Source organism: Ruegeria sp. HKCCD7628 (assembly GCF_057221005.1).
This window is the reverse complement of record NZ_JBWVBA010000003.1, coordinates 57672-168600: the sequence shown is the minus strand read 5'-3', so window position 1 is coordinate 168600 and position 110929 is coordinate 57672. Positions and strand designations below refer to the sequence as shown.

The following is a 110929-nucleotide window of genomic DNA, read 5'->3' as shown; positions in this document are numbered from 1 at the left end:
TCGGTGCCGTCTACGAAACTCACTTCGACCCCAAAACGGGTCAGGATGTTTTCCAGAATATAAAGGCATGAGCCGAACAGCGCCTTGGCCGACACCACATGATCGCCCGCCTTCAGCATCGAGGTCAGCGCCGCATTCACAGCCGCCATGCCCGATGCGGTGGCAAAGGCGTCCTCGCCCCCTTCCAGAGCGGCAATACGCTGTTCAAACATGGACACGGTCGGGTTGCCATAGCGGGCATAGATGAACTCATCCGGGCCGGTCTCGATAAAACGGGCCTCGGCCTGCTCGGCGGTATCATATACAAAGCCCTGCGTCAGAAAGATCGCCTCGGACACCTCGTTATACTGACTGCGGCGGATGCCACCATGGACGGCTTGTGTGCGTTTGTTCCAGTTCTCGCTCATGTCATTCCTTTCGGCCCGGTTTGGGCGCGCAAATAAAAAACCCCAGACGCGGTCAAGCGAAAGGGGCCCTTCATCCTGACCTTTTAGCGGTGTTGTTTAGCGTGGCCCGCAATCCGGTATCAAATCGCCACGTGGTCTTGATGCCATTACGCCGCAGTTGCAAAGGCGTCAACCCTGACCGGTGCAACGTCACGGTTCTGTAACCTGTCTTTCACCCAATCGTCATAGCGTCATGACAGACGAGCACCACTACATCTTGTGTGAGGCTGAGCAGATGCCAATAGTCAGGATCAACGCCGAAGACGACCAGATTTCCCTCCATCGCAGCCCCCGACCCGTCTATAGCGTGCTGCGGCGTACAAGGGATGTATCGGGCCCTGTCGTCATCATGACCCACGGGTATAAATACAGGCCCGACGACGCCAAAGCCTGCCCACATCGACATATTTTGGCCCTGAATCCGGATGGTACGTACTTTGGTTGTCCAAGCTGGCCACAGCAGCTTGGGTTCGGCGCGGGGTTCTCGGATGAAGGGCTGGGGATCGCATTTGGCTGGAACGCCCAGGGGCCAGTATGGGCGGCGCGTCGTCGCGCCGTCGAGGCCGGCCGCGCATTGGCCGGGCTGATCCGCGATTTGCGTCGGTTGAACCCGGGAAGACCGATACATTTCATCGGCCATTCAATGGGTGTCGAACTGGCGCTTGAGGCTTTGCACCACTCTGGATCCGGGGCGTTGAACCGCATTATCTCGTTGACGGGTGCAGCCTACCAAAGCCGAGCGCTTTGTGCGTTGGACACACCGGCCGGTCGATCTGCGGAATTCGTTAATGTGACCAGCCGGGAAAACGATCTGTTTGACATGGCTTATGAATGGCTGATCCAGCCACCCCGACGTGGAGACCGTAGCATAGGAACAGGGCTACAAGCCCCAAACGCTGTCACGCTACAACTGGATTGTCCGCAAACTTTGGCCCATCTGTCCCGCGTCGTACAGCCAGTCGGCATGCCCCAGCGTCGCATCTGTCATTGGTCAAGCTATACTCGACCGGGCGTTTTGCGGTTGTATAACGCGTTGCTGCGCCACGACGACCGTTTGTGTCTGGGTTGCCTGCAGAATGGCCTGCCCGACCTGCCAGCGCCACGCTGGTCACGGTTGTTTGCGCTTCCCCGGCCACACGCCCTCTTGCCCTTTGCGCAGAAAGCCTCATGACCGATGGCCTTGATTACGCTGCACATTTGAACACGGTCACGCCGTGTTTTTCGCACATCCGGAACACCGGGGACATGCATCCGAAACACGCCGCACACGCCCTCAGCCCTCCCCGGCCCCACGCAAAGTGCGGTCCAGCACCCCGGCGATATCGGCTAGGTCGTCGTCATAGACATCAGTGTAAAGTTGCAATGTCGTGGACACATGGGAATGCAGCATCAACGCTTGGATGTGCTTTGCGTTGACGCCCTTGGACAGGGCAATCGTTGCAAACGCATGACGCAGTCCGTGGATGGGACTGTTGGGTGGCACCTTGGCCAAGTCCCGGGCTTTGCGGGCGGCAGCGCTCATGGTGTTGATTACATAGGGCGTCCCGTCCTCCATACAAAACAACAGGCCGTTTTCCTGCCACGCCGGACCAGCCTTCAACTTGGCTTCGGCCCGCCACTTGAGTTGGGCGCGGAACACGTCGTGTAGGCCGTCCGACATGGGCATCCACGCCTTGGACGAGGCCGTTTTGGGTTCGGTCCGCACCAAGTGTTCGGTCATGGCTCCGGAAATGTGGTAGCGTCTGCGCCCAAAATCCAAATCGTCGAGCATAAGCCCTGCTGCCTCACCCCGGCGCATCCCTGACAGGGCGATTGCGCGCATAGCGAGGCCGTACCGGGTCTTGTCCAGTTCGATCAGGTACCGGGCCACTTCTTCGGGCGTCCAAGTGGGTTGGCGCACCTCGGATGGCGCTCTTGGGAAACGGGCAGCGCCCACCACATCAAACCCAATCTCGCGGTGGCGCAACGCGGTGGTCACGACACCCTTGAGAACGGCGCGAACGGCCTTGAGTGACTTGTGCGAATAAGGCTGGCCCGAAGGCGTCCCCAATCCCCGCCCAAGTTGCTGGTAGATGTACTCCACATCCTGCGGCGACAGGTCGGCCAGAACCCGGTCGCCCAACACCGTTTTGATGGCCTTGGCGACGTTGCCGTACTTCTTGTGGGACGACTCCCGGTGCGCCCCAGACGACAGTTGATATTCGAGCCAGTCGTCCACCGCCTTGGACACCGTGGCCCGACTTGGTGTGACCCCGGCCTCGTCCATCTGCTCCCACTCTCGCTTTTGGGTCTGGGCCTCCTTGAACGTGACAAAGGTCTTGGACTTCCGGACCCGGTTTCCCTGACGGTCCCTAGATTCGTGAAAAACGCGGAACCTTACGGTCCCGCGCCTGATTGTTTTGGTTATGGAAGCCATGACTATCCCCTCGCGGCCTCCCTTTGACGATATGTTGCAGCCTGACCTTTGCAGGAGGTCGAGCAGTATTTGGCCTCTGGACGCTGCGGGAAAAACGGGTGTCCACAGTGGTCACAGCATTCGAGTGGTCGTTGCGTCCTGACGGCTTCCAACAGGTCCAGCACCATCTGCCCAGACGGATAGTCGGCGTGAAGCCTGACGCCCCCGGGCAACGTGCCTTCGGCGCAGTCGAAGTGAACCGACAGGATGTCGTGGTCGATCAGGCGCTTAATTTGGGCACCCATCCAAGCGGCCATATTCGCTTCGTTTTCCATCTGGTCAGGGCTTAGGTCGTCTTCGTATGTGTCGGTCCACTCGTCAGGATGAGGTACCCGAATTACGATCTTGCGGCTGCCGTTGTTCCACTCGTCGCGGGGTTCCCACGCGCTGCAAAGAACTTCCAGTTCTTGGGCCAGAACCTCGAATTTCTCGGGTTCGTCTAGCGGGTCGCCAAACAACTTGTGCAACGCAACCATCGCGACCGTTCGTTCTTCGGGTGATTTTTCCCTCCACCAACCTGAATACCAATCACGCACCACAAAACCTGCGGCCCTGCGGCTGTTCGAGCGCTTTAACTGCCGTTCCAAGAGCCGTTCCAAGTCCTCTGTTGGGGCGCTTCCCAATTCGTATTGTTGTCTCATGTCATCCCTTCTGTTGACGGATAATTCGAATTAACAGTACCACAAAACCCCTGTCAACACATTACCGTATAGTGTATAACTTCAATGTTCACAAAAAAGGTACTACACATACCGTATATCGCCGTGATAGAGTAAGATTCGGACACTCACATGGAGATATCAATGCCACAAAAAGGTAACAAAGACTGGCTTACTGTCAGCGAGGCCGCCGAAATCATGCCTTGGTGCGTCGGGGCAATCCGCAACATGTGCAAACGCGGTGAGATTAAAACCATCCGCGCGGGCCAGAGCATCCGCCTGTCTCGGGCCGATGTCGATCGCATCATGAACGAAAGCGCGTACCCGGTCGAAGCAGCCGAATAAACCCAACCCAGCGAGGGACAACATGACCATGCAACCGGACCAGCACGCTGAACCAGAACTGTGTCGGGGTCACGGCATCAACGACAAACCCGGAACCTCGTTCAACAGCATCACCGTGTCGGGTATCCGTAAACTGGCGGCCAACCCACAAAAGGTACCCAAGGACAAGGCCGACTGGGTGATACCTTCGACCTATCGGGGGGCCGACGCCCGGTCAGCCATGCCCCAACTCGACAAGGGCGAGTTCTACATGCTCGTGGTTGATGTCGACGACGGAAACCCCAGTCTGGGCGAGGTGCGGGACGCGGTGGTGAAGGTTCTAGGCGTCTGCCAGACCATCATCTATTCGACCGCATCGGCCACCAAGGAACTGCGCAAGTGGCGGGTGATGATTCCGCTCCAAGTGTCGATTGGCGGGGGCGAATACGAACTGTTCCAACAGGCTTTGGTCGAGTTGCTGGACGTCGCGGGCATCGACATGGACATATCGGGCACGCGGGTTGCCCAATTGTCGTACCTGCCGAACCGGGGGCCGGATTTCTACGAACACCAATGCACCGACGACCCAGTGTTGTTCGTGGACCCGAAGCACCCGCTGCGCAAACGCGCTGCTGCCATCCGGAAGGCCGCGCAGGTGGCAAACGAGGCCGCGAAAGCCCAACAAAAGGGCGGCGTATCGAACCAGATACAGCGATACAACGACGACCACCCACTGGAAGCCGAGTTCGATCGGTTTGGGTACAAGAAGCAACGCGGCAAACTGTGGAGGTCGCCCAACGAAACGCAGGGTGGCGGGACATCTATCCCGTTCCCGGGCCGGTGGGTTTCGTTCTCGGGCAAAGATGCCGACGCGGGCATCGGGTTTGGCACCAAGACCGGCCACCGGTCGGGCGATGCGTTTGATCTGCTGGTGCACTACGAATACGGGGGCGACCGAGAGGCCGCATTCAAGGCCATCGCCAAGGACTGTCCACCGCTATCCAAGCACCCCGAAAGGGACGCCATCGTTACCGAGGTCGCCAAGGACCACGACCCAAGAGGGTTGTCGTCGCTCGGGGACGCCGTGGCCGAGATTGAGGCCCGGTTCAAGGACGCAAGCATCCGGAAGCACAAAAAGCCCGAAATCGAAGCACTCGTCAAAGCAGTCTGGGAACGCGAATTCGCGCAGGAGGAAGCGAAAGGGTTGCCCGACGCCGTGCTGGAGTGGCCCAAACTCGAACCCAAGGGGGCCGAGGTGGTTTTGCCCGAACTGCTGGACGCGCTCGTGGACAGGTTCAAGGGTTATCTGTCGCTGGATGATCGAATCCTGGACCTGTTGGCCCTGTGGGTCGTGGGTGCAGGAAACGCGAACCTGTTTTCCCAGTACCCGCGCGTCTTGATCAAAAGCCCCGAACCAAACTCGGGCAAGACGACCGTGTTGGAACTCATGGCCTTCACCGTCCCGCAAGCCGTCATACTGGACCGTTCGACCTCCGCTTCGGTGATAGCGATGTTCGATATCGCGAAAGGTTCTGTGGCGTTTTTCCTCGACGAACTGGACACGTGGGTTGCCACGAAAGAAGGCAACGACGATATGACCGGCATCTGGAACTCAGGTTTCGAGCGGGGCAAACAATCCGCAAAGATGGAGCAGATGGGGAACACGTGGCAACCGGTGTTCCGGTCGCTGTATGCGCCGGTCGCCGGGGCATCGCTCCACGACCTGCCCCCGGCAAACGAAAGTCGGGCCTACGTGGTTCGCATGGTGCCAGACCGCACTGGGACCAAGCAAAACATCCGGAAGGAAAAGAACGTGCTGGGGGGCAACCCACTGGACGACCTGCGGCAACAGGTGGTGGATTTCTGGGCTGGGGAACCCGAAATCGAACTGGCCCCGAGTGCTGACGACCTCGAAGGACTTGGAGGTCGGGACGCTGACCGGGCTGTGCCATTGATTTTGCTGGCGCGGTTCGCGGGCGGCGACTGGTACGACCGACTGCGGGCTGGGATGGCCTATATTCAAGACCGAAACGACCCAAAACAGGGGCCAAGCCGAGAATTGTTGGAAGACCTGTGCCGGGTATACGTTGCTGGCGACCCGGGACACCTGCCGAGTTCGGACGCGGTGTCACGTCTGGTGGACATGTCCGACCGTCCGTGGGGCGACCGGAACGCTGGGATGGGTATCACACAAGCCGAACTAGCGGACCTTCTGCGGCCCTACGACCTGCGCCCCAAGAACGTCTGGGTGAACGACAAATCGCCTAAAGGTTATAAGCAGGACGAACTCGAACACGTATTCGAGGTATACCTTGGCCCCAACTGGCCTAGCGCCTATCTGGACGTACCCGCGAAAGACCCGTACCCCGATAAACCGGAGTTTCAACCGCTAGGGAAGCGACCCTAGCGACCCTTCGAGGGGGTTTCTGGCGGGGATACGCTAGGGACACAGAACCACGAAAGAACAAACTCCGCTCGTATTCTGAGATATTGTCAACCGGGGGGTTGCTAGCACCCTAGCGCCTTTCCGGGGTATGGAAAGAAAATGTAGAAAGCGGACACCCATGAACAACCAGACAGATGCGCATAGTTCGCTTTATCCCCCGAAACCCCGCTAGGGCGCTAGGTATATATATTTTAATAATTTTTAGAATAAACTCCGTTCGGGTTCTGGGCGTATTCGAAGCCCTAGCACCCCCCATCGCTAGGGGCCGCTAGCCGCGCTTGGTGCGGATCAAATCTATGCACGATTGGGTCGCTCGTGTTTTCATGGAAGCGAATGGTGGAGGCCTGTTGTGTAAAGGGGGAAGGTCGAAAAGTTGGCAACAATACACGCTCACCACACCCCGCTAGCGTCTCCCTATCAAGCTACGAAGCGAGGATATTCGAATGCCAAAAGGAAGCGGTCTGACACCCCGGAAGAGTGTCGCGACATCGTCAGAACTTTGGAAGCATCTGGGTGACGACCCCATCGAATGGCCTGCAGATGTGGAGCCGTGGCAGCAAGACCAAGCGAAGGCCGAGCGCGTATTCCAAGAGGTGTTGTTGGGTCGTCCAAGATCTCGGTGGACGGGAACGGATGTCCATCTAGCCGCGATCTACGCTCGTACGCTTGTCGAACATGAGTACACGCATCTAATGGTGCAAAAGGAAGGTCACCTAACCCAAAACAGCAAAGGCGATTGGGTTCGGTCTCCATGGCTGAGCCTTCACATCAACCTGCAATCGCTTCAGATCGCCCAAGCCAAACAATTGGGCATCGTGGCGCGACCCGGAAACAACAAAACAGCGGACGATGAACGAGCATCAGCTGAGGCGGCAACCAAAAAGATAAACGAGAATGCTGGGAAACACGACCTGCTCGCTTGATTTGCGGTCCAGATCAGGGTTGAGGCATTTTAATTGAACCAAACCTCAAAGACCGCGATTTTCAACAGCGGACGCTCGACAAAACCCGGCCAACAACCGAGTTGCGAACTTTGCTGCCATTAGCGATCAACCGTTTACTGTCTGTTCTCAGCCCGACGCAGACATCGTTTCATAGTTGTGTCCCTGCAAAGTCGGGATTGTCTGCTTGGGCAAGATACTTAATTGTTCAAGGAAGTCTGCGAAAAGGTTTATCGGAATGTTTTGGAGAAATCGTAACAAACGAAGAATAGCAAAGGCGTCGATGGGTTTGAAACTCCAATGTAACGAAAACCTTTCTATCTTGGCCGAATTTTTTGAGGATCCTTGGGTCGCAGGTTACATCGCTGGATTTACGGCGGTCTTCATAGTTGGGGAAGATGACGCCTACGACCTCCGAGACGAAAGCTTTCGAATTTTTATTACCAAAGTTGGGGAACCGTACTCAGATATTCTTTCAGAGGTATTTGATAAAGAAACCGCAAAGCAGATTATTGACGGAGATATGCACCTCAGTCCGAACTGGGAGGATGGATTTACCAAGGGCTGGGGAAACGCAGGCACATTGGTAAAATACGGAGGCATGAGCCCCACTTTGAGAGACTATATAGTGGACAAACCTGCCGAAGTTAGAACGCCCAGAGATGCTCTTGCTTCCGCTGAAACGGGTGAACAAAGCGGCACACAAGATAAGAGACTCTTTCAAACACTCCGCAACGTGTTTGGGTCAACCGGATCGCAAAACAACAATGAACCGGAGAACATCAACTTGTTTAACCGGGAGCATTGGTCGCTTGACCTTATGGCGGCGGGCAGCGCGGAACAGCACATACGACTGCACAACTCACGATGGGGTCAGAGTCTCGCTCTTGTGTTCTCCAACGACATGCTCGTGTTTTTGCAGTTTTATGACGTGAAGGCCTTTTTCGGGTATGAGATCCACGAACTCGTCCTTACTGTTGATGACGTTCAGAGGTATTGGAGTTTCGACGCATCTGGTCAGGGCACCAGTTTGATTTTCGAATTAGGCAAACTCAATCAACTGGATGAAGAGTTTTACGACCTGATGAATGCTATGGATAAGGGTACGTGGCTGAAAGCAGCAACGGAAATAAATGGCGAAAATAGTTTCCAGTTGGCGGGCTTCAAAGACGTACATCAGGCGCTTCTTGACCGCTCTGGGAATGCTTGACGTATAGGAAGCTAACAAGATCCCCCGATGTCACGGCGCTTTGTCGCGCGTACTAAGTGGAATATACTGCAACTATGTTGCGAAAGCCTGCTTGGTCTGCACCTCGGGCATTGATGCACAGTGCAGAGATTTTGACTTAGGGCTCGAAGCAGCCATTCGCTGCGCGTTGGATTAATGGCCAAGGAGCGGACGAAGCCGCCGTTAACACAGTCATCAGCATGTGATGCCTAACAAGCGATATCCAAGCCACCCCCCAAACCTTCAGCGCGTCGTCCAGCAGTGTAAGTTCGCGTTCGTCTAGTTCGGTTCTACTGGCGGTCTGAATGAAGAGGCGCAGGACTTCTTTGCCATTTCACTCTCGCAAAATTAAAAAAGAATAATGAAGTACTTACTCCAAACCCCCACTGCCAGGGCAATCCTCATAGCACTCTTTGTAATTGTTGTTGTGAGGGTGTGCAGCTATGACAGCTATCAAGGGGCTGGATATCAAAGGCCTGATCATGATTATTGGGACGGCGGGGACAGGCCCTAAACCGAGTTCACTCCTGTACTGTGGCATCCACTGCAAACAGTCGCGCAGGTTGTCCGTAACTCGGACATAACAGACACTAGTACCGAGTTACCGTGAATAATATTCCGCCCAAAGAAGCGAAGCAGTTGGCGAGATATTCATCCTCGACATTCAGAATTTCGAGTATGATTTCGATGTCGGCTTAGTTCGCAACAAAATCTCCTCCCTAAGAAGATTGCGGCCCGTTTTAGTGCTGGAAGGCGATACGCGGAGTTGTCTGGGTTCTCGCACTGAGGCTACCTCACGTGTCGGGGTCATATGCAATCTACGGTCACATAGAGTGTGAATGTCCACTTGCTTCGTTGCTATGCGCCAGAGCTGCTTCTGCTTGACCGACAACACGATCACGCACCTTGTTCAAACCGCGAGTGTTTAACCATTTCAACCACTTTCGCAGTGGAACAAGCTGTTTGCAGCCAAAACTGTCTATCCAGACAAACCTGCCCAGGCCATCTACTTGCGTTTGGAATACGATGTTCTTTAGGTTTTTGTTGCTGATCACGACGTGGTTTTCCATCAACGCATCAAAAAAATCGTTAAGCAATTTCAAGTGCAGGGTATTCAGGCGACCTGCTCGGATCATGTCCCAGAGGGTCGGTGACAAATTACCATCAGGATCTGAAATGCGCTCGTACACTAGTCCTAGACCTAAATCAGTTGGCATCGTTCCATGCACTTCACAAATTGGCAGTAGCGCACCGGGTTCTTGTTTGCGAGCTTTTAGTTCCAAATACTCGCGAAACTCGCGCAGAAAACCATTGTACATGGTCGCACGGCGAAGGCGGCGTTCGATCCAACTGACGTCCGGAAGTTGTCCATGTGCGTCGTACGTGCCCGGCTGCGGTAACTTCACCAGAAGAGACGGTTCGTTCGGGTGTTCATAGATATGCTGACGCTTGCCCTTGGCAATCACAGGCTTATTGCTCAGCGTCAGCATGCTGCACCTCATAGCTTAGTGGTTTGCAAGTGCGTATGACAGTTTTGTAACAGAAGTAAAGAGCCGTCCTCGAAGTAAAAAACTGCGCTTTTGTTTCCAGCGGAGAGATGGCTGCTAGCCAATGAAGTGGCGGACTTGCCCGTTCTTGACGTCCACTTTGGGCTCGATGCGGTCATCTGACAAAATCGCTCAAGTGACTGCTTAACGACCCAAAACATGCCTGTTGTGGCTTCACCCAGCATGCTCTCATTGGGCTTGGGCTAAATCTTGGGCGTCGACCATTGCAGCTCCAAAACTGTCAATATTATCAAATATATATCAGCTGTTTTTTGTTGGGTTTAACGACCCGACGAGGTACCCGATGAGGCTGACTGCCAAAACTGCTGAGCGCCACCTGTTGTCCTTACACAAGGACGGTGGAAGCCTGCGCCATCGCCTTTCCAAAGCCAGCCGTGCCGAGGAGGAAGGCACCCAAGGTGCATCTGATACTCGCGCCCGTCTCTCGTCCCAAATCCGCCAAAAACATGCTTTCGCCGCTGCTGCGCGTTCGGCCATCGAACGCCGGGGCTTTGACGCCCGCCAAGCAGCCAGCGTTTTGCGTATACGCACCAAGTCCACCGCGTCGGTCTTGGGCGTTTCCCCCGACAGTCTGACAGCCTTCGCCTTAATCGCCGTTCGTTTTGTTGACGACCACGACCGGCTCGATTTGTTGGCTGTCAAAATGGATGCCGTGGCCCGCGACTGCCACGACGCATGCGTTCGGTTCGACCGGCTGTCGGGGGACATCAATTCATCCATCCAGTGCAGCCTGTCGCTAGCCGAACTGGTGGACGCACTACCCGAGGCCGGGTTCAACCCCCGTCTTGGGGAAACTGAGCGACTTCGCCGCGCCTACACCGGTTGGGCGCGACAAGCCAAAAAGGACGCCAAGTATGCAAAACCCCTTTCGTGACCCAACCCCCTCGCCCCGGCCCACCACCAAGGGCGCAAACAACAAAAAAATTGCCGAGGTGATGGCAAAACTGGTCACAACCCACCTTCGCCCGGTTCACGACCGTTTGGACGCGCTCGAAGCCAAGGTTGCCGACATTGGCGACCAGACCGCCGACCACATTGAGGCCAGCGCCTCTGCCTTTTTGGAGGATTAATTTATGAAAGACCTGAGCACCGACCCCCGCGTCAAGGCGCTGCCGGAAACCATCCGACCGAAGTTCATCAAAAAGGCCGAGGAAGCACAGGCGGCCATTCTTTGGGACACTATCGTGGAGGAGTACGCCGAAGCGAACGAGGCCCGCACCGTCCTGCCGACCATCAAGGCCGAAATGGTCAGTTTGCGCCGTGCCGTGGACCGTCCGCAGGTTGTGGAAGCCGTTATCAAGGAACCCGCCAAGCCCAAAGCCATCCAGAAGGCACCGCGCCTGTTGGATTGTCTTGTGGCATCGGCCACCGCCGAATTCCTGCGCCGGACCAACGGCACCCCAGTGGGCAAGACCATCGACAGCCTGTTCGATTACAAGACCCAGAAACTGTCGCGCCGGGTTGCCAAGGCCATGCTCCGCAAATCCGCGACGGACCCCGGCACCACCTACGACGCAGGCTGGGCAGCCGATTTGACCAACAACGATGTCCTGGGTTTTTGGCAAGACGTGGGCGAAGTATCCGTGTTGGGTTCTCTTGTGTCGCGGGGCTTTGCTATCCCACTGGAATTTGGCCCCAACAACAGCCTGACTGTTCCGCACCGGGGTGTTAAAGGCACAATGCGAGGTTCTTGGGTCGAAGAAGGCGCAACCATCCCAGTGTTGCAGGGAACGCTAGGTTCGGCCACGTTCTTTAGGCACAAGTTGGCTGGGATTTCCGCATATAGTGACGAGTTGGCGCAGGTGTCCGTGCCGTCAATCCAGTCGACGATTAGAGAGTTCATACTTGAAGATACGTTGATCGCCGCAGACGAGGCGTTCTTGTCGACCGATGGGCCAGTCCCAGCGCTGCGCCCCGGTGGTATCCTGACCGGTGTTACCCCGCTGACGCCCGGGACCGGGTATGACGACGACCTGAAAGGTCTTTTGGGGGCGATGGCGACAGCCCGGGCGCGCACCCCCGTGTTCCTGATTTCACCGCAAACCGAACTGGCTTTGATGCTGGCCCGGGAAAACGGCTTATACATCTTCCACGACGAAATGCTCAATGAAGGCACCATTTATGGTCGTCCCTACATCGTTTCCAACAACGTCCCGGAAACGCGCATCATCATCTTGGACGCTGCGGCCCTAGCCATCGCCTTGGCAGTGCCAGAAATCGACCAGTCAAATGCCACAACGCTCGTAATGACGGATGCAGCCGGGGCCGCCCCCAAGATGCAGGGTGACGGGGCCGACCACGGGTCGGATGCCGCCGGGGGCATCCATATCAGTGACGCCGCCGGTGACGGAGCCAAGGTCCAGTCGATGTACCAGACCAACGCAACCGCTATCCGTGTTGTCTATTCGGGTATGTCGTGGGGGATGATGGCCGCCGGATATGTCGCCTATGTCGATCGGTCGTGGGGGTAAGTAGTGTTCGAGCAAAGCCCACATAAGCACCTGACCTACGCCATCGACCACGACGGGCAACATCGGCTGTGTTGCGCCATTCGCAGCACCCAGACCGGTCAAATCGTGGCTACGGCAGTCGAACAGGATGTAACTTATCACGTCCCCGCCCCCAAAGACCTCAAGGCGGCAGTGTCCGTTGCGATGCAGCCCTACAACGACCGTCTGCAGTATGAGGAGACGAAGCAATGACCCAGAAAGTCACACGCGGAGAATACACCGGCCTGTCCGACGACGCCCACGCAGGCGTTCTGGTGCACGACTATTCCAAGCAAAAGACCCCGAAATCCACCGCCAAACCGAAGCAAAACAAGGTTTTCGGCGGGTCAATTCAGGAGGCGCAACGTGGTACCGCTAAGACGTAAAAACGGCGTCCCGGTTGGGCGCGAAATCGACGAAACCGCCTTCGACCTGCAGGTTCCGGTTCAAGGCACCGTGCATCCCGGTCTGGTCCAGTTGGGCCGCAGCGAAGGTCTGAACCCGGCCCGGTTCTGGCCCTACTACATCGACCCGACCGAGACGACGCCATGAACGTTGATTGGGACACCATACATCTGGCGATTCAAGGCTGCTGTTCGCAAGCCGTTTTGGACGCCACCATCGCCCAGAGGGACGCCAAACCTTTGGACGACACCGAAATTCAGGCCCGGGTTGCCGAAACCTTGGCCTTGATACGGGCAGAAGTGTCCGATCCCGGCCCACCATAGGGCCAACTTAACCAGTGAGGAAATGACCATGGCCGTGAGAAACCGTCGAGACACCAGCCAAAACCCAGGACCGACAATCCGGGTGGGTGTTGAGTATCGCAAGAACCAAGACCCGGCTTTGATCGTGTCGGACCCGAGGACGGGACGGTCCCACAGGATCGCGTTGAAGTTGGATGGACCGGAGGTTCGGGGCTTGTGTCTCAACAACCCGGTCACGTTTAGAAACCTAGAAATCCCAATTTAAGCCAAGGACACCCCGGCGATAGTGAACAAGATCAGAGGTGGCGCAAGTTTTGACTTGGTTGGGTTCAAGGAACTCGAAAAGGGTTTGGAACAAATGCCCGCCAAGGTCGCTGTTCGCGTTGCTCGTCGGGGATGTCGGACCTAGGTCCAACATCCTTTTTGCCCACCAGCCGCTTGGATGGCGTCGTACTGACCTTTCATTTGGGCCAGTTGTGCGCTTTCGTCCTTGTCATTCGCAAGTAGGAATAGCGCGGGCCAAAACAACACCAAGCCAACGCCCATTGCCACGGCGTCATTGGTTGCTTTCTTGTTCTGTTCACCGGTCAGATGGTTCACCTGAGCGACAATTCGTGCTTGTTCCTGCCGAAGTTGTTTGCAGTTCTGGTCCGTATACAGCGTCATAGGAACGTAACTTGCCGTTACATTTTCTGCTTTTTGTGCACAGGCTGACAACGCCAAAGAACCCGCCAACGCGGGGACGATAATTTTTTTCATGTCCGTAACTCCTTATGCCCGCGATACATTCAAGTCGAGCGATGTCTACTTGTGATTTTTTGCCAAGATTTTTTTAATGCGCTGTTTTAATGCAAGTTTTTCGATTCCGGGACAATCAATTCGCGTTGTCGGATCACGGGGAGCCACTTCGGGGCGCTCTCGGGTGGGTACATACCGGCGAAATATCTCTCGCCCGTCCCGACCCCCTCCCGTTGGCTTCTTTGGGTGTCAGACGGTGTCGTCCCAGTGGTTGGGGAGTTCCGGTTCACGGGGCAACACATCCGGCGCGGTCACTCCGTGCTTGGTCAACCACTCGCGGATGGTGGCCCACTCGTCCTGTAGGCTGGGCTTCGAGCGCCATTCCTGCAGTTGTTCGAGTTTGCATTTGAGGTCAAAGGGGATAGTTCGGGGCCACTCGGTCATGGCCCATGTTCTACTTTTGTTCTAACTCAGGTCAAGTCACATTTTCGCGGATTACCCGAGTGCAAAATCCAGGATCACACACCCTATCGCGAAAACGCATAGAAACAACGGACCCCAAGGGAAGGCCGCCTTGGGAGTCACTTCGATGTTGATTGTGATGTTGGGTTCTTGGGCATCGGTTTCGGGCGTGTCCTTGGACTCGGGGAACTGGATGACGTTGTCGGGCATCACGCGGCTTCCCAGTCGTCATGGTTGTTGCTTTTGCGCAGGTTTTCAGTGGCCGAGATCACCTGCAGATTCCACGGCACGTGCAAGCCACTGATGATTTCACCCTGCAAAGGTGTGATGTGGTCTACGTGGTATTTTTTGCCCGTTTCATATTCAAGATTTGCGGCCATCGCATAGGCGAGACTGATCTGCGCCAGTTCCTGCTCAGTCAACCAAGAAGGGGTGCGTTGTCTTTGCGCAAGCTGACGCTTACGAACAAGCGCAAGATGCTGCGGTTTACGTTTTGCGTAAGCCTTCTGAGTTAATTCACGCCCTTTGGTAGACCTTCTATATTTCAATTCAGACGCTTTCCCCGCTTCCGATTTTTTGTATCTAGTCTGGGACGCGCGAACTTTTTCCCGGTTCTCATCACGATACTTTGCACCACGCTCAATATTTTTTTCGTGGTTTTCCCAATATCGATCCCGAGCACGTTCATTCAACATGTCACGGTTCTTGTCCCGATAAACAGAATGTTCAGCGTTCAAACGGTCCCCGTGGATTTCGCGGTATGCTTTCTTCTGCGCAGCACGGCAAACTTTGCACTTTGCTGTTGTTCCCAAATACCCAAGTTTTGCTTTGTGATACTCAGATAGAGGCTTTGTTTCGCCGCATTTGGTGCACGTCTTCACGTTGCTCATCTCCTAACCTCCTAGTGCGCACCTAGTTACGCGGCGTTAGTTCCGCTTGTGATTTCCTGCCAACTTTCACCTCCCGCACTTCCACCTGTCCTAGGAACGAATCCAAGGTCACAGTTTCCCCAGCCATCAGCCGGTCTTGGGCCTCGTCTGGCATGGGCAGCATTTGTTCGAGTTCCACCAGCCCTTCGGCTGTCTCGGTGAACCCATTCGGGTGTGCAATAAGGTATGCGGTCATGTCGGTCGTCTCGCGGGTTATCCATACCCCACGAATAAAATTATGCTGATGCTTCTCGTCAATTATATCGTTTTCAAACAGTTGTTTAGCGTCGTCATATAACGATATGACAACGACAGATTGACCCCAATATCTCGGACGTGATTTCTAGGAGAATGGGCTTTGGTCGGCCCTTCACTCGCTGGTAAGTCGAACGCCCGGGGTGGTTCCCGGGCGTTTGCACGTCAATCTTCCTGCTGAAATTGCGTCCCTGTGAGGGCTTCAAAAAAACACCCCGCACAGAGGCGGGGTGTAGTCACTCACGTAGGGTCCCCAATGGGGTTAGGGACATAAGACAATACGTCTGTTGTGTTGGAAAGGATCACATCAACATAAATCCTGCGATTAGTTGGTCTTCGGAAAGCTATTTTGGCACCAAATAACAAACGGTTGACCTATTTTCGCATGACCATTCCCTCCAACTCACTATTTCTGGCCTTGATGCTGCTGATTTGTTGGTGGGTTGAGTTTGTTCACGAGGGGGTACGCAGCAGCATCAGGGGGCGCACACTGCCGACTTCCCCCGAAACTCGGTGGTGTGTCGCCCCCATCCCGCGTGTCGATCTTCCTACTGAAATCGGTGGCTGTTATTTTGCGGTGCGGTCGCGACGAGTGGTTCCCAACGCCAAGCGCGCGCTAGCGTGAGGTCCGGGGGTTCGGTCGTCGTACGACGCCGTCCTCAGCCCCCGGGCCTCAGAACCCATCTCGCCCCTCCCCGCGCCCACCCACGACATCGTGAAAGCCCGTCCCCGTTTGCTCTTGAGGCATCCGTCATAAATCCTCATGATCCCCTCAAGCTGAGGAGACATTATGATCGATCTGTATTTCTGGCCGACGCCGAATGGCTGGAAGGCGTCCATAGCGCTGGAAGAAATGGACCTGCCCTACACCACCCACCTGATCAATATCGGCAAAGGTGACCAGTTCGACCCAGAATTCCTGAAAATCGCACCCAACAACCGGATGCCGGCCATCGTTGACCCCGACGGCCCGGATGGAAGGCCGATCTCGGTTTTCGAAAGCGGTGCCATCCTGATGTATCTGGCACGCAAGACAGGGCGGTTCTACGGCAAGACCGAGCGTGACCGAATCGCTGTTGAGGAATGGCTGATGTGGCAAATGGGCGGGGTCGGACCCATGGCCGGTCAGGCGCACCACTTTTTGAAATACGCCCCGCAACTGGACCCGCCACAAGACCTGCCCTATGCCAAGGATCGCTATCGCACCGAGGTTGGCAGGCTTTACGGCGTGCTCGACCGGCGGCTGGCCGAGAACGAATATGTCGCGGGCGATTTCTACTCCATTGCAGACATGTCGATCTGGGGCTGGGCCAGTCTGTGGGAAGGCCAGCAACAGGTGCTGGAGGACAAGCCACATTTCACCCGCTGGCTGGAAACCGTCAGTGCCCGCCCCGGTGTTCAGGCCGGTCGGGCGCTACATGCAGAATTGCGCGGGGACCATCGAGACAAGCAGTCGCAGAGCAATTTGTTCAAGCGGTAAATTAGGCCAAAAGCCTTGCTAACCTGCGGATGATGCGTGGCTTGTACTGACAGCGGGCGAATTATCCGCCACCGGCGGGACGGCCCGCTGATAAAGATGCCACGTCGTATGCCCCAGAATCGGTAGTGTAAAAATCAGGCCCAAAAACGCCGGAACCAGCGACAGCAGCATCGTGACCGAGATGATCGCAGCCCAGCTCAGCATCACCACTGGGTTCTCGGTGACAACCCGGATTGATGTGAGCATGGCAGAGACGAAATTGGTCTCGCGATCCAGCAGCATAGGCATGGCAACGACAGTTGTCGAGAACAGGACCGCTGACAGAAATGCCCCTATGGCCGTGCCGACAGCAAGAAACGTCCATCCCTGCGGAGTGAAAAATACTGTGTTCAGAAACCCGTCCAAGTCCGAAAAAGAGGCGTCCTGTAGGATAATCGCCAGCCATAGCCGAATCTGGTAAACCCACACCCAGAATATGAACAGGGTAACAAAGGCCATCCAGCCCATCTCACGCTTTCGCTGATTGGCCATGACCGTCAGAATTTCAGACCATCCGAAGCCCTCTCTGTTTTGCAGCCGGCGTGACATTTCGTACAGCCCAGCGGCCGCAAATGGTGCAATCAACGGAAAGCCGACAATGGCCGGAATGATCATCCAGATCTTACCCAGCCAGACCATGACCCAAACCAGAAGAATTCCGAACACCGCATAGAACAGACCGAAAAAGCCGCTCATGACCGGGTGCGCCAGAAAGTCAGAGAAGCCAGCTTTTAACGAGGCGGTTATATCGTCGACAGTGATTTTATTGACGTCGGCCCTGTCCTGCTGCTGGGGCGTCAGGTCCTCTGGCGGTGTGGAGTCTGCGGTTTTGGATGGCATGACACGTTCCTCCCAAAGCGTGACGTGGTGGTCTGTCGGCGCGCCCAACATCTAATGATGAAATTGTGCATCAGCGCTGGCGTTTGGACAAGGCAGGAGTGGATGGCAGCGCCTAGGCTCCCTCCCCCCGCACCAACACGTCCAACATCCCCGAGATATCCTCGATCTCTTCCGCGATCACATGGGTCACGGAATGCGCCCGTTGCATCCGCCCTGTAACCCGCAACAACCGCCCCGAGATCACCGCGCGACGGAACGCCTCGTACATCGCGCGCCAGACCACCACGTTCACGATGCCGGTCTCGTCCTCAAGCGTCAGAAAGATCACGCCCTTGGCGGTTCCCGGCCTCTGCCGCAAGATCACCAGCCCGGCCACGGTCACACGGGCGTTATCGGGTGGATCGTCCAGCCGATTGGCTGGCAGGCAAGCGGGTGGGCGCGGCCAGTTCCGGTTTGATCCTACAGGGCGAGCAGGGGCAACAAGCATGAGAACAAAAATAGAACAAATACACAGAAAGTCCAGTCACGGCATACTGAGTCGCAAATGAGGCTGGAAAGACCTAAATCCCTTCACTAAGGAAGGTTTTGAACATCGAAAAAGGAAGACGCACGCAATGGCAAAGATCACCTATGTCGAGCATGGCGGTACCGAACACACAGTCGAGGTCGCCAACGGACTGACTGTCATGGAAGGGGCCCGCGACAACAACATCCCCGGCATCGAAGCCGATTGCGGCGGCGCCTGCGCCTGCTCGACCTGTCATGTTTATATCCACCCTGATTGGGTCGAGAAAGTGCCTGCCAAAGACGACATGGAAGAGGACATGCTGGACTTTGCGTTTGAGCCCGACCCAGAGCGGTCCCGCCTGACCTGCCAGATCAAAGTCACCGACGCATTGGACGGTCTGGTCGTCCAGATGCCTGAGAAGCAGATCTGATGATCTCCAAAGCGCCGCGCCGGCCCTCTCGCCTCTGGCAAGGCAGGTCTCGCGGCGCGCTGCTGACGGCGTGCTTGTGGCTGGCAGGGACAATGCCTCTTACAGCAGCAGACACGGTTAAAAGGGCCCATTTCACCGATCCAACCACTCGCTATGCCCATGGTGTCCTGGGCGATTTCGTCGAATATGGCGGATTGGAGATGCGGATCGAAGACGCCTCATCGCAAGCCCCACTCCGCTTGCAACCAGTATACGAATGGACAACGCACTCCATCAAGCTTCCCCCGGACCGCGTATTCGAAGACCTCGAGCCACGACTTGCCGATGTTGATCTTGACGGTACGAATGAGGTGATCGTTGTCGAATCCAGCGTTCACGAAGGCGCACAACTCGCCATCTATAACGCGCGCGGAGAAAAGATAGCCGCCACCCCGCATATAGGCACCCGTTTCCGCTGGCTCGCGCCAATCGGCGCAGCTGATCTGGACGGCGACGACCATGTCGAAATCGCCTATATCGACCGCCCTCATCTGTCCAAAACCCTGCGCATCTGGCGATTCAAGGATGGTGCTCTTACTGAAATTGCCGCGCTTCCCGGCCTGACAAACCACAAAATCGGAGAAGACTTCATCTCAGGTGGCATCCGCAGCTGCGGTACCCGCTCGGCACTCGTTGTGGCCAGTGCGGACTGGTCTCGCGTCAAAGGCGTCTATTTCCAAGATGGTTGGAAAACCACCGACCTTGGCCCGCTCAGAGGACGCAGCGACCTGACCGACGCATTAAACTGCTGATCCGCCCTTCATCTGGCCAAAAATACCTTGAGGGTGAGGCCGAAAGGCCGAGGGGGCAAAGTCCCCTTCCGGAAAAAATCAAGTCGGGCGCAGCCCGGCAATCAGATTACAAAGCCCGCCAACCGATATCGCGTCGGAAGAACCCTCCGGGCCAGTCAATCCCGTCAACCATCGCATAAGCCCGGTCGCGCGCGTCCTTCAGTGTCTCGCCCCGAGCAGTGACGTTCAGAACCCGACCACCCGACGCAAGTACTTGCCCGTCTGCCGCCTTGGTCCCGGCATGAAAAACCATGTTCTTGCTGTCCTCGGGCAACGCGTCCAGACCGCCAATCACACTGCCCTTCTCGTAAGAACCGGGATAGCCATTGGCCGCCATCACAACGGTCAGCGCGTGATCGTCGGCCCAGTTCACCTGCGCCTCGCCTAAACGGCCCTCGGCTGCGGCATGCATCAGATCCATCGCCTGCGCGCCCAGGCGCATCATTAGCACCTGACATTCAGGATCGCCGAAGCGCACATTGTATTCCACCAGTCGCGGCTGCCCGTCCTTGATCATCAACCCCGCATAGAGAACCCCCTGAAACGGCATCCCGCGCTTTTTCATCTCGGCCACAGTGGGTTTGATGATCTGCTCCATTGCGCGGACTTCGACCTCGGCGCTCAGGACCGGGGCCGGAGAATACGCCCCCATCCCGCCCGTGTTTAGCCCGGTATCGCCCTCACCCACGCGCTTATGATCCTGCGCGGTACCAACGGACAGGATATCCTCTCCATCGCACAACACGAACAGCGAGGCTTCCTCGCCCTCCATAAATTCCTCGATCACCACCTCGGCCCCGGCCCTGCCAAAAGCACCACCGAACATGTCGTCGATGGCCTCCAGCGCGGTGGCCTCGTCCATCGCCACGATCACGCCCTTGCCGGCGGCCAGACCATCGGCCTTGACCACAATCGGCGCGCCCTGTTCGCGGATATAGGCCTTGGCAGGCTCGGCCTCGGTAAAGCGCCCATAGGCGGCCGTCGGCGCACCCGAGGCGTCGCAGATTTCCTTGGTAAAGCTCTTGGATGCCTCCAACTGCGCCGCATCAGCCGAGGGGCCAAAGACCAACACACCTGCTTCGCGCAAACGGTCCGCGACACCAGCGGCCAGCGGGGCCTCAGGGCCGACAATCACGAAATCAATCGCGTTTTCCTCGGCAAAGCTGACCACCGCGCCGCCATTTTCAATATCCAGCGCTGCGCACTCGGCGATCTGCGCGATCCCTGCATTACCCGGAGCCACAATCAGACGGTCACATTTTGGGTTTTGCATCACCGCCCAAGCCAGGCTGTGTTCGCGCCCACCGCTTCCAAGAATGAGGATATTCATGACTGCTCTCCGATCTGCTTGGCCTCGCCTTCCGCGCGTTCTAAGCTGGGTGGGCATTTGACACAAGGCGCTGAAATGTCCGACCTGCTTGACGACCCCATTCCCGGCCAAAACACCCCGGAATATACAGTTTCTGACATCTCGGGTGAGGTGAAACGCACGCTTGAAGGCACGTTCGGCCGAATCCGTGTACGCGGCGAGGTCGGTCGCGTGTTCAAGGCGCGCTCGGGTCATCTGTATTACGACATCAAGGACGACAAGAACGTGCTCGCCTGCACCACATGGAAGGGGCAGATCTCGGGCCTGTCCGTGGTGCCCGAAGAAGGGCTTGAGGTCGTCGTCACCGGCCGCCTGACCGCATTCGGCGCGCAATCGAAATACAACCTCAACGTCGATGAGGTCGCCGTCGCCGGGCAAGGCGCGCTGATGGCGCTGCTGGAAAAGCGCAAGAAACAGCTTGAGGCCGAAGGGCTGTTCGCGCCTGAACGCAAGAAACCCCTGCCCTATCTACCGCAGATCATCGGCGTAGTGACATCACCATCTGGCGCGGTGATCCGCGATATCCTACACCGCCTGCGCGACCGGTTCCCGCGCAAGGTGCTGATCTGGCCTGTCGCCGTGCAAGGATCGAACTGCGCGCCCGAGGTTGCCAACGCGATCAACGGTTTCAACCAACTCTCGCCCGGAGGTGCCCTGCCGCGCCCCGACCTTATCATCGTTGCCCGCGGCGGAGGATCGATCGAAGACCTGTGGGGTTTCAACGAAGAAGCGGTCGCGCGGGCGGCTGCGGCCTCGGAGATCCCGCTGATCTCGGCTGTGGGGCATGAAACTGATACAACGCTGATCGACTTCGTCTCGGACCGTCGCGCGCCCACACCCACTGCAGCCGCCGAACTGGCTGTGCCCGTTCGAATGGAGCTACTGGCCTGGACCGGCGAGCAAGGCGCGCGCCTGTCCCGCGCCGCGACCGATGCCGTGCAACGCCGCAGCCAACGCCTGCGCGACTTGTCCCGCGCCCTGCCGCGCCCGGACAGCTTGTTGAACTCTCCACGCCAACGACTTGATTTGATTGCAGATCGCCTGAGCCCGGCGCTGGAGCGCGGCGTGCAAAACCGCCAGTTGCAAGTGGTGCGGCTCTCTGCCCATCTGCGGCCCTCAACCCTGCGCAATCTTGTAAGCAGCCGACAAGAGGCGGTGCGTAACCTGTCCTCGCGCCTGTCACTGCGCCCCATCCAGCGCGAGATCGAGGTGCAGCGCCAAACTCTCTCGAGGTTAAGCGAACGGATGAGCGCGGCCCACACTCTGCGTTTGGACCGGATGCGGCAACATCTAGAGGCCACGGACCGCCTACGCGAAACGCTCGGCTACAAAGCGACGTTGCAACGTGGTTACGCCGTGGTACGAGCCGACGATCAAGTGATAACCACAAAGAAGCAGGCTGCAAAACACGACGCACTAGAGATTGAATTTGCCGATGGTATGCTCACCACGGGACAGCCGCAGGCGCCGCGACCGGCACCAAAAAAATCGCCCAAAAAAGACGCACCGGATCAAGGCTCATTGTTCTAAGTGACACTTAAACTCCGACCTCTGGCCCGAGGCATATCATCTCTTCGTCGATGTCCTCGGCCTCATACAATTCGGTCTGGTCGGGATTTCCTTCAAATTGAGCAATCAACCCAGCGCCAGACCGGGTAAAGCGCCAGCATTGTGGATCAAGCCTGTCTTCATAGAGGAAACAGATCTGATCCTCCTGCTCATACCAGACGCCCTCTTTGCAGTCGCCATCCAAAAAGGACCAAATCACCCGACGGTTCGGCAGGTACCGTTCGACACCGTAAACCTCGCCCTGAAACCCGTAAAACAGGGTTTTACCGCGTGTATAGTCATCGAACTCGGACCCGGACAGGGCCGTCTGGGCACCGACCGCCTGCGCGGAAAGGGCTAAAAGAATCACGATGTGTCTCAGCATGCAGTCATTCTGTCAGAAGCCGGAAGACAAGGCCAATTACCATTGCGTCAGACCACCCTGCCCTGACGTAACCCGTTGAATTGACCGCATGATCATGGCGTTCTGGTTTGATCACCAACCCGGAGACCAACGCGTGACCACTGTTCTGCTGATTTTCGCATCCGCCTGTGCGCTGGCTTACATGCCAATGGCCCCAAAACCTGTCAGCACGGCGAGAACGTTTTTTAAGACCGCTTCAGTTGGCACACTGGCCGTCATTGCGGTTTTCAGCGGTGCGCCATTGCTCTTGTCGACGGCACTTGCCCTTTGCGCAATCGGGGATGCGTTACTGTCACGCGAAACGGACCAGACCTTCATGGCCGGTATCGGAGCGTTTGCCGCCGGGCATCTGGCCTATATTGCGTTGTTTCTCACGCATCCGTCCAGCGACCCGGGCCTGATTTGGGAACGACCGGCCATGTTCTGGTCGTTGATCGTTTTGGGTATTATTGCCGCCACGTTGCTGACCCCGCGCGCAGGTGACCTGAAAGGCCCGGTGCTTGCCTATATTCCGATCATTTTGGGGATGGGGATCGCGGTTTTGACCCTACCGGATAAAGACGCGCTGTGGTTGGCCCTGCCCGCTGCCCTTGCCTTCATCGCCTCAGACCTGATCCTGGCCACCGAGAAATTCCTTTTGCCCCCTAACCACCCATCTCGGAAAGTTACACCCTATCCGATTTGGATATTGTACTGGGGGGCGCAGGTGGGGTTACTGCTGGCGTTTGCCTGACCCTTTGCAACCGCTGCGAATCCGCATTAGGTGAGGGGAACACCTGCGGAGACCAAAAATGGCGTTTTTCTCAAAGCTAAAGAACAAGCTTTTCAAATCCTCGTCCCGCCTTGAACAGGGGCTGGACGCAATCGTCGAGGATGGCGGCGAGGAAACAACAACCCCGGACCCGATCATACCAGAGCCCGAACCGCAGCCTGAACCTGTTCCGGAAGTACCTCAACCAACGCCGGAACCAGTACCCGCACCACAACCAACACCCGCCCCTGTACCCACGCCGCAGCCGGTCGAAACGCCCGACCCGTCGCCTGCCGATCCACAACCCGCGCCACCCCCTCCCGAAGCTACGTCTTCCAAAGGCGTGCTGGGGCGTCTGTTTGGCCGAAGTGAGCCAAAGACCGTTGTCCGCCGTGCGCTGGATGACGACATGCTGGAACAGCTCGAGGAACTGCTGATCGCCTCGGATATGGGCGTCGACACTGCCCTGCGCGTAACCTCGAACATGGCCCAGGGGCGGTACGGTCGCAAACTCTCGACGCAAGAAATCAAACAGCTTCTGGCGCAAGAAGTCGCCCGCGTCATGGAGCCGGTGGCGAAACCCCTTCCTATTTACCCAAAACGCCCGCAGGTGGTGCTGGTCGTGGGCGTTAACGGATCCGGCAAGACCACAACCATCGGCAAGCTCGCAAGCCAGTTCAAAACCGCCGGGAAAAAGGTCGTCATTGCCGCCGGAGACACCTTCCGCGCTGCCGCAGTTGAACAGCTGCAGGTCTGGGGGGATCGCGCCGGAGTGCCGGTCCTGACTGCTCCGGAAGGCTCGGACCCTGCTTCTCTTGCCTTTGACGCACTCACCAAAGCACAGGAGGAAGGCGCGGATCTTCTGATGATCGACACGGCGGGTCGTTTGCAAAACCGCACAGACCTGATGGAAGAACTCGCCAAAATCGTCCGTGTCATCCGCAAGGTCGACGAAACCGCTCCGCATAACACCCTTCTGGTACTGGACGCCACCACCGGGCAAAACGCACTCAGCCAAGTTGAAACCTTCCGCAAGCTGGCGGATGTGTCGGGGCTTGTGATGACGAAACTCGACGGAACGGCCAAGGGCGGGGTTTTGGTCGCGCTGGCCGACAAGTTCGGTCTTCCGATCCACGCAATCGGAGTTGGTGAGCAGATCGACGACCTCGCGCCTTTCGATCCCGAAGAGTTTGCCGCAGCCCTGACTGGGCTGGAAAACTGATCCGCCCCTTCATCTGGCTAAAAATATCCTTCGGGGGTCCGGGGGTGGAAAACCCCCCGGCCTCACCACCCGTGAAAGAGCACTTGTATTGAGCGACTGGCTGATATCACTGGAAGGCACCGAAGCAGGTCACCAGTTGGCACTGGCGCTGGCGCTTATGGCTGCCTTTCTGCACGCAGCCTTCGGAGCGTTACAAAAGGGACGCCACGACCCCTGGATGTCGCGCGGGGCTATCGACGCCTGCTATTGCCTGATGGCTGCCCCCTTTGCGCTTTTTGTCGTGCCCTGGCCTGAACCCTACATGTGGCCCATCTTTGCCGTCGTGTGGGTGATCCATATCTTGTACAAAACGCTTCAGGCGTTGGCCTATACCAAGGGATCGTACACGGTCGTTTATCCTGTGGTACGTGGCACCGGCCCACTGTTCACCGTCATCGGCGCTTATCTTTTGTTCGGTGAAACCTTCACCGGAACCCAATGGTTCGGAGTCGCCGTCCTTCTTGCCGGTATCTTCGGTCTGGCCGCCTACAACTTCAAATTTCTCGAAACAAATCGTGAGACGTTGGGCATTGCCCTTGCATTGGCCATCGCGACGGGGCTGTTCGTGGCGCTGTATACAACCTATGACGCCTATGGCATCCGCGCCACGGCGGATCCTTTCACGTTTCTGGCGTGGTTCTTCATGATCGACGGGGCTGCGATGCCATTCTACGCATTTCTCAGATGGCGGGCCATGATCCATCGTCCGGCTCTTGGACCTTTGATGCTGCGCGGACTCGCCGGAGGTATCATCGCGCCGCTGTCATTTGGCTCGATCATGCTGGCCACCCGACTGGACAAGGTCGGCGAAGCCGCTGTGCTGCGTGAAACCTCAACGGTATTTGCTGCACTGATCGGTTGGTTGATCCTCAAAGAAACCGTCGGCCCCAGACGGATTGCGTTGATGGCATTGATTGCACTTGGCGCCGTAATAGTTGAATTGGGCGGGTAAGCAGCAGGAATCCGTGATGACAGGCAAAAAAGAGATCAACCCTTTCCTGAAACAGGCGCTGGAGCTTGGGCCTCCGTTGGCCTTTTTTTTCATCTACCTGCGTCTGCGCGACGACAGCTTTGAATTCGCGGGAACCGAATACTCGGGGTTCATCGTGGCCACCATTATCTTTGTCCCGCTTATGTTAGGGGCAATGGCTGTTCTTTGGGTACTGACCGGGAAACTCAGCCGAATGCAGATATTCACCGCGTTCATGGTGATCTTCTTCGGTGGCTTGACGGCCTGGTTCAACGACGAGCGGTTTTTCAAAATGAAAACCACGCTGGTCTATGGGTTCTTCTCCGCGATCCTTGGCATAGGCCTGCTGCAGGGCAAATCCTATTTGGCCTATGTGCTGGACGAGATGCTGCCGATGCGGCACGAAGGGTGGATGATACTGACCCGCCGTCTGTGCGGGTGCTTCGCAGTTCTTGCTGTGGCGAATGAACTGGTGTGGCGCACCCTATCGACTGATCTATGGGTGAAAATCGAAACCTTCGCGTTTCCAATCGCGCTGATGGCGTTTTTAATGCTGCAATTCAGCATGTTGCAGACGTATATGGAAGAACCCGACCAAAATGAAAATCAGGACGGCTGAAGGTTCAGAAGGTCACGGACGTCGCTCTGATATAAAATAAGTGCACAAAAACCTTGGCTAAAGGCGTTTGCTGTGAAAAGTTGTGGGACCACTCACAATCCCTCGGGTTAAACCACCAATATGACGCCCTTTCCAAACACCGGCTTTCTGGCCGAGGCATCTGACCGGCTTAGAACCATGCTATCGGCTCAGGCGACCGAGATCTCCTTGACCCAAGGAGATGTACTTTTTGAACAGGGGGACGAGGGCGACGCTCTCTATGCGATCCTCGAAGGAACGCTTGAAGTCTCCTTTCTGGCGATGAGCGGCCGCAAGCTGTCTCTGACCCTTATGAAACCCGGAGAAGTGTTTGGTGAGATCGGCCTGTTCGACAACGGCCCACGCACCGCCACCATTGCCGCCGCCGAGCCGTCTCGCGTTCTTCGAGTCCGACGCAAGGACGTCATGAACCAGATTCGTCAGCACCCCGACCTTGCCGTTGATATGATCAGGCTGGCAGGATTGCGGATGCGTTGGATGGGCTCTCAGTTGAACGAACAGGTCTTTTTGCCGATGCCGATCCGTCTGGCACGTAAATTGCTGCACCTGTCTGACCTGCAAGGCGACGCAACCAATCGCATCACTCTGTCGCAAAGCGAACTGGCTGAATTCGTTGGCGCAACGCGAGAGGCAGTGTCAAAGACGATCTCGACCTGGAAGCGGGACAAAGTGGTCGAGGCATCGCGCGGCGGCCTTAAGATCCACGACTTTGACGCGCTGCGGGAACTTGCAGATTCTGATTTGATCTGACGGGCTGTGACCTGCTTCACATACTCGCCCAGTCGTTAAGACTATCTTAATAACTGTTACCGTAGGAGGTCAGAGAATCATCCCCGATATCTGTCCACTGACCTCTCCCTGTATCAGAGCCACGTGCCTTCCCCGGCGCGTGGCTCTTTCTATTTGCCAGTCTTAAAAAAGCGCGAAAAACAAAAGGCCAGAGCATCTGCTCCGGCCTTCCACTGTTTTTTGCAAGTTGATTACTGTTCCAGACTCAGCGCGACAAAGCGAGGGTCTCCGCCGCGACGTACCAGCAGAAGCAACGATTTGCGCCCTGCTTCGCCTGCTTCCACCATGCGCGTTTCGAAATCTTCGATCGATGTCACTTTTTGCTGCCCGGCCTCAGTGATCAGGTCACCAGCGCGCAAACCTTTTGCATAGGCTTCCGAGGCTTCATCAACTTCGGTCACCACAAGACCTTCGGCCTCTGCATCCAAAGCCAAATCTGACCGCAGCTCTTCCGTCAGTGGTGAGATGGTCAGGCCCAGAATATCGGCGTTTTCTTCAACCGGCGCTTCGGGCGCATCTTCTTCATTGCTCTCAGACCGCTCAGCGTCTTCGCGGCGGCCCAACGTCACCAGAACGGTCTGCGTTCCGCCGTCGCGATGCACCACAACACGAACTGCTTTGCCAACTGTGGTCTCTCCTACCTGACGGACCAGACCACGGGTATCTTCGACCTCGACCCCATCAAAGCTGAGGATCACGTCGCCTGCCAGCAGCCCGGCGTCCTTGGCGGGACCATCCGGCACGTCACTGATCAGCGCCCCGCCCGGTTTGTCCAGACCCATCGCCTCGGCCATATCCTCGGTCACGTCCTGAATGCGCACACCCAGCCAACCACGGCGCGTTTCACCGAACTCGCGCAGCTGGTCCACGACCTTGATCACGACGTTTGACGCCATCGAAAAACCAATCCCGATCGAGCCGCCATTGGGCGAAAGGATCGCGGTGTTCACTCCGATGACCTCGCCCTCCATGTTGAAAAGCGGACCGCCCGAGTTACCCCGGTTGATTGCGGCATCCGTCTGAATGTAGTCATCATACGATCCGCTGAGCGCCCGGTTGCGCGCAGATACGATACCGGCCGAGACCGAGAATCCCTGACCCAACGGGTTACCCATTGCAATCACCCAATCGCCCACGCGGGCCACATCGCTGTCACCGAACTGCACATATTGCAGCGGCCCCGACGCCTCGACCTTAAGAAGCGCGATATCGGTTTTCTCATCGGTGCCAATCACTTTGGCGGGCAGCTCTTTTACAGGCTGGCCATCGCCGGGGAAGAACTCGATTAGGATTTCATCGGCTTCTGCGATGACGTGATTGTTGGTTACGATGAACCCATCTTCAGAAATCACAAATCCCGAGCCCAGCGCATTACTGCGGCGCGGGGCGTTCTGACCATTATTCCCGCGGTCTTGAAATTCGCGGAAAAAATCCTCAAACGGAGACCCTTCGGGTACGATCCCCTGAGGACCGGATTGGCCTTCGATCAGAGTTGACGTTGTGATGTTGACCACCGCCGGGCTGATCTTTTCGGCCAGAGGAGCAAGGCTTTCGCCCCGTGCTTGCGCGGAGACGGTCTGCGCCAGAACCAACAGCATCCCGACAAAGGCCAACCACATCAGCCGCGTGAAACCAACAACCTCGTCCCGCCGGACGGAAATACTGCGCGCTTGTGCCTGCACTTGGGAACTCCTTGTCGTCAACTCTAACTGGATCGCCCTTAGGCGTTCCTCCTTGGCAACCAATGTAGTCGGTTTGGCCAAGCCCGCAACTGAGGATCGCGGAGAAATCACCGGCAAGTGAAAACCCTGTGTTAAAACCCGACCTGATGCGCGCGCCACAGCAGCACCAATCCACTGACCACACAAAGCAGCCCCGCCAGTCGCCGTGCTTGTTCGGGCAACGCACGCAGCGCCTCGAGCATACGCTCAATAAGCGAAGGGGCCAGCGCATAGGCCAGCCCCTCGACAATCAACACCAGCCCGAAGGCCAGAAGGATCATGCCCATTACCGACCGCCTTGGCCGGAAGGCGACTTCAGATAGTTAAAGAACTCAGAGTCTGGACTCAGAACTAACGAGCTGTTGCCCCCCTGCAGCGCCTGTTCATAGGCCGACAGGGAACGGTAGAACTCAAAGAACTCAGGATCCGCACCATAGGCTTCGGCAAAGATCGCGTTGCGTTCGGCGTCGGCTTCACCACGAATGATCTCGGCCTCTCGGTTTGCATCCGAGACCAGTTCAACCACAGTACGATCGGCCTGCGCCCGCACACGCTGCGCCGCCTCGTTACCACGGGCGCGCTCATCGGTGGCCTCACGCTCCCGCTCGGCTTTCATCCGGTCAAAGGTCGCCTGAAGGTTGGCCTGCGGCAGATCTGTTGCTTTCAGACGTACGTCGATAACAGTCACACCCAGCGCGCGTGCTTCAGCAATCGCGCTGTTGCGAATGCGCAGCATCAGTGCGGCCCGGTCCGAACTAAGAATATCGCGGGACGACACCGAACCCAGGACCTCACGGGTCTCGGCACGAAGGATGCTATCCAGACGATTCTCGGCAACCGGGATGCCACCGGTACCAACAGCCTGACGGAACTGGTTCAGGTCCGCGATACGGTACCGAGCAAAGGCATCGACCACCAGACGTCGATCATCCAGAGGCGTGACTTCAAGCGGTTGTACGTCGATCGACAGAATGCGGTCGTCATAGCGCACGACCTCGTCAAAGATCGGCAGTTTAAAGGCAAGGCCCGGCGTTTCCTTGACATCGACAACTCGGCCAAACCGCAGAACCAGAGCACGTTCGCGCTCATCGACGATAAAGATCGAAGACAGTCCAAGGACGCCGATAATTACAAGGATGATGAGGATAATGGGTGATTTACGCATCAGTTGCTCTCCTGCCCAGAATTGCGGCGCAATTCGTTCAACGGCAGGTAAGGTACAACCCCCTGCCCCGAACCAGTCGAGTTCTCATCAAGGATGATCTTGTCGACATCTCCCAAAACCTGCTCCATCCGTTCCAGATACAGGCGCTTGCGCGTCACTTCAGGCGCCTTGCTGTATTCTTCCAGAACCGCACTGAAACGGCTGGCCTCACCCTGTGCGCTGTTGATCTGTTGAGCGCGATACGCCTCGGCCTGTTCCAGAACCTGCGCAGCCTCACCACGGGCTTCCGCCAAAACTTGGTTGGCATAGGCGTCAGCAACGTTCTGCAATCGATCCCGCTCTTGCGCGGCAGCCTGAACGTCACGGAAGGCGGCGATCACGTCTTGCGGCGGGTCGGCTTTGTCAAAGTTCACACGGATGATGTTTACGCCCGAATCGTAGCTGTCCATCGTGGACTGGATCAACTCTTGCAGGCGTTCACCGATGATACCACGATCCCGGTTCAGGATCGGCGCCAGCTCGCTTTGAGCAATAATCTCACGCATCGCCGATTCCGACACAGCCTGGATGGTTTGGCGCGGATCACGCAGGTTGAACAGGTATTTTGCCGGATCGTTGATGTTCCAGACAACCTGATAGTCGATGTCTACCACGTTTTCGTCGCCGGTCAGCATAAGACCATCATCGCTACCGCGTGCACCGCCCATGTCCTCGGTCTGTTCGCGCGTAACCGGGATGACTTCGGCAGTTACAAAGGGCCACGGGGCAAAGTTAAGACCAGGATTCCCGACAGAGGAGAACTCGCCCAGGAAAAGTTCTACCGACTGCTCTTCTGGTTTCACTGTGTAAAAACTTGCAGCCGCCCATAGTCCGGCCGCGACCAGCGCGCCAATTGCTATGGTCCCTTTGGTAAAGATGGGACCGCCGCCCCCGCTGCCCTGACCATTGCCGCCACGGCCCGAGCCACCACGACCGCCCATCAGAACGCGCAGTTGCTCTTGCCCTTTTTTCATCAGCTCGTCGATCTCGGGGATCTGCGGGCCATCGCCTTCGGGCGGGCGTTGCCCGTTCCCGTTGTTACCCCGATTTCCTCCGCCGCCAGAAGAGCCTCCGCCCCCCCAGGGGCCACCGCTGTTGCCCGCCATGTGTATCTATTCCCTTGTGTTGGACCGTGTGATCACGGGTTCCCTTGTAACTTGTGTGCGCGCGGTTGCAAATCAAGCAGTGCGCACAGGTTGCCGCATTGTCACCAGCTCTTCGGCCATGACTGGGTGAACCGCAACCGTCCGATCAAAATCTTCCTTGGTCGCGCCCATTTTTACGGCGATTCCGGCCAGCTGGATCATTTCACCTGCGCCGGGGGCGACAATGTGACAGCCCAGAACCTTGCGTGTCGCCTGAGACACGATCAGCTTCATCAGAACCCTCTGAGTACCACCTGCAAACGCCTTTTGCATTGGCTTGAACGAAGTAGCATACACCTCGATCGGCTCCTGCGCGGCGGCATCTTCCTCGCTCAGGCCCACAGTGCCCATTTCGGGCTGGGTGAAAATGGCGGTGGGGATGAGGTCATGATCCACGGGCGTGGGATTGCCCTTGAACACGGTTTCCACAAAAGCCATGCCCTCGCGGATCGCAACCGGGGTCAGGTTTACACGATCAGTCACATCCCCGATGGCATAAATCGAGGGCACGCCGGTCTGGCTGTATTCATCAACGATGATCTCACCCTTACGGCCACGCTCAACACCTACGGCCTCAAGCCCCAGGTTATCTGCATTGGGCGCACGACCGGTGGCGTACATGACCACGTCGAACTGATCCTCGGTGCCGTCGGTGGCCTTGACGCGGATCTTGTCGCCCTCTTTCGTCATCTCAAGCACATTGGTGCCCAGACGCACGTCGATGCCGTTCTGGCGCATCTCTTCACAGATCAGACCGCGCGCCTCTTCGTCAAAGCCGCGCAGAATCTGCGCGCCGCGATAAAACTGAGTCGTTTTCACGCCCAACCCGTTCATGATCCCGGCAAATTCGCTGGCGATATAACCGCCGCCAACGATCAGAATGCTTTCGGGCAGTTTCGGCAGGTGGAAAATCTCGTTCGATGTGATCGCCAACTCTGACCCGGGGAAGTCCGGCACAACCGGGCGACCGCCGGTGGCGATCAGGATGTGTTTGGCGGTCTTGCGGGTACCGTCGGCCAGTTCAACCGTATGTGCATCAACGATATGTGCGCGCTGGTCAAAGCTTTCGACGCCGTTGTTTTTCAGGATATTGCGGTAGATACCTTCCAGCCGGTCCAGTTCTGTCACCAGCTTGCCGTGGAACGTATCCCAATCGAACGCGCCGGGTTGGATATCCCAACCATAGGCCTGCGCGTCGCCGACCATGCTCGAAAACTCGCTGGCGAAGACCATCAGCTTTTTGGGCACACAGCCCCGAATGACACAGGTGCCGCCATAGCGATCTTCTTCGGCCAAGGCCACTTTGGCCCCGTTTTCGCCCGCCGCCACACGCGCTGCGCGGACCCCGCCCGAGCCGCCTCCGATGACGAAAAGATCATAGTCAAAGCTCATCCTGAGTTCCTTTTTGTCAGGCCAAAATTCGTTGAGTATCTGGGGTCGAATACCGCACTGCCAACCCTTGGTCGCCCAAAAAATCTATCACCGGGCCAAGTTTAGTCCGCTATATCCAGAAATAAGTTCTCGCTGTTGTCTGGCGAATGCTCGGTCTCGACCGTTCCTTCATTGATATCCCGGATTTCTACTCGACCATTTCCATGCCCGATTACAACCTTGTCGCAGATATCAATAAACAACCCGTTCTCGACGACGCCCGGCACCTGGTTCAGAACCAACGCCAACTGTCGGGCGTTTCCGATACGTTGCAGGTGCAAATCAAGGATATGGTTGCCTTCATCTGTAACAAACGGAGCTTCACCATTGAGTCGCAGGGTCGTCGAGGTTCCAAGGACGTCCATCGTGTCCAAAACCTCCTCCACCAAAGTTCGGGTCGCTTGCCAGCCGAAGGGGATAACTTCCAAGGGCAAAGGAAAAGCGCCCAGCGTTTCGACCTGTTTGCCCGCATCCGCGATAACCACCATCTGATCGCTGGCAGTCGCCACGATCTTTTCCTGCAAATGCGCGCCACCGCCGCCTTTTATTAGGTTTAATTCCCGATCAAACTCATCGGCACCGTCGATCGTCATATCCAGCCATCCGGCCTGATCCAGCGAGACAACCTCGATCCCGACTTCGCGCGCCAGTTGGGCTGTCCGGGTCGAAGTTGGAACACCTTTGATCTTCAACCCCTCTTTCTGCACCCTGTCGCCCAACCGGCGGACCATCCATTCAGCTGTCGACCCGGTGCCCAACCCAACCCGCATGCCGTCCTGAACCATGTCCGCTGCACGGCGCGCGGCGACGTATTTTGCCGTGTCGATGGGTGACATCCCTACGGTCATTGCAGCATCCCCCTGTTTTGCTGCCGAAACTTATACGGAAGGACTGCACCAACTGCGAGACCGAATCCGCCAATTCCTCGGCGAACCAATGCCAAACTACGCGTTTCCTATGGGAAACGTCGCAATCGAGACTTTCGGGAATTGATGTACGGTATAGATAGGTTTCATGGACACGCGATATCGCCTTCACTACGCCCCTGACAACGCCTCGCTGGTGATCCGGCTGGTGCTGGAGGAGATGCGCCTGCCCTACGATACCGTATTGGTTGACCGCGCCCGAAATCAGCAAGCCAGCAGCGCATATCTTGCGCTTAATCCCAACGGGTTGATCCCTGTTCTTGAAACGCCCCAAGGGCCGGTTTTTGAAACCGCCGCCATTCTGCTTTGGTTAACTGACACACACCAGCAGATGGCTCCCGCCGCCGACAATCCGGACCGCGCCGCGTTTCTGAAATGGCTATTCTTCGCTTCGAACACCTTGCATGCCGACATGCGGATTCTGTTCTACGCGGACAAGTACATTGATGCAGTTCAGGCCGGAACACTGCGCGACGGCATCCGCCCTCGCCTGCGCCATCACCTGAAACTGCTTGAATCCGTGGCCGCAGGCGCGCCCGACTGGTTTCGGGCAGACGCACCATCTGCTTTGACCTATTACATTGCGTGCATGATGAGATGGATGGCGCTTTATCCGACGGGCTCGGATCACAGTTGGTACCAACTGGCAGATACACCGCACCTGCAACACATCCTGATGAACTTGGAAACCCGCCCTGCAACGCGCGCCGCAATCGCGGCCGAGGGGTTGGGGGTCACACCCTTTACCTCACCCACATACGCTAACCCTCCGGAAGGCTCTGCTATCTGATATGTTCCTGTCAGTCTTCGATATGTTCAAAGTGGGCATCGGCCCGTCTTCATCGCACACAATGGGACCGATGGTCGCCGCTGCGCGGTTTCTAGACCAGATGCGGGCGTCGCCCTTCGAATTTACGGGGCTGCGTGGGTCTTTGCATGGTTCGTTGGCGTTCACTGGCGTCGGACACGCAACTGACCGGGCAACCATTCTGGGCCTCGCTGGATTTGTGCCCGATACCTACGACCACGACATGGCCGAGGCTGCGCTGGCCGAGATCCATGAGACGCATAGTGTTTCCCCCGAGGGGCTGCCCACGCTTGAGTTCAATCCTAAGACTGACTTGATCTTTGACTATGAACATCACCTTTCGGGCCATGCAAACGGCATGATCCTGATGGCCACCGATGCACAAGGCGACGTCATCCTGCGCCAGGTCTTCTACTCGATCGGTGGCGGCTTTGTTCTGACCGAAGAAGAACTGGCCGAGGGCAAAGCGACAGACGAAGGTGCTCCTGTGCCCTTCCCGTTCAAGTCGGCGGTCGAGATGCTGGACATGGCCAAGGCCAGCGGCAAAAGCATCGCCGAAATGAAGCGCGCCAACGAAATCTCGCGCGGCTGTGCAGACAGTTTTGCCAAAGGCACTGCGAGGCTGTGGCAAGTGATGAATGACTGCATCGAGCGCGGCCTGACCACCGACGGCATTTTGCCCGGCGGTCTTCATGTGCGTCGCCGGGCCAAGGGTATCCACGATGCGCTGCAGGCCGAACGCGGCATGAACCTGAACGCGCCTCATACAATCAACGATTGGATGAGCGTGTACGCCATGGCCGTGAACGAGGAAAACGCCGCCGGAGGTCAGGTGGTCACCGCCCCAACCAACGGCGCTGCCGGTGTTCTACCTGCCGTATTGCGGTATTACCTGGACCACGTGCCGGGCGCCTCGGAAAGCCGTATCGAAGACTTTCTTCTGACTGCTGCGGCCATCGGAGGGCTGGTTAAGTTCAACGCTTCGATTTCTGGGGCTGAAGCCGGATGCCAGGCCGAGGTGGGCAGTGCGTCCGCCATGGCCGCTGCAGGGTTGTGCGCGGTTATGGGCGGAACGCCCGAACAGGTAGAAAACGCCGCCGAGATCGCACTGGAGCACCATTTGGGAATGACCTGTGACCCGGTTGCAGGATTGGTGCAGGTGCCGTGCATCGAACGCAATGGGCTTGGGGCGATCAAGGCCGTCTCGGCAGCTTCACTGGCGCTGCGTGGGGATGGTCATCACTTTGTGCCCTTGGATGCGGTGATCGAGACCATGCGCCAAACCGGCCATGACATGCACGAGAAATACAAAGAGACCTCGTTGGGCGGTCTTGCTGTGAACGTACCGAACTGCTGACGCTTCGGCTTTCATCGGCCGTTTAAACGGCTTAGCGTAATCGATATGACAGTCGATCGCCCCGTTCTTGGCATCATGCTGATGCTTGGCTTTTGCATCCTCGCCCCCGCAGGCGACGCGATGGCCAAACTGCTGGGAGAGACAACACCGGTCGCGATGCTGGTCTTCGTCCGGTTTGCCGTTCAGGCGTTGGTGCTGGCACCTCTGGTTGCGTTGACTGGACGTGCTTGGAAGATGCAAGGCCGCGCGCTGCGGCTGACGGTTGTGCGGACAATTCTGCAAATCATCGGCATCAGCGCGATGTTTACGTCTCTGCAATACCTGCCTTTGGCGGACGCGGTCGCCATTGTCTTTGTTATGCCTTTCATCATGCTTTTGCTGGGTAAATACGTGCTGGGAGAGGAAGTGGGCCTGCGCCGCCTGATCGCGTGTATCGTAGGGTTCATTGGTACTTTGCTTGTAATCCAGCCAAGCTTTGCGCAAGTCGGCGCAGCGGCATTGCTACCGCTTGTGGTTGCTGTTGTTTTCGCCTTGTTCATGCTGGTCACCCGGCAAATCGCCAAACAGACCGATCCGATTTCCCTACAAGCGGTGTCTGGCGTAATGGCCTCGGTGATCATGTTACCGTTTCTTCTGATCGGAACCGCCGCGGGTGCATGGGAACTGTCTTTGATCGCACCGACCGGCAACACGTATGTGTTGCTTTGGGCCATTGGACTGCTGGGTACGGTGGCACATCTGTTCATGACTTGGTCACTGCGCTATGCGCCCTCGGCCACACTTGCCCCAATGCAATATCTTGAGATACCGGTGGCCACCCTGTTCGGCTGGTTTATCTTCCGTGACCTGCCCAACGGCATCGCCGCCGTTGGCATCTCCATAACGATCGCTTCGGGGCTTTACGTCATTCTAAGAGAGCGGGCCAGCGCCCGGTCTGCCCCGACAGAAACGCCTGCATGACCTGATCCAAAGCGTCGCGCGGCAACATCACAAGCATACCCGGCCCGTCCATCTGCAACTCCACATCAGACACCGCACGATTGGACGTCCCAATCTGCCCATTCGGAGCAAACTGCAAACCATCTATGGGCCATTCCAACCCCTGACTCCGCCCCGTTACATGCCGAAATGGAAACAATGAAACCACATCGCCCGATCCTAAATTGAGCGAGATCTGAGGCGGCGCATGAAATACGACTTCATGCGATCCAATCAAGATACAAGGCCGATCTTGCCTAACAGACAGAGTGTTAAGCACTGCTAACTGATGATCCAGTCGCCCTCCCAGAAAGCCGACGCCCAGCGCCAATGGCGTATCTATGCTGCGCAGGGCCTTATCGAAATCCGTGCTATCCTGTTCACAAATCCGAAACAGTCGATCTGGTGGAATCTGAGCCTCTGCAACGGCCTCAAGCGAATCAAAATCCCCAACTACGGCATCGGGAACCAGTCCAAATCGCATCAAATGATTTGCCCCACCATCAGCAGCGACGACGCATTTGGCGCGAATCAGCGTCTGATTCAGATCCTCCGGCCCGATTTGTCCACCGCCGACCAACAAAACTGGCTCGTTTGTACGCACAATCGGTATATTTTTTCCTAGATTGATCATTTTTCCCGGATTTGGACACATTGAGACCACAAAATGATAGGTTCATGGGCATAGTTCTGGGTCAACAGCTATACCTTCTGACGGGTGGGTTGGCTCTCGTAGTTTGTAAAGGACGTGCGTCTGATGGTACAGAATAACAAGGTATTGACCGTTTCCTACGGCACCTTCTCATGCACATTGGAAGGCTTCGACGACTCTTTCGAGACGATGAAGGCGATTGCAGAGTACTTCCGCGATCTGGCTGCGGAAGATCGCTATTTCGGATCGGAGCCCCCTCAGCCGGATGCGGAAATGCTGGCGCGTATTGCGCAGCGTGATGCCGCGCGGCGGATCGAAGCCAGCCATGACGATCACGGGCTGGTATTACGCTCGACAGATCAGCCCGCGCCCGCACCCATCGCTTCTGCCCCGCTCCCAACGCCCACGGCACAGGCGCAAGAACCAACTTTGCCCGAAACTGACCCGTTATCAAATGCAGAACCACTCGCAGCGGACAGTATTGCTGCCAAGCTTCAGCGCATTCGGGCCGTGGTTTCTCATACCGACGAAAACACAGTCATCTACGCCGAGGACGAAGAAACGTCGCTGATGAATGCCGATGCCGGCCCCAGCGACGCCGTCGCGGCCGCGTTTGCGGCTGGAACCCTAAGCTCTTCGGATTTCGAAGAAGAGGTTCAAGACACCCCGAATCTTGAGACTGAAACCCCTGATTTTCAAGGTGCCGATTTCGAGGAAACCCTGGAGGAACCCAAACAGGAAGAGCCCACCGCTTTCCAACAAGAACCGGCCTTCGAAGACCATGCAGAACCAGATCAGAAACCTGCGATCGATGAACCCGCGAGGGTGAACGAACCGCCCGTAGCGCAGGAACCGCTGGAGGCACAAGAAGAGACCGAACTAGCCGCCGGATTCGAACAAACTGATCTTCAGGACGAACCGTCCTCTCAAGACAATGCGCCTGAGGAAGACGAAGAAATCGTGAACATCCTCAGCGATTACGCCATGGAGGACGAGGCCGCGACCGAGGATGAAGACGAAGAGGTACTTCCCGAAGGTTTCCTGACGGCAAACGACGAAGAAGACCTGCTGAGCGAGATTTCGAACGTTGAAGAGTTCCTGGCACGGCGCGCTGCAGACTCTGGCGCAGACGTATCCGGCATGGACCAGGACGTGTCGCGGTTGATGGACAAAGCCGACGTCCAAATGGACGACCCCGCAGCCAGCGACCAGCGCGAGACCTATTCGCATTTGCGCGCTGCCGTCGCGGCCACTGAGGCCGAACGCAGTGGCAAAGCACCTAAAAGAACTCTGGCGGACTCCGATGAGGACGAGTACCGGGATATGACCTCGTCCATCAGCCCCCGCCGCCCTGAGGTTGAAGCGAAAACCACGCGTCCGCAGCCCGAGGCACTGGCCCCACTGAAACTGGTCGCTGAACAGCGCGTTGATACACAAGCATCTTCTGACGACCCTGTAATCCCACGCCGCGTCCGAGCGCAGGAACAAGACAACGCGACCGAAGAAGGCGGATTTGCTCTTTATGCTCAGGAACAGGGTGCCCAATCCCTGCCGGACCTTCTAGAGGCCGCAGCATCCTACTTGTCCTTTGTCGAAGGTCAGGAACAATTCTCGCGTCCGCAGCTTATGAACAAAATCCGCTCATTGAAGCAGGATGAGTTCAATCGAGAAGAGAGCCTACGCTCGTTTGGGCAGCTTTTGCGCGACGGCAAAATCGAAAAAGCCGGGGGTGGTCGGTTCGCGGCCTCTACTCAGATCGGGTTCCGACCCGATGATGACGAGCGCGCTGCGGGCTGACGGCCAGTAAACACAAAGATGGAAGAGGTCCGAGTTTTCTCGGGCCTCTTTTTTATGCCTTTTCCAATCCTCGGCGGATTAATGCGGGAATGACGAAACGTCAGCTATGCTGCAGCGCAGAAAAATGATAGTATCGAAACTGTAGAAACTAGTCCTATAGACACTGTTCAAGCAGAGGCTAAGCCATGTATGAACTACCAATTCGACGACTAAGAATTTACGATACGCCGAAAGTTACAAGCCATTTCAACAGCCTGGACACCGATGCACTCGCATCGCGATTTGGTGCTCCGGTTAGCCGCACCTTCCTGGACGCTTACCTAAGCCGGATCTTTGATGACGGTGCTTTGGTGTACGGTGCGTTTCCCGATTCCTGTTTGCGCGGCGTTGGGGAATTGCGAACAGTACCAGACCGCCAAAATCAGGTGGCTGAGCTAGCCTTTACCGTAGAAACCGCCTGGCAGGACCGAGGCATCGGCGACGCGCTTTTATCCCGGATCATTGCCGCCGCCCGAAATCGCGGGTTTCGAGAAGTTCACATGATGTGTTTGGCGACCAACCAAAGAATGCGCCGCTTGGCGTCTAAACACAAAGCCGATCTGAAACTGGTCACGGGTCAGGTCGAGGCGACCCTGACCCCCCCATGGCCCACGCCTTTCAGCCTGGTCGAAGAAATCTCGGGCGAATACCACGCCCTCGCTCGGGCCATCCTGACCTGGCCGAGAATTGAGGTCAGGGGCGGCCGTTAGAACCGCCCTATTCAGACGGATTATCCGGATCCTCTTTTCCGACGCCCTTAAATACGAATTTGAATGGCAACGCCCAAAGAATACCGAGCACCACGTAGATCAGGAATTCCAGCCAAATCGGTGGGCGGTCCAACCAGTTGACCACAGTCACAACTGCGACGATGTACAGTGGCAGCCCAACCAGCAAAAGCACCAGCGACCACCGCCGCCGGGCTTTATAGCTAAGGCCGGTTTTCTCGTTATCGCTCATCAGTCGGCAAACGGGTCGGTCACCAGAATGGTGTCATCCCGCTCCGGGCTGGTGGACAAAAGGGCAACCGGGCATTCGATCAGTTCTTCGACCCGACGCACATATTTGATCGCGTTTGCTGGCAGGTCGGCCCAGCTGCGCGCGCCTTCGGTGGATTCGCTCCAACCCGGCATTTCTTCGTAAATCGGTGTGCAGCGTGCCTGCTGATCCGCGGCGGTGGGTAGATAGTCCAGACGTTCGCCATCCAAATCGTAACCGACGCAGATTTTCAGTGTCTCGAACCCGTCGAGAACATCCAGCTTGGTCAGCGAGATACCGTTCACACCGCTGGTCGCGCAGGTCTGGCGGACCAGACAGGCGTCAAACCAGCCGCACCGGCGCTTACGCCCGGTGGTGGTGCCGAACTCATGTCCACGCTCACCCAGACGCTGCCCATCTGCATCGTCCAACTCGGTCGGGAACGGACCCTCGCCCACGCGGGTTGTATAGGCTTTAACGATGCCCAGAACAAAGTCGATCGAACCCGGGCCGATACCAACACCCGTGGCGGCCTGCCCTGCAATCACGTTGGAAGAGGTCACAAACGGATAGGTGCCAAAGTCGATATCCAGCAGGGCTCCCTGCGCACCTTCGAACAGAATGCGCTTACCGGCTTTGCGCTTTTCATTCAGCACTTTCCAGACCGGAGCCGCAAAGGGCAGAATTTCCGCCGCGATCTCTTTCAACTGCGCAATCAGCGCGTCACGGTCCACAGGTTCGATACCCAGTCCTTTGCGCAACGGATCATGATGCTGTAGCGCACGATCTACTCGGGCCTCCAGCGTCGCCTCATCGGCCAGATCAGCAACACGGACAGAGCGGCGACCCACTTTGTCTTCATAAGCTGGGCCGATACCACGGCCGGTGGTGCCGATCTTGGTACCTTTGCTGGCGGCTTCTTCGCGCGCCCGGTCCAGCTCGCCATGAATCGGCAGGATCAGCGGAGTATTTTCGGCAATCATCAGAGTGTTGGGCGAAATCTCGACACCTTGCGCGCGAATGGTGCCAATTTCCTTGAGCAGATGCCACGGGTCCAGCACCACGCCATTACCGATCACGCTCAGCTTGCCGCCCCGCACAACGCCCGATGGTAGTGCGTGCAGCTTATAGACCTCGCCTTCGATGACCAGAGTATGCCCGGCATTGTGCCCGCCCTGAAAACGCGCGATTACGTCTGCCCGCTCGCTTAGCCAGTCGACGATCTTGCCTTTTCCTTCGTCACCCCACTGGGCGCCGACAACAACCACATTGGCCATACCCGGTCCTTTTGCGCTGAATTATCAAACCTCGCTCGTATAGCGAGGAGAACGCGGCAGGGAAACCGATAATTCGCCGCAGTTTTGAACCGCGCTGCGCGCGCTGCCTCCGGCGGAGGTATTTTTAGCCAGATGAAGAGCGGATCCCCTGCTTCATCTGGCCGCAAATACCTCGGGGGAGTCGCCCGGAACGGGCGGCGGGGGCAGAGCCCCCTACCCGCTTTGCCGTAAATGCACAGGTTGCCCGTGCGGCGTTGTCAGATACGCTTCTTCCCATGCTGACTGCAGGTTCGATATCTCATCAAATGCCGCTGTGCCCTGATCGGCAAGCAAGTTCTCAAGCGTCTCCAGCCACGCGTTGAAATAGTCATCGCCCCCGTCAAGCTCTCGTTCAAGACCGTGTTGTTTGAGGGTGCGTGAGAACATACTTGCCCAATCGGGCCAGTCGAGTCGCCCGGCCTCGTTCAGGGCTACGGTCACGGCAAAAACCTGTGCGTGCCAAGGCTCAGAGAAGACAGGTGCAGGGGCGCTGAGGTTTGGGCAATTGGTCATGCCGCCTCCAGATAGCTTTGCCATAGGTCCAGTACGACCTCATCCCTTTGGTTCTCCGGGTCCGCCCACAATTCTGACGCCGAGAAAACCACCGCATAGAGAGGTTCCGGCGCTTCGCCCAAACCATGCGCGCTGGAATCCGGCAGAACATGGGTGCCATGCAGACGCAGAATGCGCCCTGTTGCGCCAGAGGCGTAAATCGGTAGGCGCGTGTGCCCGCCATCGACCTTGCGATTGGCCGCAGGATGGGCGGTGCGCACCTGTTGCCCGATCTCGAACGCGACCGGCACGTCCGACGGGCGATCTGCCGGACCGCCCTTAGCAAGCGCGGTAGCCACCGCCTCAGCCTTCAGCATCCGTGCGGCCAGAGGGTGCGGATCGTTTGAGCCCGCCTCTGACAAATCCTCGCGAGTCAGAACGGCCTTTTCCACCAACAGATCGGCAAGGCCGGAAATCCACTTTTCGTAGTAGGAGAACCGAGCATAATCCTTGGGCGACAATCTCTCGCGCGCGTGCCGAGAAGTATCGATGTTCCATTGACCCAGAAACCCGGCGGCCAGCGTCACCGCCAGCGCGCGGCCGTGCCAATCCTCGGCAAAGACCGGGGCATCGTTAGGCTCGGGGTTGATCGGACCATCTCCAAAGCGGCCCCCCATGTCGTGCACGCGGGTCATGCGGACACCTTGGGTAAGCCGGTGCCGATCATGCTGTCACGGGTCACGAGCGCGGCAAGGGCATCCTCGTCCAGCCCTTCGGTGCCGTCGGGGCGCATCGGCAGGACCAGATAGCGAATCTCGGCCGTTGAATCCCAAACCCGCACGGCTGTCTCAGCCGACAGGGTAACGCCAAACTCGGCCAACACCTTACGCGGTTCGCGCACAGCGCGGGCACGGTAAGCGTCAGACTTGTACCAGCCCGGAGGGATTCCCAGCAGCGGCCAAGGGTAGCAACTGCAAAGCGTGCAAACGACCATGTTGTGCTGTTTGGGCGTGTTTTCGACCACCACGATATGCTCGCCCTGACGGCCATAGAACCCAAGATCGGCGACAACGGGCGTGGCGTCTTCAATCAAAGCACGTTTGAAATCCGGGTCCAGCCAAGCCTTTGCAACAACCCGTGCCCCGTTCTGAGGGCCAATCTTACTCTGGTAGGTATCAATGATCTCATCCAGCGCCTCCGGATCAATCAACCCTTTGCGGGTCAGAATCGTCTCCAGCGCCTTGACGCGCAGAGCGGGTTCGGGTGGCAAAAGGGCGTGCGGGTGGTCGTGATCGTCATGAGGCATGGCGGCAGGGTGCGCCAGCTTTCGCCGATCTGTCCAGTCCCTTTGCTGTGATAGGACACATCATGGGGTGTGATGCAAAGTCCTGACTTGCCCCCGGAACCAAACTTGCATAAGTACCACGCGATACACGCCACGCTGTACAGGACCACCATGGAAAACGTCGTTCTCATCATCCATCTTCTTCTGGCTCTGGGCCTGATCGCCGTTGTTCTGATGCAGCGGTCCGAAGGCGGTGGCCTGGGTATGGGTGGCGGCGGTGGCGGCGCCATGACCGGCCGCGCAGCAGCAACCGCGTTGGGCAAGGTCACATGGATTCTGGCAGCGTGTTTTATCGTCACCTCGATCACGCTGACCATTCTCGCCGCGCAAAAATCCTCGGGCAGCTCGGTCATCGACCGTCTGGGCGTTCCGGCGCCTGCCCCGGTCGAGGAAAGCACACCGGCGGTTCCGTCGGCAGATGATCTGCTGCCTCCGGCGCAGGGCGACAACGCGCCGCTGATCCCGCAAGCGAACTGATCCACAAAACCTAGAAATCTGAAAGAGAACTGCAACAGCATCTTGCGGTTCTCTTGCGCTTTGGGCGCGAATCCTTTATGTGTGAAGTCCCGTGATGCAGCGGTTTTTCGTAAACCGTCGGGCAGCTGATTTTGACGTCTCACGGGAGCTAGCCGAACAACATGGCGCGTTTTATTTTCATCACCGGTGGTGTGGTTTCGTCCTTGGGCAAGGGGCTGGCTTCGGCGGCTTTGGGCGCTTTGTTGCAGGCGCGAGGCTATTCGGTTCGCCTGCGCAAGCTGGACCCCTATCTGAACGTTGACCCCGGCACGATGTCGCCCTTTGAACATGGCGAAGTGTTCGTCACCGATGACGGGGCCGAGACCGATCTGGACCTTGGCCACTATGAACGTTTCACAGGTGTTGCTGCTCGCAAGACCGACTCGGTCAGCTCGGGTCGGATTTATTCGAATGTGCTCGAGAAAGAACGCCGCGGAGACTACCTAGGCAAGACCATTCAGGTGATCCCGCACGTCACCAATGAGATCAAGGATTTCATTGCCATTGGCGAGGATGAGGTCGATTTCATGCTTTGTGAAATCGGCGGCACCGTGGGCGATATCGAGGGTCTGCCCTTCTTTGAGGCCATCCGTCAGTTCAGTCAGGACAAGCCGCGCGGTCAGTGCATGTTTATGCACCTGACGCTGCTGCCCTACATCAAGGCCTCGGGCGAGTTGAAAACCAAACCGACCCAGCACTCGGTCAAGGAACTGCGTTCGATCGGTCTGGCCCCCGACATTCTAGTTTGCCGCTCGGAAGGCCCGATTCCGAAGAAAGAACGTGAAAAGCTGGCGCTTTTCTGCAACGTGCGCTCCGACAGCGTGATTGCAGCGCAGGATCTGTCGACCATTTATGATGCGCCGCTGGCCTATCACCGCGAAGGTCTGGATCAGGCGGTTCTTGATGCATTCCAGATCAGCCCGGCCCCCAAGCCCGATCTGGCCAAATGGGAGGATGTCAGCGACCGCATCCACAACGCCGAGGGCGAGGTCAAGGTCGCCATCGTCGGCAAATACACTCAGTTGGAAGACGCCTATAAGTCGATCGCCGAGGCGCTGACCCACGGCGGCATGGCCAACCGCGTCAAGGTCAAGGTCGAATGGGTCGATGCCGAGGTCTTCGATACTGAAGACGCCGCCCCGCATCTTGAGGGCTTCCACGCCATCCTCGTGCCCGGTGGTTTTGGCGAACGTGGAACCGAGGGCAAGATCAAAGCGGCGCAATATGCCCGCGAGCATAAAGTCCCCTATCTGGGTATCTGTCTGGGAATGCAGATGGCCGTGATCGAAGCCGCCCGCAACGCTGCGGGCATCACCGAAGCCGGGTCCGAGGAATTCGACCATGAGGCCGGGAAAAAGCGTTTTGAGCCAGTTGTCTATCACCTGAAAGAATGGGTGCAGGGCAACCACAAGGTCGAACGCAAAGTGGGTGACGACAAGGGCGGCACCATGCGTCTGGGCGCTTATGATGCGGTTCTGGCCGAGGGGTCAAAGGTAGCAGAAGTCTACGGCGGCACAAATATCGAGGAGCGCCACCGTCACCGCTATGAGGTCGACATCAAATATCGCGAACAACTTGAAAAAGCGGGCTTGAACTTCTCGGGCATGTCGCCCGATGGCCGTCTGCCCGAGATTGTCGAGTGGTCCGATCACCCGTGGTTCATCGGCGTTCAGTATCACCCCGAGCTCAAGTCGAAGCCGTTTGATCCGCACCCTTTGTTTCGCGATTTCGTCCGCGCGGCCAAGGACACTTCTCGCTTGGTTTAAGTCACCTTAACGTGACGGGTGTTTCGGATTTTTCTGTTCGAAACACCTGTTTACAGGGTTAACTGTCCGTGGAACACGAGACAGGAGACCGGCCATGACCGATCAGATCAAACAAGCGGAACGTTTCGCTGCCCTGCACCAAAAAGGCACACCGGTGATCCTTTACAATATCTGGGACGCTGGTAGCGCCGGTGCCGTGCGCGATGCCGGTGCCAAGGCAATTGCGACAGGCAGTGCACCGGTCGCAATGGCTCAAGGGTTCGGCGATGGTCAGAATATCCCGATGGACTTTGCGCTGGACAATGTCAGTCGCATCGTCTCAGCTGTCGATTTGCCTGTGACCTTGGACTTCGAAGGTGCCTATGCCGAAAGCCCTGTAGCAATTGCGGCCAACGTCCAGCGTGCATTGGAGACTGGGATTGTCGGCTTTAACTTCGAAGATCAAATTGTTGGAACCAATGATCTTTATGACATTGAAACCCAGGCCGCGCGGGTGGCTGCGATGCGTGAAGGAAGCGACGTGGCAGGCGTTCCGGCTTTCATCAACGCCCGCACAGATTTGTTTTTGAAGGCCAAGCCAGAAGAGCATGACAATGCGATGTTGGATGAAGCCATGGCACGGGCCAGTGCCTTCGCAGATGCAGGGGCAAGCGGGTTCTTCGCACCGGGTCTTAAGGACGAAGGATTGATCGCTCGGCTTTGCGAATCGACCGAACTGCCGGTGAACATTATCGCATTGCCCGGAACGCCTGATACGGCGACTCTGTCCTCGCTTGGTGTGGCACGTATCAGCTATGGCCCCGTGCCCTATCGCCAAATGCTGGGATGGTTGCAGGAACAAGCAAGCGCGGCATTACAGCAAGGCGGCTGAAAACCGAGCTTTGTTGGCGCTTTTTCGCGTATTGTGATCGTCAATGGTGGTCTGATGATCACGGATGGCTATGACAGGTAGTCCGTGCTTGGCGGGCTACCAAATATGGAATAACCTCGCGATATGTTGAAAAAGTTTTTTCAGGCGTTCCGACCGCCACAACACGACAATTTGCCTGACCCTGATGCAGAGCTTGCGCTAGGGGCGCTGATGGTGCGCGTGGCGCAGGCGGATAGGGACTATAAGCTGGAAGAAATCAGCCTGATCGACCGCATTCTGGCGCGGTTATATCAGCACAACGCGATCGAGGCCGCCAAGGTTCGCGCAACCTGCGAGAAACTGCACGCCGCCGCTCCTGAGACGGACACATTCGGCAAGCTGATCCGTGAGACCACCGATCTGCATGAACGTCTCGCCGCCTTAGACGCACTATGGGAAGTCGTTTTGGCCGATGGCAGCTCGGACGAAGGCGAAATGAAAATCGTCGAAGAGGCCCGGATTGCGATGGGTCTAAGCTATAATGACAGCCAAGCCGCCCGTGGCCGCGTGCAAAGACGCTTGGAAGAGACCTGACGGCGCTTTATATCTGGCGCATGTTTAGTGATTTTCTGTCCCGCCTGACAAACCCGCAGCCCGATCCGCTGCCCGATCATGATGCGCGCCTGGCGCTTACGGCCCTTTTGGTGCGGATCGCACGTTCTGACAATGACTATGCCGATAGCGAGATGTCCCGCATCGACCGGATATCCATGGAACGCTATGGCCTGTCCCCTTTCGAGGCCGCCGGTTTGCGCGCCCGTGCCGAAGATCTTGAAGCCGAGGCACCGGACACTGTGCGTTTTACACGTGCCATTAAAGAAGCCGTTGCCTATGATGACCGGCTCGCGGTCGTTCAGGCCCTGTGGTCGGTTGCTTTGGCGGATGGACACCGGACGGGTGAAGAAGATTCACTCTTACGGCTCGTGGTAAGTCTTTTGGGCGTCAGTGACGTAGACTCGGCACTGGCCCGACAGAAGGCCGCTAAGTCGTGATCGCTGCGCTGGGCATGTATGACTTGCCCAGCCTGCGGCCGGCCAACGATCGCTACTGGTCGTTGATTCGCTCAGCTTTGGGTTACGGCCCGGTTGAACTTACGCGCGATGCGGAACCCTGGGATATCTGGCTAAACCCTGACTTGTTGTTCGCGCAGGCCTGCGGTATGCCTTTTCGCACGCGGCTATATGGTCACGTTCAGTTGGTTGGTACGCCCGATTATGGTCTGTCTGGCTGTCCACCGGGTCATTATCGATCGGTATTTGTGGCACGCGCACGGGATTCACGCGGGCTTGCTGACCTTTCCCGAGGTACCTTTGCCTATAACGAGACGACGTCTCAGTCTGGTTGGGCAGGCCCCTTGGTTCATCTTGAAAAAATGGGATTGTGTCCTCTGTCCGGTCTGGAAACCGGATCTCACGCCATGTCGGCCCGCGCTGTGGCTGAAGGCGAAGCCGATTTTGCGGCACTGGATGCGCTCACGTGGTTGATGCTGAAAGAACACACAAAACTGGGAACGGAACTGCGCGATGTCGACGCGACAGAACCAACCCCTGCCTTGCCCTATGTCACCTCGGGCACACAGGACGCGACCGCTGTCGCCAAAGCTGTCCGACACGCAATCAACGCTCTGCCGCCCCGCGACCGCAATGCTCTGCATCTGCTGGACCTGATCACCATACCTGCGCAAGACTATCTTGCTATTCCAAACCCCTCTCCGAACATGGTCAAGCAGCTTATTCCCTGACCGATTTGACCAGAACGTCTGGTCAATTTGACGGTTTCGCCCCCCAATCGTGTCATTTGCGCATTGCATTGAGCTGAAATTTAAGCCCTAGTACCGCACCAACACCAACAACACTCAGGTCGCCCGTGACAGATTCCACTCCGGTCATCGAGATCAAAAACCTACACAAGAGTTTCGGCAATCTTGAGGTGCTGAAAGGGGTGGATATTACGGCAAGACGGGGCGACGTCGTATCGCTTATCGGTTCGTCCGGGTCCGGGAAGTCCACTTTGCTGCGCTGCTGCAACCTGTTGGAAGACAGTCAGCAGGGTGAGATTCTGTTCAAGGGCGAACCCGTGCGCTGGACAGGTAGCGACCATCACCGCCGACCCGCAGACCCTAAGCAGGTTCTGCGTATCCGCACGAACCTGTCGATGGTTTTCCAGCAGTTCAACCTGTGGTCTCACATGACCATTCTGCAAAACGTGATGGAAGCCCCTGTTACCGTTTTGGGGCGTGACAAGGCCGAGGTTGAGGACAGCGCCCGCAAGTATCTGGAAAAAGTGGGCATCGGCGACAAGTGCGACGTCTACCCGGCCCAGCTTTCTGGCGGCCAACAACAGCGCGCTGCTATCGCGCGCGGGCTATGCATGGAGCCTGAAGCCCTGTTGTTTGACGAACCGACATCGGCGCTGGACCCCGAGTTGGAGCAAGAAGTAATTAAGGTGATCAAGGATCTGGCCGCCGAGGGGCGTACTATGATCATTGTGACCCACGACATGAAGATGGCGGCTGATATCTCAAGCCATGTCGTCTTTCTGCATCAGGGCCTCATCGAAGAAGAAGGTCTGCCGGAGGACATCTTCACCACCCCTGAATCCAAGAGGCTTCAGGGCTTTCTATCCGCCACGCAGGCGGCCTAATAAACGGACAGGACCAAACTGGGGAGTAACCAATGAAAAAACTGATTCTGACCACAGCAGCCCTGGCGCTCGGCGCTGGTATGGCAATGGCGGACACCGTCCGTCTTGGCACGGAAGGCGCCTATGCTCCGTGGAACTTCGTCAACGATGCAGGCGAAATCGACGGGTTTGAGCGTGAGCTGGGCGACGAGCTGTGCAAACGCGCCAACCTGGAATGTGAATGGGTCAAGAACGATTGGGATTCGATCATTCCGAACCTGGTGTCGGGCAACTACGATGCCATCATCGCCGGTATGTCGATCACCGACGAACGTGACGAAGTCATCGATTTCACCCAAAACTACACGCCGCCGGATCCGTCTGCTTATGTTGCGATGTCCGATGGCGTTGATCTTGCCGGTGGTGTGATCGCTGCGCAGACCGGCACCATTCAGGCGGGCTATGTCGCCGATTCCGGCGCGACTCTGGTCGAATTCGCCAGCCCCGAAGAAACAATCGCAGCCGTTCAGAACGGTGAGGCGGATGCAGTCCTGGCGGATAAATCCTTCCTGGCGCCCTTCACCGAAGACGGCTCGGGCATGGTATTCGTTGGTGACGAAGTGCCGCTGGGTGGCGGTGTCGGTATGGGCATCCGCGAATCCGACGGTGAGTTGAAAGAAAAGTTCAACACGGCGATCCAATCCATGAAGGATGACGGCAGCCTGAACGCGCTTATCACCAAATGGGAAGTGTCTTCGACCTTCTAATCCAAACCTCAGCGGAGCGCCCGATCACAGGGCGCGCCGCATCTGAGCCCTTGCAAGTCAAAGAGGCCCGACATTTTCTCGTTCTGCACTGATCCCGAAACACTCGGCACGGTCCGTTGGTTCTCCTGTTACCTGACCAACGGTGTCCATTGGCTGTTCTACCTGTCCTTCTTCAAGGTTCTGCTGCTGCTGGCAATCACCGCGCCTGTGGCATTGGGGTTTGGCTTTCTTGGGGCGATGGCGGCCCGATCTCATTTTTTGCCGCTGGCATGGCTTGGCAAAGGCTACATCGCCGTCGTGCGCGGTGTCCCTGACATTGCCTTTTTCATGTTCTTCGTAATCGCTTTGGATCAGGCGTTCGAATGGACGCGACACAAAGTTCTGTGCCCCGAATGGACGGACCCGGTTAGGCAAGGCAATGATTTTATCGTCTGTCAGGCTGCGAAATTGCCGCTGGGCACATCCCCTGAATGGGTCCACGAAACCTATGGGTTCTTTCTGGCCGTTATTACCTTTTCGATCGTTTTTGGTGCCTTTGCAGCGAACGTCTTGTTTGGCGGTATGCGCGCGGTTCCCCATGCACAACTAGAGACGGCCGCTGCTTATGGCATGACAAATCGCCAGACCTTTTGGCGCGTTCTGGTTCCTCAGATGTGGGTTTATGCCCTGCCCGGCTTATCCAACCTTTGGATGGTGTTGATAAAGGCCACGCCGCTTCTGTTCCTGCTGGGCATCGAAGATATCGTGTACTGGGCACGTGAGCTGGGCGCGATCAAGAACCCGAAATTCACCCAATACCCCCATGGTGACTGGCGTATGTGGTACTTCCTTGCTCTGCTGGTGTTCTACCTTGGAATGACCCGTGTGTCCGAGATTGGCCTGGAACGCCTGATGCGCAGACTGTCGCACGGTCAGGCCACCTCAGGCGGAGAGTTGCTGCGTAAGGAGACGACGGCATGAGTTGTCTTCAGACTATTCAGGATTACGGCCTGCGTTCGATCGGGATTGGTGAGCGGTTGCTGCCACGCGATGGTTTCACGCTATGCGAACATTTCACCCTGATCGGCTCGGGCATGATCTGGAATATCTATTTCGGCATCATGGCGCTGATCACCGGGTTCTTTCTGGCCACTGCACTGGCCATGGGAAAAGCGTCGACAAAGAAATGGCTGCGCAAACCTTCGGAATGGTTCATCTTCCTGTTCCGAGGCTCGCCCCTGTTTATCCAGTTTTTCTTTGCCTATTTCTTCTTCCTCTCGCTCAAACAGAATTTTCCCTTCCTTGACGCCCTGACATCCGCTTGGTTGGGCGCGCTGATCGTGCTGTTCTTCAACACGGCAGCCTATTCGGGCGAGATCTTCTATGGCGCGCTGCGTTCGATCCCCAAGGGCGATATTGAGGCCGCAGACGCCTATGGCATGACCGGCTGGCCACGGTTCCGCCGCATCATCTGGCCCACCATGCTGCGGCTGGCCTGGCCTGCCTACACCAACGAGGCGATTTTTCTGTTTCACGCAACTACGCTGGTCTTCTTCTCGGCCTTCCCGGTCTGGCAGCAGCGCGGGGACGCTCTGTATTACGCGGGATATTTCGCGGACAAGACTTTCAATCCGTTTGTCCCCTACCCGATTCTGGCCTTTTATTTCATCTTGCTGACTCTGGCCGTGATCTGGGGATTTGGAATGGTCAACAAGCGTCTGAACCGGCATCTGCCGGTTGCCAAACGCAGTAAAATGAAACTGAGGCTGAATCTGGTGCGCTGACCCCGGCGCACCTTTTCGCAACACAACACGCGCACGGCTCTGCCCTGTGCGTTTCTTTTTTCGCGTTTTTCGAGGAAATGGTACCGCCTCCCTGGCTTGAACAGGGGACCTCTGGATCCACAATCCAGCGCTCTAACCAACTGAGCTAAGGCGGCACTCGTGAGGGGCGATTTACCGAACGCGCCGGGGGAATGCAAGAGGATTAAAGCCGAATTTTCCAGCTTTGTTCGACAAGATCGACCCCAAAGGAATGCACTGGTTTGCTGTCCGTCAAATGCCACCCTTCAGCTTTGTAAAGCGCGCAAGCCGCCCTATGGCTTTCATGGGTCCATAGTGACATCTTCGTGAAACCAACAGCACGCGCGTGGTTCATACAGGTGCGCAACAAGCGTTTGCCAAGCCCCTTCCCCCTCGCCTTTGGCACCAGGAAAAAAAGCCGCAGTTTCGCTGTGTCCTCATCTAGCCGGACACAAAAAATACTCCCAAGGCGATCACCTGCCTGCTCGGCCACCCAACCGCATTCGCATTTGGGATCATGACTGGCCACGAACTCGTCAAGTATCTTGCGCACCAACCGGGCAAAGCTTTTGTCGAACCCTTCATCGCGCTCGTATAGGATTGCGTGCTGCTCTACCAACCAAGGCACATCTGACGCGCGAAAGAGTCTGATTGCTACATCGTTCATACTGTATCTGAGCGCATCTCTGTCTTGATTCTCAAGTCTTTGCGCGCTAGCACAGACCCTCATCCCCGGAGGCGCAAATGAGCATCAACACCGAACGTGACATTCAGGCAAATCTGCAGATCGGCCCAACCGATCGAGGTATGGTACGCCTGTTCATTGAGGCGGATGGCGTCGAGATTCCGATGGACTTTGAACCGGACGAAGCCGAAGAAATTGCGGAAGAAATCCGTGCTGCTGCTCAGGCTGCTCTGGCTGTTAAAGGCTGAAGTATCAAAGCCTTGGATCGCGCAACGCGTGTAGTCTCCGGGCCGCATCTGTGGCGAATTTCTGGATCATCTTTTTGCGACGTGCTGGTGCCAGCTTATCCTCGGGTGCCATTCGAATTATTTCAGCATCGTAGGCATCGGCGATAATTAGCCCCGTCTCAGGCGGCAACAGCTCGGTCGGAAAATCTGTATCAACGGCCCAGAAAAACCGATCACACCACTCCAAATAGCCCTGCCACTTGGAATCCGATTGGTAATCGGCTCGGCTGGATTTGCATTCCACTACCCACAATTCACCCTTGGGGCCCAACCCCATAACGTCCACACGCAACCCGCGCGCCGGCACGAATTCCTCAACAGAAACAAAACCGTGCGCGCTAAGATGACGCGCCACGCCGCGTGCTAGCTTCTGGCCGGGTTGTAGATCCAATGTCATTGGAAAAATGTGAACAATTCATGAACAAATTGCAAGGGAGAGATTACGGTTGACGTGATACCATATGGTATTGAATAAATATGAAACCAAATGGTATCGAATATGAGGAAACGGATGCCTGACCAAATCCAAAACGCGTTTCGCGCGCTTGCGGACCCCACGCGCCGGGACATCGTTCAGATGCTTGCATCGCAGGATATGACAATCGCGCAACTGACAGATTGCTTCGACATGACCCGAGCGGCCGTCAAGAAACACCTGACCGTGTTGTCGGACGGGGGCTTCATCCAGGTCGAAGCTCGGGGGAGAGAACGCATCAACCGTCTTGAACCCCAGGGAATGACCCCTGTGCTGGATTGGTTGAGCTTCTTTGATCAGTTCTGGGACGAGCGCCTGCGTAACTTGAAAGAAGCCATTGAAAGGAAAGAGACATGACCAAAGCAGTTTTGCAAAAGACCATCTTCCTGCGCGCCGAACCGGACACTGTCTGGGCCTATCTGACCGAACCGGAACATCTTGCCGAATGGTTTCACAAGCCCGAACGCCCACTGGCCGCAGGACAAAGGCTTGAGATGTTCGGGACCACAAGCGGCGATCTGTTGATCTGGGGAGAGGTGCGTGAGGCGCGCAAGCCACAATATCTTGAATATACCTTCACGGTGAAACCGATGGGGGACGCTGTCAGCGTAGTCAAATGGACGTTAGAACCCATAGACGGCGGCACGCGATTGTCTTTGGAGCACGAAGGCCTGCCACAAGGCGCAGAGGCTTTCGGCCTGATCCTGGCCCTGGATAACGGGTGGGACGAGCATTTCGGCAAGATGCGCAAGGCCCTGCACGAGACTGTTGACGCTTAACCCCTTGTGCCAGCCCGTAAGACGCCCTAACTAAGCGCTTGGCGGGTTCTGCCCTTCTTGTGACTGGTAGCATTCTGGTGGCCTTAAGCAATTCCGAGGGGGCTGGCTCTGTTCAGGTCCTGGCCTGATTACCTGGCGCCCACCTGTACATACAGGTCCTCGGGAATCACACCGCACGGTTGACTGGTGGTCCCGCCGCAATTTTCCTTTAATTTCAGCGCTCTGCGCTGGAATCCTGCTTGACCGGAACCGGTTTGAACAGATTTACGACCGGCGAGCCGCGCCGTGGGCCACCCGGCTTTTCGGCCATGCTCATGATCTTGTAAGCAAACTGGACGCCTGCAAAGACAATCCCGTTCATGAACCAGATCATGACCAACGCCACCAGCCCAACGTCCGAACCCCAGATCAGCCCGCGCAGATTGGCCACGTTCACCGCCAACAGCACGCCGACAAACACGGCTGAGATTACGAAGCCCCAGATAACCTGAGTGATATAAAGACGGATGAGCTTGGGCATTGCGGCACTCCTTGTTCTGCAAGAAGCTTAGTCTGCCAGAGCACCTAGTAAAGGCGTCAGAACGCCTCGGGCTGGGCCTCGCGCGCCACGTGGTCCAGCACAGCGTTGACGAATTTCGGCTCTTTTCCTTCTGGGAAGAAGGCGCGGGCCACGTCGACGAATTCGGTGATGACCACCTTGGGCGGCGTGTCGCTTTGGGTTAGTTCGGCGCCTGCGGCGCGGAACGCAGCGCGCAAGGTCGGGTCGATGCGCCCGATGGGCCATTTGGCCACCAAAGCGCGGTCTGTCATCTGATCGATCGGGGCCTGATAGTTCACGGCATCTTCGACCAGTTTGCGGAACAGGCGGATATCGCCGTCCAGCATTTCTTCGCCCTCATAGACGGCACCGAACCGGTGATCCAGAAACTCGTTCACGACTGCTTCGGTCGTCTGGCCTGACTGCTCCATCTGGAACAGCGCCTGAACGGCGTAAAGCCGAGCGGCGGATTTCATCAGGCGTTTCTGGTTTGCCTGTTTAGGCGCGTCTGTCTGGGTCATGCTGTCGTGGGTCCGTTGCTGTCGCCCGCCACTAGGATGGACTCGGACGGTGGCTTGAAGCCCACGCCCTTTTTGGAAGAGCCCCACTTACGGCTGAGCGCGATCAGATGCAAGGCCGCAGCGGCTGCCCCACCCCCTTTATTCATCTTTTCTGGGTTGGCGCGCACCTCGGCCTGTTCGTCGTTCTCGACGGTCAGGATGCCGTTACCAATCAGCAGGCCCTGCAGGCCCATCAACTGAATGGCGCGACTGGAATCGTTGCACACCGTTTCATAATGCGTGGTCTCGCCGCGAATAACGCAGCCCAGCGCGACATAGCCATCATAGTTGCACTGCCGGTCAGCCATGGCGATGGCGGTGGGTATCTCCAACGCGCCGGGAACCTCGACCACATCACAAGTGCCGCCCGCAGCCTCGATCTCGTCCTTGGCACCGGCAACCATATTGTCGGCAATGGCACGATAGAACGGTGCTACCACCAGCAGCAGTTTCACCGGCTTGTCGAATGTCGGAGTCGGCAGGACGCCGTGTTTGTCTTGTTCAGCCACGATCAGTCTTCCTTGAGGATGGAACGGGTGCCGACGATGGACAGGCCAAACGCGTCGAGCCCCAGATATACGGTTTCGGGCGAGTCGGTCAGCAGCACCAGCTCGTGAATTCCCAATTTGGACAGGATCTGAGACCCCAGTCCTGTTTGTTTGATGGTCCGAGGGCCTTCATCCTCGACCGCATAAAGCGAGTTGCGCGGTTGGCGGAACAGACAGACGACGCCGCGCCTCTCTTCGGCGATCTTCTCCATCGCACGCGGCAGTTCGCGCGAAGATTTAGGCCCGAGGCCCAAGATATCCGGCGCTTCGTGCAAAGCATGGGTGCGGGTCAGAACGGGTTCGGGCGTGGTGATGTCGCCTTTGATCATGACCACATGTTCGATGCCATGAAGCTGGTCAGTGAACAGCCGCATCTCCCATTCGCCACCATATTCCGAATTGACGGTTTCACGAGACGTCTCGACCACCAGATTGTCATTGCGGGATCGATAGGTGATCAAGTCGCTGATCGTACCGATTTTCATGTCATGGGTTTGGGCGAATTCCACCAGATCGGGCAGACGCGCCATTGTGCCGTCGGGCTTCATGATCTCGCAGATCACGCCTGAAGGGTTCAGCCCGGCCAAGCGCGAGATATCAACCGCAGCTTCGGTATGGCCCGCGCGCACCAGCACCCCGCCCCGCTTAGCACGTAAGGGGAAGACATGGCCCGGGGTGGCAATGGCCGCCATCGTGTTTTGTTCATTGATGGCCGTCGCAACAGTCAGGGCGCGGTCAGCGGCGGAAATCCCGGTCGACACACCTTCGCGTGCCTCGATCGACACGGTGAACGCGGTTTCATGACGCGAGGAATTGTTCACCGCCATCATCGGCAGGCCCAGCGCATCCACCCGTTCCGCGGTCATCGGCAGGCAGATCAGGCCGCGCCCATGGGTGGCCATGAAGTTGATCGCCTCGGCATCCGCAAACTCGGCGGCGATGACCAGATCGCCTTCATTCTCACGGTCTTCGTGGTCGACCAGAATATACATCCGGCCTTTGCGCGCCTCTTCGATGATCTCTTCAATCGGGCTGATCGCGTCGCGCAGTTGCGCTTCGACGGGTCCGGGGGTTTCAAAGCTCATTGGGCAGCCTTTCGCAGAGCATGTTTGCACGGGTGGATAGACCACCCCGCGCGCAAAGGCCAGTCTGCAAACGTCCCGAACCGGTCAGAACGCGGCGTTTAACTCAGGACATTTCGGCCAGGCGGGCAACGTAGCGGGCCAGGGTGTCGATCTCGAGGTTGACTTTGTCTCCAATCGCAACATCGCCCCATGTCGTCACCTCTTTGGTATGAGGAATGAAGTTGATACCAAAGTCACTGCCGTCCACATCGTTGACGGTCAGAGACGTCCCGTTCAGCGCAACCGAACCCTTGGGTGCGATAAAGCGCGCAAGGTCCTTGGGCGCGCGCAAGGTCACACGGGTACTGTCACCTTCATCCTCGATAGCAACGACCTCGGCGACTCCGTCCACGTGCCCAGACACGATATGACCGCCCAACTCATCCCCGACTTTAAGGGCGCGTTCCAGATTGACATGTTTGCCGACCGACCAGTTGGACAGGTTCGTCTTGGATACCGTCTCGGCACTGATCTGAACATCATACCAGTCGTCCCCCAAGGCGATGACGGTCAGGCACACCCCATCGCTTGCGATTGAGGCACCTATATCGATGCCGGATGTCTTATAGGCGGTCTTGATCCGCGCCCGCAGGTCGCCCTGTTGGTCAAGTTCGGCAATGGTGCCAACATCGGTGACGATACCTGTGAACATTTCCTTTACCCTTCGGTTCCTAATATTCCATCCAGTCTACTTGCCGAGGTAAGCGTATCGGCGGTTCCGGGCAAGGCCCGCCTTGCCGGACGCAGCACAAAAAGGCATAAATTTCGCACCAACGAGCAAGAGCAGCACCAATGCCACCACTCACAAAAGGCTCTGAGCGCCGTGTTTTCCTGTTTCTACAGGGACCGCACGGACCGTTTTTCAATGCACTCGCACGCGTGCTGCGCAAAACAGGTGCCGAGGTTCGGCGTGTGGGCTTCAATGCCGGTGACCGCGCGTTCTGGTTCGACCGTGCAAGCTATATTCCCTTTACCGACCGTCCTGAGCAATGGCCTGAAAGTTTCCGCGGGCTGACTGAGACGCTTGGTGTGACCGACCTCGTCTTATACGGCGACGCACGCCCAATACATGCCCAAGCAATCAAGATTGCCAGCGAACGGAACATAACCGTGCATGTGTTCGAAGAAGGTTATCTGCGTCCGTGGTGGGTCACTTATGAACGCATGGGATCGAACGGGAATTCTCGCCTGATGTCGCTTACGATCCCGCAGATGGAACAAGCCCTCGAACGCTCGGACACTCAGGATCCCCCGCCGCCTTCGCATTGGGGCGACATGCGGCAGCACATCTTTTATGGTGCGCTATATCATTGGTTTTTGTTGTTCCTCAATCAGAGGTATCGCAACTTCCAGCGGCACAGAGAGCTGCCAGTTTCCAAGGAATTTACGCTGTATTTCAAACGGCTTATGCTGATGCCCTTTCACCGCTTGCAACGACGCTGGGCGACGTTTCGCGCTCGCAGAAGCGGTATGCCATATCATCTTGTGCTGCTGCAATTGGGGCATGACAGCTCGGTTCAATCGCATTCCGACTATTCCAACATGTCAGAATTTCTGGAACAGGCCATCAAGGGCTTTGCTGATGGGGCACCGCGTCACCACCAGCTTGTCATCAAAGAACATCCGCTTGAAAACCACCGAGAACCCCTGAACCGCAGAACCCGTCAAATCGCCAACGCCCATGGTGTCGGCGACCGTGTCCACTACGTGCCGGGTGGAAAGCTTGCGCGGCTGTTGAACGAGGCGAATTCCGCTGTCACCATCAACTCGACCGCCGGACAGCAAGTTTTGTGGCGCGGAATTCCGCTGCGCAGTTTCGGGCGGTCCGTCTACAACAAGCCCGAGTTCATCTCGGGACAGACATTTGCCCAGTTTTTTGGCAACCCCACCCCTCCTGACACGGCCGCGTATCAGGCTTATCGCCAGTTCCTGCTTAAAACCTGTCAGGTGCCCGGAGGGTTTTACTCCAGACGTGGTCGGCGGCAGTTGCTGCGGCGTGTAACAGATATGTTGCTTGCCCAATGCGACCCCTATGAGACACTGCTGTCGGGTAACGCGGCGCAGACGCCACAGTTGAAGATCGTTGAAGGAAACAAACAGCTTGATGCTGGAAGTCAACTCAATGACAAGCTAACTTGAGACAAACAAAAGAAGACTGAGGATATTCGGCAGTGCAGTGCTTTCCGCTCCAATGGGCACGGAGATTTTTCCTTGTTGCCGTTTTTGGCTTTTTGGCCGGGTGTCAGCTTCCCAAATCTGGGCCAAGCAAGAATGAAATTTTGGCTGGCTCAGTTCAGAATGGTGGCAATGCGTTCATAGTCGAAGTGGATGATCGTATTACCGAGGTCACGTCCGCTGTTCCCCAATTCGGGTTTTCGCAGTCTTTCCTCAGCGCGCCAAACCTGGCCGCCGATACAGTGCGCCCCGGTGACTCTCTGAGCCTGTCGGTCTGGGAGAACGTCGATGACGGGCTGCTTTCTTCAGATATCGGCGGCGCGACGACGCTGGATCAAATTCAAGTGGACAGTGAAGGGTTTATCTTTGTTCCTTATGCCGGTCGTGTCAGGGCCTCTGGGAATACCCCCGAACAGCTGCGCCAACTGATCACAAGCAAACTGCAAGACCAAACACCAGATCCACAGGTCGAGGTCCGGCGGACAGCCGGAAACGGTTCAACCGTTACGCTGAACGGCGAGATTGGCTCGCCAGGTATATACCCTATCGAAAGCCCGACCCGCACTCTGGCTGGCATGCTGTCCCAAGCCGGAGGCGTTTCAGTCGGGTCTGACATCGCGCTTGTTACCGTTATTCGGGGCAATCAACGGGGAACGGTCTGGTACAATGACCTGTTCACCAATCCAAAGCTGGATATCGCACTACGCGCCGGTGACCGCATATTGGTCGAGGCCGACAGTCGGTCTTACGTCGCCCTAGGGGCTACCGGACAGTCACGTGTTGCGTTCGACAGTCAAGATTTGACTGCACTCGAAGCTTTGGCCCAAGTCGGAGGGCTACAGTCCCTGTCCTCGGACCCTACCGGCATCTTCGTGCTGCGAAACGAACGACAGGACATTGCCCGTTCGGTCATGGGACGCTCGGACTTACAGGGCGAACAGCGGGTGATTTACCTGCTTAACCTTACTGCACCAAACGGCCTGTTCGTAGCCCGTGATTTCGTCATCCGCGACGACGACACGATCTACGTCACCGAAGCGCCCTATGCGCAATGGAGCAAGTCGATATCGCTGATCGCGGGCGGGCTTACACCGCTGGCCAACGTCACGACCCTGACAGGCGGGTGATGTCGGCTGCGGCGATGGCCGAGGAACAGCGTACCCGCCTGCGTGTCTACAATGGCGGTTTCCTGACCAATCGCCGTATTCGTCGCATTCTCAAGCTTGCGGGCTACGACATTCGGCTGGGTCTACCCAAAGACGGAGACACCGTTGCCATATGGGGCAACAGTCCAACCGCCCACCGCGGCTTGAATATCGCAGAAAAACACAAATCCCCTGTCTTGCGTGTCGAAGATGCTTTTCTGCGATCTTTGCATCCTGGTCGGGATGGCGAACCGCCGCTAGGCCTATTGCTGGACCGGTCCGGTCTACACTTCGATCCTACGCGCCCATCCGATCTTGAGACTTTGCTGGCGACGCACCCTTTGGATGATACGGCCCTACTGAACCGGGCGCGCGGTGCGATTGCGCGAATGAAGGAACTGCATCTCAGCAAGTATTCGGGGTTTGAAGTCACTAAGTCTCTGCCGGCGCCGGGGTATGTGTTGGTTGTCGATCAGGCCCAAGACGATGCATCGGTTACTGCCAGCAAAGGCGACGCGGCCCGGTTCCGCGAAATGTTGGTCATGGCGCAAGAAGAGCACCCAGGCGCGCGCGTGTTGATCAAAACCCACCCCGAAACCATTAGTGGCCATCGCAGTGGGTATTTCTCTGACCTGGACCAATCAGGTCGTGTCGCTTTGTTTGAAAACCCGATCAGCCCGTGGGACTTGCTTGAAGGTGCAGTGGGCGTCTACACCCTGTCTTCGCAATTCGGGTTCGAGGCCATTTTGGCAGGCCACAAGCCCCGCGTCTTTGGTCAACCCTTCTATGCGGGCTGGGGCCTAACGCAGGACGAAGAATACCTGCCCCGCCGTCAGCGCAGCCTGACGCCAGCCCAGCTTTTTGCGGCCGCCATGATCCTTTATCATACTTGGTATGACCCCTACAGGGATCAGCTTTGCGAATTGGAAATGGTTCTGGATACGTTAGAGGCGCAGACCCGCGCATGGCGTCAGGATCACGCGGGCTGGACGGCCTCGGGGATGCGTTTGTGGAAACGTGGTCATCTTCAAAGGATGTTCGGGCGCGAGACCAAAATTCGCTTTACCAAAAGCCCTCCTCCGTCTTCCGAAAAACCACATATGGTTTGGGCCAGCCGAGCCGAAGGGCAAGAGAGTGTTGTTAGGATCGAGGATGGTTTCCTGCGGTCCCGTGGTTTGGGCGCTGCCTTGGTTCCGCCCGTCTCGCTGGTCGCCGATGATCTGGGTATATATTACGACCCGACGCGAGCTAGTCTGCTTGAACAGCTTATCGCCCAACGGGAAACTCTGCGCCCGGATCAGGAGCTGCGCGCAGACAGGCTAGTTGAGAAAGTCACCTCGGGGCAGATCAGCAAATACAATATCGGCGGCCAAGTACCGGACTTGCCCAAGGGGCATCGCATTCTAGTACCCGGACAGGTAGAGGACGACGCCTCGATCCTGTTAGGGACCGGAACAATTCGTACCAACCTTGAACTGTTACAGTTGGTACGGGACAAGAACCCGGACGCTGTTTTGATCTATAAGCCCCACCCGGATGTCGAGGCCAGTTTACGTGACGGCGCGATAGATGCAGACGGCCTCGCTGATGTCACCATACGCGATACGGATCCGGCCCAGCTATTGCCGCAGGTCAATGAAGTCTGGACAATGACGTCTTTACTGGGGTTTGAGGCGCTGATCCGCAACCTGCCTGTGACCACTGTCGGTGCCCCCTTCTATGCGGGTTGGGGGTTGACGCAGGACCTCGGCACCGTCCCCGCCCGGCGTGGCGCACATCCCACGGTGTTGGGTTTGGTCCATGCCGCGTTGATCGACTACCCGCGGTATCTGGACCCGATCACAGGCACCCCCTGCCCGGTCGAGGTTGCGCTGCAGCGCCTGACCGATCGTGAAGGAATCAAAGGGCCGCCGATGTTACGATTGCTATCTAAGCTGCAGGGCGCCTTTGCGACACATGCTCATCTATGGCGACGCTAGCGCAGTAACCGCCGCCAGCGATGCATGACGTCGGGGCCAACAGCGCGCGTTTCCATCAATTCAAACCGGGGGGCTGCGTCCAGCGTCTCCAGCCCCAATGCTCCGATCCCTGGCAAACCTTCTGCACCGATGGTCAGACCCGCGTTAAATCCGACCAGTTCGTCAACCAGATCCTGCGCCAACAAAGATGCCGCCAACGCCGAGCCGCCTTCGCAGAAAACACGTGTCAGCCCCGCCTGCCCCAGTTGTTGTAACATATCCGCAGCATCAATCTGGTGATCTTGCAATGCGCAAGGGATCAATGTGGCCCCTAGCCCCTCCCATGCCCGGGCCCGCTCGGCATCGGGGGCATGGCCGTGGCACAGCCAAACCGGGACTTGCTTAGCGGATCGGGCGAGTTGGCTCATCAATGGGATATCAAGATGGCGCGAGACAACGATACGGACAGGTTGCTGCGCCACACCAAGATCACGGACGGTCAGTGCAGGGTCATCGGCCCGCGCAGTACCTGCGCCAACCATAACCGCGTCGTGACGCGCGCGCATCGCGTGGACTTCTCGCCGCGCCTGCGGACCGGTGATCCACTGGCTATGACCACTGGCCGTCGCGATCCGGCCATCGAAACTGTTCGCCAATTTAAGGGTTATGAATGGTCGCCCCTGCTCCATCCGCAAGAAAAACCCTGCGTGGTCACGTTCGGCGTGCGCGGCCAAAACACCTGTCGTGACTTCGATTCCGGCTTCGCGTAATTTGGCGAAGCCCTGCCCTGCAACACGCGGATCACTGTCCTCGACCGGTGAAACCACGCGCGCAATCCCCGCTGAGATCAGCGCATCCGTGCAAGGAGGGGTTTTCCCATGATGTGCGCAAGGCTCCAGCGAGACATAGGCCGTCGCGCCTTTGGCCGTTTCACCAGCCTGTGCCAACGCAACGGTTTCCGCATGCGGTCGTCCGCCGGGTTGGGTCCAACCTCGCCCAATAATCCGACCATCGCGCACGATAACACATCCCACCGAGGGGTTTGGCCAACACGTGCCTTGACCGCGTTGCCCCAAAGACAGGGCCAACGCCATGTATCGTTTATCTGTGTCGTTCACTCGTCAGACGAAGGATGCGGCGGGCGCAGTTCGTGGACAAACTCCTCGAAATCATCGGCCGCCTGGAAATTCTTGTACACGCTTGCAAAGCGCACATAAGCAACCGTGTCAATGCGCGCCAACGCTTCCATGACGATCTCGCCAATTTTGTTCGACGGGATATCGGTCTCACCCATGCTTTCCAGGCGGCGCACAATCCCCGAGATCATCTGATCAATACGTTCAGGGTCGATTGGGCGTTTCTGCATTGAGATACGGATAGACCGTTCCAGTTTGTCGCGGTCAAAGTCTTCCCGTTTGCCATTGGTTTTGATCACAACCAGATCGCGCAGCTGCACCCGTTCATAGGTCGTGAAACGTCCGCCACACGCAGGACAGAACCGGCGCCTGCGGATCGCGACGTGATCCTCTGCGGGGCGTGAATCTTTCACCTGAGTGTCAATATTTCCACAAAACGGGCAGCGCATCCGCCGTCTCCTCGTCCCTAATTCCGCCTCTAATTGTAAGCGCTGTGGCTTACTTATCCACAACTATAGGGCAGCCGCTAGGATTTGGGTAGTCGGAATTTTTCACCGCAAGATAAAGGGGTCACGCGAAATGCGCAGCGACCTTTCGGTGGTGGGGCGCTGAACGATGTTCAAACAAATAGATCCCTTGCCATGTGCCCAGAGCCGGACGGCCACTTGCCACTGGGATCGTCAATGATACCGGCAGTAAGGCAGCCTTTATGTGTGCTGGCATGTCATCTGGGCCTTCATAAGTGTGCCGTAAATAGGACATCGATGGATGATCCGAGGGCGGAACCAGCCTCTCAAAGAAAGCACTCAGGTCAGTTTGCACCTCGGGATCTGCGTTCTCTTGTATCACCAGAGAACAGGACGTATGGCGCACAAACAACGTCAGCAGCCCGTCGCGTTCGACCGAGTTTAGCCAGTTACCTACATCCGGGGTGAATTCATATAACCCCGGTCCGCGTGTCGAAATAATAAACTCGGTCTGCAACAGGTGCTCATTCTCGCTTAGTCGTCAAAGATTTGCCGACGATAGCACAGTGCGTTCGCACTCTGAACCGATCTGCTTTGACCAGCAACAAAGCCGACGTTGATTGACTTGACGTTCAAATCAACACCAGGCGGAGGACTGACGGAAAACTGCACAGCGGTCCGGCGTCCAGTTGCTTCGCTGGGTCCATAACCGCGCACTACGTAGATCGGCTGTTTCCAACCTGCGCCCAAAGTCCTGCGGGCATAATCGGCAGCGGCACACCAATACCCATCAACATCGTTGCGCCCACGCGGGATCACTTCGTAGACGTTGGCATTGACCGAGACCGTCTGAAACCCAAATCGCGCAAAGCCAGCGGCCGAAAGCGGTGTAGTCAGAACAACTGCGGCAAGCGCAGCGTAAGTCATAACCTGTTTCATAATCATACTCTTTCCTGTTACGAGGTAAGACTGGAAATAGTATAACCCGTCCAACGGCAAAGCGGGTTCACGATCAATTCAGCCCACGTCCTGTTTTGCGTGATCAGCCGTTAGCCATCCGTGATATCGGATCAGCAACCCCAAAACAGGCATCCGAGCGGACACATCAAACCGAAAGCGCCCTTCGTCATCCTGCCACTCAAACGTATTAGACCTGGGTAATATGAGCTTTGGGCACGGGATTCCCCACAAGCGTAACCGGTGAAGACGAATGGACAACTGCCCATCGAAAAGCACGGGTTTCAGCCACAAGGTCAATAGGCCCATCCGCTCGAGTACGTAGCCTGACCTGTAGCCGATCCGCGACCTGGTCGTTTGGCCGTTGAAATTCCTGACCCATATCCATGCCCTGTCCCGTTTTGTTACCGATAAAGAGACAGGAACATTGCAGCCACCAGTGGGGAAGCTTCCAAGCCGCAAAGCCATACGCACTAACAGGCCGCGGCCACGCTCAATATCACAGAAACCCGAATAGCTTCCCTGACTGCCGTGCAGGTGCCGCAAGGCGTCGGGCAAAACTGACTGCGCCGGCAACGCCTGCCAAAACGGATCAGGTTGCATCTAGTACCCTTTGGGAAGAAAGCGCGACATTAGATCTTTGTCCGGAACCAAGCAGGTATCAGCCCGACCAAACACGGCATATCTGTTGCGCGCCAAAACGTGATACATCGGGTCCTTAACCACCCCAGGCAGATATTTGCACAGGGACACGACGGGCCACATCCCCGGCAGAGCCTGCATGGCTGCAGCAAATGCATCCAACCGTTGATAAACTTGACCGTTCAACACGACGAGGTTCGTTTCAAAATCCTGTGTCGGTAATTTAAGATCTGAATAGAGATTTCGCCCCAACTCGGATTGCGCAGTTACAAACTTGAACCTTTGCGCCCTATCCCGTTTCAGCATGAAACGAAAAAAGCCCGTGCACAGCACGCATTCGCCATCAAACACAATAAAATCCTGGCTCTTAACCAATTCGTCCAATGCAATGTCGTGCATCTTAAAATCGCCTTTGCCGTAATTTCCCCCAAAGTGACACCGCAAACACGACGCCACAATGCGACACAGGCAACAGCAGGAATGGGCGTGCCGGGGAGCCACAGTATGCCTGCTCGAATTATCGTCTGGGCTCTGGCCCCATCCCCAAAAAGGCGCTGACCCGGCAACGTGACAGAAATACGGGTTTGCCGCCCAAAGCGCATGTGACTTTTTGCCAACGTTTTACGGATTTATGTCACGGCGGATGCGTCCCACACCTCTCAGCAAGGGTGCAAACAAACAGATATCGCGATAAGATACAGCATGGACGTCGATATCTCACGTATTCAGCTTTTGACGCGCATGCTTGATCACAAGACACAGAATCCTGCTGTCACAGATCGAGTATTGGAAAAATGTAACATACAGCGCGATGACATCACGGTTTCTGCGGGCACTTGTAGCGCCCACACAGAAGCCCTCTTTGCCAGATATGCCTGCGATATTCTTGAGGACCCGACTTTTGCCGCAGCGGCCGGGCTAGAATACCGATCTTCCTCAAGCCTTACCGCATACATCAGCAAATACTCGCGAGATTTGAAACAAGTTCTAGAAAATACCTCGCGTTTTCACGGGATCATTGATCCGGCTCTGATGTTCAGTTTGCGCGTCGCAGGGAATTTCGCGTCGATCGAGGCTGAATGGAAAGATGCCAGCTTTGCTCGATACCACAGACGCACAGAGTTTTTAGTATTTGCAGGTCTGGCACGGATGCGAAACCTGACTCAGATTGATTTCTTCCCAATGGAAATACGTTTTCAACATGAAACAGGAGGCAATCGGACCGCGTACCAAAAGCTTGCGGGTTTTCCAGTCATCTTTGGGGCGGAACGAATTGAAATCGTGCTGGCACTATCATCGCTTGATCTACCTGTCCCAACTTATGACCCCAAGCTGCGCGCGCATTTGTTGGAATACGGAGACCGAGTCATCGCAGAACACCGACAGCCCAAGCAAAAACTACGTGCTCGGGTTGAAGGCTTGATCACCCGCTCTCTGCCCGGAGCGATCATTCAGGCGGATGACGCTGCCGCCAACCTTGGCCTCAGCGCGCGCACCTTTGCACGTCGTCTTAAAGACGAAGGAACCAGTTATCGTGAGATTGTCGATGACCTTCGTTGTGATCTGGCGCAAACATTTATCACCAACGGCATGCCCTTGTCAGAGATCGCATTTTCACTTGGATACGCTGATCAACCAGCGTTCTCGACAGCATTCAAACGCTGGACAGGTCAGGCACCCAGCACATTCCGCAGCAGACTGGATTTTACTTCCGGGGCCTGAGACCGGGGGTCATCGGCACCGTCGCCTCTCCCCGGCCCGTCCCATGAGTGGACAAAACGGAAATAGGCGACCAAGCCAGATGACACTTGTGACTTTCTGCCAATTTGAATTTTGGACCGGCCACTTTCACCACCCGCGCAAAAAATAAGCGCCTCAGATGAGGCGCCTATTTGTCTATTGATCCAAGAATGACCGCAACTTGCGCGACCGGCTTGGGTGTTTCAGCTTCCTTAGCGCCTTCGCCTCAATCTGGCGAATACGTTCGCGGGTCACGCTGAACTGCTGGCCAACCTCCTCCAACGTGTGGTCGGTGTTCATGCCGATGCCAAACCGCATCCGCAGAACCCGTTCCTCGCGCGGGGTGAGCGAGGCCAGAACCCGTGTGGTCGTTTCCTTGAGGTTTTCCTGAATGGCGCTGTCCAGCGGCAGCACGGCATTCTTGTCCTCGATGAAATCGCCCAGCTGGCTGTCTTCCTCGTCGCCAATTGGCGTTTCCAAAGAGATCGGTTCTTTGGCGATTTTCATCACCTTGCGAACCTTCTCCAGCGGCATTTGCAGCTTTTCGGCCAGTTCTTCCGGTGTCGGCTCGCGGCCGATTTCGTGCAGCATCTGGCGGCCGGTCCGCACCAGCTTGTTGATCGTTTCGATCATATGGACCGGAATACGGATCGTGCGCGCCTGATCCGCGATGCTTCGCGTGATCGCCTGACGAATCCACCATGTCGCATAGGTCGAGAATTTGTAGCCGCGGCGGTATTCAAATTTGTCCACCGCTTTCATCAGGCCGATGTTGCCTTCCTGAATAAGATCAAGGAATTGCAGGCCACGGTTCGTGTATTTTTTGGCGATCGAGATCACCAGACGCAGGTTGGCTTCGACCATTTCCTTCTTGGCCTGCCGCGCCTCTTTCTCGCCCTTCTGAACCTGCTGCACGATGCGGCGGAATTCGGGGATGTCCAAGCCGACATACTGACCGACCTGAGCCATATCATTGCGCAGTTCCTCGACCTTTGCGGTCGAGCGTTCGATGAACATCTGCCAGCCCCGGCCCGGCTTTTCAGCCATATCCGACAACCAGTTCGGGTCCAGCTCGCGCCCGCGATAGGCGTCAATGAATTCCCGACGGTTGATGCGTGCCTGATCCGCCAGCTTCACCATTGAGCTGTCCAGCGACATCACGCGGCGGTTGATACCGTAAAGCTGGTCGATCAGCGCTTCGATCCGGTTGTTATGCAGGTGCAGTCCATTCACCAGTTCAACAATCTCGGCGCGCAGCTTCTGATAGGTTGCTTCATCCTGCTCGCTGAAGGTGCCGTCTTCGTTCAGTGTGGCCGAAATCCGGCTGTCCTGCATTTCCGACAGCATCGAGAAGTCGGTCGAGATGCGTTCCAGGGTGGTCAGAACCTGATCCTTCAGCGCGGCTTCCATCGCGGCGAGAGACATATTGGCCTGATCATCGTCGTCATCATCGTCGTCGTTGTTCAACGGGTTGCCGTCAGCATCCAGCTCGGGGCCTTTGTCCTCTTTCTCAGGCTTGGCGGCCTGCACGTTGGAGGTATCGACTACCGGTTCCTCGACATCGCCGTCTTCGTCCATCTGGTTTCCAAAGGTGGCCTCCAGATCAATGACGTCGCGCAGCAGAATGTCTTCGGACAGCAATTCGTCATGCCAGATGGTGATCGCCTGGAACGTCAGCGGGCTTTCGCACAGCCCGGCAATCATGGTGTTCCGACCAGCCTCGATCCGCTTGGCGATGGCAATCTCGCCCTCGCGGCTCAGCAGTTCGACGCTGCCCATCTCGCGCAGGTACATGCGCACAGGGTCGTCGGTGCGATCCAGCTTTTCGGTCCCCGCACCGGCCAGCGCAACCTCGCGGTTGCTTTCTGTCGTGGTCAGTTCGGTCGAGCCTTTGTTTTCTTCTTCTTCGGCTTCTTCATCTTCGATGATGTTGATGCCCATCTCGGACAGCATCGACATCACGTCTTCGATCTGTTCCGAGCTGACCTGATCCGGCGGCAGAACCTGATTAAGCTGGTCGTAGGTGATGTACCCTTTCTCGCGGGCCTCAGCGATCATCTTCTTGACCTGGGCCTGGCTCATGTCCAGCGAGATTTCCTGTTCCTGCTCGTCGGATTTGCGATCTTCGGTCGTGTCTTTGGCGGCCATTCAATGCTCCTGCAGGGATGGGTGATTCGATTGAACCGAATCATTAGCGCGTAGAAGTGATTCGGCTACCCGTTTACCCGTTTTTCTTTTCCAGTGCCTTACGAAAACACCAGTTTACCGGCGTTTCCGCTCAAAATTGATCCCGGACATGATTGCCTCAAACGCGTCTTTCTCGTCACGATTGATTCGCGCGCCATTGTCGGCCACGTCGAAAATCGCCCTGTCTTCATTCTGGCTACGGCTTGTGCGGTTACGCTCTTCGGCCGCCTGAGCCAGCCGATATGTCAACGCCTCATCTGCCAGATCCGACAGCTCCTCCTCCGCTTCGGCAATCTCTGCGTCCAACCCCCTGAGAGCTTTGATCTTTGCGAGTTCCTCGGCCAGCGTCATTTCGGCCTTTTCGACATCGCCCGGTTTATGCACGCAAGGGATCACTGCGACATGGCGAAGGGCCAGCAGGTTTTCAAGGGCTTCGGGCCCCAAAGTTTCGGCTATGTGGTCTTTCAGGTTCTCGGGGTCGTCAATCGCATGGCGCAGAATGGCGTGACGCAGGGCGGCGTGGTCAGGGTCACGGCACTCCATCTCTTCCAACTGAATTTCGAACTGCACAACCACTTGCGGGTTCAACGCCGCAATTGCCAAAATCGCTGCCTCGCGCAGTTGGATTTCCGCACCTTCGGACGACGCCAAGAATGACGCTCGCGCGCCTGGTGTCGCCGTCGGCTTAGGTTGCCATTTACCGCGCGGCTGCCACGATCGGTTCTGAGGCTGACGCTGCGGGCGGAACAGTTGCCAGCGCAGATCCTTAATCTCTTGCCCATAATGCGAGCGGATCGAAGGGTCACGGATCAGCTTGATCTTGTCGCGCAGCGCCTTGTCCAGCGCCGCTTTGCGCTCGGGACTGTCGAAGACTTTGCCGTCGGTCTCGCGCTGCCACAGCAGTTTGACCATGGGGATCGCGCCTTCCAACACCGTTTGCACGGCCCCCGGCCCCTCGGCGCGTAACAGGTCATCGGGGTCTTTGCCCTCGGGCATCAACGCAAACCGTAAGGATTTCCCGGCCTCAAGCAGTGGCAAGGCCAAGTCAACCGCGCGCATCGCGGCGCGCAAGCCCGCCGTGTCGCCGTCCAACGCGATGATCGGCTCATTGGAAATCCGCCAAAGCAGTTGCAACTGGTGCTCGGTAATCGCGGTACCCAAGGGCGCCACCGAAGCGCCAAACCCTGCCTCGGCCAGTGCGATTACGTCCATATAGCCTTCGGCCACGATCAGCGGTTGCCCCTTCCCTGCCGCTTGCCGCGCGGGGCCGTGGTTATAGAGGCTGCGGCCCTTATCGAACAACTCGGTCTCGGGTGAGTTCAGGTATTTCGCATTGTCATTCGGGTCCATCGCCCGGCCGCCAAACGCAATGCAGCGACCGCGCGGGTCACGGATCGGGTACATGATCCGGTTGCGGAACGTGTCATAGGGCTTTTTACCCTTGTTCGACGGCTTGGCTAGACCCGCCCCAAGGATCAGATCTTCCGCCACATTCTTACCAGTTAAATGATCCCACAGGGCCTGCCACCCATCGGGGGCAAATCCGATCTCCCACCGGTCCAGCGCCTGCGCGTCCAATCCTCGACGGGTCAGGTAATCGCGTGCGGCACTCCCTGCCCCAGTTTTGAGTTGCAGGCGGAAAAACTGCACCGCCTGCTCCATCACCTCGACCAGTTGCGCGCGACGGTCCTGCTTTTCCTGCGCCTTGGGATCGCGCTGCGGCATCGGCATCCCTGCTTCGCGCGCCAGAATCTCGACCGCTTCGATAAACGAGACATTCTCGGTCTCTTTCACGAAACTGATCGCGTCGCCTTTGGCGTGGCAGCCGAAGCAATAATAGAACCCCTTTTGGTCATCCACATGGAACGAGGCGGTCTTTTCATGGTGAAATGGGCACGGTGCCCACATGTCACCTTTGCCCTGATTGGACTTGCGCGGGTCCCACATGACCTTGCGGCCGACGACCTGAGACAGGCTGAGGCGCGTGCGCAATTCGTCAAGAAATCCGGGGGGCAAAGACATGGGGACAAACCTGCCAGAAATGAAAACGCAGGCCAAGGGGATGGCCTGCGCTTATCCACAGCGAAATGCAATGGATGTGGATTACTGCTGCAGGCACAGCTCCAGCCAAGCAGCGCCGAGGTCTTTTTTCCTCACATCGCGCATCTTTTGTTCATAGACCCACGGAGTGATCAGGGGAATCGCCGCGTTGTAGTTCTCGGGCCATGTCGGCCCTGACTCTGCCACCGCCTGTGCCACGTCCCGTTCCTTTACCCGGTCCAGCCTTGCCTGCTGGACGGCAGCCACGACGTCTGACTGGAATTTGCAGCTCTGTTCCTTGGTTTCTTGAGCGGCCAGAGGAGTAGACAGAACAATGGCCGCTATGGCGATACGCAACATGAGGGTCTCCGGGATTCGTTTCTGTCGCAGCAGCTTATCCGCCGCAAAGCCAACCGGCCATTGCCGTTTTGAACCTCGCGCCTTCGTGTTGCGCAGGGGCGACCAATTTCCGTCCCTGCATTTTCCTCAAAGTCCTTTGGCCCGATAGCTTTTCGAGACCCGGTCGATCGCCACGATATAAGCGGCTGTGCGCAGGTCTTCGACATCATCGCGGCTATGCCAAACCTCACGCATGGACTGATACGCAATCCGCATCGTGTCATCGAGGCCCGAGCGCACCAGCTCAAGCTCATCCGCACCTTTCAAGTACTTGGCTTTGAAATCCGGTGACATCGACCACGCATCGCCCAGATACCGATCCAGACGCTCCAACTCGCTGACGATCAACTCATGCCGGGCTTCTTCCTGACGGCGCTGCATCCGGCCAAAGCGGATATGGCTCAGGTTTTTGACCCACTCGAAATACGACACCGTCACACCGCCGGCATTGGCATACATGTCAGGAATGATCACCGTACCCTTTTTGCGCAATATTTCATCCGCACCCGCCGTCACAGGACCGTTCGCAGCCTCGATGATCAGCGGGGCCTTTATGCGTTCGGCATTTGACAGATTGATCACGCCTTCCAGCGCCGCCGGGATGAGGATATCGCAGTCCTCTTCCAACACCACCGCCCCCTCGGCGGAATGGGTCGCGTCCGGGTAATCCTTGACGCCACCATGTTTGACGATCCACTGCCGAACGGACTCAACGTCGATCCCTTCCGGATTATACAGCGCGCCATCCCATTCGATGATGCCGGTGACAATCGCGCCATCCTCTTCGCTGAGGAATTTTGCGGCATGATAGCCCACATTGCCCAAGCCCTGGACGATCACGCGTTTGCCGTCCAACTTTCCAGTAAGCCCAGCTTTCTGAATGTCCTCAGGATGACGAAAGAATTCTCGCAGCGCGTATTGAACACCACGACCGGTTGCCTCGACCCGCCCGGCGATACCACCCGCGTTCAACGGCTTGCCGGTAACACAGGCCCGCGCATTGATGTCCGTTGTGTTCATCCGGGCATATTGGTCGGCCATCCACGCCATCTCACGCTCGCCGGTCCCCATGTCGGGGGCTGGGACGTTCTGGGACGGGTTGATCAGATCCCGCTTGGCCAGTTCGTAGGCAAACCGGCGCGTGATTTGCTCCAGCTCATGATCCTCATACTGTCGCGGGTCGATACACAGCCCGCCTTTCGAGCCGCCAAAAGGTGTTTCAACCAGCGCACATTTGTAGGTCATCAGCGCTGCCAGCGCCTCAACTTCATCCTGATTGACGGCCAAAGCGTAGCGGATGCCACCTTTAACGGGCTCCATGTGTTCGGAATGAACAGACCGGTAGCCGGTGAACGTATGAATATCACCGCGCAGGCGAACACCGAACCGCACCGTGTAAGTGGCGTTGCAAACCCTGATCTTCTCTTCCAGCCCCGGAGGCAGATCCATCAGGGACGCCGCCCTGTTGAACATCAGGTCAACACTTTCGCGAAAGCTGGGTTCTTTTGTGGCCGTCATCTATACCTCCGTGCCAACGAACGACTTGCGTTCTGTCGTTTTGTCGCACCCATTGGATAAACGATCAATATTTAAGCAAAAATAAATTTCGAAAAACTGAGTCGCTGAATGCGATCACGCGCGCGTGCATTGTCGACAAGAAGACAACAGAACCCGAGCGCCGATCATATTATTCCCGGTTTGACAAGAAATGGGCCTGATCCAAGGCGGTTTCGCCCAATTCCCGCCACGTTTGAGCGTTAATTTCTCAACGTTAACTTTTCCTTAGCAGTAGTGGATGACTGTTCAGTGAGGACGGCAATATGATTAACCGCGGTTTCAAAAGCGGCATTACTAAACGCTTTAAAAAACTACCAACGCCCGAGGCCTTCCAGCGCGAAGAAGACGGGTCGTTCACCATTTTCGTACTGCTTGGCGTGCTGGTGATTTTTGCGACCACAGGTATTGGGGTCGACGTCATGAATTTTGAACGCGACCGTGCGACGTTGCAGTCGACCTTGGACCGCGCTGTTCTTGCCGCCGCCGACCTTGACCAAACGCTCCCGCCGCGACAGGTGGTCGAGTCATACTTGGACAAAGCCGGCCTCAGTGACAAACTGAAATCGGTCAACGTGCAGGAAGGATTTGGATCCCGGACCGTGTCTGCAACTGCAGAAACGATCGTGAACACCAATTTCATGCGCTTTTCGGGTCACAAGACCTTGACTGCACAAGCGGCAAGTACAGCGGAGGAATCGATTGGATCAGTCGAAATCTCGCTCGTACTCGACATGTCCGGATCGATGAACCGCGCGTCTGCGGAAGCGGGAAGAACGAAAATCGAGGTCTTGCGCTCTGCCGCCAAAGAGTTCGTGACCCTGATGCTGGACAAGCCCGGCGAAAGCCAAATTTCGATGTCCATCATTCCTTACGCAACTCAGGTCAGCGCGGGTGACGACATACTGAAGCATTTCAGCAATGTATCGTCCGAGCATGATTTTTCTCACTGTATCAACTTTACTTCGGCCCAGTTTGGTAGTTCGGCATTGGATCCCACGATTTCCTATGACCGAACCGCTCCGTTCGACCCCTTCCAATACACCAACAACGCAGAGCAGTTCCCCCGCTTCCCTGTTTGTCCTGTCCGCGCAGGCAGTGACATTACCGCTGTGACCGACGATATCGATGTCCTGCACAACCGCATCGACGCGCTTACGGCCAACGGCAACACTTCGATCGACGTGGGTATGAAATGGGGTGTCGGCATGCTGGATCCCAAATTCCAGAACGTTGTCGGAGAACTGGCCAGAGAGAACATTGTTCCGGATAAGTTTAAAGATCGACCCGAAGCCTATGACTCAGAGGTGCTAAAGGTCGCTATCGTCATGACCGACGGACAGAACACCACTCAATACATGCTGAAAGACCAATACCGCTCAGGCTTTTCTGACATTTGGTTCAACCCGGAATACGTCCGCGACGATGGGTCAACAGGGGAATATAGCGTTCGGTTCCGGCGCAATCCGGACCGCTACGCGTGGATGCAACAAAGCATCGAAAACGGCGCGCAGTTCGGCGGAGGATTCATTACCGCCGACTATCCTTATGGCAACCCTCCGAACGAGAACTCTTTTAACAATGAGCCGGGAACAGCGACGCGCATGACGTTCCCTCAGCTGTTCAATCAGGCCTCGTTGTACTGGAACGCGACCAACAACTACTTCTGGCAGAGCAATCACGTGTTCAACTGGTTCCAGAACCCTCGAATAAGTGTCGGACCAACAACCAAGAATTCACGCACAACCAGCATTTGCGGCGCTGCAAAGAATAATGGTGTGATCATCTATGGAATTGCGTTCGAAGCACCCAATGCGGGCCTGACGACCATCAAGAACTGTGCAAGTTCGGACAGCCACGTCTACGAAGTGGACGAGTTCGATGACCCCGAAGGCATCTCGTTGCAAGACGCATTTGCGTCAATCGCATCGTCGATCAAGAAGCTGAGGCTGACCCAATGATCCAAAATCTTCGAACATATCTAGGAAAACTCAAGGCATCTGAGGACGGCAACGTCGTTGTGGAATTTGTCCTCATTTTCCCGGTTTTCATGTTCTTTATCCTCAGCGCAATGGAATACGCGGTGGTTACGGTCCAGCAATCAATGCTGGAACGCGCGGTGGACATAACAGTTCGCGAGATTCGACTGGGAACCGGAACAAACCCGGACCACGATACAATCAAGGACTCGATCTGTGAGAATACGCTGCTAGTCCGTAACTGCTCGCGAAATTTGCGACTGGAAATGATCCAGCAGAGCGCGTTCGCCGGTGTCAATCTGCCCGAAACCGTAGACTGCACCGACAACACTGAAGAAGTACGCCCTGTTCGTACCTTCCAAAACGGTCTGTCGAATGAGCTTATGATTCTGCGCGCGTGCGCCAGGGTTGATCCTCTGTTTCCGACTTCGGCCATGGGGCGGGCGCTGGTAGATGACACCGGACAGATCGCACTAACGGCGACCACAGCCTTCGTTCAGGAGCCTTCGTAAGACTATGACTATTATCCATAGACTCAGAAATCTCTTTCGCTCGGTCAAACGGGATGAAAGCGGTATACTAACTGTCGAAGCAATCCTGATTTTCCCAATGCTGGTTTGGACAATCACGGGCGCCTTTGCCTTCTTCGATGGTTTCCGGCAAAGCGCGGCTAACCTAAAGGCTGCTTACACGGTCGGCGACCTCATCTCGCGTGAAACCGGGACTGTGACCGACACCTACGTCGACTCCATGCATGAGCTTTTGGATCGAATGGTCAACAGCCGCAACGATATTCAACTGCGTATTTCGCTGATTGTCTACGATGCCGAAGATGATCGGCACTACGTGAGATGGTCAGCCATCCGCGGCTATTGTGAGGCCTGGACTAACGACAACATCGGTAACATGCGGGATAACCTGCCCCCGATGCCCGATCAGGACACGCTGATCATTGTCGAGACCTCCAATAGGTATCAGCCTATTTTCGGGTCGAACTGGGTGGTCGGATCGTGGGTTTCCGAAGATCACACTTTCCGCAATTTCGTGTTTACTCGCCCACGATTTACGAATGAGATTGCTCAGAACCTTGGTCCTCAGTCCTGTTCGCAAGCTTAACCGACAGCATTTCCGACATAAACTTGGTCTCAGCGGCGGCTGTCATGCCGCCGATGCCCACCCGATGACCGAGGCGCCACCATAGCCCCGGGGCCCAGGCATTTGCATCCTTGGTCCGCGTGCGGATCAAGAAACCGTTTGACGGTTTGAACGCAAACACTCCGCGATCTACGGCTTCGATATCCTGAACCCGGGCGATCACACGCCCTGCCCCGGTTCGAACCACTGTATCGGTCAATTCGATGCTGTCGCTCGTGGCATACCACATTCGATGCGCCAGCCAGAATGCTGCAGCGCCAACGACCAGCAAAAACACAAGCCACGCAGGCTCGGGCGGCGTTGCCATGGCCACATACAGAACCATCGCTCCTACAACCGTCAACATTCCGACACCCAGCCACCGCCGTGGTGTCGAAGCCTTGACCCGAGCCAGTACTTCTTCCTGCATCTTCTCTCCCCGTTCGATGTGGTCAGGGTTTAGCGCCTTTCCCCGCTGAAAGACAGAGGGGCGCGACCTGCAATTTTTTGCACATAGGCGGTGCCTTTCCGCAAATTGACGCATGTCATCCAACGGCTAAGTATGGCCCAAGCAAGCAGGAGGCCCTCATGTCCCTTAGACCCACTTTGGAAACCCGGAATGCTGTCCCGACAATGGAAGGCGCAGGGGTCAAGCTGCATCGTGCATTCGGATTTCAGGATCCGTCCGAGCTGGACCCGTTCCTGCTGTTTGACGATTTCCGAAACGAACGCCCGCAAGACTATATGGCGGGGTTCCCTTGGCACCCTCATCGAGGCATCGAGACGATAACTTATGTGCTGTCCGGCACGGTCGAACATGCAGATTCGCTAGGCAATACTGGCACGTTGGGTGCCGGAGACGTTCAATGGATGACGGCCGGGTCCGGCATCTTGCATCAAGAGATGCCAAAAGGAAACGCGACCGGTCAAATGCACGGGTTCCAGCTTTGGGGTAACCTGCCGTCCAGTCAAAAGATGACAGCACCGCGATATCAGGATGTTCAAGGCAGGGACATTCCGGAAATAACCGATGACGACGGCACAACTGTCCGAGTCATCGTCGGCGAGTTCTGGGGCAAGACCGGCCCAGTCGACGGCATCGCTGCAGATCCGCAATATCTGGATATCTCGATCCCGGCCGGCGTGAAAAAGACATTCCGCATTGACACGTATCGCCGTGCCTTTGCCTATGTTTTTCAGGGCCAGGCCGCCTTCGCAGACGCCTCGCAACCGACGGGGGTACTGCTAGAGAAAGAGGTTGCAGGGCAAGAGGTCAACATTCGTGACATGTCGGGGGATCGAACTCTGGTTCGGTTCGGAACGGGCGATGAGGTCACGGTTCAGGCCGGTCCCGGTGGCGTCAGGTTCCTGTTGATCTCGGGCGCGCCGATTGATGAACCCGTCGCGTGGCACGGCCCTATTGTGATGAACACCCGCGCTGAACTGGAACAGGCGTTTCGAGAATTGCGGAACGGCACTTTTATCCGCCCAACGCATTGATCAAGTTGTCACTGATCTCTGAACCATGTCCCAGTAGATCTGCTCGACAGCGTCCAGCGACAAACGCCCCCCTGCGCGATACCAAGTCATCACGCCATTCAACATGGCGATAACCGCAAGTGTGGCGATTTTGGTATCGGCAACAGTAAACAGCCCTTGCTGTTGTCCGGATTTCAAAATGGCCTCTAACGAGTCTTCATATTTGCGCCGCAGCGCTTCAATTTCCGTGAAATTTTCGGAGCTTAGGTTGCGCAGTTCCATATAGGCGATAAAAACTTCGTCCGGGCGCTCCATGTGAAATCGAATGTGAAAGCCCACGAACTGCCGCAAGGCTTCGACTGGCGAGTCCGCAGGTGTCAATTTGGCGTATGTAGAAAGCAGCTCCTGCATGTGATCGTTCATCAGGCGATACAGCAAGCTCTGCTTGTCCGGCGTGTAGTTGTAAAGCGCGCCAGCCTGCACCCCGACCTCGGCAGCGATCTGGCGCATGGAAACCGCCGCGTAGCCGTGGCGCGCGAACAACGATAGGGCCGCCTTGCGAATACGGGGGCCAGTGATATCGGAATGAGAACCTTGTGTCCGTGCCATATTGCAAATGTATCTGAACGTCCGTTCAGATAGAACCCCGCTTGAATGCACTATTCAAAAGGTGCATCACAGGCAGAACCGCCATCGAAAGGGTTCGGCATGAAACCCCTGCCATTGCTGATTGTTTTGAGTCTTTGCGCCAACTGCGTGGACTTTCCTGAACTTGAAGGCAGCGAGCCTGAAAGCCTGAAATCCACACGGTATCCAAAACTGATCCCTCTGCAAGAGAATCTTGGCCCCCCGATCGACCCAGTGAGCGAGGCCGCTGAGGTCGAAGAAGACCTGTCTGCCCGACGAGAAGCGCTGCAGAAAAAGGCGGACAAGCTACAAAGCGAAGAAATTAACTAACCGTCTGCATTTCCCGGTTCAGGCCGGCCTGCAACGCATTGCGCCCGTGCGCCGAACCCGGTAAGGCACCCGGGAATGGGCAAGGCCCAAAAGGCGATAAATTCGAGCGAAAGGAACCCACGGGATGACACAGGCGCTGCGGCTTGGAATTGCGGGCTTGGGAACGGTCGGCGTGGGTGTCGTCAAGATCGTCCGGCAACATGCGGATTTGCTGCAAGCGCGCACTGGTCGCCCAATCGAAATCATCGCCGTGTCAGCGCGCGACGCGTCCAAGGATCGCGGCGTGAACCTGTCGGGCTATGCTTGGGAAACCGACCCTGTAGCCTTGGCACAACGGGACGATATCGACGTCTATGTCGAGCTTATGGGCGGTGAAAACGGTCCCGCCAAAGCCTCGGTCGAGGCGGCGCTGGCCAGTGGCAAAGATGTCGTAACCGCAAACAAGGCCCTGCTGGCGATCCACGGGCAAGAGCTGGCTGAAAAGGCCGAGGCCGCAGGCCGCGTGATCCGGTTCGAGGCCGCCGTTGCAGGCGGTATCCCGGTGATCAAGTCCCTGACTGAAGGGCTTGCAGGCAATGAAATCACCCGCGTTATGGGCGTGATGAACGGCACCTGCAACTATATCCTGACCCGGATGCAATCGCAGAAACTGGGCTATAACGCCCTGTTCGAAGAATGCGCTGAGTTGGGGTATCTCGAAGCCGATCCCAATCTGGATGTCGGCGGCATTGACGCGGCACATAAACTGGCGCTGCTATCGTCAATTGCCTTCGGCACCAAACCCAACTTCGACGGAATCGAGATTGAGGGCATTCAGCAAATCAGCCTCGATGACATCCACCAGGCCGACGACATGGGCTATCGCATCAAGCTGCTTGGCGTCGCCCAGAAAACCGCGCGTGGGCTGGTCCAGCGGATGCAGCCCTGCCTTGTGCCCAGTGGCTCGGCCTTGGGACAATTGGAAGGCGGGACCAACATGGTGGTGATCGAGGGCGACGCAGTTGATCAAGTCGTTCTGCGCGGCCCCGGCGCGGGCGAAGGCCCCACGGCTAGTGCCGTGATGGGCGATGTCTGCGATCTGGCGCGCGGGTTGCAAATCCCGACCTTTGGCCAGCCCGCGACCTCGTTGCAGGATGCGGCACCGGCGATCACCGGCCTGCCTGCCCCTTATTACCTGCGTCTTGCGCTGTTCGATAAACCCGGCGCGCTGGCGAAAGTGGCTGCCATTCTGGGCGATGCCGGTGTGTCGATCGACCGAATGCGCCAATATGGCCACTCGGACAGCACAGCCCCGGTCCTGATCGTCACGCATAAAACAACACGGGCCACTTTAGACGTGGCTTTGGACGGGTTCCGCGACACCGATGTGGTCTCGGGCGAACCGGTCGCGCTGCGCATAGAAGAGGTTTGACCCTTGCGGCCTGCCTAGGCCGCAGGCTATGCCCAAGAAAACGCCTATACTGACCTGAGGATAGTGAAAATGAGTGCTGCCAAGATTGATTTCAACGACCGACTGCTGTCGCTGGGCCTGGCGCGGGTTGCGGAACAGGCTGCTCTGGCCTCTGCCTCGCTGGTTGGACGCGGTGACGAGAAGGCGGCCGATCAGGCGGCGGTCAATGCTATGCGCGAACAGTTGAACCTGTTGGATATCGCAGGCGTCGTGGTCATCGGTGAAGGCGAGCGGGACGAAGCGCCGATGCTTTACATCGGCGAAGAGGTCGGTACCGGGAATGGCCCCGGCGTGGACATTGCGCTGGACCCGCTGGAAGGCACCACCCTGACCGCCAAGGACATGCCCAACGCCCTGACCGTGATCGCCATGGGTCCGCGCGGCTCGATGCTGCATGCGCCCGACGTTTACATGGACAAGCTGGCCGTTGGTCCGGGCTATCCCGAAGGCGTCGTCAATCTGGACATGAGCCCGCGCGAACGGGTCGAGGCTCTGGCCAAGGCCAAGGGCTGCGCGCCTGCCGACATTACAGTTTGCATTCTGGAACGCCCCCGGCACGAGGCGATGATCGCCGAAGTACGCGAGACCGGCGCCTCGATCCGCCTGATTACCGATGGGGATGTGGCCGGTGTGATGCATTGCGCCGAAAGTGAAGAGACCGGAATCGACATGTATATGGGCCAAGGCGGCGCACCTGAAGGTGTGCTGGCGGCGGCCGCGTTGAAATGTATGGGTGGTCAGATCTTTGGCCGCCTGCTGTTCCGCAACGATGACGAACGCGGCCGCGCGGCCAAGGCGGGCATCACCGATCTGGACCGTATCTACGAACGCGATGAGATGGTGACAGCCGACGTGATCTTCGCCGCAACCGGCGTGACCGGTGGGTCGCTGTTGCCGCGCATCAAGCGCGAGCCGGGTTGGCTGGAAACCACCACCCTGCTGATGCGGTCTAAGACCGGATCGGTTCGGCGCATGTCCTACCGCACCCCGCTGTGGTCTCACGACAACTAGCGGCTTGCGCCGCGGCCTCCGGCGGTCGTATTTTGAACGAGAAGAAGGGCCGGGTCCGAAAGGTATCCGGCCTTGGCATATCAGGGGCGGGTCATGAGCTTTCTTGGGGTTGAACAGTCTTTGTCCGGGCGGCGGTGGGTCGGCCCCTCGGCGGATGTGGAACGCGCGACCGAGATGCTGGTGCAACAGGCAGGCCTGCCGCGCGCGGTCTGTCAGGTACTGGCGCGCCGTGGCGTTCCCGCGATGGAGGCCCCCGGTTTCCTGGACCCCAAGCTTAAAGAGCTGCTGCCCGATCCGCGAGACATGAAGGATATGGAGGTCGCAGCAACCCGGTTTCTGACGGCGGTGCGCGCCAAACAGAGGATTGCTGTTTTTGCGGACTATGATGTGGACGGCGGAAGCTCAGCTGCGTTGCTGTTGGTCTGGTTGCGTCAGATGGGGTTGCAGGCGACGCTGTACGTGCCCGACCGAATTGACGAGGGCTATGGCCCCAATGTGCCCGCAATGCAGGAGTTGGCGGCGCAGCACGATCTGATTATCTGTGTCGATTGCGGCACGCTGAGCCATGAACCGATCGCGGCAGCCAAGGATGCGGATGTGATCGTTTTGGATCACCATTTGGGGGGTGAGACCCTGCCCGAATGCGTGGCCGTGGTGAACCCGAACCGGCAGGATGAAAGCGGCGATCTGGGCTATCTGTGTGCGGCTGGCGTGGTGTTCTTGATGCTGGTCGAGGCCGGGCGGCAACTGCGTGAGGCCGGGGTCAAGGGACCGGACCTGATCTCTCTGCTGGATTTGGTGGCACTGGCGACCGTGGCAGATGTCGCCCCTCTGATCGGGGCGAACCGCGCACTGGTACGTCAGGGGTTGAAGGTGATGGCCCAGCGGCAGCGGCCCGGTCTGGTGGCCCTGTCCGACGTGGCGCGGATGGATTCGGCCCCGAACAGCTATCATTTGGGGTTCCTGCTGGGCCCCCGAGTGAATGCCGGGGGGCGGATCGGTCAGGCCGATCTGGGCGCGCGATTGCTCAGCACCGATTCCATGCACGAGGCCGAGGCCCTGTCGCAACGGCTGGATGAGTTGAACACCGAGCGCCGCGATATCGAAAACGCCGTGCGCGCGGCCGCCATCGAACAGGCCGAGGAGCGCGGGCTGGACGCGCCTTTGGTCTGGGCCGCCGGTGAGGGCTGGCATCCCGGCGTCGTGGGCATCGTTGCCTCGCGTTTGAAGGAGGCTGCGAACCGCCCCGCCATCGTCATCGGTTTTGATGGAGATGAGGGCAAAGGCTCGGGCCGATCTGTGAGCGGTGTTGATCTGGGTGCCTCGATTCAACGGCTGGCGGCTGAGGGGCTGCTGGTCAAAGGTGGCGGGCACAAGATGGCCGCCGGGCTGACAGTGATGCGCGACCAGCTGGAACCGGCCATGGCCCGGCTTTCAGAACTGCTGGCCAAACAAGGCGCGGGCGAAGGCGGCCCGGCGGATCTGAAACTCGACGGCACATTGATGCCGGGTGCGGCCACAGTGGACCTGATCGAACAGATCGAAAAAGCAGGACCGTTCGGGGCCAGCGCCCCTGCCCCACGCTATGCCCTGCCCGATCTACAGGTGCGTTTTGCCAAACGCGTGGGCGAATCTCATTTGAAACTGTCCCTGTCCGATGGCGTGGGCGGTGGTCTGGACGCCATAGCCTTCGGTGCGTTCGATGGACCAATAGGCGAAAAGCTGTCCAATCACGGCGGCGCGCGGTTCCATTTCGCCGGCCGGCTCGAGGTCAATACATGGGGCGGACGGCAATCCGTGCAGCTTCGGCTGGAAGATGCCGCCGATGCAAATTGAGCCCGTCCCCGGCCCCAGCAAAAAACTTGACCCTCCCTGCATTTTTCGGCTTGCGGGGGTGGTAGGTAAACCGTAAAAGGCCCTCCACAAGCCAGCGTGGCCCGTTCGTCTATCGGTTAGGACGCCAGGTTTTCAACCTGGAAAGAGGGGTTCGATTCCCCTACGGGCTACCACTTGTGCTTGTTTTGCCTAAATGGCCCGTTCGTCTATCGGTTAGGACGCCAGGTTTTCAACCTGGAAAGAGGGGTTCGATTCCCCTACGGGCTACCATTTCCTTACACTCCGAATTTCTCGCGGCACAGGTCTTCGATCTGCCCCCACGTGGATTTGAATTCTGGCGTGTTTTCCGCTGCATAGTGGAAGTTTTTCATCAACCCTGTCAGCTGCGTGAAGACCTGCCGCACCTCGGCCTTATCTTTGAAATCGGCGGTGGATTGGGTCACGCCATAGACAAGCTTGAATGTCATCTTCTGCCGCTCCAGCGGGACGGTCGCGTCCACCTGATCGAATGCGTCCTGCTGCAGATAGACCATATCCACGAACAGCCCCTTTTGCTGGGTGACGAAGTCTTCGATCGTGACGCCCTCTTCGCCCGTCACCTGCATCATCTGGTCGACCTGTTCGCCCTTTTCGATAAGCGCCAGCAGATCGCGGACCTTGCCGGTCCAACCGGCTTCGGCGTTCTTGTCATACCAGTCCGATAGCTGATCCAGATAGCGCGACCAGCTGAGCATAGGGTCTACCGCCGGGTAGAATCGCTTGTAGGCACGCTCGGATGACAGGCCGAGGAAACACTTGACCGTGGACAAGGTCGACTGCGTGACTGGCTCGTCAAAATTGCCCCCGGCGGGGGACACGGTGCCAATCAGCGTCAGGCTGCCCAACGCGCCATCATTGGTCTTCATCGCACCCGCGCGCTCGTATAATCCCTTGATCGAGCTTTCTAGATAGGCGGGGAAGCCCTCTTCACCCGGAATTTCCTCAAGCTTGCCCGAGGTCTCGCGCATGGCCTGCGCCCATCGGCTGGTGCTGTCGGCAATCAGCAGCACGTCATAGCCCATCTGGCGGTAATATTCGCCCAGCGTGATGCCGGTGAAGATCGACGCCTCGCGCGCTGCAACCGGCATGGACGAGGTGTTGCAGATGATGATCGTCCGGTCCATCAGGCTGCCGCCCGAGGTCGGGTCAGTCATTTTGGGGAATTCTGCAATAGTTTCCACCACCTCGCCCGCGCGCTCGCCACAGGCTACAACGATCACGATATCGACCTTGGAGTTCCGCGCGATCAGGTTCTGCAGCACCGTTTTGCCCGCGCCAAACGGGCCGGGAATACAGGCCGTCCCACCGCGCGCGATGGGAAAAAACGTGTCGATCAGGCGTTGCGAGGTCAGTACCGGCTCGGTCGGGTAAAGACGTTCCGATAAGGCGCGTTTCAGGATGCTTTCTGGCAGCGCGCGTCGGACGGGCCATTTTTGCGACAGGGTCAGCGTGTGTTCGCCGCCCTGTTCATCCTCAAGCCGGGCCACGATGTCGTGAATGGTGGCAGCCCCTTTCTGAACCCAGACGACCTTGTAGTCGCCCACCCAGTTGAAGGGCAGCATGATCTTATGCTCGAACCGCCCCTCGGGCACCGTGCCGATGCTGTCGCCCGCCGTCACCGTGTCGCCCACCTTTACCGAAGGTGTGAACGACCATTTCGCCAGCGTATCCAGCGGGGCCACATCCGCGCCCCGTGGCAGGAAAGTACCAAACTCAGCGGCGACCTTGGGCAGGGGCGACTGCAACCCGTCAAACACCTGACCCAGCAGACCTGGCCCCAGTTCAACCGACAACAACTGGCCCGATTGCTCTACCGGATCGCCCACGGCCACGCCGTCGGTGCTTTCATAGACTTGCACATCCGCCGTGTCACCGCGCACGCGCAGCACTTCGGCTTTCAAACGCTCCTGACGGCCACCGGGGCCGGGGCGCGTGGGCAGGATGAAGACCACCTCGTTCTTGACCAATTGCCCCGGCGCGCCCGAGGCATCTGCGTTGGCCTGAATTTGCACCAGCCCCTCTTGCACCGAGACGACGCGGGCAGTGGCGGTTTGGGTGACGGGGGTTGGGGCGGTCATGCGTAGGCTCCCTCAAAGTCGATATCGGCGACGTCGGCCATTGCCTGTTGTGCCAGTTTTTCAAATCGCGTTGCCGCATCCTGCGCATTGCTTTGCGCCCAGCGGTCGAAAATATTCCAGATCAGAACGTAAATCGCTACGGCCTCGAAATCGAACAGATGGCGCGCGGCGTGGCGTTTCAGCTGCTTATGGCTAACCGAAAGCAGAAGCCTCTCCAGACCCAGCGGGTCCTCGGCCTCCAGCAGTTGCTGCGCTTCCTTGAGCCACGGCATCGAGCTCTCAAGCTTAAAGGTCGGATCACTCCAGTTTGCCGGGATGTGGCGGGCCCAGCGGCCCATGCCGAAGGTTCCGGCGGGCGAGCTGCCACCCTGTTTGCGAAGGCGCAATGCGGCTACGGCGGTGCGCAAATCCATCCGCTCCAGAAACAGCTTCTGCAGCGTCGGCTGCGGGATATCGCCCAGCGCGGCCTTGCACCGCTCGATGGCCTGCACGTCTGTCACGTCCATATCGTAATCGCCCCAGTTCAGGGCGTGCTCCAACACCCGCAGCACCTGCGCATCCTCAGGCGTCAACGCGCGCAGCCGCCGGTTTAGCCGTAAGCGCGAGATTGGGGGCTGTTTGGCGATAAACAACCGCTCTGAGCCGGGAAGGCTGCTGATTAGCGCGATATAGGCGTCGGGGTCCGACATGTTAGCGGATCACCCCTTCCAGCACGGCACGGAACCGGGGCTGCAGATGCTCCATCAACAACGAGGCCACGGCCTTGTCAGTCAGGTCCAGCACCACGCCCTGATCCTCGGCGCGCACCCGGATACCGTCCTGCGTGCTGTCTGCAGCGTGCAATTCCACCTGTTCGCGCAGCATGTCGGCGGTCAGGCCCAGCACATATTTCGTCAGCGTGCCCGACTGGATATCGTCAGCGTTTTGTTTGATATCCTCTTGCGTGGCCACTTTAGCAGGCAGGATCACCTGCACCTTACCGTCCAGCTTGGCCCCCTCCGTCGCGCGCCCGACGACTTCGAGGATCATCTGTTTCAGCATCTCGGGGTCGGCCATTTCCTTGGTGACAAGGCGTTCGACATCTTCGCGGAACCGATCGGTCAGACCCGCCTTCATGGTCAACACCGCATCACGCATGGCGGTGTTCAGCGCCTCTTCCCCGGCGGCGCGGTAATTGTCGGATTCGGTACGGGCCTTTTTCTGATACTCATCCGCTTCGCGCTTGGCATCGGCGAGTATCTTGGCCGCCTCGGCCTTGGCATCGTTGCGCAGCTTTTCCGCATCCGCCTGCCCCGCCGCCACACCATCGCTGCGCAGCTTGTCGATCAGCGCATCGACCCCGTGCGAGATCATCCCGTCCTGTGCCATCAGCTGATCCCCGCGCTAATGACCAACGCAAAGACAAAGGCGAAGACGCCAAAGCCTTCGATGATCGCCGCCGGAGCCAGCGACAGGCCGAAGATTTCCGGTTTCTCCTTGGTGGCATTGATCGCCGCCGCACAGGCCCGGCCCTGCCAGATGCCGCAATACATCAGCGCAATCCCCGACAGGATGCCGATGCCGAACAGCCCGCCCGCGTTTTCCGGTGTCACATCGCGGTTCAGCGTAAACATGATCACAATGCCATAAATCACCATGGTCGACGGAAAAGCCGAAACGCCGATGAACCGGCCATAGCCGCCCTCGGTCTCGGTCATCGCGCCGATACTGGCCTGCCCCGCAATGGCACAACCAATGGCGCTGGACGCCGCACCCAAAGCCATGGGCGCGTAGATTCCCAGCCAACCCAACGTCAATACAAGCTCATTCATTCCTGAACCTCCTTGCGGGCGAACGGGCGAAAGACGATGCCTTCATCCGGCAGACCCCATTTAAAGAATTCGATGTAATTCAGACGTAACCCGTGGACGACGCCACTCATCATCGCGAGGGCGAAATTGAGGAGATGCCCGGCGATCAGGATCAGCAGGCCGAACAGGATGCCCGGCCCTTTCAGCGCCTGCATCACCGAAACCGCCAGATCGTTGAACGTGATCGCCAGCGAGGCCGAGGCCAGACCAAGCGCGAACAGGCGCATATAGCTGAGCACATCGCCAAAGGCTCCCATCGCACCCGCCAGCCCCTGCAGCCCTTCGATCAGACGCCACAGCCAGTCGGTAGGTGTGGTGATCTGTCGCTCGCTGGTGAACAGCAGAATGGTCAGAAAACCGGCAACCATCAGGAAGGTTCCGGGCAGGGTCGCGCCGCCGTTCATGTAGGCCAACCACAGAACAAACCCGCCGATCAGCACCCCGATCCAGCCCAGATTGGCAATCGCCCTGCGCCGTCCCCACGCCGCGCGCGCGGCCAGTGCGTTGGCCAGCACCAGATGGAACACCCCCACCACGATCGAGATCATCATCATCGCGTTGAAGTTGTTCAGATCCAATATCTTGAGCCGCGCCCAGATCGACCCCTCCGCAGGGGACGCACCAAAATAGCTGCCGACCATGACCCCATAAATCACCGTCGCACCCGCGATGATCACACCATAGAGCCGCCACGACCGCTGCGCCGGGGTCTTGTCCATCTTTTTCCAGAAGGCCAGCAGACCCAGCAGGATCACCGCGCCATAACCCGCATCCGCCACGATCATTGCAAAGAAGATCGCAAATGAGGCCGCAACAATGATGCTTGGATCCCAATCCTTGTAGCCCGGTATCTGGTAAAACAGCGCCAGATCGACAGCCGCGCTGCGGTTTTCGGGCTGCTCCAGTAACGTCGGAGGGGCATCATCCGGCCCCGGTTCCTCGATCAGAACAGCGGAGTCTCGCACTTGCGCCATCTCCAGCACCGCATCCACACGATCTTCGGGCACCCAGCCCTGCAGGGCGAACATCGTGCCCTCGTCGCGGACCTTCTGCGTGGCGTGGGCCAGTTCCGCCGCGCTTTCCGCCGCCGACAGGTTGCGGCGCATCAGCGTCAGGTAGCGGGTTTGGGCGATGCGTTCGGCCTCCAGCGCCTCGATCGCAATCTCGGCCTCTTCCAGCTGCGCCTCAAGCTCATGGATCGGCAGCGACCCGGTATGAGTGCGCGGCACCGGCAGAATATCATCACCCGGATCCTCGGGCGCGATCAGCACGGCATAGATATAGCGGTGATCCTGTTCCAGAATGGCCCAGGGCAGTTTGACCTCGGACAACGCCTCGCGGTGTTTCACCGGCAGTTGGTAGAACCACAGCCGATTGCCCGCCAGCACATCATTGGGTGGAAAATCCAGATCACCCCACGGACGCACCTGCGCAATCCGATGCGCCAGAAAATCCCGCCGATCTGTTGCTTCTCGGGTGCGCTGCATCAGGTCAAGCACGTCGCGCACGAACTGGTCCATGTCGAAGGCCGGATCGCGCTGTATCTGGCGGCGCGGGTCGGCCACGTCGGTCAAAAAGCGCAGCGCCTTATAGGCGTCATGCGCGCCACGTTCGCTGACCTTTTCCGGCTCGGCGGGTGGAGGCGCTAGCGGCAGTACATGCATACAACCTAGCTCCTGCAACGCCTCTAACGTGTCGCCCTTATGCGCGGCCGGTCCGACGAGGGACAGTTTCTTCAGCCGTGCAACGCTCATGTCAGTGCCTCCTGCGCATGTTTGCGTTTGGAGATCTTCGAGCGCACAACCGATTGCATCTGTTCATCGCTCAGATAGATGCGGATCTTCTTGATATTGGCCTTGGCGCGCGGGATCAGAACCTTCTCGAACAGGTTCACCCGCTGCGTGATCGTGGCCACGGCCTTATCGAAGATGCGCACCCGTTCCTCGGCGACCTTCACACGCAGCCGCGCCTCGATCATGTCGTGCAACAGGCTGGAGGTAGCATCGACCCAATGGGGTTTGGCCAACAGCGAATAGGGTCGCACGGCAACTTCGATCCGGTCCAGATCGGGCATCTTGACGCCGACCACGTTGACCTCTTTCAACTGGTAATCCTTCAACTCGACCAACCCGTCCAGGTCGACCCCCTGCTGTGCCAGCATCGGCAGCTTTTCCCCGACCTGCTGCGCCAGATCATGCACCTCTCGCTGAAGGCGTTGGACATCTTCGCGTGCTTTGGCACGTTCCGCCATCAACTGCTGGCGTTTGAGGTCCAGCGACGGCAGGAACCGCTCGTAGCTTTTCAGCTGGGTCTGCTGGCGGGCCAGCGACGATTTATTCAGCTGCAACCGCGCCATCGGTATCCTTTGGGAAATACTTGTCGACCAAGGCCTGCTTCATCAGCAACTGCTCGGGTTGGAAACACTCGGCCAGCGTCTGCCACCCCAGATCCAGCGCCTCCTCAAGCGGGATCGAAACGTTGATATCCATGAACCGCGCCCGGAACAGCGCGCCGAATTTCAGCAACTGATGATCGTAATCCGACAGATCAAAGGCCATCGCCTGTTTCTGCGCTGCATCGCGGCTTTCGGAGTAAAACCGGATCATCGTGTTCATGATCTGCCCGTGATCTTCACGCGTGGTTTTTCCGATCACGTTCTGCTTGAGGCGCGAGAGACTGCCGAACGGGTCAATCACCCCCGAATGCAGGTAAAACTGCCCCTCGGTGATATAGCCCGTGTTGTCCGGCACCGGGTGGGTCACATCATTGCCCGGCATTGTCGTCACGGTCAGCACCGTGACCGAACCGCCCTTGGCGTAATCGCACGCCTTCTCATACCGCCGCGCCAGCTGGGAATAGAGATCACCCATATATCCCCGCTGCGAAGGCACGCGTTCCTGGCTGATGCCCACCTCTTTCATCGCATCGGCATAGGCGGTCATGTCGGTCAGCAGAACCAGCACCCGCTTGCCTTCCTCTACCGCGAATTTCTCGGCCACCGCCAGCGCCATATCCGGCACCAGTAGCCGTTCCACCAGCGGGTCCATCGCTTGATTGACGAACATCACCGTGCGCGAGAACACGCCCGCATCCTCGAACGACGTCCGGAACGTGTGATAGTCGTCAAAGATCAGCCCTAGCCCACCAAAGACAACGATATCAGCATCCGCCTGAATGCCGATCCGGCTGAGAAAGGCATTGAACGGCTCGCCCGAGACCGAAAAGATCGGGATTTTCTGGCTTTCCACCAACGTGTTGAACACGTCGATCATCGGGACATCGGTGCGGATCATCTTGTTGGGCACTGCACGTTCCGAAGGGTTCACCGTCGGCCCGCCAATCTCGATCCGCGGCTCGGACGAAAGGTCCGGCCCACCGTCGATTGCCACCCCTGCCCCGTCAAAAACACGGCCCAGAATATTCGCCGAGTACGGCGTCTGCATCGGATGACCCAGAAAAGTGGCTGTCGCCTCGGTCGAGATACCCTTGGTGCCCGAGAACACCTGCAGCGTCACCACATCCCGGTCGATGAAAATCGCCTGCGCCAGCGTTTTGTGTCCGTCGATGGTTTCGATCACCGCCAGATCGTTGAACCGCACAGCGGCGTCAGCCGACCCGTCCAGCGGCACCCGAACCTTGATCGTGTCGCCGACAATTTCCAGAACGCGTGTGTACTTCAAAAGACTTTGGGACATGAAACATCCTCAGTCATAAAAATAAAATTTGTCGCCCGGGCGCGCACCGCTTCGGGGCTTGTACGTGGAAGCAGCTTACTAAGAATCAAAAACTTGGCAAGGATAGATGCCGATCAACGAATGAGTTACCCGACAAGACGCGCGAATCCGTCCGTCAAAGGCCCTCATCATCAAAAAGCGCATGTTTTTAAGGCTGTAAGGTGACCAATCTCATTTACTAAAAATTTAGTTTGACACATATGCAAAAAATCGCTGATGCTGAGCGCTATCCGGTCCGCACCGGATCACATAATCTTTGGGAGGAGACAGATGCGGAGACATCTACTTTGCGCAGTGGCGGCGGCGGCCGTCATTGCGGGCCACGGCTCTGCTTGGGCCGACGAAGCCGCAGCAACACGTTGGATCGACGACGAATTCCAGCCATCGACCCTGTCGAAAGACGAACAGATGGGCGAGATGAAGTGGTTCATCGAAGCTGCACAACCCTATGCCGGGATGGAAATCAACGTTCTGTCCGAAGGCATCCCCACGCACTCGTATGAATCCGAGGTTCTGACCAAGGCATTCGAGGAAATCACCGGCATCAAGGTCAACCACCAGATCCTGGGCGAAGGCGAAGTGGTTCAAGCTGTTCAGACGCAGATGCAGACGGGCCGGAACCTGTATGACGGCTATGTCAACGACAGTGACCTGATCGGTACACACTCGCGCCTGCAACTGGCCTATAACCTGACCGAACAGATGGCAGGTGACTGGGCGGCGACCACATCGCCGACGCTGGATCTGGATGACTTCATGGGCATTCAGTTCACCACTGGCCCGGACGGAAACCTGTATCAGTTGCCCGACCAGCAGTTCGCGAACCTCTATTGGTTCCGCAAGGACTGGTTCGATGATGAGGCCAACAAGGCCGAATTTAAAGAGAAGTATGGCTATGACCTTGGTGTTCCTGTCAACTGGTCAGCCTATGAGGACATCGCCGAGTTCTTCACTAATGACGTGAAAGAAATCGACGGTGTCGCAATCTATGGCCACATGGATTACGGCAAGCGCGCGCCGGACCTGGGCTGGCGTATGACCGACGCTTGGCTGTCGATGGCCGGTGCCGGTGACGTGGGCGAGCCGAACGGTGTTCCGGTCGACGAATGGGGCATCCGCATGGAAGCGGGCACCTGTAACCCCGTTGGCGCGTCTGTGTCGCGCGGTGGTGCTGCAAACGGTCCGGCTGCGGTCTATGCGATCCGCAAATGGGACGAATGGCTGCGGAACTATGCGCCTCCGGGTTCGGCGTCTTATGACTTCTACCAGTCGCTGCCGGCGCTCAGCCAAGGCAACGTGGCCCAGCAGATCTTCTGGTACACCGCCTTTACCGCCGACATGGTCAAGCCGAAGTCCGAAGGCAACAACACCGTGGATGACGAAGGCACGCCGCTGTGGCGGATGGCGCCCAGCCCGCATGGCCCCTACTGGGAAGAAGGTCAGAAGGTTGGTTATCAGGACGTGGGCTCCTGGACGTTCCTCAAGTCGACCCCCTCGGATCGTGCCCAGGCCGCGTGGCTTTACGCTCAGTTCGTGACGTCCAAGACTGTCGATGTGAAGAAGTCCCACGTGGGTCTGACCTTCATCCGCGACAGCTCGGTCAACCACGAGTCCTTCACCGAACGCGCACCCAAGCTGGGTGGTCTGGTCGAGTTCTACCGCTCGCCCGATCGTGTGGCATGGTCGCCGACCGGCATCAATGTTCCGGACTATCCGAAGCTGGCCCAGATCTGGTGGCAGCAGATCGGTGACGTGAACTCGGGCGCCTTCACCCCGCAAGAGGCGATGGATCGTCTGGCCGAGGAAATGGACATCACCATGGCCCGGATGCAGGCCGCGGATGAGGCAGCCAACGTCTATGGCGGCTGTGGGCCCCGCCTGAACGATCCCCAGGATCCTGCCTTCTGGCTGGAAAAAGCCGGTTCGCCCAAGGCCAAGTTGGACAACGAAAAGCCGCAGGGCCAGACCGTCAACTATGACGAGCTGGTTGCGCGCTGGCAGGCCAACTAAGCCAATGCAACCGGGGGTGCCGTGCGCGGCATCCCCACCCCACGACCAGTGCGCCGCACTGAAGGACCGGAACCCACGGACATGATCGAACTTCAAGACGCCACCAAGCGGGTTGGCAACGTTATTCATATCAAGCCTACCAACCTGAAGCTGCAGACAGGCCATTTCAATGTGCTGCTGGGCGCTACGGGATCGGGCAAGACCTCTCTGATCAAGATGATGGCCGGGCTGGATCCGATGGCCTCGGGCAAAGTGCTGATGGATGGGCAGGACGTGACCCGGCTGAACACGCAAAAGCGACAGATCAGCCTGGTACACCAGTTCTTTGTGAACTACCCGCATATGACTGTTTTTGACAATATCGCCTCGCCCCTGCGCGTGGCGGGCATGGCGCAATCTGAGATCGAAGGCCGCGTGGAAGAGGCCGCCGACCTGCTGCAGTTGCGCCCCATGCTGCACCGCCGCCCGCATGAGCTGTCGGGTGGTCAGCAACAGCGTACAGCTCTCGCCCGCGCGATTGCCAAGGAAAGCCGCGCGGTGTTTCTGGACGAGCCGCTGGCAAACCTCGACTACAAACTGCGCGAGGAACTGCGCGAACAACTGCCCGATCTGTTCGCAGGGCGCGGCGCCGTGGTGGTCTATGCCACCTCGGAACCCGAAGAGGCGCTGCTGCTGGGTGGCTACACCGCCCTGATGGAGGATGGCCGCGTGACGCAGTTCGGCCCCACAGCAGATATCTATCGCAATCCTGAAAACATTGCCGCCGCGCGTGTGTTCTCGGACCCGCCGATCAACGTGGCCCACATCACCGTGTCCGGCGCTCAAGCGCAACTGGCAGGTGGCGGAGGCTGGGCCGTCTCGGACATGGCCGATGGAGACTACATGGTCGCCGTGCGCCCGCACCGGGTGACGCCGTTCCGCACATCGGATGCGGATGTTGAACTGACGGGCCGGGTCATTGTGACCGAGCTGTCGGGATCAGATTCCAGCGCGCATTTCCGCCATGGATCGGATGATTGGGTTTCGCTGGCGGCGGGGGTGCATCCCTACCAAGTTGGCGAAGATCACAGTTTCTACATGAACCCGGCGCATTGCCGGTATTTCGGCCAAGACGGCAAAAGGGTGGCCTGACATGGCACAGATCAAACTTTCGAACCTGCGACACAGCTATATGCCCTCGCCGAAAGGCCCCGAAGATTATGCGCTGAAGGAAATCGACGTCACATGGCGTGATGGTGGAGCCTATGCACTACTGGGGCCGTCGGGCTGCGGCAAGTCCACCTTGCTCAACATCATCTCGGGCCTGCTGACCCCGTCCGAGGGGCAGATTCTGTTCGACGGTCAGGATGTGACCGCCCTGCCCCCCGACCAGCGCAACATCGCGCAGGTGTTCCAGTTCCCGGTGATCTACGACACGATGACCGTGGGCGAAAACCTGGCCTTTCCGTTGAAAAACCGAGGCGTTGACCCGGCAACGATCAAGCGCCGCGTCGATGAGATCGCCGAAATGCTGGATGTCACGGATATGCTGAGCACCCGCGCCAGCGGCCTCAGCCCGGACAACAAACAGAAGATCTCGATGGGGCGCGGGCTGGTCCGCGACGATGTGAACGCGGTGATGTTTGACGAGCCGCTGACCGTGATTGACCCGCATCTGAAATGGAAACTGCGGTCCAAGCTGAAAGAGCTGCACCAGCGGGTCAAAGCCACGATGATCTATGTGACCCATGACCAGACCGAGGCCCTTACTTTCGCCGACGAAGTCGTTGTCATGCAAGAAGGCGAAGTGGTGCAGATCGGCACGCCGGTTGAACTCTTCGAGCGCCCGCAGCATACGTTTGTGGGTCACTTTATCGGCTCCCCCGGCATGAACGTCCTACCCTGCGAAGCCAAAGGCGACCGCGCAGTGTTCGAGGGCCATGAGGTGATGCTGGAAGGCCCCATCCACGGCGACGGAGGCCGCACCGATCTGGGTATCCGCCCCGAATATGTGGGCTTTGGAGATACGGGCATCCCGGCGCATGTGACCAAGGTCTCGGATATTGGTCGCCATTACGTGGTCAGCGCCATGGTCGGAAATACCGCCCTGAAAGCCGTGACCGAACACAGTGTGCCCGAGCCCGGATCACAGGTCTTCCTACAATTCAAACCTGAACAATCCCGCGTCTACCGTGACGGCTGGATCGCAACCGAGGAGCGCAGCTGATGAGAACGGAAAACCAAAAAGCGTGGTTCTTTGTCCTGCCGGTGCTGGCGCTGGTCGCGTTCAACGCGCTGGTGCCGATGATGACGGTGGTCAACTACTCGGTGCAGGAAACCTTTGGCAACAACCAGTTCTTCTGGGAAGGACTGGGCTGGTTCGAACAAATCCTGCGCTCAGATCGGTTCCAAGCGGCCCTCGGTCGGCAGTTCCTCTTTACCTTCCTGATCCTGCTGATCGAGGTGCCTCTGGGCATTATCGTGGCCCTTTCGATGCCCCGCAAAGGGTTCTGGGTGCCAGTCTGTCTGGTGCTGATGGCCCTGCCGATGCTGATCCCATGGAACGTGGTGGGCTCGATGTGGAACATCTTCACCCTGCCGAAAATCGGCCTGATGGGGTATTTCCTGAATGACGTTCTGGGCATCAACTATGACATGACGCAGCAGCCGCTGTCGGCCTGGATCACGGTCATTGTCATGGATGTCTGGCACTGGACCTCGCTGGTCGTCCTGCTGTGCTATGCCGGCCTCGTGTCGATCCCAGATGCCTATTATCAAGCGGCCAAGATCGACGGAGCCAGCCCGTGGTCGGTGTTCCGCTACATCCAGCTGCCGAAGATGAAAACCGTCCTGACCATCGCCGTTCTGCTGCGGTTCATGGACAGTTTCAACATCTATACCGAGCCCTTCGTTCTGACCGGCGGTGGCCCCGGCAACTCAACCACCTTGCTGTCGATCGACCTTGTGAAGATCGCGCTGGGACAGTTCGACCTTGGCCCTGCGGCGGCAATGAGCCTGATCTATTTCGCCATCACGCTGCTTGTGTCGTGGGTCTTCTACACTCTGATGACAAAGGATGACGCAGAATGAAAAAGCGCTCCATCATCCCGATTCTCTATGTCGCGTTCCTGATGCTGCCGATCTATTGGCTGGTCGCGATGTCCTTCAAGACCACGAACGAGATCCTGTCGGGCTTTTCCCTTTTTCCCCAGACTTTTACGCTGGAGAATTACATTACCATCTTCACCGATCCGACGTGGTATTGGGGCTATATCAACTCGATCGTCTATGTGACGCTGAACACGGTGCTGTCGGTCTGTGTGGCCCTGCCTGCGGCCTATGCGTTCTCGCGTTATCGGTTTCTGGGCGACAAGCAGCTATTCTTTTGGCTGCTGACCAACCGGATGGCCCCGGCCGCCGTGTTCGCGCTGCCGTTCTTTCAGCTCTATTCCTCGATCGGGCTGTTTGACACCCATCTGGCCGTGGCGCTGGCGCATACGCTGTTCAACGTCCCGTTGGCGGTCTGGATTCTGGAAGGCTTCATGCGCGGCATCCCCAAGGAACTGGACGAAACCGCTTATGTCGACGGCTATTCCTTCCCGCGCTTCTTCGTGACGATCTTCCTGCCCAACATCAAAGCGGGCGTGGGTGTCGCGGCGTTCTTCTGCTTCATGTTCTCGTGGGTGGAAATGCTGCTGGCTAAAACGCTCACAGCGGTCGAGGCGAAACCTATCGCCGCCGTGATGACCCGTACCGCCTCCAGCGCAGGGTACGAATTGGGCCTTCTGGCTGCGGCCGGTACGCTCACCATCATACCCGGTGCCATCGTCATCTGGTTTGTCCGCAACTACATCGCGCGTGGGTTCGCGATGGGCCGTGTGTGAGGTTCGATATGCGTAAACTACTTCTCACCCTCTCCTTCCTGCCGTCGATGGCGGCGGCCCAACAGGCGGGCTGGGGCAGTGTCGGCCAGCAAGAGGAAAAAGGGTTTTCCTGGACCGATCCCTTGTGGCCCGATTTCTGGATGGCCTGGACGCCCGCAACGCTGGCGCTGTTCGTCGGCATCTTTTCGGCCATCGCCCTGATTGGCGTGCTCGAAGGGTTCAAGTTCCGCGACGGGATCGAACGGCGCGGCGTGCTGGGCCTGACGACCACCCTAGGCGACCGGCTGTTCATCACCCTGCTGGGATCGGCCTATATCTTCCTCGCTTGGCTTGGGATCGTCGGTCAGCCCGTCTGGACCCCGCTATTCCTGTCGATCGGCTGGGGGATTTTCGTCTTCTGGAAAGTTTGAGCTTTGCGAAACAGCGAAAGGATGCTTGTCTGTCAGGCATACTAAAAAATGCGACACGAAAGACCGATGCGAAAGAAAAAGACAACAAACCTTCTGACCGAGGTAGAGCTGGAGTTCATGAATGAGCTCTGGGCACTTGGTCAGGGCTCGGTCCGTGACGTGCTTGATCGTCTGCCACCAGAACGCAATCTGGCCTATACCTCTGGCGCAACCATCCTGCGGATTCTCGACGAGAAAGGCTTTGTCGAAAGCCGCAAGGACGGCAAGACGCTGATCTATACGCCGCTGCTGGAGAAGGACAAGTATCAGGCACGGTCGTTGCAGAACCTCTCGCGTACATTGTTCGATGACACGCCTGCCTCGCTGGTGGCGCGTCTGGTTGACGATGCGGGCCTGAGCGAAGCCGATCTGGAGGATATTCGGGCACTGGTAGAGAGGAGACTGCAAAATGACAGCGGTTAAACCGGTTCTCGACGTATATCTGGAATTAAACATCGTGCTGGGTCTTGCTGCCCTGATTTGGATGGCCGCCCGGGTGGCTCTGACCAAAACTCCGATGCAATATGGATTTGTTGCGCAGTTGAGGGCGCTCAAAGCGTTGTGCCTGTGCGTTTTGATCAGCCCAGTGTTGGCTGTGGGTATAGGCGCGCTTGCGGCGCAAACGTCGTCTAACGGGACAGTCGCAATAGGCGACATCGCCGTAGCGGCCTACTTGCGCGGAGAAATCGCAATGCCTGCAACCCAGTTTGAAGCGCTTCTGAACACGCGTGAACGCTGGGTCGAAATATTGCTCTCGGGCGCCTATCCATTGGTGTCTGCTGCTCTGTCCCTTTTGGCGGTTATGGCGGTTGTCTATCTATTGCGGGCCGTCCGCGATGGGATAGCGATCCGCCAAACTATTCAAAACAGCTTTCTTTGGCGTCGCTCGGCCAAAGTAGACATTCGTCTGTCGGACCGGATTACCGTGCCCTTTGCGGTTCGCGGCCTGTTCCGCCGTCATGTCGTTTTGCCCAGCCACCTGCTGGACACCCCGCGCGAGCTGCGATTTGCCCTTGCGCATGAGCTGCAGCACGTGCGCGCCGGCGATGTGGAATGGGAATTGGGTTTTGAACTGCTTCGCCCCCTGCTGTTCTGGAATCCAGCCTATATTGCGCTGAAATATCAATTCGACCGCTTGCGCGAACTGGCTTGTGACCAGTCGGTGGTCTCCCGCAGGGGTATCGACGCGCGCGACTATACGAACTGCCTGCTGGACTACTGCGCCAAAACGATCAGCCGCGGCAGCCCGCGTGTTCTGAACGTCGCGCTTGTGACCGGTGGAAAAGCCAAGCGAGTCCTGCGCCAACGTGTATTGGCCCTGACCGAGGCCCCGTCGGTGCAATCCACGGCACCGGTCGTTTTCCTTGTCCTAACGCTGACATTCGCTGCCGTTCTGGGCTTGGGCGCTGCTTCTGTCCAGCAGACCGAAGACTGGAGCCACGACCGGCTTATGCTGTCCACGGTCGTCAATCTGGAGCGTCTTGAGGCCCGCAACGCTGGCAACTGATCCGGGGGGGCTACCACCCCCGGCGGCCAAACAGGGCCTGCAGGCGGTTCTGCCCTGCAAAAGGATCAACACGCTGTGGCGCTTTCAGGCCGGACACAACGCGGCGCACAAGCACCCAACAGACCAAAGCGAATATGACCCCACCAAAGGCTTGGCCCAACAACACTCCCGGTGCTCCGGCAACATATGCGCCCGCGACTGCAAACGGCCACGTCCCCAGTGTATGCCGTCCCCAATTCACCCAAGTGGAATAAATAGGGTGCCCCAGATTGTTAAAGCTGGCATTGGAGACAAAGATCACGCCGTTGAAAAACGACGCCAGCGCCAACGGCCCACAAAACAAGTAGATCAAAGACCGCGTCTCTTCTTGCGCTTGAAACAGATCGGCGATGGGCGCGCGCAGCACGAACAAAACTGCGGCCATCAACAGGACGTAGACGCCGGTAAATTTCACCCCTGCCAGAAAAGTTTCCTTGACGCGATCGTACTGCCCGGCCCCAAAATTCTGACCGACGATTGGACCAATGGCCCCCGACAACGCAAACACGACTGAAAACGCAACCGGCATCAGCCGCGCGATGATTGCCATGCCCGCCACGGCATCTGTTCCGAATTGAGCGACTTCGCGTATGACAATGGCGTTGCCCACCGGTGTTGCGATATTGGTCAGCACCGCAGGAACGGCGATACCACGCACCGCCTGGAAATCCTGGGCGACTTGCCGCATCGAAGGCCGCGCAAAAGCGCGGTGTACCCTGATCGCCGGCCCAAGCGCAAAAACCAACATACAGAGACGGGCGATCACCGACGCAATAGCCGCACCGTCCAGTCCCAACCCGACAGCAAAGATCAGAATCGGATCCAGCACGGCATTTGCTACTCCGCCATAAATCGTCGCCATCATGGAACGACGCGCATCTCCATGGGCACGCAGAACAGCCATACCCGCCATTGCCAAAGCCATGACCCACATCGTTGGCAGAATTATCGAAACATAGCGTGCAGCCAGCCGTAGGACCTCGCCCTCTGCCCCCAGCAGTGAGAGGAAAAAGCTGAGATTGAACAGGACAATTCCGGATACCAGAATCCCGAACACGACCCCCAGCATGGCGACGCTGGTGGCGTAATGGCGGGCACGATCGCCCCCCCCGCCACCAAGTTCGCGAGCGACAAGCGCCCCGGCCGCGATGGACAGGCCCACGTTGACGGAATTGGTGAAGAACAACAGCGTTCCCGCATATCCCACCGCCGCAGCCAAAGCATCATTCCCGAGCATCGCGATGAAAACCATATCCACAAAATCGACCGCGAAAATGGCCATCAAGCCAATACTTGTGGTCAAGGACATGCGTGTCACATGCCGCATGAGGCTGCCTGTCAAAAAGACCGCCCGACCGGACGCTTGATTTGCCATTGGATTTCCCGCCCCCATTTGTTGTCATACAGAGACAACGCACAACCGATCTGAGCAACCCGAAAATGGCCGTTGCACCGCTGAAAACAGTGCCCGTTAACTCCGTGCGATCAAATGGTCGGCCAGACGCAGCGATAATTGCACAATGGTGAAAGTGGGGTTCGCCTGTCCACATGTCGGAAATACACCAGAACCCGCGACGTAGAGATTAGTGGCTCCATGCACTTTGCAATCAGAGTCCACTACCCCGGTTTCAGCCGTCGCAGACATCCGCGCCCCGCCCATGTGATGGTTTGAATAGCCCAGCCCGATCTCTTCAACTGGCGCTAAGTCCCAAAGCTCAGGCACCATCCGCATCCGCCCCAGTCCATTGCGGATCAGGAACTTAGCCGCCTCACCTGCCGAACCGCGCATAGTTTCGATGTCTTTGTCAGTGAATTGCAGATCAAGCCCAACAACATTCAGCCCAAAGCGATCACGTTGTTCGGTCAAAACGATACGGCTGTCCATATTGGGCCGTTGTTCGCCCGTCACGAAACAATCACCCGTAAAAAAATAGTCCTGATCGTAGGTCAGCCCCTTGATGAATTCAGAATCCCCTACCAGCGCTTTGGCAATCGGACGCTGTTTCAGACGCTCCAGCCTGACGCTGGAATTCAACCAGCCATTTGCCATCATTGTCTCTTGGCTGGGACTTAACATCAGTTCCGGAACCGAGCGACGCAGAAGGCGTTCGAACTCCCATGACGCTGAATGAGAGTATAGGCGCTTGGTGATAAAGTAGGCACCAAACACGACAATCGGGTGCTCCATGAAACAGCGACCGACCATGTCATTCTGATTGCCAAACCGGTTGTTTTCCTGCGCATTCAAATGCAGCAACATACGGCTGTTTTCAACGCCACCCATCGCCAGCACGAAGGTGTCTGCCTGAACTTTTCCTTCACCTTCAGCATAGTTTCGAACATGTGCTTGAGTGACGTTGCCGCTGTCGCCATCAACTGTGAAGCCCACGACGTTGGCATTCAGGACCAGATCAATGTTCTCCGAAGTCTCCAGATCCGACAAGTATTTGGTTCCAAAGCGGGCTGCTTCGTCATCACGCACGTCATAAAACTCGCGATCCGAACTGAACCTTTGCTCGACGATGTCGATTTGTCCGGTTTCGTCTGCTGGTTTGCGAAGTCGAGGGCCGAATTTACCCGTGCCCAACATACGTTCTGCGCCCGCCTGATAAGGCTGCAGGTCATCAAAGCCGATAGGCCAACCACTCAGTGGCACATCTTCACGAGGCAAAAAGTCAAAGGGATCAAGCATAGGGCAACGGCCATACCATGCAGACGTCGACCCACCCAAGGCCCGCATGCGCGTGGCAGAAAGAGATCCGTACTCAACGCCCAGATCCTGACCTTCGTAAAGGTCTTGCGACTCTGACTCGATGTCCCTGTCACCGGCCTCTAGTACAAGCACCCGTTTGCCCGCCTCGGCCATTTTTAATGCCAGCGACAAACCCGCCGGCCCCGAACCTATGACACAGCAATCATACGTCCCGTCGAGGTTTGGAATTTCGGAACGCGCATCAAGGATCACGACGCTTCTCCTGCGCCGGGGTCACTTTCATCCAGCAGCCATCCGTCGACCAGAGTCAGTCGCGGCTCTGGCACCTGTGGAAGAGGATTGTCTTTAAGTTTCATCAAGCCGATCCGCGCGACTGGCACCACCGCAACCGCAGAAAGAAGCATCGCAAGGACCCGCCGACGGCTGGAAAATAGATTCATTTCAGTCACCGCAAACTAGAAAACTCATTCACACTACGAAGACCTGACACGGGTAAAGCAAACACCCGAGGGCCACATGTCATCAATGCTAGGCGGAACACACCAGAATTTCAAATATTTCAATACTACACCGGATTGGGCGATGTTCCGGAGGGCGCGCATATCTGGGAAATCTGTTCTTACGTAGGCAAAAAGCCGGTGGGCGTGCCTGCCGTTAAGCCTGATTTCGGCGCACATCCGAAACCGACTTTTGCAGTGCCACGATCAGTGCATCGCGTTCTCGCGACAGGGCCGCAGGCGGCATTCCCTGTGTTTGCGCTTTGATCCCTGCGGTCAGCTGGTGCCTTACATCATCTGTCAAATAGACCTGACCCAGATCATCCCACCACCCGTTGAAGGTCTGGGAAAAATGATCGCAAAACGCGTCCAACCCACCATCGCCTGCGCCAAGGTTGAACAGCATTGTCGGCCCCATCGCCGCCCATCGCAGGCCCGGCCCGGCCCAAACAGCTTTGTCCACATCCTCGACCGACGCGACGCCCGATATCACAAGATGGATAGCCTCGCGCCACAAAGCCGCCTGCAGGCGATTGGCGACGTGACCCGGGACTTCCTTGTTCAGGCGAATGGTGGTCTTACCCAAACTCTCGTAAAACCGCTGGGCGGTTTCGACCACTCCCGATGTCGTCCTGTCATTTCCCAGTACCTCGACCAAGGGGATCAAGTGCGGAGGATTGAACGGATGCCCCAAAACAAACCGAGAGGGATCTCTCCAGCCAGATTGCATCTGGCTTAACGTCAAACCGGACGCAGAGCTGGCAACGATTGCATGCGCTGAAAGCGAAGGTTCAATACTGGCAAAGGTCGCGTGTTTGACCTCTAGCCTTTCGGGGACGTTTTCCTGAATAAAATCTGCTCCTTCAACGGCTGCTGCCGGGTCTGTGCAAAAGGTGATCGCGTCAGGCCCGCCGGTTTCGGTCAAGCCAAGCGCAGCCAGCGTCGGCCACGCCTCTTCGATATAGGCGCGTACCTTGCTTTCGACATCCGGGGCGGGATCATACATCGCGACCGAGCGGCCAGAGGCCAGAAAAAGCGCCGCCCAACTGGCACCGATGACGCCACCGCCAAGACAAGCCGTATGTTTAACATCCATCAAAACAGCCCCGGATTGAGTGGGGAGGCAGCGGTCATGCCGCCGTCCACCGTGAACAATTGCCCTGTTGCGAACCCGGCCTCGTCCGAGGCCAGCCAAAGGGCCATGGATGCGATATCTTCGGGTTTGCCAAAACGGCGCATCGCGTGCCGGGCCAGCGCATCTTTTCGCGCGGCATCCGGGTCGCTAGCCAAGTCGAAACCGGCGTCGAGCATTCCTGTCTCGATCCATCCCGGGCAAATCGCGTTACAGCGAATGCGCGGGCCGTGATCCACAGCAATGGACCGTGTCAACCCATGCACAAATGCCTTGGACGCATTGTACAGCGCCATAGACGGATCAGCGACATGGCCAGAAATAGAACCAATATTGATAATCGAACCGCCCTCGGGCATGCGGGGGATGTAAGCGCGGCAGAGATTGAACACGCCCCGGCAATTTGTCCCTATGACCGCCTCCCAATCCGCGTCCGTACTGTCCGCGACAGTCTTTTCCACCTGCACACCGGCGTTATTGACCAGAATATCCGTACCGTCGGTTGTGAAGGCCAGTTCCGCAACCGCAGCAGCATCGGTTACGTCCAGCGTGTACCAAATCACGTCCTTGCCCAGATCTGTCGGACGAGAACCGCGACCACACGTGGTGACAGCTGCGCCTTCGCGTACAAACGCCTCGACGATCCCGCGCCCGATACCCTGCCGACCGCCTGTCACCAGCGCCCTCTTACCAGCCAAACGCATCACTATTCTCCTGACCTGTTTTGCAAGGCGGCGTCTATCCCTGCCGCAACCCCGCTTGTCGACGGCATGCCCGGTTCGTCCCTAAGATCAGGGTCCGTCATAACTTCATCTGCTGGACCTGAGCGCTCAAGCCCCCGTCCAAGACCCAAAGCTGTCCGCTGGCGTAACGCGCCTCGTCCGAGGCCAGCCAATTCACGAGGTTTGCGATATCATCAGGTGTGCCGTAGGTCCGCATCGGGTGGACGTCGCGAACCGCCTGCTGCAACTGCTCGATCGACTTGCCACCTCCGCCTGAACCGTCACCCGAGAAAAAGCTTTGCAACATCGGAGTGTCGACATAGCCCGGGCAAATCGCGTTCACGCGAATGCCTTCAGGGCCGTGATCGCAGGCCATGGCCCTAGTCAACGCATGAACCGCGCCTTTGGTCGCACAATAAGCAGCCAGACCGGGGTCGGCGATAAAGCCGTCATAGCTGCCGAAGTTGATGATAGACGCCGTGGTTCCCTGTGCTGCCTTACGCATCAGCGGCAGCGCGTGTTTCGATGTCAAAAATGTCCCGGTGACATTGACCGCAAACGACAGGTTCCATTCTTCCAGTGTCGTTTCCTCGATCGTCTTTTCAATCTCAATCCCTGCCGCGTTGACCAGAATGCCCAACTGTCCAGATTCTGCCCGGACCTTGTGCATCGCCGCGACCGCGTCAGCCTCTTGCGTGACGTCGAGTTTTACGAAGATGCTGCCATCTTCATTATGTTCCGCCAGCGACCCCTCGGGTGAAAGATCCGCAGCGTAAACGCGGGCCCCTTCGCGCAGGAAACGCGAAACGATGGCGCGTCCGATTCCCCCGCGTCCACCGGTGACCAAAGCGGTTTTGCCTTTCAGCATCATTCACTGTTCTCCTTTCGGGGCGGGTACCGATATCTTGCGGCGGCCGCAGTCCAATCCATATGATTACGGACGTATTCCTGCGTCGCGTCGCGCCGAGGCATATAGTCCCACGCTTCGCCGGCACCGGCCTCCATTGCGGCGTGTAGGGCACGTCGCGATTTCTGGGTCGCGATCACATCCTTACGCAACGCCTCGCTGTCCCAGCGATGGGCGATCCCGGCCGCAAAAGCCCTGGCTTGTTTGATGTAGGCAGGGTCATTCGCGACGTTCGTCCGTTCACCGGGATCCTGTTCCAAATCATACAACTGCGGCGGATCGGGGTCACAATGAATGTACTTGAGCGCCCCCCGACGGATCATGAATACAGGATAGGGCGTCATCTCGGCGCAGTACTCGCCGATGGCCTCATCCACCGTGTCGACCTGCCCCTGCGCCAGAGGCATCAACGATCGGCCATCAATCGGTTCGCCCAGAATGGCATCTGTTCCACCGGCAATATCAATGAAGGTCGGCAACAGATCCACCAGCGAGCACGCACTCGCGGCCGCCCCGCAAGCGATCTCTGGCCCAGCCATGATCAGCGGCACCCGTGCCGAGTGTTCAAAGAAGTTCATCTTGTACCAAAGCCCGCGCTCGCCCAGCATGTCACCGTGGTCTGCGGTGACGATGACGATTGTGTTGCCGCGTTCTCCGATATCTTCCAGCGCCTTGATGATGGCACCGACTTTACTGTCGAAATAGCTCACATTTGCCAGATACGCGCGGCGTGCACGACGAACTTCCTCATCACTCAACGGCACATAGCTTGCTTCGATCCCGTCCATCACGCGGCGTGAGTACGGATCCTGCTCCTCTGGTGTAAGCGTGTAATCCGGCATCGGAACGTCCAGGTCCGAGTACAAGTTCCACCATTCGGGTTTTGCCACATAGGGATCGTGCGGGTGGATGAAACTTGCGACCATGCAAAACGGCGCGGCATCCCCCGCGGCCCGATCCCTGCCCCGATCAATCAGCCATCGACGAGCTGCAAATTCGACCTCGTCATCATAGTCTGTCTGGAAGGTTGCGATGGCCACGCCGCTTTCTTTGACGGTTTGCATGTTGTGGTACCATTTGTCGATCCGTTCATCCGGAGCCTCCCAATCCGGGGTCCAGGCGAAATCAGCCGGATAGATATCGGTCGTCACCCGATCCTCGAACCCGTGTTTCTGGTCGGGGCCGACAAAGTGCATTTTACCGGACAGGCAAGTCCGATATCCCAGCGCCTTTAGGTAATGCGCAAAGGTGGGGACCGAAGCTTTGAACTCGCTGGCATTGTCATAGGCTGCAATCCGGCTGATCAGTTGTCCCGACATAAATGCGAACCGCGACGGCGCGCACAGCGGAGAATTGCAATACGCCGCATCGAACCGCATCCCCCGAGCCGCCAACGCATCAATATGAGGTGTCTTCACCGTCGGATGGCCATAAGCGCCGCAAAAATGCGGTGCAAGCTGATCGGCCATGATGACGACGATATTGGGCCGCCTCACGGCGCAACCTTTTTATAAGCGTCCAGCACAAGACCATGAAAATGGTGAACCGCATGCTCGGACTTGCCCGATCCGCTAGGGTCGTGAACGATCCGCCCCTGCGAGAAAGCCGGGGTATTCATGCCGCGCTGCACACTTTCAACAATATCTATGTCTTCGCGCTGCAGTACTTCGTCAAGATAGCGGATCGCTTCAAGCTCCATATCGTCAGGCTCAGGAGTTTCCAAAAAGAAGTCATAGGTTTCCAGCGTGCGATCAGGGCCTACCGGGATAACGTTCAAGACAATCATCGACGATCTTCCCGGATAGCGCATCAGGCAGGTCGTGGGCCACAACCACCAGACCGCATGCGTACGAACGGTCGCGTTGGACACGTCATAGGCCGAGTTTGCGCCCTTGCCCGCCTCTGCCATATGGCTGGAATAGATCCCGTAGGTCGTGACCTTGTAGGTGTCCATGTCGACCAGGTCACAGAAATCTTTGTGTGCAGTCGGACAATGATAACACTCAAGAAAGTTGTCGACGACATTCTTCCAGTTCGACTTGATGTCATAGGTCAGTCGATGACCAAAAGTCAGATTATCGATATCGGGCGCCCAATGGCGGATTTCAGTCTGCAGATCGCCAGAGACCTCGGATAACGGGCGCGCCCCGGGGTCGAGGTTCACAAAGATAAAACCGGCGAACTCTTCCACTCCAACTTGGTCCAGGCAGATATCCGCAGTATCGAAACCTGTCAGGCTTTCGGTCTCGGGCGCCCGAACAAGCTGACCGTCCAGTTTATAGACCCATGCATGATATGGGCACATGATGCGCGTCGTTTCGCCTTCGCCGGTTAACAAGTGATGCGCCCGGTGTTTGCAGACGTTATAAAACGCACGCAATACCCCCTGACGATCCCGAACCACCGCAATCGGTCGGCCTGCAATCTCAGTCGTCAAATAAGATCCCGGTCGACGCAGCTTTTCGACATGACACACCCATTGCCATGTCTTCGCAAGAATCGCTGCCACATCTGCCTGGTACCAACGAGGATCCACATAGGCGTCAGCTTTGAGCGAGCTTGAGTTGAACGGATCGGGGCTAAAGCCTTCACAAATCGTATCAAATTGCGCTTTTGAGGGTAGCTCGCTCATCGTTCTCTCCGCGAAATCGGGCCGTAAATTGGCCCGCCAATTGGGTCATCAGGCTCATGATCCGTGGAAAAAACACTTTTTCCTTAACTTTTTTTGCCATATTTTTTATTTTTTTAGCCATCTCGGTCCTTGGGATTTCTGTGCATTGGCCAAGCACGAAATTCAAATGGCACCCTGCCTTCGACCCTATCCACGCTGGGTGGCAAGCCAAACCTGTCTTTGTATGACCTGCTGAAATGCACCTGGCTGGCAAAGCCTGATGCAATGGCAATCTCGGCCAAGGGAAGGCGCGTCTGCGTCACAAGGCCCCGCGCCCGATCAAGACGGATATCCCGGTAATACAAGGCTGGTGTCTTTCCGACATGAACCGCGAACAAGCGATCGAGTTGCCGATGCGAGACACCGACGACTTTGCATATTTCGGGCACAGGCAATGGGTCTTCCAAATTGGCCTCCATAGCCTGAATTGCTAGACGCAGTTTCGCTGGAACCGTTGCCCCCAGCGGCTCGGCGCCGTCAGGTTGCTGCCTGTTGGCCGGGCCGCGTAGTGTGTCGTGGAACACGTACCGGGCCGCCGCATTGGCAAGCGCGCTTCCATGCAGACCCTGTAACACTTGCAACCCCAGATCGACCGAAGCCCCGCCACCACAGCATGTGATCCGGTTGCCGTCCAAAACAAACAAGTTCTCGACAACTTCCACGTCGGGGAAAAGCTCTTGGAACGCGTCGATATGTTCGTAATGCACTGTCGCCTTACGCCCCCGTAGCAACCCTGCCTGGGCAAGAATGAATGCTCCAGTATCCAGCGCGATCATACTCGCGCCTCGTCGCGCCCAATTCCTAAGCGCCTTTTCGGTGCGATCCGTCGCATGCTTTTCCGGGGCCCAGCTGGCCGATACGACAACGATGTCCACTTCGGACGCAGCGACCTCGCTCAAGGCGCGTGTCCAGATTGAGGCCCCGTTGCTGGACGTGCAGGATCCTCCGGCTTCGGACGCAAATTCCCATTTGAAATGACCCGCGCCGTCGAGGTAATTCGCAGCCCTCAGCGGATCGATAAAACCCATTGTTGTCGCGATGTTGAAACTGGGCGCGACGACGACCAAAACCCGCGTTTCTTGCAGCATGGTATCAGCCATTCAGGAGCTCCCGCCTCATATTCCCTAAATTCGAACATGATGGGTTTTGTGACCGCAGTGCAAGACCGCTGCGCCTCGCCCGCCGCAGAGATGGATCGCGGCAGTCTTACGGCCCCATTTCGACGTCAGCCGGCTATCTTTCCTTGAATGCGCGATCCAATGTCGTCTGGACCGGCTTAAGAAGATAGGCCAGCAACGTCTGTTCTCCGGTTTTCATTTCGGCAACCACGGTCATCCCGGCCTGCAGTGGTCGAGCGAAAGACCCAGTTCCGACCGACGCCTGCGCCAACGCCAAAGATGCGCGGAAATAGGTTTCGCCCGTTTTTTCATCCGTCAATGGCAAGGGGTAAATCGAGTTCAATTGCCCCTCGACTTTGCCAAAACGGCGCACGTCGAATGTGTCCACGCTGATCGACACCGGATCGTCGGCGTTGACATGCCCGACCTCGGCATTCGGAATACGTGCCTCGACTATCAGCGCCTGTCTGGTTGGTAGGATCTCAAAGATGGTTTCTCCGGGCGCGATCACTTCTCCTGGGTTGGGAAATGCGACCGATTGAATAACTCCACGCGCTGGCGCAACGATGCGGAGCCCGGCGAGTTTACCCGCTACGATCTGTTGAGACACACGCAGACGATCTCGTTCCTGCTCCAATTCGGAAATCCGGGTGAGAACATCATCACGCAAAGACAGTGTCTCTTCTTGCAATGTCGAACTTGCCAAGATGAGCGCGCTTTGCGCCTCGGCAAGACGCACCGAAGCTGCAGATGCGGCTGAGCGTACCGCGTCGACTTCGTCCTCCTCTTCGAGATAATCGCTAAGCGACTTGAGACCTTGAGCCTGAAGCTGAGCATACTTCGCCAGAAGCTCCTCTTTCTTGACCACACGCCTATTGGCAAGGTCCGCCGCCTGCCGCAAAATATCCAGCGTTTCCTTTTGCTGCTCCAATGATGTTTGTTGGATTCTCTGACGTTCAAAGAACAGTTGCAATCTGGATGACGCCGTCACAAGCCCCTGAGCTTCGAGCGCTTTGATCTCGGACACGCTTGGAGGAACAGCCCTGTTGAGCATCGCAAGTACGGTCATCGCATTTGCCAGATCTCGCTGGATTGCCTCGATCTGTTCTGCAGCCAGATCCCCTTCCTGCGTCAGATCCGGATGCTCCAACTCTACCAGTACATCGCCTGCCTCAACTCTTTGACCGTTTCGGACGTGGACCTCCTTTACGATTCCACCATGTAGAGTTTCGATCTGCGGGTAGTCCCCAATTGGCATGATCGTACCCGGGGCGCGCGTGATCTGTGGCGTCATTGTTCGCCCGGCTACCGTCACGAGGCCACAGATCATCAAAAAAAAGACCAAAGTCAAAAAAGCCGCAAAACGAGGAGGTTTCTTGCGCCTTCTTTCCACCGCCCTGGCCATCGGTCCCGGCTTGGTATTGGTGTATTCCTTACGTGTCATGATCGACCCTCAGCAGTTTTCAGAGCAGCTTGGATTTTCTTTAACCCGGCATCCCCTGTTGCATTTACAACGACCCTATCGCCGTTCAGAAAAACGAAACGGTCTGCAATGTTGAGGAACGAGCGGTCCGCGCTGGAAATTAGTATCGTTTTTCGCCCTCTTTGCTCCCAAACCCATCTTTTGAACCCGTCACGGCGCATGTCCGAAAGACCGTTTGTAGGCTCGGAGAACAGATAGGCAGTAGACGGGCGCGCGATACTGCGCGCTAAGGTCAGCGCTTTGACGGTTTCATCTGACAATTGCGCCAGTGTCACGTCCGTCAGGCGCGTTTCCAGCCCCTTTGCCAACAACCCATTGTCATTCAACAAGTCCATATGATCCAGGGCGGCAACGATTTCGGCATCCGAAAGCGACGAACATGCAAGACGGAAATTCTGCGCGACCGTACCGTAAAACAGAGACTTCTCATAAGGGGCGTAGGTGACTGACTTACGCAGCTCATCCCGCGCTATCTGACGAATGTCGATGCCATCATGTTCGATCGTACCGGCCAATGGCGTGTGCAGCCCGTCGATCAGATCCAAAACCGCAGTCCGGCTGGTGGCATCACTACTCATGAGCAAAACAATTTCACCCGGTTCGCAATTCAAACTGGCCTGCGAAAAAATCGGGCCATTCAGCGGGTCCGGCCGATACGTAACCGAGGACAGTGAAATCGCTCCACGAAGTGTTTTTCGATGCGATTGGGCCAAACGCAGTTCCAATTCTTCCTGCAATCCCAGGACCCGGTCCGCCTGCGCTCGGCTGGAAACTGAATTT

At 57.4% G+C, this 110929-nt stretch carries 121 protein-coding genes, 3 tRNA genes and 1 riboswitch (2 of these 125 only partly in view); of the genes, 61 read left to right on the top strand and 63 right to left on the bottom strand.

Features of this window, described 5'->3' with window-relative positions; genetic code table 11:
- Window positions 1–407, bottom strand: partial view of an O-succinylhomoserine sulfhydrylase gene (metZ, locus tag AC2TAD_RS09360; RefSeq protein ID WP_170750626.1) — the 5' end (the start) only. It extends 784 nt beyond the left edge of the window; 407 of the gene's 1191 nt are visible here — the first part of the coding sequence; it begins with the start codon at window positions 405–407; its stop codon lies beyond the left edge, outside the window.
- Between the two features lie 63 nt (window positions 408–470).
- A riboswitch (SAM riboswitch) is annotated at window positions 471–548 on the bottom strand.
- Between the two features lie 133 nt (window positions 549–681).
- Between metZ and AC2TAD_RS09355 the strand changes: the two genes are divergently transcribed.
- Window positions 682–1617: an alpha/beta hydrolase gene (locus AC2TAD_RS09355; protein ID WP_480867330.1), complete on the top strand. Its 936-nt coding sequence runs from the start codon at window positions 682–684 to the stop codon at window positions 1615–1617.
- A gap of 102 nt (window positions 1618–1719) precedes the next feature.
- Here the strand turns inward: AC2TAD_RS09355 and AC2TAD_RS09350 are convergent, their stop codons facing one another.
- Entirely contained in the window at window positions 1720–2862 is a 1143-nt protein-coding gene (locus AC2TAD_RS09350) for a tyrosine-type recombinase/integrase (RefSeq protein WP_480867328.1), read from the bottom strand.
- 2 nt (window positions 2863–2864) lie between these two features.
- Complete coding sequence (locus AC2TAD_RS09345; protein WP_480867327.1) at window positions 2865–3542, bottom strand: hypothetical protein; 678 nt, start codon at window positions 3540–3542, stop codon at window positions 2865–2867.
- 162 nt (window positions 3543–3704) lie between these two features.
- Here AC2TAD_RS09345 and AC2TAD_RS09340 point away from each other — a divergent pair, with 162 nt between their 5' ends.
- The 4 genes from AC2TAD_RS09340 to AC2TAD_RS09325 all read left to right on the top strand — a co-directional run bounded on the left by AC2TAD_RS09340 (window position 3705) and on the right by AC2TAD_RS09325 (window position 8481).
- A complete protein-coding gene (locus AC2TAD_RS09340; RefSeq protein ID WP_480867325.1) occupies window positions 3705–3905 on the top strand; it encodes a helix-turn-helix domain-containing protein in 201 nt (66 codons plus the stop codon).
- 22 nt (window positions 3906–3927) lie between these two features.
- Window positions 3928–6291, top strand: a complete 2364-nt coding sequence (locus AC2TAD_RS09335; protein WP_480867324.1) for a DUF3631 domain-containing protein — start codon at window positions 3928–3930, stop codon at window positions 6289–6291.
- Window positions 6292–6773: 482 nt separating this feature from the next.
- On the top strand, window positions 6774–7253 hold the full coding sequence (locus AC2TAD_RS09330; protein WP_480867322.1) for a hypothetical protein: 480 nt from the start codon (window positions 6774–6776) through the stop codon (window positions 7251–7253).
- A gap of 301 nt (window positions 7254–7554) precedes the next feature.
- Window positions 7555–8481 carry a hypothetical protein gene (locus tag AC2TAD_RS09325; protein WP_170565250.1) on the top strand — a complete coding sequence of 309 codons (927 nt, stop codon included), beginning with the start codon at window positions 7555–7557 and terminating at the stop codon, window positions 8479–8481.
- Between the two features lie 842 nt (window positions 8482–9323).
- On the opposite strand, the gene AC2TAD_RS09320 is transcribed toward AC2TAD_RS09325, so the two are convergent.
- Window positions 9324–9989, bottom strand: a complete 666-nt coding sequence (locus AC2TAD_RS09320) for a YrbL family protein (protein ID WP_480867319.1) — start codon at window positions 9987–9989, stop codon at window positions 9324–9326.
- A gap of 361 nt (window positions 9990–10350) precedes the next feature.
- On the opposite strand from AC2TAD_RS09320, the gene AC2TAD_RS09315 reads away from it, so the two are divergent.
- Genes AC2TAD_RS09315 through AC2TAD_RS09285 form a run of 7 tightly spaced genes read left to right on the top strand, consistent with a single transcriptional unit; the run spans window position 10351 to window position 13284 of the window.
- On the top strand, window positions 10351–10941 hold the full coding sequence (locus AC2TAD_RS09315) for a hypothetical protein (RefSeq protein WP_480867317.1): 591 nt from the start codon (window positions 10351–10353) through the stop codon (window positions 10939–10941).
- Window positions 10922–11137, top strand: coding sequence for a hypothetical protein (locus tag AC2TAD_RS09310; RefSeq protein ID WP_480867315.1), 216 nt, complete (start codon window positions 10922–10924; stop codon window positions 11135–11137). The genes AC2TAD_RS09315 and AC2TAD_RS09310 overlap by 20 nt, the downstream gene beginning before the upstream one ends.
- 3 nt (window positions 11138–11140) lie before the next feature.
- A complete protein-coding gene (locus tag AC2TAD_RS09305; protein WP_480867314.1) occupies window positions 11141–12538 on the top strand; it encodes a phage major capsid protein in 1398 nt (465 codons plus the stop codon).
- Window positions 12539–12541: 3 nt separating this feature from the next.
- Window positions 12542–12769 carry a hypothetical protein gene (locus AC2TAD_RS09300; RefSeq protein WP_480867312.1) on the top strand — a complete coding sequence of 76 codons (228 nt, stop codon included), beginning with the start codon at window positions 12542–12544 and terminating at the stop codon, window positions 12767–12769.
- A complete protein-coding gene (locus AC2TAD_RS09295; protein WP_480867310.1) occupies window positions 12766–12942 on the top strand; it encodes a hypothetical protein in 177 nt (58 codons plus the stop codon). Before AC2TAD_RS09300 ends, AC2TAD_RS09295 begins: the two co-directional genes overlap by 4 nt.
- Window positions 12923–13108 carry a hypothetical protein gene (locus AC2TAD_RS09290; protein WP_480867308.1) on the top strand — a complete coding sequence of 62 codons (186 nt, stop codon included), beginning with the start codon at window positions 12923–12925 and terminating at the stop codon, window positions 13106–13108. Before AC2TAD_RS09295 ends, AC2TAD_RS09290 begins: the two co-directional genes overlap by 20 nt.
- Complete coding sequence (locus tag AC2TAD_RS09285) at window positions 13105–13284, top strand: hypothetical protein (RefSeq protein WP_480867307.1); 180 nt, start codon at window positions 13105–13107, stop codon at window positions 13282–13284. The genes AC2TAD_RS09290 and AC2TAD_RS09285 overlap by 4 nt, the downstream gene beginning before the upstream one ends.
- Window positions 13285–13668: 384 nt before the next feature.
- On the opposite strand, the gene AC2TAD_RS09280 is transcribed toward AC2TAD_RS09285, so the two are convergent.
- The 5 genes from AC2TAD_RS09280 to AC2TAD_RS09260 all read right to left on the bottom strand — a co-directional run bounded on the left by AC2TAD_RS09280 (window position 13669) and on the right by AC2TAD_RS09260 (window position 15588).
- Entirely contained in the window at window positions 13669–14022 is a 354-nt protein-coding gene (locus AC2TAD_RS09280) for a hypothetical protein (RefSeq protein WP_170550186.1), read from the bottom strand.
- A 228-nt stretch (window positions 14023–14250) separates the two neighbouring features.
- Window positions 14251–14445, bottom strand: coding sequence for a hypothetical protein (locus AC2TAD_RS09275; protein WP_480867305.1), 195 nt, complete (start codon window positions 14443–14445; stop codon window positions 14251–14253).
- Between the two features lie 51 nt (window positions 14446–14496).
- Window positions 14497–14673 (bottom strand): hypothetical protein, encoded by a 177-nt coding sequence (locus AC2TAD_RS09270; protein ID WP_480867303.1) that lies wholly within the window; start codon window positions 14671–14673, stop codon window positions 14497–14499.
- Complete coding sequence (locus tag AC2TAD_RS09265) at window positions 14673–15353, bottom strand: hypothetical protein (protein WP_480867301.1); 681 nt, start codon at window positions 15351–15353, stop codon at window positions 14673–14675. Before AC2TAD_RS09265 ends, AC2TAD_RS09270 begins: the two co-directional genes overlap by 1 nt.
- 22 nt (window positions 15354–15375) lie before the next feature.
- Window positions 15376–15588, bottom strand: a complete 213-nt coding sequence (locus AC2TAD_RS09260) for a hypothetical protein (protein WP_480867299.1) — start codon at window positions 15586–15588, stop codon at window positions 15376–15378.
- A gap of 849 nt (window positions 15589–16437) precedes the next feature.
- Between AC2TAD_RS09260 and AC2TAD_RS09255 the strand changes: the two genes are divergently transcribed.
- The gene (locus tag AC2TAD_RS09255; RefSeq protein ID WP_170352790.1) at window positions 16438–17127 is read left to right on the top strand and encodes a glutathione S-transferase N-terminal domain-containing protein; all 690 of its coding nucleotides are present in this window, start codon (window positions 16438–16440) and stop codon (window positions 17125–17127) included.
- Between the two features lie 18 nt (window positions 17128–17145).
- Here AC2TAD_RS09255 and AC2TAD_RS09250 read toward each other — a convergent pair whose 3' ends face one another.
- Both AC2TAD_RS09250 and AC2TAD_RS09245 read right to left on the bottom strand, forming a co-directional pair.
- Window positions 17146–18006 carry a DUF2189 domain-containing protein gene (locus AC2TAD_RS09250; protein WP_480867297.1) on the bottom strand — a complete coding sequence of 287 codons (861 nt, stop codon included), beginning with the start codon at window positions 18004–18006 and terminating at the stop codon, window positions 17146–17148.
- Between the two features lie 112 nt (window positions 18007–18118).
- Complete coding sequence (locus AC2TAD_RS09245; protein WP_480867295.1) at window positions 18119–18493, bottom strand: OB-fold nucleic acid binding domain-containing protein; 375 nt, start codon at window positions 18491–18493, stop codon at window positions 18119–18121.
- Between the two features lie 127 nt (window positions 18494–18620).
- Here AC2TAD_RS09245 and AC2TAD_RS09240 point away from each other — a divergent pair, with 127 nt between their 5' ends.
- The gene (locus AC2TAD_RS09240; RefSeq protein ID WP_170769391.1) at window positions 18621–18944 is read left to right on the top strand and encodes a 2Fe-2S iron-sulfur cluster-binding protein; all 324 of its coding nucleotides are present in this window, start codon (window positions 18621–18623) and stop codon (window positions 18942–18944) included.
- 92 nt (window positions 18945–19036) lie between these two features.
- Window positions 19037–19735 carry an FG-GAP repeat domain-containing protein gene (locus tag AC2TAD_RS09235; protein ID WP_480867293.1) on the top strand — a complete coding sequence of 233 codons (699 nt, stop codon included), beginning with the start codon at window positions 19037–19039 and terminating at the stop codon, window positions 19733–19735.
- 106 nt (window positions 19736–19841) lie between these two features.
- Here AC2TAD_RS09235 and purD read toward each other — a convergent pair whose 3' ends face one another.
- The gene (gene purD / locus AC2TAD_RS09230) at window positions 19842–21104 is read right to left on the bottom strand and encodes a phosphoribosylamine--glycine ligase (protein ID WP_480867291.1); all 1263 of its coding nucleotides are present in this window, start codon (window positions 21102–21104) and stop codon (window positions 19842–19844) included.
- Between the two features lie 75 nt (window positions 21105–21179).
- Between purD and xseA the strand changes: the two genes are divergently transcribed.
- Window positions 21180–22673 (top strand): exodeoxyribonuclease VII large subunit, encoded by a 1494-nt coding sequence (gene xseA, locus AC2TAD_RS09225; RefSeq protein WP_480867289.1) that lies wholly within the window; start codon window positions 21180–21182, stop codon window positions 22671–22673.
- 7 nt (window positions 22674–22680) lie between these two features.
- Here the strand turns inward: xseA and AC2TAD_RS09220 are convergent, their stop codons facing one another.
- Window positions 22681–23076: a hypothetical protein gene (locus tag AC2TAD_RS09220; RefSeq protein WP_170352784.1), complete on the bottom strand. Its 396-nt coding sequence runs from the start codon at window positions 23074–23076 to the stop codon at window positions 22681–22683.
- Window positions 23077–23209: 133 nt separating this feature from the next.
- Between AC2TAD_RS09220 and AC2TAD_RS09215 the strand changes: the two genes are divergently transcribed.
- From AC2TAD_RS09215 to AC2TAD_RS09195, 5 genes are all read left to right on the top strand, one after another.
- The gene (locus AC2TAD_RS09215; RefSeq protein WP_480867288.1) at window positions 23210–23848 is read left to right on the top strand and encodes a lysoplasmalogenase family protein; all 639 of its coding nucleotides are present in this window, start codon (window positions 23210–23212) and stop codon (window positions 23846–23848) included.
- Window positions 23849–23906: 58 nt separating this feature from the next.
- Window positions 23907–25088 (top strand): signal recognition particle-docking protein FtsY, encoded by a 1182-nt coding sequence (gene ftsY, locus AC2TAD_RS09210; protein ID WP_480867286.1) that lies wholly within the window; start codon window positions 23907–23909, stop codon window positions 25086–25088.
- Between the two features lie 88 nt (window positions 25089–25176).
- Window positions 25177–26079, top strand: coding sequence for an EamA family transporter (locus AC2TAD_RS09205; RefSeq protein ID WP_480867285.1), 903 nt, complete (start codon window positions 25177–25179; stop codon window positions 26077–26079).
- Between the two features lie 16 nt (window positions 26080–26095).
- Complete coding sequence (locus tag AC2TAD_RS09200) at window positions 26096–26716, top strand: inner membrane-spanning protein YciB (RefSeq protein ID WP_170750608.1); 621 nt, start codon at window positions 26096–26098, stop codon at window positions 26714–26716.
- A gap of 120 nt (window positions 26717–26836) precedes the next feature.
- Complete coding sequence (locus tag AC2TAD_RS09195; protein WP_480867284.1) at window positions 26837–27505, top strand: Crp/Fnr family transcriptional regulator; 669 nt, start codon at window positions 26837–26839, stop codon at window positions 27503–27505.
- 230 nt (window positions 27506–27735) lie between these two features.
- Here AC2TAD_RS09195 and AC2TAD_RS09190 read toward each other — a convergent pair whose 3' ends face one another.
- From AC2TAD_RS09190 to rpiA, 6 genes are all read right to left on the bottom strand, one after another.
- Window positions 27736–29226 (bottom strand): Do family serine endopeptidase, encoded by a 1491-nt coding sequence (locus AC2TAD_RS09190; protein WP_480867282.1) that lies wholly within the window; start codon window positions 29224–29226, stop codon window positions 27736–27738.
- 131 nt (window positions 29227–29357) lie between these two features.
- Window positions 29358–29552 carry a DUF2065 domain-containing protein gene (locus tag AC2TAD_RS09185; protein ID WP_480867280.1) on the bottom strand — a complete coding sequence of 65 codons (195 nt, stop codon included), beginning with the start codon at window positions 29550–29552 and terminating at the stop codon, window positions 29358–29360.
- Window positions 29552–30430 carry a protease modulator HflC gene (hflC, locus tag AC2TAD_RS09180; protein ID WP_170352777.1) on the bottom strand — a complete coding sequence of 293 codons (879 nt, stop codon included), beginning with the start codon at window positions 30428–30430 and terminating at the stop codon, window positions 29552–29554. The genes AC2TAD_RS09185 and hflC overlap by 1 nt, the downstream gene beginning before the upstream one ends.
- Window positions 30430–31575, bottom strand: a complete 1146-nt coding sequence (gene hflK / locus AC2TAD_RS09175) for an FtsH protease activity modulator HflK (RefSeq protein ID WP_170352776.1) — start codon at window positions 31573–31575, stop codon at window positions 30430–30432. Before hflK ends, hflC begins: the two co-directional genes overlap by 1 nt.
- A gap of 72 nt (window positions 31576–31647) precedes the next feature.
- The gene (gene gor / locus AC2TAD_RS09170; RefSeq protein WP_480867278.1) at window positions 31648–33006 is read right to left on the bottom strand and encodes a glutathione-disulfide reductase; all 1359 of its coding nucleotides are present in this window, start codon (window positions 33004–33006) and stop codon (window positions 31648–31650) included.
- Window positions 33007–33107: 101 nt separating this feature from the next.
- The gene (gene rpiA, locus AC2TAD_RS09165; RefSeq protein WP_480867276.1) at window positions 33108–33893 is read right to left on the bottom strand and encodes a ribose-5-phosphate isomerase RpiA; all 786 of its coding nucleotides are present in this window, start codon (window positions 33891–33893) and stop codon (window positions 33108–33110) included.
- A 166-nt stretch (window positions 33894–34059) separates the two neighbouring features.
- On the opposite strand from rpiA, the gene AC2TAD_RS09160 reads away from it, so the two are divergent.
- Genes AC2TAD_RS09160 through AC2TAD_RS09150 form a run of 3 tightly spaced genes read left to right on the top strand, consistent with a single transcriptional unit; the run spans window position 34060 to window position 37096 of the window.
- On the top strand, window positions 34060–34761 hold the full coding sequence (locus tag AC2TAD_RS09160) for a glutathione S-transferase family protein (RefSeq protein WP_480867274.1): 702 nt from the start codon (window positions 34060–34062) through the stop codon (window positions 34759–34761).
- A gap of 1 nt (window position 34762) precedes the next feature.
- Window positions 34763–36136 (top strand): L-serine ammonia-lyase, encoded by a 1374-nt coding sequence (locus AC2TAD_RS09155; RefSeq protein WP_480867272.1) that lies wholly within the window; start codon window positions 34763–34765, stop codon window positions 36134–36136.
- Between the two features lie 45 nt (window positions 36137–36181).
- Window positions 36182–37096: a DMT family transporter gene (locus AC2TAD_RS09150; RefSeq protein ID WP_480867270.1), complete on the top strand. Its 915-nt coding sequence runs from the start codon at window positions 36182–36184 to the stop codon at window positions 37094–37096.
- On the opposite strand, the gene AC2TAD_RS09145 is transcribed toward AC2TAD_RS09150, so the two are convergent.
- Window positions 37041–37748 (bottom strand): thiamine diphosphokinase, encoded by a 708-nt coding sequence (locus AC2TAD_RS09145; RefSeq protein ID WP_480867269.1) that lies wholly within the window; start codon window positions 37746–37748, stop codon window positions 37041–37043. The two genes, AC2TAD_RS09150 and AC2TAD_RS09145, sit on opposite strands and share 56 nt — an antisense overlap.
- A 123-nt stretch (window positions 37749–37871) precedes the next feature.
- Here AC2TAD_RS09145 and AC2TAD_RS09140 point away from each other — a divergent pair, with 123 nt between their 5' ends.
- Entirely contained in the window at window positions 37872–39563 is a 1692-nt protein-coding gene (locus tag AC2TAD_RS09140) for a hypothetical protein (protein WP_480867267.1), read from the top strand.
- Between the two features lie 185 nt (window positions 39564–39748).
- Complete coding sequence (locus tag AC2TAD_RS09135) at window positions 39749–40312, top strand: GNAT family N-acetyltransferase (RefSeq protein ID WP_170750590.1); 564 nt, start codon at window positions 39749–39751, stop codon at window positions 40310–40312.
- A 7-nt stretch (window positions 40313–40319) separates the two neighbouring features.
- On the opposite strand, the gene AC2TAD_RS09130 is transcribed toward AC2TAD_RS09135, so the two are convergent.
- The 5 genes from AC2TAD_RS09130 to nthA form a co-directional block, all read right to left on the bottom strand.
- On the bottom strand, window positions 40320–40562 hold the full coding sequence (locus AC2TAD_RS09130; RefSeq protein ID WP_170352767.1) for a DUF2842 domain-containing protein: 243 nt from the start codon (window positions 40560–40562) through the stop codon (window positions 40320–40322).
- Entirely contained in the window at window positions 40562–41857 is a 1296-nt protein-coding gene (locus AC2TAD_RS09125) for an adenylosuccinate synthase (protein WP_480867265.1), read from the bottom strand. Before AC2TAD_RS09125 ends, AC2TAD_RS09130 begins: the two co-directional genes overlap by 1 nt.
- A gap of 213 nt (window positions 41858–42070) precedes the next feature.
- A complete protein-coding gene (locus AC2TAD_RS09120) occupies window positions 42071–42409 on the bottom strand; it encodes a nitrile hydratase accessory protein (protein WP_480867263.1) in 339 nt (112 codons plus the stop codon).
- Window positions 42406–43083 (bottom strand): nitrile hydratase subunit beta, encoded by a 678-nt coding sequence (gene nthB / locus AC2TAD_RS09115; RefSeq protein WP_480867261.1) that lies wholly within the window; start codon window positions 43081–43083, stop codon window positions 42406–42408. The genes AC2TAD_RS09120 and nthB overlap by 4 nt, the downstream gene beginning before the upstream one ends.
- Complete coding sequence (gene nthA / locus AC2TAD_RS09110) at window positions 43080–43694, bottom strand: nitrile hydratase subunit alpha (RefSeq protein WP_480867259.1); 615 nt, start codon at window positions 43692–43694, stop codon at window positions 43080–43082. Before nthA ends, nthB begins: the two co-directional genes overlap by 4 nt.
- 150 nt (window positions 43695–43844) lie before the next feature.
- Here nthA and secG point away from each other — a divergent pair, with 150 nt between their 5' ends.
- The 10 genes from secG to AC2TAD_RS09060 all read left to right on the top strand — a co-directional run bounded on the left by secG (window position 43845) and on the right by AC2TAD_RS09060 (window position 52077).
- Window positions 43845–44210, top strand: a complete 366-nt coding sequence (gene secG, locus AC2TAD_RS09105; RefSeq protein WP_170353144.1) for a preprotein translocase subunit SecG — start codon at window positions 43845–43847, stop codon at window positions 44208–44210.
- A 161-nt stretch (window positions 44211–44371) separates the two neighbouring features.
- Window positions 44372–46015 carry a CTP synthase gene (gene pyrG / locus AC2TAD_RS09100; RefSeq protein WP_480867258.1) on the top strand — a complete coding sequence of 548 codons (1644 nt, stop codon included), beginning with the start codon at window positions 44372–44374 and terminating at the stop codon, window positions 46013–46015.
- A 94-nt stretch (window positions 46016–46109) separates the two neighbouring features.
- Window positions 46110–46886 carry an isocitrate lyase/PEP mutase family protein gene (locus tag AC2TAD_RS09095; RefSeq protein ID WP_480867256.1) on the top strand — a complete coding sequence of 259 codons (777 nt, stop codon included), beginning with the start codon at window positions 46110–46112 and terminating at the stop codon, window positions 46884–46886.
- 123 nt (window positions 46887–47009) lie between these two features.
- Complete coding sequence (locus tag AC2TAD_RS09090; protein WP_170352760.1) at window positions 47010–47459, top strand: tellurite resistance TerB family protein; 450 nt, start codon at window positions 47010–47012, stop codon at window positions 47457–47459.
- A gap of 20 nt (window positions 47460–47479) precedes the next feature.
- Window positions 47480–47917: a tellurite resistance TerB family protein gene (locus AC2TAD_RS09085; RefSeq protein WP_170352759.1), complete on the top strand. Its 438-nt coding sequence runs from the start codon at window positions 47480–47482 to the stop codon at window positions 47915–47917.
- Window positions 47914–48666, top strand: a complete 753-nt coding sequence (locus AC2TAD_RS09080; RefSeq protein WP_480845172.1) for a phosphate/phosphite/phosphonate ABC transporter substrate-binding protein — start codon at window positions 47914–47916, stop codon at window positions 48664–48666. The genes AC2TAD_RS09085 and AC2TAD_RS09080 overlap by 4 nt, the downstream gene beginning before the upstream one ends.
- Before the next feature lie 125 nt (window positions 48667–48791).
- Entirely contained in the window at window positions 48792–49568 is a 777-nt protein-coding gene (locus tag AC2TAD_RS09075) for an ABC transporter ATP-binding protein (RefSeq protein ID WP_170750574.1), read from the top strand.
- 32 nt (window positions 49569–49600) lie between these two features.
- Entirely contained in the window at window positions 49601–50314 is a 714-nt protein-coding gene (locus tag AC2TAD_RS09070; protein WP_170352757.1) for a transporter substrate-binding domain-containing protein, read from the top strand.
- A gap of 72 nt (window positions 50315–50386) precedes the next feature.
- Window positions 50387–51274: an ABC transporter permease gene (locus AC2TAD_RS09065; RefSeq protein WP_170751365.1), complete on the top strand. Its 888-nt coding sequence runs from the start codon at window positions 50387–50389 to the stop codon at window positions 51272–51274.
- Window positions 51271–52077 carry an ABC transporter permease gene (locus AC2TAD_RS09060; protein ID WP_353393264.1) on the top strand — a complete coding sequence of 269 codons (807 nt, stop codon included), beginning with the start codon at window positions 51271–51273 and terminating at the stop codon, window positions 52075–52077. Before AC2TAD_RS09065 ends, AC2TAD_RS09060 begins: the two co-directional genes overlap by 4 nt.
- A 78-nt stretch (window positions 52078–52155) precedes the next feature.
- Here AC2TAD_RS09060 and AC2TAD_RS09055 read toward each other — a convergent pair.
- Window positions 52156–52232, bottom strand: a tRNA-His gene (locus tag AC2TAD_RS09055).
- 47 nt (window positions 52233–52279) lie between these two features.
- Window positions 52280–52762: a GNAT family N-acetyltransferase gene (locus tag AC2TAD_RS09050; RefSeq protein WP_170750570.1), complete on the bottom strand. Its 483-nt coding sequence runs from the start codon at window positions 52760–52762 to the stop codon at window positions 52280–52282.
- A 77-nt stretch (window positions 52763–52839) separates the two neighbouring features.
- On the opposite strand from AC2TAD_RS09050, the gene AC2TAD_RS09045 reads away from it, so the two are divergent.
- A complete protein-coding gene (locus AC2TAD_RS09045) occupies window positions 52840–53028 on the top strand; it encodes a DUF6324 family protein (RefSeq protein WP_170352754.1) in 189 nt (62 codons plus the stop codon).
- A gap of 4 nt (window positions 53029–53032) precedes the next feature.
- Here AC2TAD_RS09045 and AC2TAD_RS09040 read toward each other — a convergent pair whose 3' ends face one another.
- Entirely contained in the window at window positions 53033–53464 is a 432-nt protein-coding gene (locus AC2TAD_RS09040) for an MmcB family DNA repair protein (protein WP_480496355.1), read from the bottom strand.
- Window positions 53465–53578: 114 nt separating this feature from the next.
- Here AC2TAD_RS09040 and AC2TAD_RS09035 point away from each other — a divergent pair, with 114 nt between their 5' ends.
- Both AC2TAD_RS09035 and AC2TAD_RS09030 read left to right on the top strand, forming a co-directional pair.
- Complete coding sequence (locus AC2TAD_RS09035) at window positions 53579–53899, top strand: ArsR/SmtB family transcription factor (RefSeq protein ID WP_480867253.1); 321 nt, start codon at window positions 53579–53581, stop codon at window positions 53897–53899.
- On the top strand, window positions 53896–54321 hold the full coding sequence (locus AC2TAD_RS09030; RefSeq protein ID WP_480867251.1) for an SRPBCC family protein: 426 nt from the start codon (window positions 53896–53898) through the stop codon (window positions 54319–54321). The genes AC2TAD_RS09035 and AC2TAD_RS09030 overlap by 4 nt, the downstream gene beginning before the upstream one ends.
- A 214-nt stretch (window positions 54322–54535) precedes the next feature.
- On the opposite strand, the gene AC2TAD_RS09025 is transcribed toward AC2TAD_RS09030, so the two are convergent.
- The 5 genes from AC2TAD_RS09025 to AC2TAD_RS09005 form a co-directional block, all read right to left on the bottom strand.
- Window positions 54536–54841, bottom strand: a complete 306-nt coding sequence (locus tag AC2TAD_RS09025) for a hypothetical protein (protein ID WP_170750560.1) — start codon at window positions 54839–54841, stop codon at window positions 54536–54538.
- 56 nt (window positions 54842–54897) lie between these two features.
- Window positions 54898–55380 (bottom strand): transcription antitermination factor NusB, encoded by a 483-nt coding sequence (nusB, locus tag AC2TAD_RS09020; protein WP_480867249.1) that lies wholly within the window; start codon window positions 55378–55380, stop codon window positions 54898–54900.
- A complete protein-coding gene (locus AC2TAD_RS09015) occupies window positions 55377–55928 on the bottom strand; it encodes a 6,7-dimethyl-8-ribityllumazine synthase (protein WP_170750556.1) in 552 nt (183 codons plus the stop codon). The genes nusB and AC2TAD_RS09015 overlap by 4 nt, the downstream gene beginning before the upstream one ends.
- Before the next feature lie 2 nt (window positions 55929–55930).
- Window positions 55931–57052 carry a 3,4-dihydroxy-2-butanone-4-phosphate synthase gene (gene ribB, locus AC2TAD_RS09010; protein ID WP_480867247.1) on the bottom strand — a complete coding sequence of 374 codons (1122 nt, stop codon included), beginning with the start codon at window positions 57050–57052 and terminating at the stop codon, window positions 55931–55933.
- A 103-nt stretch (window positions 57053–57155) separates the two neighbouring features.
- The gene (locus tag AC2TAD_RS09005; protein ID WP_170352746.1) at window positions 57156–57743 is read right to left on the bottom strand and encodes a riboflavin synthase; all 588 of its coding nucleotides are present in this window, start codon (window positions 57741–57743) and stop codon (window positions 57156–57158) included.
- 140 nt (window positions 57744–57883) lie between these two features.
- Here AC2TAD_RS09005 and AC2TAD_RS09000 point away from each other — a divergent pair, with 140 nt between their 5' ends.
- The 3 genes from AC2TAD_RS09000 to AC2TAD_RS08990 are packed head-to-tail and all read left to right on the top strand — an operon-like array spanning window position 57884 to window position 62390.
- Window positions 57884–59230, top strand: coding sequence for a capsule biosynthesis protein (locus AC2TAD_RS09000; RefSeq protein WP_480867246.1), 1347 nt, complete (start codon window positions 57884–57886; stop codon window positions 59228–59230).
- Between the two features lie 32 nt (window positions 59231–59262).
- Entirely contained in the window at window positions 59263–60393 is a 1131-nt protein-coding gene (locus AC2TAD_RS08995) for a polysaccharide biosynthesis/export family protein (protein ID WP_480867244.1), read from the top strand.
- Complete coding sequence (locus tag AC2TAD_RS08990; protein WP_480867573.1) at window positions 60393–62390, top strand: capsular polysaccharide biosynthesis protein; 1998 nt, start codon at window positions 60393–60395, stop codon at window positions 62388–62390. Before AC2TAD_RS08995 ends, AC2TAD_RS08990 begins: the two co-directional genes overlap by 1 nt.
- On the opposite strand, the gene ribD is transcribed toward AC2TAD_RS08990, so the two are convergent.
- From ribD to AC2TAD_RS08960, 6 genes are all read right to left on the bottom strand, one after another.
- Entirely contained in the window at window positions 62387–63487 is a 1101-nt protein-coding gene (ribD, locus tag AC2TAD_RS08985; RefSeq protein WP_480867242.1) for a bifunctional diaminohydroxyphosphoribosylaminopyrimidine deaminase/5-amino-6-(5-phosphoribosylamino)uracil reductase RibD, read from the bottom strand. The genes AC2TAD_RS08990 and ribD overlap by 4 nt on opposite strands.
- Complete coding sequence (gene nrdR / locus AC2TAD_RS08980; RefSeq protein WP_480867241.1) at window positions 63484–63954, bottom strand: transcriptional regulator NrdR; 471 nt, start codon at window positions 63952–63954, stop codon at window positions 63484–63486. The genes ribD and nrdR overlap by 4 nt, the downstream gene beginning before the upstream one ends.
- Before the next feature lie 121 nt (window positions 63955–64075).
- On the bottom strand, window positions 64076–64489 hold the full coding sequence (locus tag AC2TAD_RS08975) for a secondary thiamine-phosphate synthase enzyme YjbQ (protein WP_209196646.1): 414 nt from the start codon (window positions 64487–64489) through the stop codon (window positions 64076–64078).
- A 17-nt stretch (window positions 64490–64506) separates the two neighbouring features.
- On the bottom strand, window positions 64507–64911 hold the full coding sequence (locus AC2TAD_RS08970) for a hypothetical protein (protein WP_170352741.1): 405 nt from the start codon (window positions 64909–64911) through the stop codon (window positions 64507–64509).
- A gap of 78 nt (window positions 64912–64989) precedes the next feature.
- Window positions 64990–65532: a DUF4166 domain-containing protein gene (locus AC2TAD_RS08965; RefSeq protein ID WP_480867239.1), complete on the bottom strand. Its 543-nt coding sequence runs from the start codon at window positions 65530–65532 to the stop codon at window positions 64990–64992.
- Window positions 65533–65970, bottom strand: a complete 438-nt coding sequence (locus tag AC2TAD_RS08960) for a thiol-disulfide oxidoreductase DCC family protein (protein WP_480867237.1) — start codon at window positions 65968–65970, stop codon at window positions 65533–65535. It abuts the gene before it with no gap.
- Window positions 65971–66273: 303 nt separating this feature from the next.
- Here AC2TAD_RS08960 and AC2TAD_RS08955 point away from each other — a divergent pair, with 303 nt between their 5' ends.
- On the top strand, window positions 66274–67293 hold the full coding sequence (locus tag AC2TAD_RS08955) for an AraC family transcriptional regulator (RefSeq protein WP_170352738.1): 1020 nt from the start codon (window positions 66274–66276) through the stop codon (window positions 67291–67293).
- 174 nt (window positions 67294–67467) lie between these two features.
- Here AC2TAD_RS08955 and rpoD read toward each other — a convergent pair whose 3' ends face one another.
- The 4 genes from rpoD to AC2TAD_RS08935 form a co-directional block, all read right to left on the bottom strand.
- Entirely contained in the window at window positions 67468–69459 is a 1992-nt protein-coding gene (gene rpoD / locus AC2TAD_RS08950; protein ID WP_170750542.1) for an RNA polymerase sigma factor RpoD, read from the bottom strand.
- 114 nt (window positions 69460–69573) lie between these two features.
- Window positions 69574–71520: a DNA primase gene (gene dnaG, locus AC2TAD_RS08945; RefSeq protein WP_480867235.1), complete on the bottom strand. Its 1947-nt coding sequence runs from the start codon at window positions 71518–71520 to the stop codon at window positions 69574–69576.
- 81 nt (window positions 71521–71601) lie between these two features.
- Complete coding sequence (locus AC2TAD_RS08940) at window positions 71602–71898, bottom strand: hypothetical protein (protein WP_480867234.1); 297 nt, start codon at window positions 71896–71898, stop codon at window positions 71602–71604.
- Window positions 71899–72024: 126 nt separating this feature from the next.
- Window positions 72025–73455 carry a Glu/Leu/Phe/Val family dehydrogenase gene (locus AC2TAD_RS08935; protein ID WP_170352734.1) on the bottom strand — a complete coding sequence of 477 codons (1431 nt, stop codon included), beginning with the start codon at window positions 73453–73455 and terminating at the stop codon, window positions 72025–72027.
- Between the two features lie 302 nt (window positions 73456–73757).
- Between AC2TAD_RS08935 and AC2TAD_RS08930 the strand changes: the two genes are divergently transcribed.
- Genes AC2TAD_RS08930 through AC2TAD_RS08920 form a run of 3 tightly spaced genes read left to right on the top strand, consistent with a single transcriptional unit; the run spans window position 73758 to window position 76586 of the window.
- Window positions 73758–75452, top strand: coding sequence for a pilus assembly protein TadG-related protein (locus AC2TAD_RS08930; protein WP_480867233.1), 1695 nt, complete (start codon window positions 73758–73760; stop codon window positions 75450–75452).
- Window positions 75449–75982 carry a TadE/TadG family type IV pilus assembly protein gene (locus AC2TAD_RS08925; RefSeq protein ID WP_170352732.1) on the top strand — a complete coding sequence of 178 codons (534 nt, stop codon included), beginning with the start codon at window positions 75449–75451 and terminating at the stop codon, window positions 75980–75982. The genes AC2TAD_RS08930 and AC2TAD_RS08925 overlap by 4 nt, the downstream gene beginning before the upstream one ends.
- Window positions 75983–75986: 4 nt before the next feature.
- Window positions 75987–76586, top strand: a complete 600-nt coding sequence (locus tag AC2TAD_RS08920; protein WP_170352731.1) for a TadE/TadG family type IV pilus assembly protein — start codon at window positions 75987–75989, stop codon at window positions 76584–76586.
- Here the strand turns inward: AC2TAD_RS08920 and AC2TAD_RS08915 are convergent.
- Complete coding sequence (locus AC2TAD_RS08915; protein ID WP_480867231.1) at window positions 76534–77034, bottom strand: hypothetical protein; 501 nt, start codon at window positions 77032–77034, stop codon at window positions 76534–76536. The genes AC2TAD_RS08920 and AC2TAD_RS08915 overlap by 53 nt on opposite strands.
- Before the next feature lie 158 nt (window positions 77035–77192).
- Between AC2TAD_RS08915 and AC2TAD_RS08910 the strand changes: the two genes are divergently transcribed.
- The gene (locus AC2TAD_RS08910) at window positions 77193–78104 is read left to right on the top strand and encodes a pirin family protein (RefSeq protein ID WP_170750534.1); all 912 of its coding nucleotides are present in this window, start codon (window positions 77193–77195) and stop codon (window positions 78102–78104) included.
- On the opposite strand, the gene AC2TAD_RS08905 is transcribed toward AC2TAD_RS08910, so the two are convergent.
- On the bottom strand, window positions 78105–78692 hold the full coding sequence (locus AC2TAD_RS08905; RefSeq protein WP_480867229.1) for a TetR/AcrR family transcriptional regulator: 588 nt from the start codon (window positions 78690–78692) through the stop codon (window positions 78105–78107).
- A gap of 99 nt (window positions 78693–78791) precedes the next feature.
- Here AC2TAD_RS08905 and AC2TAD_RS08900 point away from each other — a divergent pair, with 99 nt between their 5' ends.
- From AC2TAD_RS08900 to AC2TAD_RS08875, 6 genes are all read left to right on the top strand, one after another.
- A complete protein-coding gene (locus tag AC2TAD_RS08900) occupies window positions 78792–79040 on the top strand; it encodes a hypothetical protein (protein ID WP_480867227.1) in 249 nt (82 codons plus the stop codon).
- Window positions 79041–79164: 124 nt separating this feature from the next.
- Window positions 79165–80451, top strand: coding sequence for a homoserine dehydrogenase (locus tag AC2TAD_RS08895; RefSeq protein WP_480867225.1), 1287 nt, complete (start codon window positions 79165–79167; stop codon window positions 80449–80451).
- Between the two features lie 69 nt (window positions 80452–80520).
- The gene (gene glpX, locus AC2TAD_RS08890) at window positions 80521–81501 is read left to right on the top strand and encodes a class II fructose-bisphosphatase (protein WP_170352726.1); all 981 of its coding nucleotides are present in this window, start codon (window positions 80521–80523) and stop codon (window positions 81499–81501) included.
- A 93-nt stretch (window positions 81502–81594) separates the two neighbouring features.
- The gene (recJ, locus tag AC2TAD_RS08885; protein ID WP_480867223.1) at window positions 81595–83337 is read left to right on the top strand and encodes a single-stranded-DNA-specific exonuclease RecJ; all 1743 of its coding nucleotides are present in this window, start codon (window positions 81595–81597) and stop codon (window positions 83335–83337) included.
- A gap of 98 nt (window positions 83338–83435) precedes the next feature.
- A tRNA-Glu gene (locus AC2TAD_RS08880) sits at window positions 83436–83510 on the top strand.
- 22 nt (window positions 83511–83532) lie between these two features.
- A tRNA-Glu gene (locus AC2TAD_RS08875) sits at window positions 83533–83607 on the top strand.
- A gap of 5 nt (window positions 83608–83612) precedes the next feature.
- Here the strand turns inward: AC2TAD_RS08875 and AC2TAD_RS08870 are convergent.
- The 7 genes from AC2TAD_RS08870 to AC2TAD_RS08840 are packed head-to-tail and all read right to left on the bottom strand — an operon-like array spanning window position 83613 to window position 90999.
- Complete coding sequence (locus AC2TAD_RS08870) at window positions 83613–85454, bottom strand: V-type ATP synthase subunit A (protein WP_480867221.1); 1842 nt, start codon at window positions 85452–85454, stop codon at window positions 83613–83615.
- Entirely contained in the window at window positions 85451–86143 is a 693-nt protein-coding gene (locus tag AC2TAD_RS08865; protein ID WP_480867220.1) for a hypothetical protein, read from the bottom strand. Before AC2TAD_RS08865 ends, AC2TAD_RS08870 begins: the two co-directional genes overlap by 4 nt.
- Before the next feature lies 1 nt (window position 86144).
- Window positions 86145–86822, bottom strand: coding sequence for a hypothetical protein (locus tag AC2TAD_RS08860; protein ID WP_480867218.1), 678 nt, complete (start codon window positions 86820–86822; stop codon window positions 86145–86147).
- Complete coding sequence (locus AC2TAD_RS08855) at window positions 86822–87265, bottom strand: ATP synthase subunit C (RefSeq protein WP_170352721.1); 444 nt, start codon at window positions 87263–87265, stop codon at window positions 86822–86824. The genes AC2TAD_RS08860 and AC2TAD_RS08855 overlap by 1 nt, the downstream gene beginning before the upstream one ends.
- The gene (locus AC2TAD_RS08850) at window positions 87262–89058 is read right to left on the bottom strand and encodes a V-type ATP synthase subunit I (protein WP_480867216.1); all 1797 of its coding nucleotides are present in this window, start codon (window positions 89056–89058) and stop codon (window positions 87262–87264) included. The genes AC2TAD_RS08855 and AC2TAD_RS08850 overlap by 4 nt, the downstream gene beginning before the upstream one ends.
- A complete protein-coding gene (locus AC2TAD_RS08845; protein ID WP_170352719.1) occupies window positions 89055–89660 on the bottom strand; it encodes a V-type ATP synthase subunit D in 606 nt (201 codons plus the stop codon). The genes AC2TAD_RS08850 and AC2TAD_RS08845 overlap by 4 nt, the downstream gene beginning before the upstream one ends.
- Window positions 89638–90999: a V-type ATP synthase subunit B gene (locus AC2TAD_RS08840; protein ID WP_480867214.1), complete on the bottom strand. Its 1362-nt coding sequence runs from the start codon at window positions 90997–90999 to the stop codon at window positions 89638–89640. Before AC2TAD_RS08840 ends, AC2TAD_RS08845 begins: the two co-directional genes overlap by 23 nt.
- Before the next feature lie 309 nt (window positions 91000–91308).
- Here AC2TAD_RS08840 and AC2TAD_RS08835 point away from each other — a divergent pair, with 309 nt between their 5' ends.
- From AC2TAD_RS08835 to AC2TAD_RS08800, 8 genes are all read left to right on the top strand, one after another.
- Window positions 91309–93048 carry an ABC transporter substrate-binding protein gene (locus tag AC2TAD_RS08835; RefSeq protein WP_480867212.1) on the top strand — a complete coding sequence of 580 codons (1740 nt, stop codon included), beginning with the start codon at window positions 91309–91311 and terminating at the stop codon, window positions 93046–93048.
- A gap of 81 nt (window positions 93049–93129) precedes the next feature.
- Entirely contained in the window at window positions 93130–94179 is a 1050-nt protein-coding gene (locus AC2TAD_RS08830; protein ID WP_480867210.1) for an ABC transporter ATP-binding protein, read from the top strand.
- A gap of 1 nt (window position 94180) precedes the next feature.
- The gene (locus tag AC2TAD_RS08825; RefSeq protein WP_480867209.1) at window positions 94181–95254 is read left to right on the top strand and encodes an ABC transporter ATP-binding protein; all 1074 of its coding nucleotides are present in this window, start codon (window positions 94181–94183) and stop codon (window positions 95252–95254) included.
- On the top strand, window positions 95254–96117 hold the full coding sequence (locus AC2TAD_RS08820) for a carbohydrate ABC transporter permease (protein ID WP_170724206.1): 864 nt from the start codon (window positions 95254–95256) through the stop codon (window positions 96115–96117). Before AC2TAD_RS08825 ends, AC2TAD_RS08820 begins: the two co-directional genes overlap by 1 nt.
- On the top strand, window positions 96114–96911 hold the full coding sequence (locus AC2TAD_RS08815; protein ID WP_170750514.1) for a carbohydrate ABC transporter permease: 798 nt from the start codon (window positions 96114–96116) through the stop codon (window positions 96909–96911). The genes AC2TAD_RS08820 and AC2TAD_RS08815 overlap by 4 nt, the downstream gene beginning before the upstream one ends.
- Before the next feature lie 8 nt (window positions 96912–96919).
- On the top strand, window positions 96920–97321 hold the full coding sequence (locus AC2TAD_RS08810; protein ID WP_480867207.1) for a DUF2160 domain-containing protein: 402 nt from the start codon (window positions 96920–96922) through the stop codon (window positions 97319–97321).
- Between the two features lie 66 nt (window positions 97322–97387).
- Complete coding sequence (locus tag AC2TAD_RS08805) at window positions 97388–97783, top strand: BlaI/MecI/CopY family transcriptional regulator (protein ID WP_170352711.1); 396 nt, start codon at window positions 97388–97390, stop codon at window positions 97781–97783.
- A complete protein-coding gene (locus tag AC2TAD_RS08800; RefSeq protein ID WP_170750512.1) occupies window positions 97770–98867 on the top strand; it encodes a M56 family metallopeptidase in 1098 nt (365 codons plus the stop codon). The genes AC2TAD_RS08805 and AC2TAD_RS08800 overlap by 14 nt, the downstream gene beginning before the upstream one ends.
- A gap of 10 nt (window positions 98868–98877) precedes the next feature.
- Here AC2TAD_RS08800 and AC2TAD_RS08795 read toward each other — a convergent pair whose 3' ends face one another.
- The 11 genes from AC2TAD_RS08795 to AC2TAD_RS08745 all read right to left on the bottom strand — a co-directional run.
- Window positions 98878–100215: an MATE family efflux transporter gene (locus AC2TAD_RS08795; protein ID WP_480867205.1), complete on the bottom strand. Its 1338-nt coding sequence runs from the start codon at window positions 100213–100215 to the stop codon at window positions 98878–98880.
- Window positions 100216–100377: 162 nt separating this feature from the next.
- Window positions 100378–101871 (bottom strand): GMC oxidoreductase, encoded by a 1494-nt coding sequence (locus AC2TAD_RS08790; RefSeq protein WP_480867204.1) that lies wholly within the window; start codon window positions 101869–101871, stop codon window positions 100378–100380.
- Window positions 101868–102059: a hypothetical protein gene (locus AC2TAD_RS08785; RefSeq protein WP_170352707.1), complete on the bottom strand. Its 192-nt coding sequence runs from the start codon at window positions 102057–102059 to the stop codon at window positions 101868–101870. Before AC2TAD_RS08785 ends, AC2TAD_RS08790 begins: the two co-directional genes overlap by 4 nt.
- Before the next feature lie 214 nt (window positions 102060–102273).
- A complete protein-coding gene (locus AC2TAD_RS08780) occupies window positions 102274–103212 on the bottom strand; it encodes a 3-hydroxyacyl-CoA dehydrogenase NAD-binding domain-containing protein (RefSeq protein WP_480867203.1) in 939 nt (312 codons plus the stop codon).
- The gene (locus tag AC2TAD_RS08775; RefSeq protein WP_480867202.1) at window positions 103212–103952 is read right to left on the bottom strand and encodes an SDR family NAD(P)-dependent oxidoreductase; all 741 of its coding nucleotides are present in this window, start codon (window positions 103950–103952) and stop codon (window positions 103212–103214) included. Before AC2TAD_RS08775 ends, AC2TAD_RS08780 begins: the two co-directional genes overlap by 1 nt.
- Window positions 103953–104049: 97 nt before the next feature.
- A complete protein-coding gene (locus AC2TAD_RS08770; protein ID WP_480867201.1) occupies window positions 104050–104841 on the bottom strand; it encodes an SDR family NAD(P)-dependent oxidoreductase in 792 nt (263 codons plus the stop codon).
- The gene (gene betC / locus AC2TAD_RS08765; protein WP_480867199.1) at window positions 104838–106373 is read right to left on the bottom strand and encodes a choline-sulfatase; all 1536 of its coding nucleotides are present in this window, start codon (window positions 106371–106373) and stop codon (window positions 104838–104840) included. The genes AC2TAD_RS08770 and betC overlap by 4 nt, the downstream gene beginning before the upstream one ends.
- A complete protein-coding gene (locus AC2TAD_RS08760; protein WP_480867197.1) occupies window positions 106370–107509 on the bottom strand; it encodes an aromatic ring-hydroxylating oxygenase subunit alpha in 1140 nt (379 codons plus the stop codon). The genes betC and AC2TAD_RS08760 overlap by 4 nt, the downstream gene beginning before the upstream one ends.
- Before the next feature lie 113 nt (window positions 107510–107622).
- Window positions 107623–108648 (bottom strand): GlxA family transcriptional regulator, encoded by a 1026-nt coding sequence (locus AC2TAD_RS08755; RefSeq protein WP_480867195.1) that lies wholly within the window; start codon window positions 108646–108648, stop codon window positions 107623–107625.
- A 133-nt stretch (window positions 108649–108781) separates the two neighbouring features.
- A complete protein-coding gene (locus AC2TAD_RS08750; protein ID WP_480867571.1) occupies window positions 108782–110071 on the bottom strand; it encodes an HlyD family type I secretion periplasmic adaptor subunit in 1290 nt (429 codons plus the stop codon).
- Between the two features lie 35 nt (window positions 110072–110106).
- On the bottom strand, window positions 110107–110929 hold the 3' portion of the coding sequence (locus AC2TAD_RS08745; protein ID WP_480867194.1) for an ABC transporter transmembrane domain-containing protein. The gene runs 848 nt beyond the window's last position; 823 of the gene's 1671 nt are visible here — the last part of the coding sequence; its start codon lies off the right edge, out of view — the gene reads right to left on this strand; it ends in the stop codon at window positions 110107–110109.

Excerpts from the sequence above, each read along its gene's own strand:
- AC2TAD_RS09355 (WP_480867330.1), top strand. The coding sequence starts at position 682 with ATGCCAATAGTCAGGATCAACGCCGAAGACGACCAGATTTCCCTCCAT.
- AC2TAD_RS09350 (WP_480867328.1), bottom strand. The coding sequence starts at position 2,862 with ATGGCTTCCATAACCAAAACAATCAGGCGCGGGACCGTAAGGTTCCGC.
- AC2TAD_RS09345 (WP_480867327.1), bottom strand. The coding sequence starts at position 3,542 with ATGAGACAACAATACGAATTGGGAAGCGCCCCAACAGAGGACTTGGAA.
- AC2TAD_RS09340 (WP_480867325.1), top strand. The coding sequence starts at position 3,705 with ATGCCACAAAAAGGTAACAAAGACTGGCTTACTGTCAGCGAGGCCGCC.
- AC2TAD_RS09335 (WP_480867324.1), top strand. The coding sequence starts at position 3,928 with ATGACCATGCAACCGGACCAGCACGCTGAACCAGAACTGTGTCGGGGT.
- AC2TAD_RS09330 (WP_480867322.1), top strand. The coding sequence starts at position 6,774 with ATGCCAAAAGGAAGCGGTCTGACACCCCGGAAGAGTGTCGCGACATCG.
- AC2TAD_RS09325 (WP_170565250.1), top strand. The coding sequence starts at position 7,555 with ATGGGTTTGAAACTCCAATGTAACGAAAACCTTTCTATCTTGGCCGAA.
- AC2TAD_RS09320 (WP_480867319.1), bottom strand. The coding sequence starts at position 9,989 with ATGCTGACGCTGAGCAATAAGCCTGTGATTGCCAAGGGCAAGCGTCAG.
- AC2TAD_RS09315 (WP_480867317.1), top strand. The coding sequence starts at position 10,351 with ATGAGGCTGACTGCCAAAACTGCTGAGCGCCACCTGTTGTCCTTACAC.
- AC2TAD_RS09310 (WP_480867315.1), top strand. The coding sequence starts at position 10,922 with ATGCAAAACCCCTTTCGTGACCCAACCCCCTCGCCCCGGCCCACCACC.
- AC2TAD_RS09305 (WP_480867314.1), top strand. The coding sequence starts at position 11,141 with ATGAAAGACCTGAGCACCGACCCCCGCGTCAAGGCGCTGCCGGAAACC.
- AC2TAD_RS09295 (WP_480867310.1), top strand. The coding sequence starts at position 12,766 with ATGACCCAGAAAGTCACACGCGGAGAATACACCGGCCTGTCCGACGAC.
- AC2TAD_RS09285 (WP_480867307.1), top strand. The coding sequence starts at position 13,105 with ATGAACGTTGATTGGGACACCATACATCTGGCGATTCAAGGCTGCTGT.
- AC2TAD_RS09280 (WP_170550186.1), bottom strand. The coding sequence starts at position 14,022 with ATGAAAAAAATTATCGTCCCCGCGTTGGCGGGTTCTTTGGCGTTGTCA.
- AC2TAD_RS09275 (WP_480867305.1), bottom strand. The coding sequence starts at position 14,445 with ATGACCGAGTGGCCCCGAACTATCCCCTTTGACCTCAAATGCAAACTC.
- AC2TAD_RS09270 (WP_480867303.1), bottom strand. The coding sequence starts at position 14,673 with ATGCCCGACAACGTCATCCAGTTCCCCGAGTCCAAGGACACGCCCGAA.
- AC2TAD_RS09265 (WP_480867301.1), bottom strand. The coding sequence starts at position 15,353 with ATGAGCAACGTGAAGACGTGCACCAAATGCGGCGAAACAAAGCCTCTA.
- AC2TAD_RS09260 (WP_480867299.1), bottom strand. The coding sequence starts at position 15,588 with ATGACCGCATACCTTATTGCACACCCGAATGGGTTCACCGAGACAGCC.
- AC2TAD_RS09255 (WP_170352790.1), top strand. The coding sequence starts at position 16,438 with ATGATCGATCTGTATTTCTGGCCGACGCCGAATGGCTGGAAGGCGTCC.
- AC2TAD_RS09250 (WP_480867297.1), bottom strand. The coding sequence starts at position 18,006 with ATGCCATCCAAAACCGCAGACTCCACACCGCCAGAGGACCTGACGCCC.
- AC2TAD_RS09245 (WP_480867295.1), bottom strand. The coding sequence starts at position 18,493 with ATGCTTGTTGCCCCTGCTCGCCCTGTAGGATCAAACCGGAACTGGCCG.
- AC2TAD_RS09240 (WP_170769391.1), top strand. The coding sequence starts at position 18,621 with ATGGCAAAGATCACCTATGTCGAGCATGGCGGTACCGAACACACAGTC.
- AC2TAD_RS09235 (WP_480867293.1), top strand. The coding sequence starts at position 19,037 with ATGCCTCTTACAGCAGCAGACACGGTTAAAAGGGCCCATTTCACCGAT.
- purD (WP_480867291.1), bottom strand. The coding sequence starts at position 21,104 with ATGAATATCCTCATTCTTGGAAGCGGTGGGCGCGAACACAGCCTGGCT.
- xseA (WP_480867289.1), top strand. The coding sequence starts at position 21,180 with ATGTCCGACCTGCTTGACGACCCCATTCCCGGCCAAAACACCCCGGAA.
- AC2TAD_RS09220 (WP_170352784.1), bottom strand. The coding sequence starts at position 23,076 with ATGCTGAGACACATCGTGATTCTTTTAGCCCTTTCCGCGCAGGCGGTC.
- ftsY (WP_480867286.1), top strand. The coding sequence starts at position 23,907 with ATGGCGTTTTTCTCAAAGCTAAAGAACAAGCTTTTCAAATCCTCGTCC.
- AC2TAD_RS09200 (WP_170750608.1), top strand. The coding sequence starts at position 26,096 with ATGACAGGCAAAAAAGAGATCAACCCTTTCCTGAAACAGGCGCTGGAG.
- AC2TAD_RS09195 (WP_480867284.1), top strand. The coding sequence starts at position 26,837 with ATGACGCCCTTTCCAAACACCGGCTTTCTGGCCGAGGCATCTGACCGG.
- AC2TAD_RS09185 (WP_480867280.1), bottom strand. The coding sequence starts at position 29,552 with ATGGGCATGATCCTTCTGGCCTTCGGGCTGGTGTTGATTGTCGAGGGG.
- hflC (WP_170352777.1), bottom strand. The coding sequence starts at position 30,430 with ATGCGTAAATCACCCATTATCCTCATCATCCTTGTAATTATCGGCGTC.
- hflK (WP_170352776.1), bottom strand. The coding sequence starts at position 31,575 with ATGGCGGGCAACAGCGGTGGCCCCTGGGGGGGCGGAGGCTCTTCTGGC.
- gor (WP_480867278.1), bottom strand. The coding sequence starts at position 33,006 with ATGAGCTTTGACTATGATCTTTTCGTCATCGGAGGCGGCTCGGGCGGG.
- rpiA (WP_480867276.1), bottom strand. The coding sequence starts at position 33,893 with ATGACCGTAGGGATGTCACCCATCGACACGGCAAAATACGTCGCCGCG.
- AC2TAD_RS09160 (WP_480867274.1), top strand. The coding sequence starts at position 34,060 with ATGGACACGCGATATCGCCTTCACTACGCCCCTGACAACGCCTCGCTG.
- AC2TAD_RS09155 (WP_480867272.1), top strand. The coding sequence starts at position 34,763 with ATGTTCCTGTCAGTCTTCGATATGTTCAAAGTGGGCATCGGCCCGTCT.
- AC2TAD_RS09150 (WP_480867270.1), top strand. The coding sequence starts at position 36,182 with ATGACAGTCGATCGCCCCGTTCTTGGCATCATGCTGATGCTTGGCTTT.
- AC2TAD_RS09145 (WP_480867269.1), bottom strand. The coding sequence starts at position 37,748 with ATGATCAATCTAGGAAAAAATATACCGATTGTGCGTACAAACGAGCCA.
- AC2TAD_RS09140 (WP_480867267.1), top strand. The coding sequence starts at position 37,872 with ATGGTACAGAATAACAAGGTATTGACCGTTTCCTACGGCACCTTCTCA.
- AC2TAD_RS09135 (WP_170750590.1), top strand. The coding sequence starts at position 39,749 with ATGTATGAACTACCAATTCGACGACTAAGAATTTACGATACGCCGAAA.
- AC2TAD_RS09130 (WP_170352767.1), bottom strand. The coding sequence starts at position 40,562 with ATGAGCGATAACGAGAAAACCGGCCTTAGCTATAAAGCCCGGCGGCGG.
- AC2TAD_RS09125 (WP_480867265.1), bottom strand. The coding sequence starts at position 41,857 with ATGGCCAATGTGGTTGTTGTCGGCGCCCAGTGGGGTGACGAAGGAAAA.
- AC2TAD_RS09120 (WP_480867263.1), bottom strand. The coding sequence starts at position 42,409 with ATGACCAATTGCCCAAACCTCAGCGCCCCTGCACCTGTCTTCTCTGAG.
- nthB (WP_480867261.1), bottom strand. The coding sequence starts at position 43,083 with ATGACCCGCGTGCACGACATGGGGGGCCGCTTTGGAGATGGTCCGATC.
- nthA (WP_480867259.1), bottom strand. The coding sequence starts at position 43,694 with ATGCCTCATGACGATCACGACCACCCGCACGCCCTTTTGCCACCCGAA.
- secG (WP_170353144.1), top strand. The coding sequence starts at position 43,845 with ATGGAAAACGTCGTTCTCATCATCCATCTTCTTCTGGCTCTGGGCCTG.
- pyrG (WP_480867258.1), top strand. The coding sequence starts at position 44,372 with ATGGCGCGTTTTATTTTCATCACCGGTGGTGTGGTTTCGTCCTTGGGC.
- AC2TAD_RS09095 (WP_480867256.1), top strand. The coding sequence starts at position 46,110 with ATGACCGATCAGATCAAACAAGCGGAACGTTTCGCTGCCCTGCACCAA.
- AC2TAD_RS09090 (WP_170352760.1), top strand. The coding sequence starts at position 47,010 with ATGTTGAAAAAGTTTTTTCAGGCGTTCCGACCGCCACAACACGACAAT.
- AC2TAD_RS09085 (WP_170352759.1), top strand. The coding sequence starts at position 47,480 with ATGTTTAGTGATTTTCTGTCCCGCCTGACAAACCCGCAGCCCGATCCG.
- AC2TAD_RS09070 (WP_170352757.1), top strand. The coding sequence starts at position 49,601 with ATGAAAAAACTGATTCTGACCACAGCAGCCCTGGCGCTCGGCGCTGGT.
- AC2TAD_RS09060 (WP_353393264.1), top strand. The coding sequence starts at position 51,271 with ATGAGTTGTCTTCAGACTATTCAGGATTACGGCCTGCGTTCGATCGGG.
- AC2TAD_RS09050 (WP_170750570.1), bottom strand. The coding sequence starts at position 52,762 with ATGAACGATGTAGCAATCAGACTCTTTCGCGCGTCAGATGTGCCTTGG.
- AC2TAD_RS09045 (WP_170352754.1), top strand. The coding sequence starts at position 52,840 with ATGAGCATCAACACCGAACGTGACATTCAGGCAAATCTGCAGATCGGC.
- AC2TAD_RS09040 (WP_480496355.1), bottom strand. The coding sequence starts at position 53,464 with ATGACATTGGATCTACAACCCGGCCAGAAGCTAGCACGCGGCGTGGCG.
- AC2TAD_RS09035 (WP_480867253.1), top strand. The coding sequence starts at position 53,579 with ATGCCTGACCAAATCCAAAACGCGTTTCGCGCGCTTGCGGACCCCACG.
- AC2TAD_RS09030 (WP_480867251.1), top strand. The coding sequence starts at position 53,896 with ATGACCAAAGCAGTTTTGCAAAAGACCATCTTCCTGCGCGCCGAACCG.
- AC2TAD_RS09025 (WP_170750560.1), bottom strand. The coding sequence starts at position 54,841 with ATGCCCAAGCTCATCCGTCTTTATATCACTCAGGTTATCTGGGGCTTC.
- nusB (WP_480867249.1), bottom strand. The coding sequence starts at position 55,380 with ATGACCCAGACAGACGCGCCTAAACAGGCAAACCAGAAACGCCTGATG.
- ribB (WP_480867247.1), bottom strand. The coding sequence starts at position 57,052 with ATGAGCTTTGAAACCCCCGGACCCGTCGAAGCGCAACTGCGCGACGCG.
- AC2TAD_RS09005 (WP_170352746.1), bottom strand. The coding sequence starts at position 57,743 with ATGTTCACAGGTATCGTCACCGATGTTGGCACCATTGCCGAACTTGAC.
- AC2TAD_RS09000 (WP_480867246.1), top strand. The coding sequence starts at position 57,884 with ATGCCACCACTCACAAAAGGCTCTGAGCGCCGTGTTTTCCTGTTTCTA.
- AC2TAD_RS08990 (WP_480867573.1), top strand. The coding sequence starts at position 60,393 with ATGTCGGCTGCGGCGATGGCCGAGGAACAGCGTACCCGCCTGCGTGTC.
- nrdR (WP_480867241.1), bottom strand. The coding sequence starts at position 63,954 with ATGCGCTGCCCGTTTTGTGGAAATATTGACACTCAGGTGAAAGATTCA.
- AC2TAD_RS08970 (WP_170352741.1), bottom strand. The coding sequence starts at position 64,911 with ATGAAACAGGTTATGACTTACGCTGCGCTTGCCGCAGTTGTTCTGACT.
- AC2TAD_RS08965 (WP_480867239.1), bottom strand. The coding sequence starts at position 65,532 with ATGCAACCTGATCCGTTTTGGCAGGCGTTGCCGGCGCAGTCAGTTTTG.
- AC2TAD_RS08960 (WP_480867237.1), bottom strand. The coding sequence starts at position 65,970 with ATGCACGACATTGCATTGGACGAATTGGTTAAGAGCCAGGATTTTATT.
- AC2TAD_RS08955 (WP_170352738.1), top strand. The coding sequence starts at position 66,274 with ATGGACGTCGATATCTCACGTATTCAGCTTTTGACGCGCATGCTTGAT.
- rpoD (WP_170750542.1), bottom strand. The coding sequence starts at position 69,459 with ATGGCCGCCAAAGACACGACCGAAGATCGCAAATCCGACGAGCAGGAA.
- dnaG (WP_480867235.1), bottom strand. The coding sequence starts at position 71,520 with ATGTCTTTGCCCCCCGGATTTCTTGACGAATTGCGCACGCGCCTCAGC.
- AC2TAD_RS08940 (WP_480867234.1), bottom strand. The coding sequence starts at position 71,898 with ATGTTGCGTATCGCCATAGCGGCCATTGTTCTGTCTACTCCTCTGGCC.
- AC2TAD_RS08935 (WP_170352734.1), bottom strand. The coding sequence starts at position 73,455 with ATGACGGCCACAAAAGAACCCAGCTTTCGCGAAAGTGTTGACCTGATG.
- AC2TAD_RS08930 (WP_480867233.1), top strand. The coding sequence starts at position 73,758 with ATGATTAACCGCGGTTTCAAAAGCGGCATTACTAAACGCTTTAAAAAA.
- AC2TAD_RS08925 (WP_170352732.1), top strand. The coding sequence starts at position 75,449 with ATGATCCAAAATCTTCGAACATATCTAGGAAAACTCAAGGCATCTGAG.
- AC2TAD_RS08920 (WP_170352731.1), top strand. The coding sequence starts at position 75,987 with ATGACTATTATCCATAGACTCAGAAATCTCTTTCGCTCGGTCAAACGG.
- AC2TAD_RS08915 (WP_480867231.1), bottom strand. The coding sequence starts at position 77,034 with ATGCAGGAAGAAGTACTGGCTCGGGTCAAGGCTTCGACACCACGGCGG.
- AC2TAD_RS08910 (WP_170750534.1), top strand. The coding sequence starts at position 77,193 with ATGTCCCTTAGACCCACTTTGGAAACCCGGAATGCTGTCCCGACAATG.
- AC2TAD_RS08905 (WP_480867229.1), bottom strand. The coding sequence starts at position 78,692 with ATGGCACGGACACAAGGTTCTCATTCCGATATCACTGGCCCCCGTATT.
- AC2TAD_RS08900 (WP_480867227.1), top strand. The coding sequence starts at position 78,792 with ATGAAACCCCTGCCATTGCTGATTGTTTTGAGTCTTTGCGCCAACTGC.
- AC2TAD_RS08895 (WP_480867225.1), top strand. The coding sequence starts at position 79,165 with ATGACACAGGCGCTGCGGCTTGGAATTGCGGGCTTGGGAACGGTCGGC.
- glpX (WP_170352726.1), top strand. The coding sequence starts at position 80,521 with ATGAGTGCTGCCAAGATTGATTTCAACGACCGACTGCTGTCGCTGGGC.
- recJ (WP_480867223.1), top strand. The coding sequence starts at position 81,595 with ATGAGCTTTCTTGGGGTTGAACAGTCTTTGTCCGGGCGGCGGTGGGTC.
- AC2TAD_RS08870 (WP_480867221.1), bottom strand. The coding sequence starts at position 85,454 with ATGACCGCCCCAACCCCCGTCACCCAAACCGCCACTGCCCGCGTCGTC.
- AC2TAD_RS08865 (WP_480867220.1), bottom strand. The coding sequence starts at position 86,143 with ATGTCGGACCCCGACGCCTATATCGCGCTAATCAGCAGCCTTCCCGGC.
- AC2TAD_RS08860 (WP_480867218.1), bottom strand. The coding sequence starts at position 86,822 with ATGGCACAGGACGGGATGATCTCGCACGGGGTCGATGCGCTGATCGAC.
- AC2TAD_RS08855 (WP_170352721.1), bottom strand. The coding sequence starts at position 87,265 with ATGAATGAGCTTGTATTGACGTTGGGTTGGCTGGGAATCTACGCGCCC.
- AC2TAD_RS08850 (WP_480867216.1), bottom strand. The coding sequence starts at position 89,058 with ATGAGCGTTGCACGGCTGAAGAAACTGTCCCTCGTCGGACCGGCCGCG.
- AC2TAD_RS08845 (WP_170352719.1), bottom strand. The coding sequence starts at position 89,660 with ATGGCGCGGTTGCAGCTGAATAAATCGTCGCTGGCCCGCCAGCAGACC.
- AC2TAD_RS08840 (WP_480867214.1), bottom strand. The coding sequence starts at position 90,999 with ATGTCCCAAAGTCTTTTGAAGTACACACGCGTTCTGGAAATTGTCGGC.
- AC2TAD_RS08835 (WP_480867212.1), top strand. The coding sequence starts at position 91,309 with ATGCGGAGACATCTACTTTGCGCAGTGGCGGCGGCGGCCGTCATTGCG.
- AC2TAD_RS08830 (WP_480867210.1), top strand. The coding sequence starts at position 93,130 with ATGATCGAACTTCAAGACGCCACCAAGCGGGTTGGCAACGTTATTCAT.
- AC2TAD_RS08825 (WP_480867209.1), top strand. The coding sequence starts at position 94,181 with ATGGCACAGATCAAACTTTCGAACCTGCGACACAGCTATATGCCCTCG.
- AC2TAD_RS08820 (WP_170724206.1), top strand. The coding sequence starts at position 95,254 with ATGAGAACGGAAAACCAAAAAGCGTGGTTCTTTGTCCTGCCGGTGCTG.
- AC2TAD_RS08815 (WP_170750514.1), top strand. The coding sequence starts at position 96,114 with ATGAAAAAGCGCTCCATCATCCCGATTCTCTATGTCGCGTTCCTGATG.
- AC2TAD_RS08810 (WP_480867207.1), top strand. The coding sequence starts at position 96,920 with ATGCGTAAACTACTTCTCACCCTCTCCTTCCTGCCGTCGATGGCGGCG.
- AC2TAD_RS08805 (WP_170352711.1), top strand. The coding sequence starts at position 97,388 with ATGCGAAAGAAAAAGACAACAAACCTTCTGACCGAGGTAGAGCTGGAG.
- AC2TAD_RS08800 (WP_170750512.1), top strand. The coding sequence starts at position 97,770 with ATGACAGCGGTTAAACCGGTTCTCGACGTATATCTGGAATTAAACATC.
- AC2TAD_RS08795 (WP_480867205.1), bottom strand. The coding sequence starts at position 100,215 with ATGTCCTTGACCACAAGTATTGGCTTGATGGCCATTTTCGCGGTCGAT.
- AC2TAD_RS08785 (WP_170352707.1), bottom strand. The coding sequence starts at position 102,059 with ATGAATCTATTTTCCAGCCGTCGGCGGGTCCTTGCGATGCTTCTTTCT.
- AC2TAD_RS08780 (WP_480867203.1), bottom strand. The coding sequence starts at position 103,212 with ATGGATGTTAAACATACGGCTTGTCTTGGCGGTGGCGTCATCGGTGCC.
- AC2TAD_RS08775 (WP_480867202.1), bottom strand. The coding sequence starts at position 103,952 with ATGCGTTTGGCTGGTAAGAGGGCGCTGGTGACAGGCGGTCGGCAGGGT.
- AC2TAD_RS08770 (WP_480867201.1), bottom strand. The coding sequence starts at position 104,841 with ATGATGCTGAAAGGCAAAACCGCTTTGGTCACCGGTGGACGCGGGGGA.
- AC2TAD_RS08760 (WP_480867197.1), bottom strand. The coding sequence starts at position 107,509 with ATGAGCGAGCTACCCTCAAAAGCGCAATTTGATACGATTTGTGAAGGC.
- AC2TAD_RS08755 (WP_480867195.1), bottom strand. The coding sequence starts at position 108,648 with ATGGCTGATACCATGCTGCAAGAAACGCGGGTTTTGGTCGTCGTCGCG.
- AC2TAD_RS08750 (WP_480867571.1), bottom strand. The coding sequence starts at position 110,071 with ATGGCCAGGGCGGTGGAAAGAAGGCGCAAGAAACCTCCTCGTTTTGCG.